This window comes from uncultured Aquimarina sp. (assembly GCF_947492115.1).
Lineage (GTDB): Bacteria > Bacteroidota > Bacteroidia > Flavobacteriales > Flavobacteriaceae > Aquimarina.
The window spans coordinates 865074-963978 of the sequence record NZ_CANLMM010000002.1 but is presented as its reverse complement, the minus strand read 5'-3'; the positions used below and the strand labels follow the sequence as shown (position 1 = coordinate 963978).

The window sequence follows — 98905 nt, the reverse complement described above, 5'->3', positions numbered from 1 at the left end:
GGATCACTGTTAGTAATATCTATGATTCCTGAATCAGGATCAATATCCAATCCAGTTGTACTAGCGAATACTCCACCTGTTAGTCCTGTAACAGTGGGTGTTGTTTCGGATTGATCTTTACAATATAATGATTGGTCATAGCTAAAGCTAGCATCATCAAGATCAGTTATATTTACGTTTACTTGACTGGAGTTAGGACAACTTCCAGTTGTGGTATAGGTTACTACATAATCACCCGGATCACTATTTGTGATATCAATAACTCCTGAATCAGGATCAATATCCAATCCAGTTGTACTAGCGAATACTCCGCCTGTTAGTCCTGTAATATCAGGTGTTGCCTCAGATTGATCTTTACAATATAATGATTGATTATAGTTAAAGCTAGGATCATCAAGAGGATTCACATTTATTGTGATGGTTAAGCAATTAGCTGTTGTTTCATCGATACAGCTAATGTCACCGTCTTCTGCTCTTATATAATAGGTGGTACTGGGTGCTGTTGGAATTACTTCAAATGTTGAAGTATTTGTTTTGGTAGTTCCCAATAAATTTCCTCCACAGGAATCAGTGTAAATAGACCAGGTAGAAGCAATGTTTAAGTCACCAGTTATAGTGATAGTAGTTGTTTCTCCTTCACATACTTCAGTAGCTGCAGAAATATTTGGTGTACTTGGGGCTATACATACAGGAATTTGTTTAAACCATGCAAATCTTGCTACATTGAAACTACCTAAAATAGCATCTTTTAAACCATCTCCATCCACATCTCCAAAGTCTATAGTTGGAAAACTTCCTATTTCACCACGAGTTAATTCTCCATTGAAAGTACTTTGAACGGAGGCAAAGTTTGGAGCGGTAGGTGTTCCAGTATTTTCTAACCATCTAACAAAACCTGTATCAATCATAAAAAACATATCAAGATCCCCATCTTTATCAAAATCTTCGAATACAGGTATCGGAACATCCATATTATTAAAAGCACTTTCGTCATCCCATGGACTATCTGCTTCGGATTGGCGTTCGAAGATAGGATTGTTTATCGTTCCGATATTTTTGAAATAAGTTAGTTTGTCGCTACCAAGTGTTACAAGATCTAAATCTAAATCATTATCGAGATCAACAAAACCTAAACCTGGAAATTCAGCTATCTCCTGATCATGGAGTCCTGGCAATCCATCGGGTATATATTCAAATACTGGAGTTTCTGGAGTTCCTATATTTCTGTAAAAAAGAACATCATTATCTCTATCTCGTTCATAATCATAATCAGTACCAATAAACAAGTCTAGATCTCCGTCGTCATCAATATCTGCAAGTTGCGGTCTGTTTTGATTTCTTACTGTAAGCGTTCTTTCTATCCAAATAGTATCTAAAGTAGGAATGGACGCTGATACCCAATTAGGGGCTGTAATTGTACCATCGTTTTCAAAATAATGTACGGTTCCTCCTTGACTACCAGAAATAAAATCTAGATCACCGTCATTATCCAAGTCACCCAATATAGCCGATCGTAGACGACCTCTGGTAATGGAAGTATTAGGTATTGTTGCTACATCTAATCCAGCTGGTTCGGATCCTGGTCCAGTTGATGTTCCATCAGGGTTATTGAGAAGGCTTCCTCCTCTAAATTCCCAACTTATATAATCTGCTTGGGAGAATAATAATTGATTCCCCAGTAAAAGAAGTAGATAAATAGAAATTAATTTTTTTATCATTTTATTCCAGATATAGCTCATTAGTTCTGTGAACAGAATTTAACCATAAAAGCTTTTTATACAATTTTTAAACAGTACTATTTTTACAAGTAACAATTATGCGCTATAAAGTTCATAATTGAGAATTGTTCTTTTCTCATTATCTTGATTTAAAATAGTATTTTAATTATCTAGAGGAGGGGGTGTTAGATAATTTTTTCCTTTCTTACTTTTTGGCAAAACTAGTAATTAAGTTTTTCTCTGGCAACATAAAGTAATATTAATGCCTTATATTAGAGTAATGTAGAATAGTGGTTGAAATTTTAATCAAATATTCTGATAAAAGCCTAATGATGAAGAAGATCATCAAACTAATACCAGTTCTTTGTATCACAATATTGAACTTACAGTGTTGCAAAAAAGAATTAGATCCCGAAAAGATTGTGTTAAAATCAATTGAAGCACATGGAGGTATTGATAAGTGGAAGTCTGCAAAAGAACTTTCTTATGTAAAAACAACTATTTTATATGATAGTCTGGGAAGTGTTGAGCAAAAAACTATTCAAACTCATAAGAATATATTTGGTGCTAAACTTACTGCCGAAATGAAATGGATAGAAGATAGTATTAGTAAAATCGTATTGCTTAAAAACGATAACATTTCGATCTATTTTAATGGCGTTGAACAAAAAGAACTAAAACTTAAAGAAAAATACCATAGTGCCATAACTGGAGCGAATTACGTGATTTGGCAGCCTTTTAAATTATTGGAAGAAGGATTGCATCTATCTTATGAAGGAGCAGATGTGGTAGATAATAAAAATGTATATACTGTGAAGGTAATTTATTTTAAAGAAGATGGTTCTCCTGACAACATATGGTGGTATTATTTTGATCAGAGAACCTATAAACTTTTAAGTACTATGGTGCACCATGGTGATACCTATAGTTATATAGAAAACACCAAATATGAGACTGTAACAGGGTTATCCTTGAATAAGGAACGAAAAAGTTATAGAGTAGATAGCTTAAGAAATAAAAAGTTCTTAAGAGCCGATTATTTTTATGAAATTTTAGAATTCAATTGATTTCTTTTTTAAACTCTCTATTTTATTAGGAGAAACAATATCTTCCAGGTTCTGGCATGGCTGCTGTTGGTGGTATGTATATAAAGTTTTCACATTGTCCTGCACTGTAATCTGTACCTCCATTTACTTTCGATAACTCTTGCCGTGTTAATTTTCTAAATTTTTTCAAAGTCTTCATTCTACTATGTTTCGGTTCTTTAATAAAGTTAATAAATTTTAGAATAGAGAGAAAAAAGAGTCTGTAAAAGATGAAAACCTACTTAAAAACAAAAAAGTCTATTAGTATTTTCCAAGTTGTAGTTTTGTTTGTTATTTTCTAATTAAAATTTATTGATGAGCACTAAAACATAGTAAAATCAAGAGGTTGTAAGTAATTTCTAATCAATAGTCTTTCTTTCTTCCAGATATCGGTGTATTTGACTAATAGCCATAGAACCTTCTCCAACAGCTGAAGCAACTCTTTTTACGGAACCTTTTCGAACATCACCGACCGCAAAAAAACCTGGTACACTTGTTTCCAAGGATTGTGGTTTTCTTTGTTCAAAAATCGCACACTTAGTCAAAGCGTTTTCAGTAACATCTGATCCCGTATAAATAAAACCTTTTGAATCAGTTGCAATTACTTCTCCAAGCCATTCCGTGCAAGGTTTTGCTCCTATAAAAGTAAAAAGATTAGAAATGGATATAGTTTCCTTTTTACCATTAGTTTGCAGCGTAACGGATTCTAAATGATGTGTTCCATGTAAGTCAACTACATTGGTTTCCTTATGCAGTATAATGTTAGGCTCTGTAATTATTCTTTGTACTAAATAGTCGCTCATTTTCGCTCCAATATTAGTACCGCGAATTACGATATGAACTTCCTTTGCATGTTCAGCTAGAAAAAGAGCAGCTTGTCCGGCAGAATTACCTCCACCAACAACACCTACTATTTCATTTTTGCAAGAAGAGGCGTTCATCACTGTTGCGGAATAGAAAACTCCGCTGCCTTCAAACTTTTCAATAGTATCTATAGGTAATTGTCGGTATTGTGCTCCTGTGGCTGCTATTACCGCTTTAGCTTTTATCGTCTTTCCATTGGTAGCACAAATAGTAAAGTAATTTTGATTGTATTCTAATGTCTTAGCTCGATGTGGAATAGAAATATTACATCCAAATTTTTGAGCCTGAATATAAGCCTTATTGGCTAGATCATTTCCTGAGATGCCTGTTGGAAATCCTAGATAATTTTCAATTTTTGAACTTTTTCCGGCTTGTCCTCCCGGTGCATTACTGTCTATAGTTACTACACTTAACCCTTCAGAAGCAGCATATACACTTGCCGCTAGTCCAGATGGGCCTGCTCCAACGATTAAGACATCATAAAGCTCGTTGCCAAAGTCCATTAAAACACCTGCTTGCTTGGCAAGTTCTGGAATACTTGGTTTTCTGCAAATCTCTCCGGCAGGGTTTAACAGTATTGGTAATTCATTTTCCTTAACACCAAAGCTTTCTAATAACTGCTGCGCTTCTTCAGAAGTATCTATATTTAAAAAAGTATGCCAGATGTGGTTTTTTTCCATAAAATCACGAAGTGCATATGTTTCTTTAGAAGATAACGAACCAATTAATTTTATCCCTCCTTCGAATTCATGTAACATGGTTTCCTGTCGTTGAACAAAAGCACTTAAAAGAATGTCGCTAATATCGCTATGAGTTGAGATTACGTTACGAAGTTTATCGGCTTTGACACGTAATAAGGTAGAACCTTTTGAAGCATATCCATTAAATTGTGCTTTTCTATCAGACAGCATACTATTATCTCCAGTAAATTCATTAATACCGTGAGTGACTATGATTTTTTCTGCTCCGCTTTCATCCTTTATATAGACCTCTCCCTTAATAACAATGAAAAAATCATAATCCTTATCTCCAACGTTAAATATTGGTGTTTCGGTTTCAAAGTCTAGAAAGGTTCCATATTCTTTGAAAATATGAATTTGTTTTTGAGTTAATACAGGAAATCGTGAGTCGGTCATAAGCTGAGGTAAGTTTTTTTAAGTTGTTTTTTATTGTATAATCATCAAGTTATTATATGCTGAAGACAAATGTCTAATAACTAATTTACTACTTGAAGGTTAATGCTCCCGACGGGCAAGCATTAATCTGATCTTTTAGTGCTTCTATTGATGCGTTTTCCGGTTTAATCCAAGGTCTATCCTTGGGATTATAAACCTTAGGTAAAGTTTTAACACAAATGCCCGAATGGATACACTTTTTAGGTTCCCATACGACTGTAAAATCACCTTTCTTATATTCTTTTATTTTTTCCATAGTTAGGGTTTTAATACATCCTTGATATCATCGAGTTTTTTAAACATAGCGTTAGCAAAGGGACATAACGGAAGGATTTTTATATTTTTTTCTCTTGCCATTTCTACAATTTTATAAAGCAATTGCTTACCAACACCTTTACCATTGTATTCTGGTTCTACTTCTGTATGATCGATAATTATGAAATCACTTCCTGGATCAGAATAGGTCATTATCCCTGCTTTTTTATCATTGTCTCGAGCAATAGCAATTCCCTTATTTTCACGTTCTTTGATTTGTATTTCCATTTGTTAGATTTTAAGATTCATATGGCATGTCTTGTGTATCTAAAAGTAACTCTTTTAATTAAAAGTTTTTTTGAGAAGATTCTTAAAATACTCACAAGAATCATCAGATTTTGAATTTTCTTCAAATTGCACTTTAGATATTCTTATGTTCAGACTATTCGGATATGCTACGAGATTCTTTCGGCGTAAGAAGCGGGTTCAATTCCAGAGCCATATCGCGATGATAAAACTTTAGTAAATTCTGCACCAAAAAAAAGTATTAAACTAGAATAGGAAACCCATAATAAAATTAAAATTACAGATCCAGCTGCGCCGAAAGCAGATTGTGGGTTTACAGTTCCAAAATATATTCCTAATGCATACTTACCAATACTAAATAGCAATGTAGTTATGAATGCACCTAACCAAACATCTTTCCATTGTATCTTAACATCAGGTAAAACCTTAAATATCAATGCAAATAATACAGTAGTTAGTATAAAAGATAAAATGAAATTAATAAACTGGATAATGTAAATAATAAAGTTGGGAAAATGTTCTCCTATCCAGTCAGTAGTTGCGGTAATCAAAGCGGTAAGTACTAAAGATGTTAGAAGAAGAAAACCTATTACGAGAATTAAACCTAAAGAAAAGACACGATCTTTAATCATTTTTAGAAGCTCATTTTTTGGTTTAGGTTTTACTTTCCATATTGTGTTTAGTGACTTTTGTAAGGCAATAAACATACCCGTTGCTCCATATAATAAGGTGATAATTCCGATAATTATTACTAACGAGGTTTGTTCTATATCAATTGCATTTTGTAACATACTTTCTATAGTGCTCGCAGCGTCTCTGCCGAGAACTTCTGATATCTCTTTAATAATTTTGTTTTTAATTTGTTGCTTTTCATAAAAAATACCTGTCGTTTGAATGATGATGATAAGCAATGCTGGAAAAGAAAATAATGCATAATAGCTTACTGCAGCACTCATTTGAAAAGGTTCATTTGCATTCCAATTTTTAAAAGTTGTAATCAACGTTTTAAGAAAGGACTGGATATGTTTAAATATTTTACTCACAATTTTTATAATTTATAAATCAAGAAGGTAGAGCCCTTATGTAGATGAAGAAGGCTAACCTTATTTTTTTTGCTTTGATAGTAAATATATTATTTGCTAAAGAATAATAATACCTCAATCTCTATAAATATTAGCGCTTTAAGCGAAAGAGTTACCCTTTCTATCATATGCATCAAACTCTGGATCAAATCTGATATATCTTGCCATTATTCAAATTCGAATGTTATAAAAAGAATTAAAAAATATATCCTGCACCTAGTAGTGACATTAATACCAATGATGATTTTTTCACAAGAGATAATACATAAAAATAACAAGATATTACCGGGCAATCTAAAGAATGAAATTCTTAAGGCGCTTTCGTATTATCCAGAGTTAAAAGAAGTAGCTATAGAGTTTAAAATACAGCCATCTCTTAATAAATCATTTATGAAGGCTCAACCAAAGTTGCGTTCATTTTTTCGATCTAAAAAAAACAGAAAATATGTAATACTAATTAGTAATTCATTTAGCCTGGATGGATTGGTATTAAAAATCGAAGATATTCCTTCTGAGGTTTTGATTGGTTGGTTTGGTCACGAACTAGGACATGTAATTGATTATCAACAGAGAAGTTCAATAAACTTAGTGTGGTACGGCATTAGGTATTTGTTGTCTCAAAATTACATACGAGAGGCTGAAAAAGCAGCTGATGTATATGCTTTAACCCATAATATGCAGCATTACATCCTACAGACCAAAAGATTTATTCTAGATAATGCAAGTTTACCCCAGAAATATAAGGATAGAATAAGAAGATTGTATTTATCACCAGATGAAATTCTTTTGTTGACTAAGGAGTTTGAGCAAAACTAATAGCGTTTACGCATCATCAAGGAATTTACTAACATGGAATCAATACTTAAAAAATCAGAAACATACATTTTTGAGCTCTTTAAAAAGGAGCTTTCACCTAGTTATTTGTATCATAATTATTTGCATACAAAAAGAGTAGTTACAGCTGCTTCAGAAATATTAGAGCATAGCAATATTAAAGAAGAGCTGCACGAAATTGTATTGATTTCTGCTTGGTTTCATGATGCTGGCTATATAAAAGGTTCCAAAAATCACGAAGAAAGAAGTGCTGATTTAGCTAGAGACTTTTTGGAAAAGGAACAGATAAGTTCAGAAAAGATCATTTTGATTACTGACTGCATTCTGGCAACAAGAATTGATCAACAACCTATCAACGAGTGTGAAGAGATTTTAAAAGATGCAGATACTTCTCATTTAGCCAAGAAATATTTTGATAAGGTTAGTAATTTATTGCTTCAGGAATTAAAATTAGAAGGCACTTATGAATATAGTACCGAAGAATGGAGAGAAGAAAATATAAAGTTATTTACACAAGAGCATCGATATTATACAAAATATGCAGTAGAGCATTGGGAACCAGAGAAACACAAGAACTTATTATCAATTCTGAAGAAGAAAAAAAAGAGAATTAGAAAAAGAAATAAAGAAAAGCTAAAAGCAAAATTAAAAGTAAAGTATAAAAATGAAAGCCCTGAAAGAGGCATTCAAACACTATATAGAGTTACCCTTAGAAATCATATAAAGTTAAGTGATATAGCAGATACAAAAGCAAATATTCTTCTTTCTGTAAATGCGATTATTATTTCTCTTGCGTTGGCAAACTTGATTCCTAAGCTAGATGCACCATCTAACCGACATTTAATGATTCCTAGTCTTATACTAATCTTGTTTAGTGTGGCATCCATTATTCTTTCTATAAGATCAACACAACCTAAAGTAACGGGAGGCGAGTTCACAAAAGAACAAGTGAAAAATAGAAAAGTGAACCTTTTGTTTTTTGGGAATTTTTTCAAAATGTCATATGACCGCTACCAAGAAGCTATTGATGAGGTGATTAATGATAAAAAATATGTCTATAAAATGCTCACAAAAGATCTCTACTTATTAGGGATTGTTTTAAAAAAGAAATACAGACTACTGAAGGTAACTTATATAGTATTTACAATCGGAATCATTCTTTCTGTTATCGCATTTATTGTGGCTTTTGCTGATATGAGTTTTGCGGAGCAGGTTGCTAAACCAATAATAACAAAATAGAAGTTTATGGAAATTGTAGGATCATTAATTAAAGGAGCCATTGATTTAAAAGGAGCATTATCAAATGAACCTAATCACATAGAATCCCAGAAAAAAGTACTCATCGATTTATTACGTAAGGCAGAAAAAACAGAATTTGGAGAAAAGTATGATTTTAATTCTCTAGCTAAATCAGAAGAGGTTCAGAAAGATTTTGCGAAAAGAGTTCCTTATAGTGATTATCATCAAATACATCATGATTTTTGGAAAAGAGTGGTAGAAGGAGAAGAGAATGTGACATGGCCGGGAAATCCAGATTATTTCGCATTAAGCTCTGGAACTACTGGTAAAAAAAGTAAGCGAATTCCCGTAACCGAAGATATGATTACGGCAATTCGTAAAGCAGGAATTAAGCAGGTAGAAGCACTTGCAAATTTTGATTTACCACCCTCTTTTTTTGAGAAAGAAATCTTGATGTTAGGAAGTTCCACAGATTTAAAACAGAAAGATGGTCATTTAGAAGGAGAAATTAGTGGAATTAGTGCTAGTAATATTCCTTTTTGGTTCGAAGGGTATTATAAACCGGGAAAGGAAATTGCTAGAATCGATGACTGGGACCAAAGAGTAAAACATATTGTCAAGCATGCAAAAGAATGGGATATAGGAGCACTAAGTGGAATCCCTTCATGGATGGAGTTATTATTGCAGGAAATTATAAGATATTACAGACTTAATAATATACACCAAATATGGCCAAATTTACAGGTGTATACCTCTGGAGGAGTAGCTTTTGGACCCTATGAAAAAAGCTTCAATAAATTACTTGCACAACCGATCACTGTTATTGATACTTATTTGGCTTCTGAAGGATTTATAGCCTATCAAGAGAGACCCGAAACCGATGCTATGAAGTTAATTACTGATAATGGTATTTATTTCGAATTTGTGCCGTTTAAACCCGAATATATCAATCCAGATGGATCCCTTAAACAGAATGCACCTTCCATCACAATTAATGAGGTGGAAACAGATCAAGATTATGTCTTAATCATTAGTACGGTTTCTGGAGCATGGAGATATATCATCGGCGATACTATTGAGTTTACAGATATTGATAGAGCTGAAATAAGAATCACAGGAAGAACTAAGTTTTTCTTAAATGTCGTGGGATCTCAGTTATCAGTCAACAAAATGAATACAGCACTTCGGGAACTAGAAGAAAAATTTAATACAGAAATACCCGAATTTACTCTATCCGCAAAAAGAATTGATGGCGAATTTTATCACTGTTGGTATTTAGGTATGGAGACAGAGATTAATGATCAAGAGTTGGCCGAAGCTTTAGACCAATCTTTAAAAAATAGCAACAAAAACTATAAAGTTGCTAGAAGTAAATCTCTCAAAGGAGTCAAAGTTACAACAGTTCCTGTATCCATTTTCTCAGAATGGAGCGGAACTCAAAAGAAAAAAGGAGGACAGGTAAAAATGGAAAGAGTCATGTCTGAAGAGAAATTTTCGGAATGGGAATCCTTTGTCTCAGAAAAAATATCAAAATAGAAATAGTTTTATGAATTTTAAAAATACATGTTATAGTCTTATTCTTTTCATTGTTTGCAGTTGTGCGACATATGAGCCTAAATATCGAGAACCTTTCGATGAATCTGGAGTTTTAGTTGCTGAAAAGACAGTAGACAAAACTTTTTATTTAATAGGTGATGCAGGATATGCTAAGCCCAATCAAAGTACCTTAGGATTAACAGCCTTAAAAAAGTACATAGCGGAGCATCCGCAAGAGGGAGATTACACAATTTTTTTAGGAGACAATATTTATCCAGAAGGAATGCCTGATAAAGAAAGCAAGAAAAGAAAGTTAGCAGAGCATAGACTGGATGCACAGATAGAAGCGGTAAAGAATTTCGGTGGTAAAGTCTATTTTATCCCAGGGAATCATGATTGGTACAACAAAGGGCTTAAAGGATTAAAACGAGAAGAAGATTATATAGAGGATCAATTAGATGATAATAAACTTTTTAAACCAAAGACAGGATGCGCGTTAGAAAGTATTGAGATTAGTGAAAATGTACAATTGATATTATTTGATTCACAATGGTTTTTAGAAGATTGGGACAAACATCCTACTATAAATGATAACTGTCCAGAAATTAAGACCAGAGAAGCATTGTTCTTGAAAATAGAAAGTGAATTCAAAAAAAATCAGAACAAAACTATTCTGTTTGCCCTACATCATCCCCTTTATACAAACGGAGTCCATGGAGGTAATTTTGCTTTAGAAAAACATCTATTTCCTTCACAAAAGAAAATACCCTTACCAGGATTAGCATCTTTATCATTGTTGATTAGAACCAGTGGAGGTGTTTCTAGTCAGGATAATTTAAATAAGCAATATAAACAACTGGTTAATCGATTAGAGACTTTAGCAAATGCAACGACTGCGGGAAATATCATATTTGCATCAGGTCATGAACATTCCTTGCAATATATAGAAGAAGGTAGTATAAAACAGATCGTATCAGGATCTGGATCTAAAAATTCATATGCAACGCTTAGAAACAATGGATTGTTTGCCTATGGAGCACAAGGTTTTGCGAAGCTAAATATATACACGGATGGTTCATCAGAAGTGTCATTTTTTGTGAATAAAGATGGGAAACCAGAATTAGTATATACCAAAGAAATATTTCCTGCCAATAAAAAGTTCGATACTTCTTCTCTTAAACCAATTACAAATAATAAAATAAAAGCGTCAGTTTATAATCTGGAAGGGACTAGGCGTACCGAATTTTATAAAGGAATATGGGGAGATCATTATAGAAAATTATATGGGACTAAAATCGAAACACCCGTTGTCCAATTAGACACTCTTTATGGCGGTCTTACAGTAGTTAGAAGAGGTGGAGGTCATCAAACACGATCTTTACGATTGGTGGATAAGCAGGGTAGAGAATATAATATGCGAGCACTTAGAAAAAGTAGTGTATTGTTTCTACAGTCTACTTTATTTAAAGATAACTACGTAGGTAATTCTCTAAAAAACACAGTTTCAGAAGACATTTTGCAAGATTTCTACACGGCTGCACATCCATTTGCCTTTCTGGCAATTCCAAAATTAGCAGATGCGGTAGGTGTTTTTCACACGAATCCAAAGCTCTATTATATACCCAAACAGGAAGCTTTAAAAGACTATAATAAGAGTTATGGAGACGAATTATATATGATAGAAGAACGTCCTGAAGAAGGTCATAAAGATTTGAAATCTTTTGGAGAACCTGATGATATAGAAAGTACAAATGACCTTTTCGAAAGATTACGTAGAGATGAAAAATACAAACTCGATGAATCTGCTTACATAAGAGCACGATTATTTGATATGTTGATAGGAGATTGGGATAGACATGAGGATCAATGGAGATGGTCAGAATACAAACTAGAAAATGGGAATAGACTTTTTAAACCGATCCCTAGAGATCGAGATCAGGTGTTTTCTAATTTCGACGGAGCTTTTTTAGGAACACTTCGTGGTTTACTTGGCTTTGCAAACCAATTTCAGGTGTATGGCGATGATATCAAAGACGAAAAGTGGATGAATATATCCGCTCTTAGAATGGATAGGTCGCTATTGAACAATAGTAGTAAAGACAATTGGGTTCAACAAGCAACATACATAAAGAACAATTTAAGTGATCAAGATATAGAGGAAGCTTTTACTCACCTTCCTATTGAAGTGCAAAATGAAACAACGACTGACATCGTCACTAAATTAAAAGGACGTAGAGATAACTTGGTAAATATAGCAGAGCGCTACTATGAGTACTTGGCAAAATTAGCAATAGTTACAGGAACGGATAAAGATGATTATATAGAAATAGAAAGGCTCCCTAAGGGTAAAACTAAAATTACCATTTCCAGAATCAAAGATGGTGAAAAAGCAGATATTGTTAATGAGAAAATATACAGTAAAGAGTATACGAAGGAAATATGGATTTATGGTTTGGATGATGATGATGTTTTTGAGGTATCAGGAAAACCAGAAAACCCTATTAAAATTAGAATAATAGGAGGTCAAAATAATGATATATATAATATCAAGAAAGGAAGAAAAATTACGGTATATGATCATAAAACAAAACCAAATACAGTTAAGAAAAAAGGTGGTGCATCTTTTAGGTTTACCGATAATTATGAAGTAAATCATTTCAATAAGGATCAACGGATTTTCAATAGTAATTCAATTGTTCCAACTGTTGGATTTAACCCAGATGATGGAGTCAAATTAGGATTATCAAATACATACACTTATAACGGTTTTTTTAGAAATCCGTTTACACGTCAGCATCAAATAAGACTTGGGTATTATTTTGCGACGCAAAGTTTCGATATTGAATATACTGGAGAATTTGCTGGGCTTTTAGGAGATTATAATGTAGAAATCTCGGGATTGTATTCCAACCCGAATTTTGCTGTCAACTTTTTTGGATTTGGTAATGATAGTCAAAATAATCAGGACGAATTAGATTTCGATTATAATCGTGTTCGATTAAGTCGATATGGAGGCCATATTGGTGTAGTAAAACGAGGAAGATTCGGAAGTTATTTTAATCATCGTATTTCTATAGAAGGTGTTGAGGCCGAACAGACTCCTGACCGATTTATTTCTGAGTCCATTTTTACAGAAGGGAATAGCCGAGTTTTTGATCGTTTATGGTTTGCAGGAGCAGAGACTACATATCGATATGAAAGTTATGATGTGGATGTGAATCCTACTCAGGGAATGAAGTTTGAAGTGAAGGCAGGTGGTAAATTAAATTTAGAAGATTCTGAGAGAGCATACGGTTATATCAAACCTTATTTAGGGTTCTACAATTCGATTATTAGAAACAGGAAACTAGTACTTAAAACTGCAGTTTTAGGACATTTTAATGTTGGACGAAATTACGAGTTCTATCAATCTGCTCAGATTGGTGGAGAAAATCTACTAAGAGGATATCGAAATCAACGTTTTTCTGGTCAGAGTGCTCTAGCAGGAAATATAGACCTAAGGTACAGTTTCGATCAATTTAAGACGCGTCTTCTTCCACTACAAATTGGAGTATTCGTAGGAACTGGAACAGGTAGAGTTTGGTTAGAAGGTGCAGATATTACAAATACTTGGCATAGCGATTTTGGAGGTGGATTTTGGTTGAATAGTACGGATGCTATTCAGGGTACTCTAAATTTATTTACAGGTGAAGATGGGTTGAGGTTTTCATTTGGATTCTCATTTAATTTTTAAACAAAAAAACAAATCATATGATAGTTAGAACATTTACATTAATTCTATTAACTGTTTTTTGTACAGTAAATAGTTATTCGCAAAAGGATTCACCCTATGAAACCGACTTATGGGTTGATGGAGCTTGGACAACCTTAGGTGTGGCAGGATCCGTATACGGGTTTACGCTATTGGTTAATAAGGAAGGGATTAATGAGCAAGAGCTTAATGATCTTAGTAGAGATGATATACCTTCTTTCGATAGATGGGCAGCTGGCAATTATTCTGAAAGTATAAATAAAGTAAGTGATATTCCTTTCTATACATCTTTTGCTACTCCATTTTTATTCTTGTTAAATGGAGATACTAGAGGACATGCAGGTCAATTATCAATAATGCTTGTAGAAAGTATGGCTACTACGGGAGCACTTTTTACAATAACTGCAGGTTTAGTAAATAGGCCTAGACCTTTAGTGTATTCTGAAGAAGCTCCTTTATCCGAACGATTATCAAAAGACTCTCAGAGATCCTTTTATAGTGGTCATGCTGCTGCATCAGCAACAGCAACGTTCTTTGCGGCGAAGGTTTTTAGTGATTTTTTTCCCGATTCTAAAGCAAAACCTTTTGTATGGGCTGGAGCTGCAATTGTTCCTGCCGCAGTAGGATACTTTAGAATCCAATCTGGGAAACATTTTCTTTCAGATGTAATTCTAGGGTACACAATTGGTGCATTAACGGGAGTGTTAGTTCCAGAATTACATAAAAAAAAGAATAGAAACCTAAAGATAATGCCAAGCATAGGCTTTGGAGAACAAAATCTACGTATCTCTTATCGCTTCTAGAACTATTGTTTAATACTAAACTTTTAAAAATTTATGCATAGACTTTATATCCTTTTCTTTTTATGTTCATTTACGATGTATAGCCAACTTTCTGATTTGGCTAGGATAGAATACACCTATTTTCCGCAAAGAGATAGTGATAATTCTTTTAGAAGATTCAGGACATTTATAAAGTATCCTATCAAATTAAATGATAAGGGTAGCTACCTGATTCCTGGAATTGAATACAGAAATTTTAACTTTAGGTATCGTGATGAAGTGAATTTTGATAAAACAGATTTGGAACGATTCAGCTCGTTTGAAGCAAGTTTAGGATATACTTTTAAATTAAAAAATGATTGGAGATTTGCTGCACAATTGGGAGGAATTGTAGCGTCGAATTTTGAAAATGGAGAAATTGACAAAGATGATATTTTATTTACTGGATCAGTTTTTTTCATAAAAGACCATACAAAAAAAGAGATCCCGAAACCTTGGAGGCTTATTTTAGGAATCCGTTATTCTACCACAGCAGGAAGACCATTTCCACTGCCTTTTATTAACTATTACAGAGAATTTAAACCTAATTGGTCTTTTGTTTTGGGAGTTCCTAAGTCTAATATCAAATATCGATTTAAGAAAAAGAATGCTGTTCAGGCTTTCGCTACCTTGGATGGATTTTTTGCTAATATTCAAAATAATAGAAATTTTAATGATAGTATTACTGCAGAAGAAAAAGTAGCCAATAATATATCAATGACAATTGTATTAGCAGGCTTAGGTTATGAACGATTTATTACCAAAAATCTTGTTTTTTATACGTATGGAGGATTTACAATTTTAAATGATATTAGACTTAGGGATGACGATCAAGAAAATGTATTAACCTTAAACGATCAAAACAGTTTCTATATCCGTGGAGGTTTAAAATTGAAACTCTAAAAATTGTATTACAATAGTGGATTAAAAAATCTAGCAATACCTTCTAATAATTTCATTTTTAGAGGCCTGTTCTTAAAGGATTCATAGTCCAATTGAGTACTCGTATCACAATCTTCAATAAAATGTTTAGTTAGTTCTCTCGAAACGTTTTCATCATAAATTAGCACATTGGTTTCAAAATTATGTTCAAAACTTCTATGGTCAAAGTTTCCTGATCCTACCGAGGCAATTTTATCATCTATAATAATTAATTTGCTGTGTAAGAAGTCTTCTTTTTGTTGATATACTTCAATCCCAAGGAAAAGCAATTCTTCTAAGAAAGAAAGTACACTGTATTTAGCTAACCAGGAATCTGATTTTCTAGGAATTAATAATTTAATCTTTACACCACTTAATGCTGCTATTCTCAGAGATTCCAGCATGGCACTATTAGGTATAAAGTATGGATTAGAAATATGGATGTACTCTTCAGCTAGGTTGATCATTGTGATATACTGCTGCATTATAGATGGATGATCAGAGTCTGGACCACTAGAGACTATCTGGACAGGCACATCATCTACCATTTTTATTTTTGGAAGATAGTAATCTGTTAAAAGTAACTCCTTATCACTGGCGAAGTAATAGTCTTTTATAAAAACTCGATGTAAATGATCAACTGCGGGTCCGTTAAGACATAAATGAGTATCATCCCAAATGCCCAAATCGGATTCAGGATTGATATATTTATCAGAAATATTTACACCTCCAGTAAATCCTATTTCACCATCAATGATTAGTATTTTTCGATGGTTTCTATAGTTTAAAGTGAATAAAAAGCTACCGTAATGCAATGGCATTATAGGGAATATTTTTACACCTACGTTTTTAAACTTCGAAATAGTACTTTTTTTCAGAGAATAGCTGCCAATGGCATCATATAGTATGCGGACTTCTACATTTTCTTGTATTTTTTCTTTTACTACTTGATATAACTTTTCTACTAATTCGCCCTCTTCTAAGATGTAATATTGTAGATGAATAAATTTTTTCGCTTTTTCTAGTGCTGTAAAAATGGTATCAAATGTCGTTTTTCCATCTTGTAGTATGTTAATTTCATTTCCAGAAAGTGTAGTGAAGCCCGAACTTTTTTTCATCAATTGCGATAGTTTGAAGCATATTTTATCGTCGAATTGGCTTTGGTATTCTTTTATAAGTTCTTGATTAAAACTTTCGTTATAAAGACGTCTTCGTACTGTTTGTTTTAGTTTGAAAAATTTAAATTTTCTTCTGTTGATTCCAAAAATGATATAAAGAATGATACCAATAAATGGAAAAAGTAAAATAATAAGTAGCCAACTTAAGGATTTTGTAGGTCTCGATCCATACAATATGATATGTAGTGTAGCAAAAAAATTTAGGAGTCCATAAAGACATAGAATATATATCATACTTAATATGTGATCTTGTTGAAAAGCCTCTATACTAATATTAACTTCAAAAATTGAAATTAGTAAAATAAATGTTCAAAAGATAATTTCTTTTTTTAGACTTTAAAAAAGCGAAGAAGGTTCTGGTTTTTAGGAATCTTGTAGTAACAAAATTTATCCCAGTTTTATCTATAATATATATTGAGTTATTAATTGAGATGAATTCAAAGAATGGATATTCAGGAGTATGTTTTTTTGATTAAACTAGAGTTAGGTTAGCACTTTTATAAAGTAAATACACATAAATAAAAATAGCACTATAAAAAAGTTTATAGTGTACTTTACAATTTTTTTTAGTGGAATATTGTTCATGAGTGCGTTTTTAGAATTGGTTATTTTAAAAACAGGCAATTACCATACCCCTAGAATCACCTGTTTTTTTCTTTACAATTAATATTTAAATATTAATTGTCATCAGTAGCATCTTCCACAGCATCTCCAACTTCATCAGCTGCATCTTCTACTGCATCCGTGGTTTCTTCTACTGCATCTTCAATTTTTTCTCCAGTGGTTTTCTTTTCTCTACAACTAGTGAATCCTATAAGTAACAGGCACACTGTTGTTATGGTTATAAATGTTTTTTTCATCATATAATTATTTAAGGTTTGGATTGGTTAGGCTTTGAATCTTTTTCCAAATATTAAGGATACTAAAAAGAGTATTATAAATAGGAAAAATAATATCTTGGCGATACTAGCTGCTCCTGCAGCGATTCCTCCAAATCCAAATATTCCTGCAACTATTGCTAAAATGACAAAAATGACGGTCCAACGTAACATAATGTGTGTTTTTAATGATTTAACTTGCTCTGTAAAGAGTGGTTTGATTTTCAAACCTTAACTGCTGTAAAGGTCTTTAAATCAAGAGGAATTGTTTAACTGTATCACTTTAGATCTTAACTCCTTTACTTTTCGGTCATAGAATTTAAAAGACTTCGTTAAATTAGATTATCTTTATATTATACAACAAATCATCTAAGTGAAAAAAAAGATTTCAGTAAAGGATCAAAAGACTCAAAATATTGTCATAGACATGGCCAATGATTTGGGAGTGGACTATGAACAAATTAACAGAGAATATTGTATACGTATACCAGAAGAATTGGGCTCTGGGTACGTTCGATCTTTTGAATTTGATTTTGGAGTTGGAGTTGTAGAGACAGACTATTTATTAAAAAAAGAATTTCAATTTCATTTACAAAAGGGAGTAGTACACCCTTTAAAATTAATTTTTAATAGAGAATCTAGTATCTTTCATAAGTTTGAAGAAGAAGAGAAATTTCAGGAGATACGAAGGTTAGAAAACATTATTGTAGCGAGTACACCTTCAAATAATCATATTTTTAAGGTGCCGTCGGGTAATCCAATTTGTATTTTTAGTTTAGAAATTAATAGAAAACTGTTTGAGGAAAAGATAGAATCGTTCCTTCCCGATATGCATGACGATCTCAGAATGCTATTTCGCGATGTGAATGGAATCAATACATTTTACAGTAAAAATAATTATAGTCTAGACATCTCGAAACTTATTTCAGAATTTACAGAATGCGAGCTTTCTGGTTTTATGCGACAGGTTTATTTAGAAGGGAAAGCATATGAAATATTAACATTACTCCTAAAACAGTATTTGGATGATTTGAAAGATCCAGATAAACGCCAAATAATTAGACAAGCTACTATCGAAGCTGTTGAAAATGCAGTAACAATTATAGAAGAAGAAATAGAAGGTATTGGCAATATTGTTAATCTTGCAAAAAGAGTTGGTCTTAATCAAAATACACTTCAGAGTGGTTTTAAAAAATTATATAATACATCGGTCAATGAGTTTATCAAAAACTTTAGGATAGAAAAAGCTAAAGATTTATTAGAAGAATCAGATCTTAATATAACCGAAATTACCTATAAAGTTGGTATTAATTCTAGAAGTTATTTTTCTAAATTATTTAAGAAGAAGTACGGTGTGACTCCAAAAAATTACTTAGATAAAGTGAGAGGTAATAAAGATGATTCTAAATCTGCATAAACTACTAATGTAGAACAACTTTATTCAGTACATATAGCTTCCAATCCCTTGTTATAACTATTTTTCCTTATGCAAAACTGACCAATAGTGTTAGTATAAGTTTCAAAATTGTTAATCTGTTTAGGCTAAATCTAATTTCTTTGTACAAAAGCTAAATTACAAGTTAGATTGAGTCAAAAAATGCAGAGAATCGAAATACGAAGTATTGATGGTGCGGAAATTTTACAACAACTTAATGAATTCTTAGAGGGTAATATCGTAGAACAGTGGGGAGAGTATGTTCTAGAGTTTGATAATAAATTTGGAAAAGGATCTATAAGAAGTATCGCTTTTGATTGGGGAATTACTTTAGTGGATTACAATGTCAACTTTACCGAGGACACTAAGATTATCTTTAGTGTTGGCAATGCAAGCCCTATAGAGTTTATTTTTATATCCGAGGGTAGTTTAGAGTACCAGAATAGCTCCAGAGAAGGATCATATTCTTTCGAACGTTATCAAAACATTATCATTTCTAGTGAAAAGTTATCTAAAGAGACTTATATTTTTCCAAATAATACTAGTGTAAAAGTAAACTTCATTTACGTATTGCCTGGTAAGTTTATAAAGAAAAGAAATAACAACCTAACTTATTTGAGCAAAAGTTTACTTTCTTTATTCAATCAAGAAGAAAATGTTTTGCCGTATAAGCATTTTGGAAATTACAATTTGAAAATTGCGGATCAGATCAAGCAATTGCAGGAAAGTTACGATCATGGAATTGTAAGAACCCTTTCTATAGAGGGTCAGTTAAATTTGATCATGGCTATGCAAATGTTAGAACATTATAATTATGAAAATAATCTGGGACTTCCAGAATCATTGTCCAGATACGATATAAAAAGGATTCATAAATTATCGGGATATATTATGGATAACATTTCAGAACCGTTATCCGTTAGTGCGCTGGCTACACGAGCGGGAATGAGCCCTAAGAAATTACAATTGGGTTTTAAGGTATTGTACTCAAAATCTGTTAACGAGTATATAAGACAATTAAAGCTAGAAATTTCTAGAGATTATATCAAAAATACCAACGATTCTATATCAGAAATCGTTTACAAAATAGGCTTAAAAAGTAGAAGTTATTTTTCTAAAATCTTCTTTGAGCGCTATGGAATTCTACCAACGGAGTACAGGAAAAAAGTGAGGAAAGAGTAATAGAAAGAGCTGTTTTTGGAATACTAATACAAATTCTAAATGCGAAACCCTATCTGCTAAAATGTAGTAATTATTACATTTTAAAGGATAGATATTGTCCAAATCTTAATAAATATGACCTTAACACAAAAGGAAAGAACACTAGTAAATCTAAAATTTAAAACTACGTTGCCAATCGAAGAGCTGGAAAAGATCTCTACGGAACGGAAACGTATTTTAAAAAAAACAAAGGGATTGATATCGTTTTTCTGCTATACAAATGATGAAACCAAAACCATTGGAGGTATTTTTATTTTTGAAAGTTTGGTCCTTGCAAACCAATACGTCGGAAAATTCTTAACCGATGGCTTAGGCCCAAAATATGGAGTGATTCCCATGACGCTGAAAATAGATATAGGTTCTATTAAAGAAGAAATAATTGGAGAAAATTTTGATATCCAAAATATTAGGGAATAGGAATGTCGTTGTAATAAACTGGGGCTAGCATAGATTCAAAAGAAATATCATTTTTAAAAAACTCTTTGGCAATTGGATGTGCTGTTAATTTAGATGATGTTGCATTGTCTAAAAGTTCGTTAGTTTCATTAAGTGTTAATTTTGAATTTAACCATTCTTTGTAATCTTTGTTGGTAATAATAACTGGCATTGAATTACAAAGATTTTGGATGGTTTGCACAATTCCAGTAGCTTTTGAAGTTACTATACTGCAGGTTATAAACCCATCATCGAGCGTATTATAAATTCCTGCTACTAAAAATGGTTTTCTATTTTTTTGATAAACGTAATATGGGTAAAGATTTCCATTATGTAAATGATATATATAAAAGCCTGTAATGATTATTGCACAATGCCTTATATCAAAAGAATTCTTTATCACTAAATTCGTATGTAGTTCATCTTTCTCTACATGAAGAGTGTTGTAAACTTTTTGAAAATCAGACCATTCATCTTGATAGTTACTTGGCAAAAGGCCCCAAATACCAAAAGATATGTTGTTTAAGTTTTCTGAAGTAATAATGGATATCGTTGATTCACTAGTACCGTCAATCACGGATTTTTGGGTATAAAGTTTTGGAAACTTGTATTTAATTTTAAATTCAGTTTCTATAGTATCCTTATCTGCTATGTTTGCAATTTTTTTAAACATCTCTTCTTCTTACGATTGCAAGTAAAAAAAATATACAAGACAAAGTTATCTCGTATCATTTAATTAGTAACGCATTTAAATGCTTTTTAGAAATTATTAGTAGTCGTTTATTTTTTTATGCGATAGAGTCAATCAAAAACCCAATAAAGATAAAGAATTGTTTATTTGCGGATTAAATTTGCAAATAGCATAAAATGCTAAACTTCTAAAATTCAACAAGATAAATGTTATCCATGAATACATGAAAAGTGTAAAAATGAATACTTCAAATATTCCATCAGAGTTAAAAACTCTAAATGAACTTTTTCATGGAAGTGTTCAAACAAAGTATAATATTCATACACTTGTCATTGATTCATCTATAGGGGTTGGTCATATTAGATATACAAACTTACAGAAAGGTCTGTATACGTATGATTTTGATATCAAATTGTTCAAAGATTTGATGTTACCAATAAATTCTATTACAACTAATTCTATACAATTTTTATATTGTCTGAAAGGATATTATTATCACCGATCGGATGAGTTTATTGAACAATTAAAAATAGAGCAATATCATACTGCAGTTGCACACAGTAATAACTTTTCAACTAATAAGATATATATAGAAAAGAATTGTTCATTTATGTTTAATATAATTTGTATTGATAAAAATGAATATTTCGATTACTCAAACCTTCAAAACAACCTTTTTGATAAGAAAATTCAAGATTTATTATTCAATGTAAAGAATACATCAAAGTGTTTTCATCTAGGAAATTATAATTTAAAAATAGCTGAACAACTAAAATTGTTATTTAGTATAGAACATAGTATTGAGTTTTCGGAATTACTTTCTCAAAAGGGGAGATATTATCTTATCCTGGCTAAACATATAGAGCAGTTTTATACAGAAATCGAAAATGAATCAAACACTACTGGTTTACTAAAAAACGAATTAACTTCTATTTCAGCATTAGGGGAATTTATCAGAAATCATCCAGAAATTCAACATAGTATTAAATCATTATGTCTTAAATCTGGTATTTCTCCAGCAAAATTACAAGAAGGGTTTAAATTTATTTATGAAAGAACCGTATCTGATTTTGTACGCAATGTGCGGTTAGAAAAAGCCGCAAAACTTATAAGAAATACAGATTTATCGATTTCAGAAATTGTATACTCCGTTGGGCTCACAAGTAGGAGTTATTTTTGTAAGATATTTAAAAAAAAATATCTCTGTAGTCCAAAAGAATATAAACTAAAAAAAATATCATAATCATTACTCCTCCTAATAATAAAATTCCCTTTTTTAAAATTTTAATACCTTAATTAATTATGTCAATAAATAAAGTCCCCCTTACAAACCTTTATGGGATAAAAGACTTATAAGAGGAACTTTTACAACTAATTAACAGGGAATCGTAGAATTAATTTAGGTCTTCCAATCTCTTTATATTAGATAAGCCGAGTTCTATTTTTTGTTTCTGTTTTGCTAAGATAGTTTGTGTACTTGGCGGTAGTGTAGTTTCTGCAAGAACATCTTCATATTCTTCTACAGAAGCTTTTTCTCCTCTTATAGCTTCTTCTAACATGGACTCTTCATTATTACCAGATACTAAAGATTTAACATCCATCCATGTTCTGTGTAAGTTTCCTGTTATACTTCCTCCTTTATCTACTTCTTGCCCAAAGGATTTTATTTCACTTTTTAGCTCGTGACCGAATTCATAACGCTCTTGAGCTTTTTGATTGAAATAGTTCTTAAGAGACGAATGTTTGACATTTTCTGCGGCCTTCTTAAAGCCTTTTTCTGCATCATACGTCTTCTCTAATAAATCATTTAATTTACTTCCTACCTTTTCAGAATATGTTTCCATATTTATACTATATTTTAAGTTATACGGTATATTATTTTAAGATGATTACCGATAAATCATCTTATATTTCTAATTTTTCTCTTAGAAAAAATATATCTGATATTAATTTTGAGAAATCCTTTGAGGACAACCAAAATTATTCCTGTTGCAAATCCACATACAAAAATTAAAAGCGCTTCTAATATCATATCATCAGGTTCTTGCCACTAAATTATTTCTGATTTAGGAAAAAGAATGGTTCAAATAGAACAAAAGTTAACTCATATGATTTTTAACTTTTTTTTAAAGTGCGAATAGTTTTAAAGAATCGTTTTGGGTCAATAAAAATTCCGTTTGAATCAAATTATAATTTTTTAAAAAAGGAAATTGTCACCAAAAAAATGATACAAAAAGGAACAATAGTTAAATGGAAATGGGGCAATGGAATGGCTGAAGGTAAAGTAGTGGAAACCTATACTGATAAAATTACCAAAACCATCAAAGGAACTGAAGTTTCACGAAATGGTGAACAAGGAAATAAAGCTCTATATATTAGACAAGAGGATGGAGATCATGTACTAAAAAGTGAAGAAGAAGTTGAGAGAGTAGAATAGTAATTCTATATAAAATTTGAAACCATGATAGAAAAAGGAATGACGGTTAAATGGAATCAAGGAAGTAAAATTTTATCTGGTACTGTTGAGGGAATACATATGTATTCTATAGGACGAGAAGTGAAAAAGAGTATCCTTAAAACATCCAGGAAAGCCCGTCTAGCTTTATTTATTCGCGTTGCTGATGGCACTCATGTTCTTAAAAATGACACGCAAGTCTATTTAGTCGAAAAATAAAATAATGATAAACCTTATAAAATTAATCGAATGTCTATACTAACGATACTTTTAAATATTTTTTTACCACCCTTAGCAGTTTTCTTAAAGCACGGTCTAGGTACTGCATTTTTAATTAGTTTACTCCTTACAATTATAGGTTGGATTCCAGGAGTGATTCATGCTTTTATTGTTAATCAATAATTAAGTCATTATGGAATATGTTAATGAATTGCAAGATGTTTTAAAATCAATGTTTCTATCAGAACGTAAATATTTTGTGGCATCTCAAAAAGTGCAAAACCCAGAACTTTTACGATTTTTAAACCATCAAAATATCCTTAGAAATGGATACATTAATAAACTGGTAGAAGTTTTTGAACAAAAACAAATAGGACTTAGTGTTTTTGAGGTAGAAAAACGAAAACACGTTTTTGATATAGATGACTTGTACGCTGGATTACATATTAAAAAACAGGGGTATTTAGAATTGATGGAAGAATGTTTAGATCACGACCAAAAGTTAATCCAGAAATGCATTAATTGCTTAAATATTAAAAATATACCTTTAGATATTTTGGAGGTCCTAACCAAAATCTCCACATCACTCATATTTTATGGAATCGACGGGAATAAGGTAGCTCAAATATTTAAAAGAAAGTGTTATCATCAAAATTATAACAGAAGTAGGTATAGTAGTCTGATATGATTTCATATGAAATCGTGCTCAAAGCTTATCTTGTCCTCCAGTATCGGATTGGCCATATTCGGATTTATAGATTTGAACAACAATTAGAAAAAGACTAATCAATAAGGGTCCGAAAATTAACCCTATAAATCCAAAAAGCGGAACACCTACTATCACTCCTATTAAAGTGATAATTGGATGTACGTTATCCAATCTTTTTAATACAAATAAACGAACCAAATTATCAGAAGATCCGACTACTACTAATCCGTATACTAGAATTCCCCATGCCTGAAAAGTTTCTCCGTTAGATAGCATTATCATGAAGATCGGAATAATAGCAATTAGCGTTCCTATAAACGGAATCATAGAACCTACCGTTACAATCACAAACCAAAAAAGAGGATCTGGAATTCCAAAAATAAAAAAGCCAATTAGTGCCACCAATCCTTGGATAATAGCAACCAACGGAATCCCTATGGCATTAGATCTTACCATCTTTTGACTTTCGTCTCCTATAATTTTTAGATTTCCGTCATTGATAGGAATGTATTCAAAAAGAGATTCTCTTAATTTCTTGCGGTTTGTAAGCATATAATACAATAAGAAATACATGATTCCAATAGCTATAAACACATTAAACGTACCACCTGCCAAATTTTGAAGGTTTTCGGCAATCCATGAAGAAACATTATCTGGATCGATTTGAGAACTAATATCGTATCCAATTTGATGTTCCCATGTGTCTAATTGCTTTTTAACGGCGCGTATAAACTTTTCTGAGTTTTCGGTTACATTTCCGATTTTATTGCTCAACATTAAAATAAGCCCAATAATCGGAACTAATATTCCAACAAATGATATTACTAATAATACGCCAGCTGCCAGATCTGGATGCCATCCTTTTCTAACGAGAAGAACCATCCATTTTCGTAGTATTACATATATGGTAATTGCTCCAAGTATACCCGATAAATAAGGTAATATTTCTCTAAATATTAGCCCTCCTAATAATAGGATTAGCAAGAGGATAAAAATCTGCCTGATAATATTTGGGCTTATGTTTTTCATATGTTCAATATAGTGATGTTTCTATTATTGGTTTTTAGATACATCCTTTTCGTTACCAATGGTAAACTCTTTCGGGAAATCTAATGTACGGATTGGGAATGGAATATTAATATCATTTTCGTCATAAGCATCTTTTAATAACATCATAGTTTCGCTTTTTGCTTTAGCTACTTCTAAGGCAGAGGTAGAATTAATCCAAAATCGCAACTCGTAATTAATAGAGCTATCACCAAATTCTCTCCATAAAAACAAAACATCTTCTTTGTTTTCTACAGCGTCAAAATTATTTACAATAGTATCTATAGTAAGTTTTTTAACAAACCTAAGGTCTGATTCATAGCCTACACCACATTCTAAAATAACTCTGGATTGCGATGTTGTAGAGTAGTTTTTAATCGGATTTTCTACCACTAATTTGTTTGGAATGTAAACCAGGTTGTTATCTACTTGTTTTATCGTTATTGCACGCAAATCAATATCTACAACCTCTCCTTCATAATCATTTGTTTCTATCCAATCACCAAACTTTAAATTCTTTATGTAAGAGAGTACAATCCCAGAATATGTATTTGCGAGTGCTCCTTGCAATGCTAAACCTACTGCCAAACCAGCTACTCCAGCACCAGCTAAAATAGTGTTAAGTGCTTTGCTAAGATTAAGTATCCCTAAAATTAAAAAAAGACCAATTGCGATTACCAAAATAGAAATGATTTTGGATATCAAATTCTTCATAGAAGGTCTTAAGTTACTTTTATTAAGAACTCGTAATATTAATTTACTGATATACTTAGAGGCGATCAATGATAATATGAAGACGAATATAGCTATTAAGACATTAGGAAGATTAACTACAATTGTATCCATCCAAGATCCTAATTTTTCAATCATTTTATCCCAGGCGTCTATGAACTTTTTTTCCATTATTGTTATTTTTTTTGTTTTGAAATCGTTTTTATGAAGTTGGGGGTATAATTCCTAATTAAGGAGAGCATATAGTACTCAGAGGTAGAGAAATGGTCTCTAGCAATAGTACATTCATGAATCTTATCGAAATATTGATGGATAGATCCATTTTCATAAGCTGATACTAAAATTGGATGTACATAATGTTTTTTGCATACATTCCTGGAGTTGCCCAGACCCGTTGCAGCCGCATCATAAGCTTTCAGAATATTTTTTTTGACTTGTTTTTCTTTATTAGCAACACCTAAATCTAGGAGCTCTCCAAAAAACAATTTGTTGGCAGACCAAGTCCTAAAATCCTTTGCTGTAAACATGCTTCCAGAAATATCGTGCAAGTAATTATTCACCATGCTGCTGTCTACTGTATGTTTTATTCCTTTTTGATCATAGAATTTGAATAATTCCCATCCAGGAATTTCTTCACATCGATTTACCAATCGGATTAATTTTTTGTTTCGCAAGGTGATAGAGTGTTTTTTGCCTTTTTTACCTGTAAATTCAAATTTCAACTTATCCTTTTCTATCTGTAGGTGGCGAGATCTCATAGTAGATAATCCATATGTTTTGTTTCGTTTAGCATATTGAGTATTACCGATACGGATATGAGTCTCCTCCATGAGTCTTATAATGAGTGCTAAAACCTTTTGTCGAGACCATTCTTTTAGTTCCAGATCTTTATCTACTTGTTTACGGATTTTAGGAAGTTGTTCTCCAAAATCCGACATTTTGTAGAACTTTGTTTGACTTCTGATTTCTTTCCAAAGTGGATGATAACGGTACTGTTTTCTGTGCTTTTGATCTCTACCAGTAGCTTGTAAATGACCATTTTTTATAGAAGTTATTCGTACATTCTTCCAATTAGGCGGGATTTTAAGGTTTTCAATTCTAAAGAGTTCATTTTTTTCAGATATAAGCTTGCCAGATCTTTTGTATATAAATCTATTCCCGTCCTTATGACGGAAAATATCTAAATCACGGTCGTTTACATACAAGAGATTAAATTTATCAATCACTTGTTCCGGATGCTTTATTAGCTGTTGTATAGAAGAGGTATTTGTAATTACTTCCTGCATAAATGAATACTATAAATCTTAGAACTATGGATAAAAAGGGTAGGAGCATAATTTTTAAACAAAAAATGACCCCTAATTATTTATTTAATAAAAGAGATCATTTTTTGATTAACCCTAATTATAATCTATCTCGTGTAAATCACTTTTGTATTGTCTAAAGTAGATTTAAATTCAGCGATATCTTTTACGTATTTATATTGATCGTTAAACACTTCATCAGGCTTTTCTCCAGCAATAATATGTTTTACATTTAGATCAGGAGCATTTAAAATTACTCTATCAGAAACGCGCATTGTTTTGTCTCCTATTTTTTGATCAGTTTCATTTAGCTCAGAAATAACATATAAATTATTGTTTGTAGCTACGATTTCCTGAATTTCGATAGTATGTTCTTTATCACTTACTTCAGCTTCTACAGTTAATGTTAGTTCTTCTTTTTCTCCAGAGTTTGGCATGTCTACATCTACATAAGGTACTTCTACCTCTACTTCTTCCATCGCAATAACTACTTTAGGAACTTTTACTGTTTTGGTTTTGGTACCTACATTTACGTCAGCCCAATCCACATCAAAAGTTGGTAATTGTCCTGATTCGGTTTCCACATCTACATCCACTTCAGGCAACTTGGCCTCTTTTTTTTGTTGTACATCACAACTACTCATTAAAAGGATAATCATAAATATCCCTATAAAATTTTTCATAATAAAAATGTTTAAAGATTAGAAATTTAAAAAAGCTATCTAGTAAGTTACATATCACATTTGCTCTAAAAATGTTTTTTTGAATTTTATATTATGGATAGCTCAATTTTATAGTTACAAAATTATAATGTGTACGTGCTAAAGGTGTGCGCATTTACGATTATGATTAACTGTTTTAAAAAAGTGCACTTTTAAAATTTTTCAGAATATGTTTTGGGTTAAAAATTGTGTCGATCGCATCTAAATGGGTAAAAATGATTAGAGAAATTGTGAGGGTATAATTAAAAAAGAATATAATGAGCGAAAAGAAGACCATGGACTATTCATTGCTAAAAGCAATCTATATCAATTGCACCTTAAAAGATTCTTCGAAGCAAAGCCATACCGAAGGTCTTATGAAAGTATCTATGGATATTATGAAATCAGAAAATGTATCAGTAGAATATTTGCGATTGGTGGATTATGAAATAGCTTATGGATTGATGCCGGATATGAAGGAAGAAGGAAAAGAAAAGGACGATTGGCCAGAAATTTATCAAAAAGTAATGGAAGCAGATATCGTCGTTATAGGAACTCCCATCTGGTTAGGAGAAAAATCATCTGTTGCAGCTAAATTAATTGAAAGGTTATATGGAATGAGTGGAGAAATGAATGATAAAGGGCAATATATATATTATGGTAAAGTAGGAGGATGTGTTATCACTGGAAACGAAGATGGAATTAAGCATTGCGCAATGGGAATTTTATACGCTCTGCAGCATTTAGGGTTTTCAATTCCACCACAGGCGGATTGTGGATGGATAGGAGAAGCAGGTCCTGGACCAAGTTATTTAGATGAGGAGTCGAATGCAAAGAATAATGAATTTACAAATAGAAATACCACATTTATGACCTATAATCTATTAAACCTAGCCTATATTTTGAAGAAAGAAAATGGCTTTCCAGCTTATGGCAATTCTAGAAAAGAATGGGATAATGGTAATAGATGGAGTTTTGATAATCCCGAATACCGTTAAGAACAATTGAGATGGTATTATGAAATCTACATTAAAGTTTTTTAAAAGAATAAAGAGTACTATATTTCATAGTATTGCATTTTATCCTGTGTTGATTAGTACTGGGTTTTTGTTTCTTGCAATTGCGCTATTATTTGCAGAAAATTTAGAAGTCATCAATTCTTTTAAAAAAAAAGTTCCCTATCTTTTAGTGCAAGATAATGAGACGGCTAGAACAATTCTTTCTACCTTATTTGGTGGCATATTGTCACTAACAGTATTTAGTTTTACCATGGTAATGGTAGTTCTTAACCAAGCTTCTTCTAATTTTTCACCAAGACTGCTGCCTGGATTAATCTCCAACAAAAAACATCAAATTATTTTAGGTTTCTATATTGGAACAATTTTGTATACAATAATTGTGTTAATGTCCATGGGAGCATATGGCTCATCTTCAAACTTGGTTGGTTTTTCGGTGATGGTTGCAGCGGTATTGGGAACATTTTGTATCGGGTTGTTTGTATATTTTATTCATAGCATATCACAAGCTATACAAATACATAATATTATTGATAAAATTTATATATCTAGTTCCAAATTACTAAGAAAAGAAAAAACAGAACAAGAGGATAACCTTGTTAAAAGCCGCAATATATCAGATAAATATTGGAAAGTTGTATACAGTAATAAAACTGGTTATTACCGATCTTTCGATATTGAACTACTAAAAGATTCCCTAAAAAGTAAAGAAAATATAATTGAAATTATTCCATACCCAGATCAACATATCTGGAAAGGAGATCCGGTGCTTATTATCAAAGAACCTATTTCTAAAGAAGAATTAGAATCTTTACACATTTGTTTATATATTCTATCTAATCGTCACGAAGATGATAGTGGTGTGGGTGGGATGATAAAATTAACAGAAGTAGCGGTAAAAGCCTTGTCTCCAGGAATTAATGACCCTGGAACTGCTATTAATGCTATTTCTAAGTTAGGACAATTGGTAGAAAAAGCATTAAATATTAAACCAAAAACTTTTTTTTGTGTACCTAACTGTGACATTACTGTTGTACATAATAAAATAAGCGCTTCAGAATTAATGCGTATGGTGATCCAACCGATTCGTATGTATGCAAAAGCAGATAGTTCAGTTTCTTATGAGCTTTTAAATGCTTTGGTTTTTATAAGAGATAGTAAAGAGATTTATACAGGCTATGTAGCAGCCATACAAAATGAAATTATCTCATTAGTTAACGATTTAAACAATAATATCAGCAATGATAAGGATCTAAAAAGTATCTTAGAGTTGTTATAAAATAGAACAATTCCATGCAGGCAGAACCAACATTAATTTGTATTCCGGATATCAGCGGATTTACACAATTTATGAGTACAACTGATATAGAATTAAGTTCAAAAGTTATACCTGCGCTACTAAATAGAGTGATTTATGCGAATAAATTAGATCTTAGAGTTTCAGAAATTGAAGGAGATGCAATTTTGTTTTATAAAACGGGACCATTACCTACGTTTACCGAGCTGGTCAATCAATGTCGATTATTTTATACAGAATTCTACGAACAACTAAAAATACTTCATAAAAAGTACAAAAACAGTAATCAAGGTAAGAGTATTCCTGATATGCTTGGTCTTAAAATTGTTTTACATTATGGCAGTGAGATAAGTTCGGTTCCTATAGGTAAAAACATAAAACTAATGGGGGAAGATGTGATTATTGCACATAGATTATTAAAAAACAAAGTACCAATAGATGAATATATATTACTTTCAGAAAACTTACGCTCTCAATACAAAGAGAACACAATCGAACGTAATTTTGGTTGGGGAGAACTTCACGATCGCAAAGCTGAATATAAACATATAGGTGAAATTAATTATAGTTATATCGATCTGCGCCCTCTATAATTAAAATACTAAGATTTTAAGATGATCTATCTATTTTATAATTGAATTGGAATTATTTACATTTTTGAAATTAAATCTTTTCAACTACTACATCACGATAATATTTCCTGCCTTACAATAGAGTTAAGATAAATGGTATATGAGCAAAAGAACCGTGCTTATACACAATATCTTTGTAATGAGAGTAATAAGAAAAACTTATGCTCCTTAAAGATTACTAATTAATAATAAAATAAGACTATGAATTATTTGAATATAGAAGAAAAAAAATTGTTGCCAGTGGTACTAGAACTAAATGTTTTATTAGCAGATTACAATTTATATTATCAAAAATTAAGAGGGTTTCATTGGAATATCCTTGGAAAAAACTTTTTTGATTTGCACGTAAAATTTGAAGAGTTGTATAATGACGCGAAAACGAAAATCGACGAAATAGCAGAACGTATCTTAACATTACAACACCATCCTGCGAGTAGATTACAAGAATATTTGAAATTATCAGATATCGAAGAAGTATCTTCTTCCTCAATGAAGGATACAGAAATGATCGAAGAACTTCTAAAAGATCATGTGAAGATTCTAACACAAATGAAGGTGATATTAAAACATTCAGAAGAAGCTGGTGATGAGGGAACGATTGATATGATTGGAGCTTATATAAGAGAACTAGAGAAATTTAGTTGGATGTTAAATGCTTGGTCAAAAAGTACTTCAGATAATTTAGACACCAGTCTTATTAAATAAGAATTAACACAACAGAATAGAGTAATAATAACTAAAAATCGCAAAACATGAATATTTTAAAAACATTGATGATAATTGTCTTAAGTTTTTCTATGACAAATATGATCGCACAAAGTAACTCACAAACTGTAGAAACAAAAACAACCAAAACGTTTGAGTTTAAAAAAGACGGAAAAACGATTCCATACAGAGTAACAGTGTACAGAACAAGTAATACGCCTCTAAAACTTAAGAAGACAGATAAGAGTAAGTTGAATCAGGAAAGAAAGAGCATGAATGAGCAAGTAACTAAGCTAATTTATGTTGATAACGATCAATGGGATGATTATGACAAGTACATTGTTTTACGTTACGAAAAAGATCCTAATGATAGTTTCGAATTAAAGCCAACTGACAAAGGTTTTAAAGTGGTAGTGGATCAAAAAAATGTAGAGTACATTTTTGGAGAAGGTCTATATTTTGTAAACAATGAAGACAAAGACTTCTTTTTTGTAGACGAATTTGATACCATCTAGGAGATCATAACATATCAAAACTAATTTAAAGACTCTCGTCAATCGAGAGTCTTTAGTTGTTTTGCTAAAAAAAAGATTTTTTTATTTAACAAATATTTACAACCTTACTCTAAAATGTAAGCAAGATCGTTTTATTATTTTTGTTAAAAACTTAAACAAGTCATAAAGTTCTTTCTAAATAAACCCTATTATGTATAGTTATTCTAACCAGGCATTAGAAATTAATGTCACAGCCAAAGATACTGCAGGTACTGTTAAACAAATTCAAGAAGTTATTGGCGGTACCATCGAAGAGCGATGGGGAGAGTTTACACTTATCGTAAATAACCTTAACGCCCACGGTTCTATACGATTCATCACATTTGATTGGGGAGTTAGTTTGTTAGAATATGATATTATCTTCCATAAAGAGGTTGTTCTTATTATGGATGCCTCTGAATATAATCCAATTCATTTTGCATATTGCCTCACTGGATTTTGTGGTCATCGTTTTGGTTATCAGAAGGAGATACATACGCTCGAGAAATTTCAGTCAGTTATCATAACCAGTAGAGATGGTGGTTACAACTATGGATACTTTCCTAAAGAAGAAAAGCTGGAAATTAATGTCATACAAATAGCTAGAAAAAAATACCTGAAGAAGAAGCTTAATAATGTTTCTCAATTAAATGAGAAACTATATCAGGTTTTTATGGATGAAGATCATGAAAAAGCTTTTGCCTATTTCGGCACCTATAATCTTAGATTAGCAGATAAAATATCAGCTTTGAGAAAGATAAAGCAAAAAGGGATGATTCGAATTTTGCAAATCGAAGGAATGGTATATCAAATTCTTTCAATGCATATACAGCAGCATGATAGAGCTATGAAAAAAGAGGTGTTACCTACTACCTTATTAAGAAGAGAGTTGACTATTATTCGTAGGCTTGCTAAGAAAATTATTAATAATGTATCGAAGGATTATTCTTTGGAACAATTATCCGAAGAAAGTGGATTGTCCCAAGCAAAATTACAAGAAGGTTTTAAAGTGTTATATACGAGAACAGTGACAGAATATATTCGTCACGTTCGGTTAGAAGTAGCTAGAGATCTTATTAGATCTACGGATATGAATATCTCGGAAGTTGTGTATTCTATTGGTTTTAGTAGTAGAAGTTATTTCTCCAAAATTTTTAAAGAGAAGTATAATATCAGTCCTAATGATTTTAAAAATAGTGTAGAAAGGCCAGTTGAACAAATTATGGCAAGCTAAACGCTGTTATTTAAAAATCTTACGGATTAAATATAATATTCCGTACTTTTTAACAGCACTAAGTATTGTAGAAACCCATTGATTTGGCAATAAATCTTGTTTTAATTGATCTTTTGTTACTTTCATTTCCTCAATACAAATTTGTCGTTGTAAATTGAGAACTTTCAAGTCTTTTTGGATTTCGCTAAATGAAGTATATTCTTTTCTCATAGTTTTTAGTCAAAAAATTCTTTACCTATTTTCTTAATTACTTTTTTATCGATTGATTTTCGTAGTAAGTAACTTATTCCAGTCATGATAAAAAGGAATGTTGCTACAAGAAGACATGAAAGACTATAGCTTTCTAAAATTTCTCCTAACCATAGTACAGAAGCAACCAGTAAAAAAATAAATCCTAAAAATAGCAAGCTGCCTATGATGGCAAGCTTGCTTAAATAGGAAAATGTTCGTGTTAGTTGCTGAAATATCTTCAGTTTGAAGTATTTTTCAGAAACTTCTACATACGTTTTACTAGTATCTAAAACAGTGCTGGCACTGTTATTAATGGAATCAAAAACGCTCATTATGATGTTTTTTGTAATTTTTGAGTTTTTGATTTCAATCTTTCTAATTTCTTTTCTAAAGAGGTAATTAAATCCTCAGCCTTATGACTTGCATCAGAAACAATTAATTCTAGTTGATCATCTAATGTTTCTTTCTTTGAGGATAAGGTCGTATTTATTTTATCTTGGAGCGAAATAGCCTCATTTGCGATTCTATCTTTAGCGGCGGTTGTTTCTTTTGCAATTTTTTGTCTTGTATTTGATCCTTTATCAGGAGCAAATAAAATTCCTAAGGTAGTTCCTATTACTGTACCAGCTAGCACGCCTAATATGGTATTACTTGAATTACTCATTTTAATCTTTTTTAAAGGTTAATATTTCTTTATTACAAAGATCTTCAATCAAATAAGATTGTATTAACTCAAATCATGGAGATGTTAACGGATATCAACTTTAGTAAAAGGATCAAGATTTGATGTAAATGCGTTCATACTTTACATCTTCTCCATTTAATTTTGATTTGATCTTAGAAAGTAATAGCTCATTATACCAAGAAGTAAATGAGTTTAGATTTCATTTTCACGATGTAATGAACTCTTAAAAGAATATAAAATGAAAAACAAAATTCAAACAAATTTCCCTTTTACAGGAGAAGTTTTAAATACATATGATCTTTTTACAGATGATCAAATAGAAAATGCGTTAGAAAAGTCAGCTGAGACTTTTACCTCTTGGAGAAAAGTTACTCTAAAAGAAAAAGTAGAGATGCTTGCGCGATTATCTGATATTTTAGAAGAGAATAAAAAGGTATGTGCCAATCTAATTACTTTAGAAATGGGAAAACCTTTTAAGCAAAGCATTGCAGAAATAGATAAGTGTATTTGGCTGATAAATTTTTATGCAAAAAATGCAGAACAATTTTTATCAGATGAACTTATCGAAACTGATGCAGAAGAAAGTTTTATCAGCAAGGATCCTTTGGGAATCATATTTGGAATCATGCCTTGGAATTATCCTTTTTGGCAAGCTTTACGATTTGCTATACCTACGATAACAGCAGGAAATACCATTGTACTAAAACATGCTAATAATGTTTTAGGATCTGCTTTAATGATTGAAGATATTTTTAGAAAAGCAGGATATCCTGAATATTGTTTTCAAACCATAATTGCTACTCACGACCAAGTTGAAGATATCATAGGTGATGATCGTATAAAAGGAGTAAGTTTTACTGGTAGCGAAAAGGCAGGGAAGAAAATTGCGGAGCTTGCAGGAAAATATCTTAAAAAAATAGTCCTTGAACTTGGAGGAAGTAATGCCTGTATCATATCAGAAGATGCTGATTTAGATAAGTATATAGATACAATTGTTAAAGCTAGACTTCAGAATACCGGACAAAGTTGTATCGCAGCTAAACGATATATCGTAGAAGAAAAAATTTATGATAAGTTTTTAGAATATTACAATAATGGAATTCAAAAATTAAAGTTTGGAGACCCGCTACATCATGAAACGGATATTGCTACTATGGCAAGAGAAGATCTTGCAGAAGAAGTGGAACAACAGATTACTGAATCCGTAAATAAAGGCGCAAAAATTTTCATTGGTGGTAAACGAGATAAAGCTTACATAGAGCCTACTATTCTAACAGATGTTACTCCTGATATGCCAGTTTTTAATGAAGAGGTATTTGGTCCGGTAGCATCGATAATCAAAGCAGAAAACCTAAAGCATGCGATACAATTAGCATCAAACTCTAAATACGGCTTAGGTACAATGGTTTTTACCGAAGACCAGCAAAAAGTGAGAGAATTAATTAGTGAGATTCCCGATGGAGCGCTATTCGTTAATGAAATGGTTAAATCGGACCCTCGATTACCTTTTGGTGGTACTAAAGCCTCTGGTTATGGTAGAGAACTTTCCAAAGAGGGAATATTAGAGTTTGTAAATAAAAAGACAGTTTATATAAAATAATTTAAAAAAGAAAAATACCTATATGAAATTTATAAAAGACGAAAATGAAGAAAGAAGAGATTACATTTTTCAAAAAAATAAGAAAACAAAACTGGGAGCTAAGTTCATACTTCTTGTATTAGCATTCTTAATTGTAGGAGTAGTTGCCTCTGGAATTTTTTTAGAATACTTGTAGTAGATTAAAATTTTCAAATGCGTCAATGTTGCTATGAAATAAGATAACATACCCTGTTTAGTCGTAGTATTTTTGATGTGAAGTTAAATGATGTTGAATTTTAAAAATAAAAAATGATCAAGAAAATAATATATATGTTTTTACTAAGTCCGATGATGATGTTCGCACAGAAGACTACGGTAGAACTCGCAGCGTTTGATGAGTTAAAAGTGTATGATGCTATCAATGTTACATTAATTAAAGCGGCAGAGAATAAAGCTGTCATTACTGGTGATGATGTCGACCAAGTAGCAATTGTTTCTAAAAATGGTAGAGTAAAAGTAAAAATGGAGATTGATAATATTCTCGATGGGAAAGATACCAACGTTACCATTTACCATACAGAAGATCTTGCCCTTATTGATGCAAATGAAAATTCGGTGATTACTTCAAATAGTACTATAGAATCAAAGTACATAACTATTAGAGCCCAGGAAGGTGCCGAAATAGATTTAAAAGTTAATGCAATAAACTTGGATTCAAAAGCAGTATCAGGAGGAAAGATTAGTATTTCGGGTGATGTACCAAATCAGGATGTCTTAGTACGAACAGGAGGAAAATATTTTGCAAAGAAATTATCCGCAGAACAAACAGATGTTACAGTTCTTGCTGGAGGAAAAGCTTATATAAATAGTGATGAGTACGTGGATGCGAGTGTAACCGCTGGAGGCATCATTGAAATCTATGGAAATCCCGAAAAAGTAAAACAAGATAAAACCTTAGGTGGATCGATTGTGATCCGTAAGTAATTGTGTATGTTGATTCATAATTAAGTTTGATTGATGATGATTAAAGGGAGATTGAATTTGGGGTATTCATCTCCCTTTTTTCTTGAAAAGAAGAATAATAAGGTTTATAAAGAATTAAAAAAATGGCAAAAATAATAGAAGTTAAAATAGACAGAATACCAGATTTTATTGAAGTTGATGATGATAAAACAAATGAGGTGCTTATTCATACAGAACTTGAATTTCATCCACTAGATATAGAAACAAATATGGAGTATATATTACATCTTTTTGTATACGATGTACATGGTAAGAAAGATGTTCCAGTATTGATTTCTAATTGGGATGATACAAAGGTCTTAAGAGTGGCTAGAGATGATAGAAGAGATGATTTCTTATGTAAAGAAAGTGTGCTTATCAGATCAAGCGAAATCAATAAAAAAAGTGTAACCATAAAGACACCAATGATTTTGAAATTAGGGAAGCTGCAAGAAAACACTTCGGTGTATACCAGAAAATTTGAAGTGTTTGCGACCATGATACCTGCTGTTGACCGTGTATCTAATTGGTCTAAACCATTTGAGTCTCAATTAGTATTTAAAAGTAAATAATAAGAATATGAACGTTTCGGAACAACTTTTATCGATATTACAAAATGAAGGAGTAAGACATATTTTTGGTGTGGCTGGAGATGCTCTAAATCCATTAGTTGATGCTATAGCAAAACAAGATGTGGTACAATGGGTAGGTGTTAATCATGAAGGAAATGGCTCATATGCTGCTTTTGCACAAGGAGAACTTGGTAATAATTTTGGAGTGTGTGCAAGTACTGTAGGACCTGGAGCATTACACCTTATTAATGGGTTGTATAATGCAAAAAAGGAGAGAACACCAGTAATTGCTATAACAGGTCAGGTTCCTGTAGAGTTCTTAGGAACAAATTATCATCAGGAAGCAGATTTGCAAAAAATATTTGATGATGTATGCGAGTATCAAGCAATCGTACGATCACCAGAAGAGGCTCCAAGAGTGATTCTGAGAGCAATTAAAATTGCTATTAATCATAATTGTGTTTGCAGAATCGAACTTCCTGGTGATATAGCTCAAATGAAAGCTAAAAATCACGATTATATCCATAAAGTTTTTAGATCCAAAAGTAATATCATACCACAAAATGATGAATTGATCGAAGCCGTAAATTTAATTAATGAAGCATCTACAGTAGGGATATTAGCTGGAGCGGGATGTAGAGATGCGAAGCAAGAAGTGTTAGCATTATCCAAAAAGCTAAAAGCACCAATTACCCATTCATTAAGAGCGTCTGATATTTTTGATCATTCTACACAAAATGTAGTAGGATTAACAGGCTTGATCGGAAATCCTTCGGGATATAAAGCAGTGATGGATTGTGACTTACTTTTAATGCTAGGTACCGATTTTCCATATAGTGATTTTTTACCCGAAAACACTAAAATCATTCAGGTGGATATAAGACCAGAGAATTTAGGAAATAGATGTCCTATTAATCTTGGTCTTCATGGCGATATTAAATCTACGGTAGCAAGTCTGTTAATAAATACAACGGATAAAGAAGATGATACCTTCTTAAAAAAATTGAAACAACAATTTGAAGAATGGAAAGAAGGAAATAGAGACAAAGCAGACCCATCACGAGATATGGAGCCATTGCATCCACAAATATTTGCGAAAGCAATAAGTGATACAGCATCTGATGATGCCATTTTTACGATAGATACAGGAACGGCGGCAATTTGGGCTTCAAACTTTATGAATTTTAATGCAGAAAGACGAGTAATAGGATCATTTAATCATGGTTCTATGGCCGTAGGATTACCCTCAGCAATAGGAGCGCAGCTTTTACATACCGATCGAGAAGTATGGAGCCTTGTTGGAGATGGAGCTTTTAATATGTCATTACAAGATTTTTCTACAGCAGTACATAATAATCTTCCTGTTAAAATTATAGTTTTTAATAATTCGCAATTGGGGTTTGTAAAAATAGAAATGGAAGAAGCTGGATTAGCTCCTAACATGGATGCATTAAAAGTCAATAACTTCAATTTTGCTGAGTATGCTAAATTATGTGGAGGAGACGGTATTAGAGTAGAAAAAGCGAAAGATATTCTTACTGCAGTCGCATTAGCGAAAAAGTCAAGTAAGCCATTTGTGATAGATGCTGTAGTTACAAATGCAGAGCTCTCATTACCACCTAAAATAGGTTTTGAAGAAGTAAAAGGCTTTGGCATGTCAAAGATAAAAGAAGTGCTAAGAGCGTTTAATGGAGAAAAAGAACAATGGGAAAATATCAAAGAGGAGGTTGAAGCATATTTTGATTAAATCGATAAAAAATAAAAAATTATATACATATGGACATAGAGAATTTGGGGTTAACAAAAGAAAATTGGGAATATTTCTTAAAATGGGTTTGGGATTTCGTGCCGAGTCTTCTATCTGCTATTGTAATTTTCTTTATAGGTATATGGGTTATTAACCTTTTTAGTAAAGGATTAAAGAAGTTTTTTCAGAAAAGAGATTATGATGAAACCTTAGAACGATTTTTATATGATCTAATTAATTTAGGGTTAAAAGTATTATTAATCATACTAGTAATAACTCAGTTAGGAGTCCAAACATCGTCTCTGGTTGCAATATTGGGAGCTGCTGGTTTGGCTGTTGGATTAGCACTGCAAGGCTCTTTGGCAAACTTTGCCGGCGGCGTGTTAATTTTGTTTTTTAAACCTTTTAAAATTGGTGATTTTATAGAAGCGCAAGGAACATCAGGAACAGTGAAAGAGATTACTATTTTTACTACTAAACTAAATACTTTTGGGAATCAATTAGTCATAATTCCAAACGGGAAACTATCTAATGACAACATCACAAACTATTCAGCAGAAAATAAAAGACGAAATAAAATAGACATCGGAATTTCTTATAGTAGTAATATTAAACAAGCGAAGGATATACTATTAGAGCTGGTGAATGAGCAAGAAGCGGTAATCAAAGATCCCTTACCCGAAGTAGTAGTTTCTTCTTTAGGGGACAGTTCGGTGTCTTTATCCATACGTTATTGGGCATCAAATGAGGATTTTTGGGCGATACATTTTTACACAATGGAGCAAGCTAAAAAGAGACTTGAAGAAAATGGAATTTCTATACCTTTCCCACAACGTGAAGTTAGAATCCTGAGTACTACAACTAATGAAATGAAATAAAACCTTTAAAATATATTATGATGAGTGATAGACCAAGAATTAAAAACGAGGCACAGTATGAGGCGCTGCGCGAAAAAGGATATAGTAAAGAAAAATCAGCTAGAATTGCAAACACTCCAGATAGTGGTACAAAAGGAGGAAAAGCAACAAATTATGAAGACCGAACAAAAGATGAGTTATATGAACAAGCAAAGGATATCGGTATTGAAGGAAGATCAAAAATGAACAAGGAAGAGCTTATTGATGCATTACGAAATAATTAAATTTGGTTTTCTATTGGAAAGAAAAACATAAGTAGAATATTTAAATTTATAGATCAGAGTTTATCTGTTATACTCTGTCCAATAGGAAATTACTTTTGGTAATTTCTCTTTCAGATCTAAATAATTTTTAGGTTTTGTAATATAGCTATTGCCTCCTAATAAATATGTTTCCTTAATCTCTTCAGGTCTTTCAGAAGAGCTTAGAATTATAACAGGTACATTTTTTATCTGTTTTTTGTTTCTTAGGTAATTCAAAACTTCTAAACCGTTCATTTTAGGTAGTTTTATGTCCATAAGAATGCATTTTGGAGGATGAGTAATAAATTCTGAGGACTCAAAAAACTGAATTGCAGATTCACCATCTTCTAGGTATTTTATCTCACAATCCTTCATTTCTTTTTCGACAACACGTCTCATTAATTCTATATCAGTTCGGCTATCTTCTACAGAGACTATATAAGGTCTATTCATTTTCATAACATTTTTACAAGACAGGAAGTAACATTTATTTCCTTTCTTATCATATTCTCCAAGAATTATATATTTAGTTTCCTGGATTTGATGTAATTCAATTTGGTTAAAAATACCAAAAAATATGATTTTAAAGTTTTTGATATTTCCTTACAAATAGTAACAACAAAAATAAGTAAGACTTTCTCTAATGTTATTGTGAAAAATATAGATGTTAGCTTGATTGCTAATTGTTTGTAATTGGGAAATATAATTTGAATTCTGAACCGACTCCTTTTTCGCTCATTGCGGATATAGAACCATGATGTGTTTGCATGATTTTATGGCAAATCGCTAGACCTATACCTGTTCCTTTATATTGTGTTTTTTCATGAAGACGGTGAAATAGCTTAAAAATAGACTCTTTGTGTTTTGGGTCAAAACCTATACCATTGTCTTTAAAAGTGATTTCTAAGAAATGAGATGATGAATTCTCTAGATTTTCGGATAAATTATGATGTATCCAAAGTTCAGGAATAGCGTTAGTTTTTCTATATTTTATAGCATTAGAAATCAGATTTACAAATACTTGTTTGATTAGAAACGGTATTCCATATATTTCTGGAAAATTAATAGTATGAATTTGCACCTGATGTTTACTAATTTCTTCTTCTAGTTCTATGAATGCATCTTGAAGAATGGTATTCAAATCAATTTTTTCAAAAGGAAGCTGCTTTTTTCCGATGCTAGAATAGTCTAGAAGATGAAGAATAAGTTGCTGCATTCTCTCCGAAGAATCGTTTATTTTATCTAGATAGTTAAGAATTTTATCAGGAATCGTTTCTTGATCTACGTTAAGTATGCGTGAAATGAACATTCTTATTTTTCGTAACGGCTCTTGTAGGTCATGACTAGCAATATGGTTAAAAGAATCTAGTTCTTCATTTATGGTGAGAAGCTCTTGATTTTTTTCCTTTAGTAGTTTTTTGGATTTGATTTCTTCGGTAACATTTCGAATAACCCCTAGCATCATTTGGCCGTCTCTCGAAGGAATAAAATGAGCATTTAAAGAAAAATATAAAAGCGTATTATCATTTTGTATAGAAAATTCAAACGGAGGTAATACATCTTCATACTGCAAAGTCTCAATTTGTAAACGAAGTTTAGCACTTTTTTGTTCATCCAAAAAGCAAAATACTCCTTCATTTTGAAGGCATTTCGCATCAATTGTGTCTTTAAAAAGTTCTCGTATGTTTTCTGAGAAGACCCAAATGTTTTTGTTAATATTCCACCTAAAACTAGCAGTTTTTGATATCTGTTCTGAGTCATTAAGGATCGTATTTTGAAACTCTAAATGACGTAAAGAATCTCTTAATTGAGCTTCCACTTTTTTTAGTTTGCTGATATCTTTAGAGGTAACAATAATACCATTGTTTTGTTTGATCACCTTACCTTCTAACCAAACAGTCTTTTCTTCAAATTCAAATTCTCGTTCATAAGTTATCTCAAAATTTTCCTTATTGTAACAGGCAGTATATATTTCGAAAAGACCGTTTTCAAAAATTACAGGAAAAATTTCTGAAGCACTCTTGTTAATTAACAAATCAATACTTGATTTTATATATTTTTCAAAATTATTGGTGATATACACTAATTTAAAATCAACAAGTTGTTCTTGTTCAAAAATTGGTGTAAAATAACTAATAATACTTTCTGAACGATCAATAAGTGATTGTAAAAATTCTGTAGATTCTACGTCTATAGTAAGTGCAATATGATCATTTTTATGAGTCAAAAACGTATGATTTTATCAAGCTAAAATTAATTTTAAAAAGAAGAGAACAAATTACAACATTATTGCCTAATAGAGATAAAGTTTATGTCTAAATTTTGAAGATCAGCTCTTTAAAAACATCATATTAATGGCTGATTTTAGTAAAGAAAATAAATTGACTCAATAATGATATGAATAACCTCAATACAGTTAAACATAAATATGTAAAATATAGAATGATTGATTATATTTGTTTAATCTTTTAAGATTATAATTAAACGTTTGGTAACAAAATTAATGTTCTAATTCATGAAGTTTTATCTAAAATACGATATGGATGTAATTTTCAGAAAGACTTTAGAACAACAGCTAAGCAATTTGCAGGTGGCTTATAAGATCAATGGTTTAGGCGAGATAGAGTTTTTGCAATCGTTGAGCGCAGAAAAGGTAAAAGAGCTTACGGTTTTACTTTCGGTTTATGGAATAGAAATCATCAATGATCATAAGAGTGAAATTGTCCAAAGAATTAAAGATGCGATTTCGGAAATGGTACTAGATACTTCTTCCGAAAGAAATCATAAGTTATCAGAGTATTTGCCAAACAAATTAGAATATTCTTATACTTATTTGTCTAGCTTATTTTCAGAAAGCACGTATACTTCTTTAGAAAATTTTTTAATTATAAAACGTATCGACAGAGTAAAGCAAATGTTGGTTCATGAAAAGTTAACACTTTCACAGATAGCATTTGAGTTAGGTTATAGCAGTAATGCTCATGTATCAGCTCAATTTAAAAAAATAACAGGATTGACTCCCACGGTTTTTCAAAAAATTATTAAAAAACGTTCTGAGAACAAAACATCATTTAAGCAATCTTAATTTTGGTAAAATGTATCTAGATAGACTCCATATAGCATTAGTAGAAGATGACGAGGACGATAGAATGTTTTTTAAGGATGCTATAGACGAGATCCAAATGAAGACAAATCTTTTGCTTTTTGGGAATGGACAAGAGTTCTTGGATCATATTTTACTTCCTGGTCAATCTCTACCTCATTTGGTGTTTTTGGATCTCAATATGCCTATAAAAAACGGGATAGAATGTTTAGAAGAATTAAGAGCTCAAGAGCGATTCAAAAATTTATCTATAGCGATCTATTCTACTTCCTCTTCTGATCAAGATATAGAGGACACTTTTATCAAAGGTGCCAATATATATATCAATAAACCAAATGACTTTAATAAACTGAAATCTGTCATTTCAGAGGTTTTAAAGATTAATTGGCAATATCATACTTCTAATTTAAGTCGAGAAAACTTTCTTTTAAGAGTTTAATCTTTTGATTGTAAGTCGTTTATTCTTTCTGTAGTGGTAATTATATAACATTTTCCAAAAATTATATAATACTATTTTTTGTGTTGTTTAAGAAATTTACATAAAAAATAAACAAGATTCCTATGAAGACTAAACATTATGCAAGGGTAAGCAGAATCTTTAAAGATTTAAAAAATTATCCAAACAGCTCTGTTATAAATAGTGATAACAGTTCATCTGATAGAACATCAGTTAAATCCGTAAAAGTCGATCTTTTATCTAATCCTGGGATTTGAATCATCTTTTTTAGAAACTCTTAAACACAATCAATCTTAAAAATTTTGAAACGTTATGAAAGCTTCAGAAAATAAATCAATCATTTCTAGTAAATATCTGGATGCGTTGGCTTCTACTTTAAACATAGATTTTCCAGGTGATCAAAATGATGTTGTATTGCCCATACATTCAGAAAAAGGATTCGGGCATGTTAATTTTTTCTCCTCTGGAAATTATAAATGGTATACTGAAATAAATATTAATTGTCATGTAGATATTAAGGTTCCGCTACTGGAGGATAGTTTAGGGTTGATTCATTTTATATATTGTTCCAAAGGAAGTGTTACACATGAATTAGATGGAAATAAGCAGATGTTGAACGAATTTCAAACAGCCATCATATACGATAAGAAATTGTCTTATCTTTCGTTCACCGAAGGTGAGGAGGCAAAGGTTGTTGTCATATCAGTGGCAAAGCCTAGTAGTGTTTTGTTTTCGAATATTGCCAGGGATATTCATAACTTATTCGAAGGCAAATTGGTAAATGAAAAGTTTAGTTATTATGGATCCTCTAATCTTAAAATTTCCGAAGAGGTCGCAAAGATAAATACTACCAATAAAAAAGGGCTTGTAAAAAAATTATATGTAGAGAGTATCATCCAGATGATTTTGGCAATGGAAATTCAGCATCATCAAAAAGATTTAGATTCTCAAAATGAATTATACGGAGTGTTAACCCTTAGAGAACAAAAGATCGTTAAAGAAGTTGCAAAAGAAATACGTGAAAATTGTGATTATCCTTTCTCTATCAAATACCTAATGGATCAAACAGGACTTTCTGCTGCTAAACTACAAGATGGATTTAAGATGTTATATAATCGAACTGTTACTGATTATGTGAAAAATACGAGAATAGAAAAAGCTGAAAACTTAATAAAGACAACAGATCTCAATATATCGGAAATTGTTTATAGCATAGGATTTACGAGCAGAAGCTATTTTTCTAAAATTTTTAAGGAAAAATACAATTGTAGTCCACGACATTATCAAGAGAGATCTAGAGATTACTCCTTTTCGAGAATTGCATAAACCATAAAGCTTATTCCAACAAAATGACCGCATGAAGATGCGGTCATTTTGTTATAGTGGATGTTAGTGGCTAACTAGTAAGCTTTCATTCCTTCTTTTCTTCTTTCCAGTTGATCTTTTAAATCTCGGATTGTTTCGTTGATAGCATCGATAAAATTATTTTCATCGGAGGAAGCATAAATTCTTGGTCCAGGAGCACTTAGTCGTATACCACAATGATGAGCTTTTTCACTATTGGAAGCATTCGTTTTTTTGAAAAAGATATCTGCTCTTATCACAAAAGGAAATTTTTCCTCGATCATATCGAGCTTATCTTTTACCTGCATTTCTAGGCGGTCACTAGCACTAATGTTAGTATATTCAAAAATGGTTTTCATTATATAATTTTTTGTAGATTATCTATTTATCTCATGATTTACTAAAGATTAGGAATTAATCATTTAGATTTTTAAGAGGTTGATCATTGTTTTGTTCTAAACCATTTTCAGATGAATATAGTCCATTAGTTATGGTGCCGTAGTTCCCATTAAACGTAAACTCTCGTTGTAACATTCGAGTTCGTTTAGAAGGATCTTCTTGATCTCTTAAATCTTCAGGAAGATCATCTGGATTTCCTCCATAATATCCCAGAGCAATGGCGGTAGCTATGTGATACTCATCAGGAAAATTAAATTCCTTTTTCGCTTTTTCATAATTTACACCTGCCATTTGGTGTAATCCTATTCCCAAATGTTGAGCCTGAGCTGTAATGTTTCCAATAAAAAGACCTAGATCATGTAGCGCATGAAAGTTCTCTTCGCCTTCATCTGTTGTTTTTTTGAAGGCAGTTAATAAAAGTACTGGCGCATTTGTTGCCCATGATTTATTAAAATCACTAAGACAGGCTTCGATTCTTTTGTAAGTTGAACTTCCTTTAATGGCCCAAATGATTCTCCATGGTTGTCTGTTATACGAACTAGGAGCCCATCTTCCCGCTTCAAAAAGAGTTCTTAATTCCAATTCGGATACCGGAGTTTCTGAGAAAACTCTAGGTGAATAGCGCTCTTTTAATATTGGTAGTATGTCAAATTTTGTTTCTTTTTCTTCTGCAATTATGTTTCCCATATGTAATGTTTTAAAATTATGTGTAACCTAGAATGGTTACGACGAGTAGTGAAGTAATAAGCCGTGTAAGAAAGGTCAAATAACTTGATCTTTCTTACACTTATATGCTTATAAAATATGATTACAACTTTCTCGCGAGTGTTCTGTTGTTATGCATTAACAACTTGTTCTTCATGTTTACCTTCGCATAGTTCTTCGATAACTTTATCGATAAAAGCTGGTAAATCATTAGGATTTCGGCTAGTGGTAAGACCACTGTCTACAACTACAGCTTCATCTTTCCATTTAGCACCTGCATTGATAACATCATCTTTAATAGAATGGTAAGAAGTAACTTCTCTATTTTCAATTACTCCTGCACTAATTAATAGCCAAGGAGCATGACATATAGCTGCCACTGGTTTCCCGCTTTTAAAGAAAGACCTAATAAATTCTAATGCATCATTATTTGTTCTTAAGATATCTGGATTTATAACACCACCTGGTAAAACTAGCGTATGATAATGTGATGAATTTGCATCAGCTAATGTTTTATCCACTTTAATGGATTTTCCCCAATTACCGTCTTCCCAACTTTTTATCTCTCCAGTAGTATCAGATATGATATGTACTTCAGCTCCTTCTTTTTTTAAAGCGTTATAAGGCTCAAATAACTCCGAAGCTTCAAATCCATTTGTAGCAAGAATAGCTATGTTTTTGTTTTCTAATTTCATAGGTTTTAATTTTTTACAGTTTATGCTATTTTCTGTAAAGGTACTTGTAACCTATTGTTATCGGGTGCTTAAAAAAGAGAGAAGTTAACTCATATGCTGGTAACGTAATTTTTAGGTCAGATATATTTGATTTTTGAATTCAGTAAAGTGTAGGTAAGATTTTTTAAAAAATCATTACCAATAAAAATGATACTCCATATAGTATTATGGAACCTATTAGTAATAGGAATAAAGATTTAGTTAGTTTCTTTTTGAAATTGATTTTGTTCGGCATGTAAATTTTATAATTGTGGTTAACCAGTTATTACAAATAATAACCTAACGCATAATAACTTCTTTTACTGCTAGAGTCAAGAGTTTTAACAGGGTTTAACCATTTTTTGTTATAATTATGAGAATGGCTTAGTACTACTTGATTTAGAATAAAAAATGTATGACTCTTCCTTTTTTAGATGAATTAGAATTTTAGTGTCAACATAATTAATCATCAATCTTTATACATCAAAATTTGATCTTCTTCAATGATTACTAGGATTGATGTAGTACAGGAAACTTATCTAAAACAAAAAAGTCCAACATTTCTGTTGGACTTTTGCTCCCCCTCTTGGGCTCGAACCAAGGACCCTTTGATTAACAGTCAAATGCTCTAACCAACTGAGCTAAGGAGGAATATGCTTTTGCAAATGTAGAGTGTTTTTCTCTTTTGCGAGTGCAAATATATACTAATTTTTGATACTCAAAAAGTTTTTTTTAATTTTTTATCATTTTCCGAAAATTGCACGATAAATATCGTTACCATTTGCGAAAAGAAGTAAAGCGATTAAGATTACAAAACCTACTAGTTGCGCATACTCCATAAATTTGTCATTTGGCTTTCTTCCTGCGATAATTTCATATAATAAAAACATTACATGTCCACCATCCAATGCAGGAATTGGTAGAATATTCATAAATGCTAAAATAATCGAAATAAAAGCGGTCGTACTCCAAAAAGCTGCCCAATCCCAAACAGGAGGGAATAAATTACCGATAGCAGCGAAACCACCTATTTGCGTAGCTCCTTTTTTTGTAAATACATATTTAAATTGTGCGATATAGTCGTGTAATTTCCAATAACTATAATCGAACCCTTTTCCAATACTTTCTACAAAAGAATATTGTTCTCTATTAATTTTATAAAAAACAGGATAAACACCAATAGTTCCTTTTTCATCGGTCTTAACAGAAATTGTCTGTTCCGATCCATCTCTAAGAAAAGTGATATCGATTTTTTGATCTTCTTTTGGTTTTACTTCTTTTTGAAATTCATTCCACCATGTTATTTTCGTACCATTCACTGATAAAATTTTGTCTCCATTTCTTAAACCTGCTTTGTAAGCTGGTCTATCAGCTACCACGGTATCTAATATTGGTTTAAGTCGGATATCAAATGGCTCCATTACTCCTTCTTGGAACATAGTTTTACCTATATCTTCTGGAAGGTCAATAGTTTTTGTGCTACCATCAGCTGATAATACAGTAATATTTTGAACATCTCTTAAAAAGAGAAACATATTGATATCGGTAGCATCTTTAAAGTCTTCTCCATTTACTTTTAGAATTCTATCTCCATCTCTGAAACCGTATTTTTCAAAGATTTCAGCCACTTCATATCCATCAGGAATATCTTCCATAGAAACGTAAGATGTACCCCAAGTGAAAATGATAGCCATATAGATTAAAAACCCTAGAATAATATTAACAGTTACTCCACCAAGCATAATAATCAATCGCTGCCAAGCAGGTTTAGATCTAAATTCCCAAGGTTGTGGAGGACCTGCCATTTGTTCTTTATCCATGCTCTCATCTATCATTCCAGAAATTTTGACATAACCGCCTAAGGGTAACCAACCGATTCCGTAAACAGTTTCGCCAATTTTTTTCTTAAATAGAGAGTATTTTACATCAAAAAACAAATAGAATTTTTCTACTCGAGTTTTAAATAATTTAGCAGGAATAAAGTGTCCTAATTCGTGTAAAACGATTAAAATGGACAAACTTAATAATAGCTGTAATGCTTTTACAATTATTGGACTCATAGGGTCTAATTCAAAATTAAATCACGCAAAAGTAACCTTTTAGACTAGTTTATAAAAGAAATCAGGTCTACAGATGTAGGTTTTAGTATTTTTTTAGCGAAAACAATAATTTCTTATACGATAAACCTCGTAATTTTGTTATTCTTAAAAAAACAGGTATGCTTCGCTTTTTTTCCAAGTACAAATTCTTTGCCATTGTACTATTTGTATTATCTGCAATTATAATTTCAATTATTTATTCTATTCTAAAACCTAAACGCGTTCTTAGAGTGTATGAACCAGATATGGTAGCTACTGAATTAGTAGATAGCACCGTACAACACGTTCGTAAATATCATAAAATTGCAGATTTTAGTTTATGGAATCAAAATGGTAAGAATATTACACAAGCAGATTATAACGATAAAATTTATGTAGCAGATTTCTTTTTCACTACATGTCAGACAATTTGTCCAATTATGACAGATCACATGAAGTTAATTCAGAATAGATTAAAAAAAGACTCTGAAGTAAAGCTACTATCTCACACAGTAATTCCAGAAACAGATGATGTGCCGCAATTGAAGGAGTATGCAAAACGAAAAGGTGTTGATGATACCAGATGGAACCTAGTTACCGGAGATAAAAAACAAATTTATGATCTGGCACGTAAGTCTTACTTAGTTGCCAAATCAAATGGAGATGGTGGACCTTATGATATGATTCATACCGAAAACTTTGTATTGGTTGACAAAAAGAAGCGGATTAGAGGGTTTTATGATGGTACAGATTTAGAGGAAATAGAACGTTTGTTAGAAGATATAGAGGTTTTAAAAGAAGAAAACGTAAAATAACACAGCCGCCATATGTTATAGGTAAGCCTGACAGCTGTGTTTCTAGGGATTACTCATAAATTTTAAGAATGCATACGCGCATACTTAAGACATTGATGGTCGCAGATTTCTGATATTACCATTCTGGTTCAAGACCAATGGTAAATGAAGTAGGAGTGCATCTAGTATATGAAACAAGAATTCCATCTTCATTTACATAACAGATTAGTTTTTCGTCCCACCCATCAGGACAATCTGGTCTCCAAGGTGGTAAATTTCCTGCTGTGGGGATGACTAGTTTGTCGAAGACATCAACCTTTCCATCTACCGAAGAAATTGTAAAACTTGTAATAAAAGCATTACGCAATCTATAGGATAGTTTACTTCCTGTTTTTTCGTTTCTTGCTACGAGGTATTCACCATCTTTCTTTGGTATTCTAACGGTATATTCATCGTACTTTTCAATTTTATCAGCTTTATCATCATTAAACAAGTTGATATTTTCTGAATCTACACTATTCTTTTCACAAGAAGAGATAACTACAACGAAGCAAATTGAGAATACCTGAAGTAGTAGGTTTTTAAGATTTTTCATTGTTATAGGTTTTAATTACAAATAGAATTTTTCTTACTCTATTGAAGGCTTTTCAGTTTCCGCCTGTTTCTAAATTTAGATGGGTTGAAAGTAATTTCGATTTCTGGTATCAGTGTCCGAGAATTTTGAATTTCAAGGATTTCGGACTGTTTTTGAGGTGAAACACCTTTTTCTGATAGGATACAGACCCTTTTATGAAAGTATTCCAAAAAATATCATAAAACCTTGTATTAATCATGTACATAGTTTTCTCAATAGAGTTTTTTCCATTACTTTTGCCTTGTTTAAAATTATTCTAAATAAAGCTTGAAAGTCACCATTGCACATCTCAAAAAAGGTCAACGAGGATTGATTAAAGAAATTACTTCGGATACGATTCCTCTTAAGTTGCTGGAAATGGGTTGTTTACCTGGTAACGAGGTGCAGTTGGTTCAAACAGCTCCCTTTCAATGCCCAATGTATCTTACAATTAATGGTAGTCACCTAGCCATTCGAAAAGAGATCGCTTCACAAATAGAAATTGAAATTATTTAACCAGATTACTTTTTATGGCTAAGCAGATTAAAGTTTCACTTATAGGAAACCCGAATACGGGTAAAACGTCTGTTTTTAATTTGCTTACAGGGTTAAACCAACAAGTTGGTAATTATCCTGGTATTACGGTTGAAAAAAAAGAAGGTATTTGTAAACTACGAAGAGGAGTAAAAGCTCATATCTTAGATTTGCCAGGAACTTATAGTCTTAATGCATCTTCTTTAGACGAGAATGTGGTGATAGAAATATTACTCAATAGAAAGGATAAAGATTTTCCTGATGTAGCTGTGGTAGTAACGGATGTAGAAAACCTGAAAAGAAATTTATTACTATTTACTCAAATTAAGGATTTAGAAATCCCAACAATTCTGGTCATTAATATGGCAGACCGCATGAGTAAAATAGGTATTTCCTTGGATATTCCATTATTGGAAAAAGAGTTGAATACAAAGATTGCTTTAATAAGTGCTAGAAAAAATCAAGGTATAGATGAGCTAAAGGAATTAATTCTATCCTATAAAACACTCCCAGTAAAACCTTGTCTCAATGCGTTAAGTTTTGATCCAGATTATTTTGGAAGACTTCAAAAGGCTTTTCCAGATCAATCTTTGTATAAACTATGGTTGGTAATTACTCAGGATGTAAATTTCAGGAAAGTAGAAAAAAAGAAACTATCTATATCACCAGATTTTGAAATTAAATCAGAGAGTGAATTAAAACGATTTCAGCAAAAAGAAACTATAAAGAGATATCAGTTTATTAATCAGGTTCTCAAAAAAGGTCTCTTTGTAGACGAAAAATCTGCTACTGGATTACGTGCTCGGCTGGATAGAGTATTGACCCACAGATTTTGGGGCTATTTTATATTTTTTGCAATCCTATTATTAATATTTCAAGCTATCTATGATTGGTCTTCTTATCCAATGGATCTAATAGATGAGGGATTTGCTTGGTTAAGTGAGAGTACTAAATCTTTATTACCAGCAGGTCCTTTTGTAGATCTTATTACAGATGGTATTATTCCGGGATTAGGAGGAATTGTCATTTTCATTCCGCAAATAGCATTTTTATTTCTCTTTATTTCCATTTTAGAAGAAAGTGGTTACATGAGTCGTGTTGTTTTTCTTATGGATAGAGTAATGCGAAAATTTGGACTTAGTGGAAAAAGTGTTGTTCCATTAGTATCAGGAACAGCTTGTGCTATTCCGGCCGTTATGGCTACAAGAAATATTGAAAATTGGAAAGAAAGATTAATAACGATTTTGGTAGTCCCATTTACAACCTGTTCTGCAAGATTACCAGTGTATCTAATTATTATTTCCCTTGTGATTCCTGATAAAAAAGTAGGATGGGTGTTTAGTTATCAAAGTTTAACGCTTATGTTATTGTATTTTATAGGATTTGGAGGAGCGGTAGGAGCAGCCTGGATATTGAATAAGGTACTTAAAACAAAAAGTAAAAACTACTTTGTAATAGAAATGCCTGGTTACAAAGTTCCTTTATTAAAAAATGTACTTATTAATGTTGTAGAAAAGACGAAAGCGTTTGTTTTTGGTGCTGGAAAGATCATTATGGCACTTTCTATTATTCTTTGGGTATTTGCGAGTTTCGGTCCTAATGATCAATTTAGTAATGCAGAAGAAATTGTTACTGCAGAATATCCAAACTTATCTCAAGAAGAATTAGATCAGAAAATTGCATCTCACAAACTAGAATATTCGTTTATAGGTTATGCAGGAAAGGCTATTGAACCTATCGTAGCACCTTTAGGGTATGATTGGAAAATAGGTATTGGAATTATTAGTTCTTTTGCGGCTCGTGAAGTTTTTGTGGGAACACTAGCTACTATTTATAGTGTAGGAAGTGATGAAGAAGAAACTATAAAAAATAGAATGGCTGCCGAAGTACATCCGGTTACTGGCACTCCATTATTTAATTTAGCAAGTGGAATTTCATTATTATTGTTCTATGCTTTTGCAATGCAATGCATGAGTACTTTAGCAATTGTAAAAAGGGAAACTAACGGTTGGAAATGGCCAATGACACAACTGGTCTTTATGAGTGTTTTAGCATATAGTGTTGCACTTATTGCATATCAAGTTTTAAAATAACATATTTTCTGCTAGTATAAATGTATTATAAATATGAAGACGATAAGTTTTTGTATTTTTAAACGACTAAAAAACTATGAATTTACTTATTCAAAATATACTTGTGATTGTTGTTGTTGCTTTGGCAATTGGTTTTTTAGTAAAAAAATTCTTTTGGAAACCTCAAACCTCTTCAGTGAGTAAAAAATCTGGTGCTTGCGGTAGTAATGGTTGTGGTTGTCTTTAAACATATATCATGGCTGCTATAATAATTCTTATTGCTTATTGGTATGATTATAAATCCAATAAAAAACAGTTTATAAAAGATTTAAAAGGAGGTTTGTTTTTTGTATTCCTTTTGTTTAACGTATTTGGATTGCTGTTTTTTGTTCTAGACCAAGGAATCCTGGTTTCAAGTTTATCTTTAGGAATAGCAATACCAAGTATATTATGTATCAAGTTCTTTATGAGTAGAATATTTTCTTCTTCTTATCGAAGGGTTACTGCTGATTAAATATACTCCTACAAAAATAAATGCACAACATAGTAATTTTGTAACCGTGATATCTCCCTTGTATTGACTATTGGCAATGAAATATGCTATACTACCCACTAATAACATAGCTACGGCAGGTTGTACATAAATATAGCTACTAGATACTGTAGGTTTTACATATTGTAGTGCAAACATATTAAGCAGGTATGCTAAAAAGGTTGGCCCGATAATTACATAAAATAGGGATGTCCAATTGCTAGCGGTGTATGTAGTGAAGTCTGTTTCTAGTAATTGGCCAATGCAAAAAGGAAACATGAAAATGAAACCAAAGAAAAAAGTCCATACGATTACCGTTAGTGGTTGGTATTTAGACATCATTGGTTTTACTAGAACAAGGTAAAAGGCAAATGACAAGGCGTTTAAACCAATAAAAATATTTCCTTTTAATGAACCTGTTCCTATTCCCGAATTGCCCAAGTAAATTAATAAAATAGCCCCACTACCTCCTATAAAGATTCCGAGAATTCTGGACAATGTCAAAGGTTCTTTTAATAAAAAATAACTAATAACTACTGTAAATATAGGCATTGCAGTAACAATAATGGCTGCATCTACCGGAGAGGTTAGGCTAAGACCATTCATGGAAAAGTATTGGTTCGTAGCTACTCCCAAAAGACCGCAAATGAGTAATCTGGGAATATCTTTTTTTTCTACTTTTTCTTTTACGAAGGATTTTAAAAGTAGAAATAATAGTCCAGCTCCAGTAATTCTCAAAAATACAAGCGCAGATGCTCCAATTTTATTAGGCATCAGCCCTTTTGCTATTAAATAATTTGCTCCATAAATCATATTAAGACTGAGTAAAGCAATGTGGGCTTTAGCTTTGTTTGAAACCATTGGATAAAGAAACTAAATATAAATTGATTATTTCACAAGCAATTCTAAATAATAACTAGAAGGATCAATTTTCTGTCCGTTCGCTGGATAAGGACTTAAGTTGTAACCAAAAATCGTTTTTTTATCCGATTGTAATAGTTCTTTTGGTTTTATGGGATTAATTCCACTGGCGCTTATGATATATTCCTTTTCTTCTACCAAGGTGTCATTTTCATAAATTCCTATAATCACCTTTGCTTGCCCAGCCCAAACACAGCTCACACCTGTTGGACATCGCGAGTCTTCCACAACGTTGATAAAGTGAATGCCCTTATTTCCAAACAAGGCTTTTTTACCAGCTTTTAGTTTTGTTACGATCTGTGGCGATTCTTTTTTCTCATGAGAACTTTGAGCATCAATTTTTGAGAAAGAAAAGAATAGGAATAAAAAAATCAAAAGGTATTTCATCATAAAAGCTTTAAGGTTAAAGGTATGTGAAAACTTATTATTAATTACCGAATTTATGAACAGTTTATAAATTTTCATAATATCTTTATACTCTTATATGTCCAAAAAAAAAGTCATCATTGTTGGATCTGGAGTCGCTGGATTGGCTGCGGCTATACGCTTGAGGAATCAAGGGTTTGAGGTAGTGGTTTTTGAAGCTAATTCGTATCCTGGAGGAAAGCTCACAGAAATTTATGAAAAAGGCTATAGATTTGATTGTGGCCCATCCCTTTTTACTATGCCACAATTTGTGGAAAACCTTTTTGAAATCTCAAATAAAAATATTTCCGAATACTTTAAATATACAAAGAAAGAGGTGGTTTGTAACTATTTCTACGAAGATGGAACAAAATTTACTGCTTTATCTAACATAAATGATTTTGCAAGAGAAGCGGCACAAATCTTTGATGTAAAAAGTGATCAGATTCTAAAATATTTTAAGAGAAGTAAATTGAAATATGACCTTACATCTTCTTTGTTTCTCGAAAATTCATTGCATAAACTATCTACATACTTGTCAATGGACACATTAAGAGCTATTGCAGGAATCAATAGTTTAGGTATTAATACAAAATTACATAGTTATAATGCTGACATTTTTAAAGATCCAAGATTAGTTCAGTTTTTTGATAGGTTTGCAACCTACAATGGATCATCGCCGTATCTTACACCAGGAATAATGTCTATGATTCCTCATTTAGAACAGTATTATGGTACTTTTTTTCCAAAAGGAGGGATGCATAGTATTACAAAAGCATTATATCAATTAGCACTAGATTTAGGGGTTCAATTTCGTTTTGATACGAAAGTTGAAGAAATCTTAATCGAAAATAATAAGGCAGTTGGTATAATCGCAAATAAAACTAAGGTACTTGCTGATATCATTATATCTAATATGGATGTTGTACCAACATACAAGAAGTTATTACCTAATCAAAAGGAACCGAGAAAAACTCTAAAACAACCAAGATCTAGTAGCGCCCTTATTTTTTATTGGGGAATCAAAAAAGAATTCCCAGAATTGGATTTACATAACATCTTTTTTTCTGAAAATTATAAAGAGGAATTTGAATATATTTTTGATAAGAAAGATGTGTATAAGGACCCAACTATTTATATAAATATAACTGCAAAAAATGAACCGAACGATGCTCCAAAAGGATGTGAAAATTGGTTTGTGATGATCAATGTTCCCGGTAATGAAGGTCAAAATTGGGATGCAATTATTGAAAGTTCTAGAAAACAAATTATAGAAAAACTTACTAGATTACTCGATGTGCCAATCAAGGAATATATAGAAACAGAAATAATTTTAGATCCTAGAAGTATAGAAACAAAAACACAATCATATCAGGGGTCTTTATATGGATCTAGTAGTAATAATAAGTTTGCAGCGTTTTTGAGACATCCTAATTTTTCTAAAAAAATCAAAAAGCTATATTTCTGTGGAGGAAGTGTACATCCAGGAGGAGGTATTCCGTTATGTTTGCTATCAGGAAAGATAGTTGCCGAATTAATTCAGAAAGAGCATAAACATGAATAATCTATGACAGCAGAAAGAAAGCAAATTATATCATTCGTTGTAATCTGGTTATTTACTGTTTCTGGGATTATTGGTATTCTATGTGGTTACGAAGATTGGTTCTTACCACTAACTCCTTTGAATTTATCAGTTTATACCGTGCTAATTTTTTGGATGTCTAATACAAGGAAACGATTGATTATTGCAATGTTAATCCCCTTTTCTATTGGTATGATAACAGAATATTTGGGGGTCAATCATGGATTGATTTTTGGAAATTATCAATATGGTGATAATTTAGGTAGTAAAGTTTTAGGCGTTCCGTGGATAATAGGGGTTAATTGGGCTCTTTTGGTGTATACCTCTGCTGCAATTGCTAAAAAAATACACTCTAATATATTTATCGCTTCAGGTTTGGGAGCATTGTTGATGGTAGCGCTGGACATAATTATAGAGGTTTCTGCTCCTAGGTTTGATTTCTGGGAGTTTGATAAAGGTATAGTACCTATCCAAAATTATATAGGTTGGCTAGTTACCGCATGTATTGCTCAAGTTTTATTTCAAAAAGCTTACAAAACCTTGCAATACACATTGTCAATTCATATTTTCATAGCAATATTTATATTTTCTACTACATTTTTGTTTTTCTAGATGCAGCGATATGATTACATCATAATGGGTTCTGGAGCTTCCGGATTAATGTTAGCTTATCATATGGCAATGGATTCGTTTTTTGAAAAAAAACAGATTCTTCTCATTGATAAAGAAGAAAAAAATCAAAATGATCGTACTTGGTGTTTTTGGGAGAAGGAAGCTGGTATTTGGGATCCGATAGTTAGTAAAAAATGGGAAAACGTTTTTTTTGGGAGTACTCATTTTTCTGATACGATTAACATCACACCGTATATCTATAAATTGATAAGAAGTAAGGATTTTTATGAGTTCGTGTTCTCATTTTTGAAAAATAAACCGAATATAGAAATAGTATTGGAAACCGTTAAGGGATTTGTGGATGAAGGAGATATCGTTGAAGTAGAAACGGATAAAGGATTTTATTTAGGTTCTACTGTTTTTAATAGTATACTTTTCTCCTCAGCGTATAAAAATCAAAACAAGTATCCATTATTGAATCAGCATTTTGTAGGTTGGTTTGTGAAAACCGATACACCTGAATTTGATCATTTAACGGCTACATTTATGGATTTTGAGGTAGAACAGAAAGGAAATACTAGATTTATGTATGTTTTACCATTTTCTAAAACTGAAGCTCTATTCGAATATACACTCTTTTCTAAAGACCTTCTTTCGGAGTCAGCGTATGAAAAAGAAATAGAATTATATTTAAGAGAAAAGGGGATTCAAACGTATGAGATCACCGAGAAAGAAAAAGGATGTATTCCGATGACCTGTTATCGGTTTAATAAACAACATACTAGGAATGTTATTTATATTGGAACCGCTGGTGGATGGACTAAAGCGAGTACTGGTTTTGCATTTCGAAATACAGAAAAAAAAGTCAGTCAATTAATAAAAAATATAAAACAAGGAGGAGAGTTGTCTAAATTTGATAAGCGAACCAAGTTCTGGTATTATGATTTATTGTTTTTGGATGTTTTGTCCCAAGAAAATCATAAAGGTTCGGAGTTATTTTCAAGATTGTTTAGAAATAATGATACAGAAAAAATTCTCAAATTTTTGGATGAAGAAACTTCGTTTTTAGAAGATCTAAAAATAATGTCTTCTATGCCTGCTGTAAAGTTCTTAAAAACAATTTGGGCTAGATTGGTTTCTTAATTAAAATCCTTTGCGATTTTAAAACCTACCATAGGAATTTGATTTATGAATACTATAAGTTCCTTTGGATTGGGTTCTGAAATAGTTACTTCAAACTGAATGACTCCATTTTCAGGTTTGATATCACCTTGGTAATTAAACTGTCTGTTATTTATCGTATAAATAATTGAATTTACAGCTTCATTATATGTTATTTCAAATTTTACGATTTGAGAAGTATTAACATCTAAAATTCCAGTTGATGGAGAAATTAAGCTAAAGTCTTTTGCTTTTTCATGTTGATAGAAAAGCGGAGCATCTAAAAATTCTTTTTTGCTGATCGTTTTTGGTAATAAGCTGTTTTCATAGAAATCTGGATAATGACCTTTTATAAAAAGTTCCGCAGGCATTCCAAAATAATCATAATTTGTTTCTTCTATAAATTCTTGTGTTTGGATATTATAATAACCTGTGCTTCCCCATGTGGCATCAATGAGATATTTTTTGAAATCAATTTCTATAATATTCCATGCATGATCAACACGATATTCTCTTCCAATATGTGGTATTTGGTTTTTAGCAGTTCCTAGCACATAAAAACAAGTTATACCAAGGTGGTCACAAACATCTTTAAAAAGTTGTGTATATCCTTCGCAGACTGCGATTCCAGTAGAAACAACTCTTTTAGAGATTTTCTCTCTATATTTTTTCTCTGTTTTTAGATGTTTTTTAGAACCGGATTTAGTCTTATCATATTCTATGTAATTGGAAGATCTAAAACTTGGAAAAGGATTATAACTTACAGATTTGTAGGAGTTAGCATAATCAGAATAAAACTTTCCTGATTCATTATAGTCATAGGATATATTTTTTGTGATCCAGGAGTAAATAGCTTTGGCCTGATCTAGTTCTGTTTTAAAATCTTTAGCTATTTGATCAGCAAGTTTTTTAGGAGTTTTGAAGGTAGTAGGGTATTTATGAACTATAGCCTCTATTTTGTCAAAATCCTGACCATAGATATTAAGTGCCGAAAACAGGCTTAGTAGGAAGAAAATTAGTGGCTTATACATACAATAAATGTAGCATCAAAAATTAAACCAATTAAAATACAACTATTCATTATATTTTAAAAGAGATTGTTTAATTATGTTAGGCCTCGTTCTTTTTGGATTTGTTCATAGGCTTTTTGTACTTCTTTGAACTTTTCTTCTGCGCCTTTTATATGCACCGGATCCATATGCTGTACTTTGTCTGGATGATATTTTTTTACCATGGTCCTGTAAGCCTTTTTTACTTCAGCATCAGTAGCATTTTTATCAATTTCTAAAATTTTGTATGCGTGATTACCTGTTTTAAAAAACATGGCTTTAATACTTTCAAAATCACTAAAATTAATCCGCATAAAACCAGCCATTTTCTGAATTTCTCTAGCTTCGGCTTCGCTTACGTTACCATCAGCATTGGCAATTCCAAAAAGAAAATGAAGTATTTGTAATCGTGCCGCATAACGAGTACGTTGTGTTAAAAACATACAAATACGCTGAGCAGAAATCTCTCTGTTCTTAATAATTTCATTAAAAGTTCTAAACGTTGCATTAGCACGTTCCTTTCCGTAGGCACTAACGAAATATTGACGAACGTAATCTAATTCTGTTTGATTTATACGACCATCGGCTTTGATTACGATTGAAGAAAGAGAAAGTAAATTAAGTTCAAAATCTCCTGGACTCACTTGCTTGTCTTGGGTAAAAACGTTTGTAAAACTTCCTGCGCTTTTACTGGTTCTTCCATCCAACAGACTACCTAGTATAAAACCAAGTATGGCTCCAGGAACCTTAAAAAATATTCCTCCTAATATAGCCGCAAACCATTTAATCATTCATGAAAAATTTAGGTGTGTAAAGATAGTTGAATTATTTACACGATTTTTAAGTATACTATATTAGTATTACCACCGAGAATTTTGTTACGAAAAGTTAGTTTTTGTTTACTTTTCCGACTACTTGGCAGTCATAGGGATATGGTACATTATTTGTATCTTTGTCTTAAAATTTAAAATAAAAAAATAGTAAAGAAATATGTATCCAGCAGATTTAGTAAAGCCAATGCGCGAAGACCTAACTAATATAGGTTTTGATGAATTACAAACAGCTGCAGATGTTGATGCGGCGATAGCAAAAGAAGGAACTACTTTGGTAGTAGTAAATTCTGTTTGTGGTTGTGCAGCGGCAAATGCAAGACCAGGTGCAAAAGCATCTTTAGCAAATGATAAAAAACCTGATAATTTAGTAACAGTATTTGCAGGAGTGGATAGAGAAGCTACTGATAAAGCTCGTGGATATATGATCCCATTTCCACCATCTTCTCCGTCAATGGCATTGTTTAAAAATGGAGAATTGGTGCATATGCTAGAACGACATCATATCGAAGGAAGACCTGCAGAGATGATTGCAGAAAATCTTAAAGATGCTTACAACGAGCATTGTTAGGAGTTAGTCACATAAATTCAAAAAGAAAACCGTCTGTATAGCAGACGGTTTTCTTTTTGAATGGCAATTTTTTTGGAATAATTTTCTAGAATTTTAGACATCGTAATTTTATGCGTTAAAGAATTGGCGTTCTAAAAATAATATCAGACCTTGCACAACTGTAACACAAATCAAAATCATTAATTGCTAAGAGAAGTTATGGGGGCATTAAAAAGGATCGTTTCGTATCCGCTTTCAGTAGTTTTCTATCTGTTTTTTGGACTTACCCTATTAGTTTTCCAACCATTACAATGGTTAGGACTTAAGCTTGGAGGGGCAAAAGGACATAGAGGAGTTGTCAATCTAATGAACCTTTGTTTATTGAGGTGTTTACACTTTTTAGGAGTAACATTTAGTTTTAAGAATATACATAAATTACCAGAAGATCGTTCTTTAATTATTGTTTCTAACCATCAGAGTATGTTTGATATTCCATTAATATCTTGGTACCTGCGTAGACATAAACCAAAGTTTATTTCGAAAATTGAACTAGGAAAAGGAATACCAAGTATTTCTTTTAATTTGAAATATGGTGGTCATGCATTAATAGATCGAAAAAATGCAAAACAGTCGATTCCAGAGATCTCAAGATTTGGTAAGACGATTGCTAAAAATAAATTTGCTGCTGTTATTTTTCCAGAAGGTACAAGAAGTAGAACTGGGGAACCCAAAGAGTTTGCATCTACTGGATTAAAAATATTGTTCAAAAATGCACCAGATGCGTTAGTAGTTCCAGTAACTATTAACAATAGCTGGAGATTAGTAGAGCATGGTAATTTTCCTATGGGAATAGGTTTACATCTTACGTTAGAAGTAAAAGAACCTGTTGCTGAAGAAGGATTGACAAAAGAAGAAATATTAGATATTACTGAAAAAAGAGTAATCTCTACCATAAAAACCCAAATATCATAATCATGGCTATAGACAACATTAGATTAGAAGTGATGCAATTATTGGAAAAGAAGATAGAATCTTTTATAGATACTTATCTAATTCCGATTGATCAGGTATGGCAGCCTACAGACTTTTTGCCTGATTCCCAGAATGAGGATACCTTTTTTGATGAGGTAAAAGAGTTAAGAGAGTTGGCGAAAGAACTTCCATACGATTTTTGGGTAGTTTTGGTAGGAGATACTATTACTGAAGAAGCGCTTCCGACCTATGAGTCTTGGTTAATGGATGTAGAAGGAATTAATCAACACGAAGGAGAAGGTGGAAATGGTTGGTCTCGTTGGGTGCGTTATTGGACGAGTGAAGAAAATCGTCATGGAGATGTACTAAATAAGTATTTGTATTTATCGGGAAGAGTGAATATGATTGAAGTCGAGCGTACAACTCAGCATTTAATAAATGATGGTTTTGATATCGGTACGGATAGAGATCCTTATAAGAACTTTATCTACACAAGTTTTCAGGAATTGGCAACTAATATTTCTCATAGTCGTGTAGCTAAAATTGCCAAAGGCTATTCTAACAAGTCTTTAGCGAGAATGTGCAAGATTATTGCAGGAGATGAGATGCGTCATTTTAATGCATATAGTGATTTTGTAAAGAATATATTCGAGGTAGACCCTAGTCAGATGATGGTGGCGTTTAAAGATATGATGAAGCATAAAATTGTAATGCCAGCTGTATTTTTAAGAGAGTCTGGAAATTCTATTGGTAGTGCTTTTGAGGAATTTTCGAATGCGGCTCAGCGATTAGGAGTATATACTTCTCAGGATTATATAGATATCATGCAGCGTTTAATCAATAAATGGGAGATTGATAAACTGGTAGATTTAACGGATGAAGCTGAAAAAGCACGTGATTTTGTGATGAAGTTACCAGCACGTATGCAACGTATCAATGAGAGGTTAGTAGTTCCTCAAGAAGTGTTCAAATTTAAATGGGTAGAGCCTGCTATGGTAAAATAAGGTAGCGTATGAATAATGATGAAATTATACAGAAAACTGTTGATTTTGTAAAACATACATTGCGTAATGCCGAAGGAGGTCATGATTGGTTTCACATAGAACGGGTTTTTAAAACATCTACAACCATAGCTAAATCTGAAAATGTGGATGTTTTGGTGGTTTCCTTAGGTGCTTTATTACATGATATTGCCGATTCTAAGTTTCATAATGGCGATGAAACTGTAGGGCCAAGAGTAGCAAAAGATTTTTTAGAAAGTGTAAGCGTAAATAACAGCATTATTGATCACGTGATCAATATTATCGAAAATATCTCTTTTAAAGGAGGAAACGTAATACAAAAATTTAAATCTCCAGAATTAGATGTAGTTCAGGATGCTGATCGTTTAGATGCTATTGGTGCAATTGGTGTTGCCCGATGCTTTAATTATGGAGGTTTTAAAAATAGAGCACTTTACAATCCTGATATTAAACCAAATCTTCAGATGAGCAAAGAGGAATATAAAAAATCCGAAGCTCCGACTATTAATCATTTTTACGAAAAATTATTATTACTTAAAGATCGAATGAATACTGAAACAGGTAAAAAGATAGCAGAAAAGAGGCATCTCTTTATGGAACAGTTTTTAGATCAGTTTTATCTGGAGTGGGAAGGTAAATCTTAAGTCGTACTCTAAAAAAAGAGTCTAAATATTGCTATTTAGACTCATCATTGTACAATAGTTTAAAGCTTGTTATTGCTTTAGAGTTTGGTTGTTATTTTTTGAATATTTTTATTCTTTTTTGAACGTTATCTTTTTCTAGTTGTAGAATATAAAAACCAGTATTTAGGTTCGGCGCAAGAATTTTTATGTCGTCTCCATCCCTATTGGTTTTGACTTTTTGGATACCCCCATCGGTTCCAAAGAGTTTTATAGAACGTACTGCTTGTTTAGAGCTAATTCCTTTAACAATAATTTCATCTTTAAAGGGAATAGGGTATACCTTAATTCCTTCAAAATTATAAGAATCTACTATTGGTGGAGTAGGAGCCGTATTAGTTGTGTTATATGTTGTTGGAGTATTGTTAGTAGCAGACGGAAGGTATCTCACCGTAAGTTCGGCAACGGAAGCCCAACGTTTTTCGTCTACTTCTGAAAGGGCTCTAAAATAGATATAACGAGTGTTAAAGGAATCAAATTCTACGGTTTGTTTTAAGCTTGATTTTTGAAAACTTCCAGCAGAGAGCTCCTTCCAGTCATTGCCATCCCAACCAAATAATATATAATCTTTTACCATTCCGGTAGTTCCGTTTTGTCTTCCTTGATAGGAGAACCCTACTAATTCTTTTGCTTGTCCTAAGTCTATGGCAATAAAATGAGGGTGTGATGTATTGTCATCGTACCAGTTGCTATGCCAATAAGTGTTTGGATCTCCGTCAGCAGCTTTTTCTTTGGAATGATCTGCATTGGTAGTTTCTTCACTATTGGTATCATAGACGATACAGCCTTTACAATCTTCGACTACATCATTAATTGCTATTGCAACAGTATTTGAAAATTCAGAATAACTGTCCGTATCGTAGGCTCTAACACGATAAGAATAAGAACCATTAGGAACGTTTTGATCTGTAAATGTCTCTACTCCAGATCCAACAAAATCAATACGCTCAAATCCATTACCATCATTTCGTTGAATGGTAAACCCATTTTCATTATTAGAGTTGTCTTTCCAATTTAGCGTAACATCATTTTGATTTGCTTGAGCGGTTAGATCACTTGGCGGTGTAATTTCATCGGGATCTGTATTTCCTATTGTTACCGCAGCAACATTAGAAAATTCAGAATAGTTGTTGGCATCATATGCTCTTACACGATAAGAATACGATCCATCTTGGAGGTTTTTGTCTGTATAAGTTTCTATTCCGGTTCCAACAAAATCAATCCGTTCAAAACCGTTTCCATCATTTCTTTGAATGGTAAATCCATTCTCATTATTAGAATTATCTTCCCAAGTCAGAGTAACATCTGTTTGATTTGCTAGTGAAGTAAGATTTGTAGGCGGGTTAATTTCATTAGGATTAGAGTCTTCATTATAAAGATCAGATTCCCAAATTCCACGCCCATAGGTGGATACTCGTATTTTTCTTGTAGGATAATGGATTTCGAGTTCTGTGGTTTGTACTCTAGGGAGATTGGTAGAAAAAGGAACCCAGGAATTAAGATTATCGTTTGTATAATATACTCCAGATTGCATCCCTACATACAGGCCATTTGCACTGGTATCATCAAAAACAAGGCATTGTACTGATATTTGAGGAAGATTTCCTCTAATATTTGTCCAAGAACTTCCAGCATTTGTAGAGACGTAGACTCTAGAACCTGTTGCAGCTAGCGCCACTCTTTCAGGATTGTTTGGATCTACAGTTATGAAATTTACATTTCCGCTAAAATTGCTTACTTCAGTCCAATTAGGCGAATTACTTTGACCGTTTTTGGTTCTCCATACCCTTCCTTCTTGTGCAATGTAGATATAGTTGTTGTTGGATGCAGCTATTGCCATTTCATCAAGATTTCCTCCAACATTTATGCTCGAAGTGATATTTCTCCAACTTCCATTGCTACCACCGTTGTTACTTCTATATAGATCTCTGTACCCTACGTAGATTTTGTTATTATTAATTGGATCCATCATGAATGGAGTAACCCATTCACCACTAAAGTTTCCTGGTTTACTAATATTTCCTATGCTATTCCCTCCATTGGTACTTTTATATAAAGACCCAAATTGAACAGTTCCGTAAACAATATTTTTGTTTTTATGGTCTATGAAACATTCCATACCATCTGCTCCAAGCCATTCTTTAAATTGTCGATTTGCTCCATTCATGATATTGGTACCATTGTCTTGTGCTCCACCAACGATCATGTTAGCATCGGTAAAGGCACCGCCAAATCGATAATATTGTCTAATGGCAAGTCCGCCTTGAGTAAGATCTGCCATATTGTTTCCCCGATCTCTACTTCTAAAAATCCCACCATCACTACCAACGTAAATGGTTCCATCTACATATTGCATTACTTCGATGTCGGCATGTACATAAGATCGATCTCCTGGATTACTCCATGTTGCGAGTGTAGAAAATGTGACTCCACCGTCTAAAGATCTGGAATAATTCATACCTCCTACATGAACCTCATTAGCATTAGTGTCTGATACAGCAATAGCCATATCACGCGAAGCTTGTGTAAAGTATACCTGATTGGTACTGCTCGATGTTGCTCGAGTAGTAAAACTAGAACCTCCATTTAAGGAACGATATAGGTTGCCAAAACCACTTCCTCTTTTTTGTACGAGATATATGGCATTTGGATTTGCAGGAGTTACAGCCATTTTCATTCGTTCACTTCTATCGATACCATTGGTAATTCTGCTAAATGAACTACCTCCATTGGTTGATCGGTAAAAGCTGTTTCCACAAGCATATACAACATCGGTATTACCAGGTTTAAATTCTACATCTTCGGCTCTGGTATTTAGTACGATACTAAAACTTGATCCACTGTTGTTAGATCTGTACAAAGCTTTTGTGGTACCTACAAATATTCTACTACTATTAGGGTGAATAAGAATCCTTCTTGGGGTCCCGCTTACTCTTTGAATTTCTGACCAGGAAGATCCTCCGTTTGTTGATTTTAGAATTTGACCAGCAGAATTTCCAAGATATACAATGTTTGAATTGTTGGGATCAATAGCGATGGACCAAATAGACATACTAAACATTTGATCTCCTATTGGACTCCAGCTTTGTCCAGCGTTTGTGGATTTCCAGATTCCTCCTCCTGGAGATCCTGCATACATTAGTTTTTGCTGAGAAGGTTCAACTGCAAATGCCGTTACTCTACCTAAACCTGGAGTCCAGCTTGAGGTGCGCGTCCAATTAAAAGGTCCAAGTTCCTGCCAACCACTGTTTCTTTGATTATTTTGGATGTTAGTTTTAGAATTATTCTGAAAGGATTCATAGAATTTTCTGGATTCATCAAGAACTTTAGCATCACTAATTATGTGTCCTTTGGAGTCTGCATTTCTTTTTGCCCAGTACAGGCTTCGCATGTATAATTTATATCCACTTCCTTTACCTTTGTCCTTGTTCCTATAATAGGAATTACCAATACGTTCTAGTTTGGATACTTTAAGGTTTTCTTCTTCAAGAAGTTCATAAAATTCTTGAGCAGAACTTTGAAAAAATACAGTGTTAATAATTAGAAATACTAATACGTATTTCCATTGTTGTAAAATGAGTGAGTTACTTAGTTGAGTCATTTTTTTGGGTTTTAAGAAGAGGTGTTTGATGGTATATCAAACACCTCAGAATTTGTTGAATAGATTTTATTGCACTTCGAGTTTTTTAGTGGTTATTTCGCCTCCGCTAATAATTTGTATAAAATATATACCAGTGTTTAGAGTATCAATATTGATTGTCTCCTTTAAGTGTTGGATGGACGATTTTTGTTGAATAGTTTTTGAGAAAATGTTTCTTCCTTGTAAACTGTTAATGTTAATTTTAATAAGATTGTTTTTAGATCTTTTTATTTCTAGAGTAATAAAACCCTTTGCCGGATTCGGATAGATTAAAATTTCATCTATTGAAGATATTTCTGGTTTTTCAACAGTTTGGTTTGTAGATGGATCTTCAGCACAAGTTGCAATTTCTATCCATTCTGATCCATTCCATTCAAAGGCTTTTCCTTGATATACCACTTGATCTCCAGAAATATAATTAGTGTTTTCAGACCATGGATCAATTCCAAAACATGGATCGTTAGTATTGATATCACAGTTTAACAATTCCCAGTCATTACTTTCTGTTCGTAACCATACATTGCCTTGGTAAAGGACAACATCTCCAGGTTTATAATCTGTATTATTTGTCCATGGTATCGCTCGAGAACAAGGATCTGAAATACATTCGCCTAGATCAATCCAACTATTATTAGTAGTTCGTTCGAATAATCTACCTTGATAGGTAACTTGATCGCCAGCAACATAGTTAACGTTACCTGACCAAGCGTCAATTCCAGTACAATTTACTTGATCTCCATCTCCTCCATTATCTCCATCGCTATTACAGCTACCCACACAGTTGGCTCTTCTTATATTACTTCGAATAAGGTCGCCTGGCTGTGGACCGAACCCTTTTCTAAGATTCGTTCCAGCGTTGGTTAAATGGCAATAACTCATAATGGTCCCTCCATTTGAGGGTATTCCTGGTCTTCCACAACTTCCTTCTGTAGAATAACAACCATCTATTGCGGTATTATTTCCATTCCAAACACAAGAATGAGTGTGGTTAGATCCAAAGTTGTGACCTAATTCATGAGCGATAGTGGAGATGTTCCAGGAGTAGGTAGGCACATTTTGATAGCTTCTATTAATGCCCGTTAGTCCGTACCTATACGAACCACAAAGAGCATTTAACCAAGCAACGCCGCCAGAATAATTATAAGTAACAAAGTGTGCCAGATCTCCATTAAACCCATTTTGATTTCGATAGTTTCGATAACTATCAAGGCTATTAAAGGGATTAGATGTGGTCCATGAGGTAAGGCCAGACAATTTTATTTTGATGTCTTCATTAGCATATAGTATTGCAACTTGGTTAAACATAGCCTCAACAAAGTTTGCTGCTGACTGACTTCCTCCTTTGTCACGTACTACATCATTAGCAATATCAAAAAATATTTCAGGACACTTTACTTGATTTGAAGCAGGCGGTTCATTATCAACTGTATCATTGTTTCCGCTTTTTTGATGTACATCAGTAATTTGACAAATAAAATCATTAAGATGACTTATATCTTTATCCTCATAAAGAATATGGTCTGTACTATTATCTAATTTGCCGAGAACGAGGTCACTCTGACTTCCTTCTACGCTAATGATTCCAGAAATTTCGCCATCATATATACTAATAGCAGCAATAGAGTTAGGACTGTTTTTGACAATACCTTGATAATGAACAATTTTTTTTTCTGGTGAGATTACCTTTTTCGAAGGCATTTCCGTAATATAAAAGTCATCCGTTTTGATATTGGTTTTTACCAATTCTAATAGCATTGATGACTTTTTTCCTGGTAGCATTAAATTAATAGCTTCTGGAGAAGAAGAAATCATCTTTTTGTTAAACTCAGTATTTATAGAAAGAATAGAATGGTTCTTGAATTCTTTTGGGAGCGTAGTATTTGATTTTTCTGTTTTTAAGTTTAATAATGATACAGTTTTAAAGAATGTGCCTGATGATTTTGCATTTTGAACACGGGTTTTTGGATTATGGTTTTGGGCAAAAAAAGATGTGGTGATGCTTAGCATCACAAAAAGTGTAAAAATACCTTTCATAGATTTTGGTTTTTAAGAGTTAAATATTGAGTATTCGGTAACTTCTAATCATGTAGTTGGAATACACGATTTTTCAAAAAAGAGGTAATGATTTAGCCTTCCCTTCTTATTTTGAAATCGATTTAGACCTACTGATACATTTATAGAAATGATCTAAGTCTATCTGATGTTTTTCAAATAAATAGGAAAAGATTAAAACTGGTCTTTTTTATTTTTTGTTAAGTGAGATCAACAGGTGTTGATGACAACTGTCTTAATGATGAGATAAATTTTCATTTTGAGGTTTTAAGGTTATTTAGTAAGAGTTTCGTTTTGAAACATTTGAAATATTGGTTAACCAAAAGTACGATTTTTTTACATAATATAAATTAGGTGAAGTTAAATCTATATTAACTGTTTTGATCTTAGAAATCGTAAAAGAAGATTTTTGTCTAAAGACATTTATAAAGTAAAAGGCAGACGATGATGAGTCGTCTGCCCTTGGTATGACAAAGTTCGTTTTTTGATTGAAAGATTGATTGTTCGTTTTTTGATTATGCGAAAATGCTAACTACAAATTCTACCACGAATAGAAAGTAGTTTAGTATAAAATCGATCAACAGTTTTGTAAGTGCTATCATGATTAATAATTTATATTCCCGTTATTGATTGTTACTAGTTTTGAAGAACTTTGATCAACAAACTCTAAAGTAAATCTGTCGATTTCTTTATAACCATCCACTTTTTTTAGTAATAGTTGGTTAATCCTCTTAGCTTCAGAATTGAGATCGGTGTATTTACAATTCTTTAGTTCATATTCAGCGGTTTCTGTTGAAATTTCCCTTTCAGAAGTAGCTAAACCTTTTACGTATAGAAATTGTTTTATCTGATCGCATTCACAGTTAGATTCTAAAACCTTTAAAATAGCATTCGATTTATCTTCTACTTTATGTCTTGTAATAGTTGCATATGTAACTACTCCAGCGACAATACCGATTGAAAATAAAAGAAGTTGCTTTTTCATTTATTAATCTATTTGATGTACTAAGAAATTAATTGATTGATGATTCAAAGTACCTTTAAAAAAAACCTAATAACAAGAGAAGTAACCCTATTTTAAAGAAAACAGGTTGTCTTTTTGTGTTTCAAAGTATTGAAAATCAAGTTTTTATTTTGTTTATACGTGTGTTTTATTAGGAATTACGGGAAAGCCCTATATTTATAAATTTAGGGTGTTTAAAGATGTTTTAAGCTTAGAAATTAAGAGTCTACTTTTTAGCTTTCAATTGTTTTATGTAAAACGAAGGGAGTAATCCAGTATGAATTTTAAAGTATTTTGAAAATGAGTCAGCACTTTTGTATCCCACTTCTTTTGCGATTGATTTAATGGAATATGATCTGAATTTAGAATCATTCTTTAATCTTACAATCGCATAGTTTATTCTAAGATCATTAATGTATGTATTAAAGTTTTTATTAAAGTGAACATTAATGACTTTGGATAGGTAAGAGGTATTCGTATTGATTTTTTTCGCCACATTATACAAATTACATTCAGTTTTTAAGTAGTATTCCTGATCTTCTACTTTTTTAAGTCCGCTAAGAATCTGATCATATAACTCCTGATTAATATCTAATTCACTGGATTGAGAATCCAATTTGCGATCTTTTGTATCGATTACTCCTTGATTAATAGCGGTGGACTTATTGATCACCTCAGTGGAATTAACGACTTGTTCCCTTTGCTCGATTTGGGCAAATAAAGCTTCGAATTTTTTCTTATTTTTCTTTTTTACTTTTTGAAATAATAATAAAATAACTAGTAAGCTTATACCGAATACTGCTAGACCAATTTGAGAATACGTAAGCCTATTTTTTTGTCGTTTTTTTTGATTCTCCAGATTATCGATTTCACTTTGATACCCTTTCATTGTAATATCCTGAACTTTTCTAGAAGCTATAGACTTTTTATTATTTAGTTTGCTTAAACTTAAAATATGTTTTTCATAATATTCATTAGATTTCGCTAAGTCACCATTTTTTTTATAAGATTGTCCCAAGAGCTTATAACATATGCTCAGTTCGTCAGAATTAGAATATTTTTCGGTAAGTATTTTTAAAGATTCCTGAAGTACATCAATACTTTCATCATATTTTTGTTGTTCCAGTTTACAGTTACCGATCAAGTTTAAAATTTTACCTAAAAACACAATATCATTAGCCTGATAGCAGAGAGCTTTTGCTTTATCTAAATAAAAAAGACTTTTCTCATAGTTCTCCCTTTGTTTATAGATAATTCCTCTATGCATCAATAGATCAATATGTATATTATCTATTTTTACTTTTTCGGTAAATTTTAAGCCTTCATCGTTATAATATAATGCTGAGTCTAAAAGATTTAGTTTGATATAGGCTTCACATATTCTTGCTTTGTTGAGCATAGGAACGTGTTTGGCAAACTCCCCTTCTCCAGTAGCCAGAATTTCATCACTTATCTTAAGTTCTTCTAACGCTTGTCTAGGATCTCCAGAACGTAATTTAACAAAACCCAAATTTGTTTGTAAAGCCCATAGTGCATAAGGATAATCAATTTCTTTTGCAATGTTTAAAGATTCATAGTATGAGTTCGCTGCATTGTCATACTCTTCTATGTCGAAATAATGGTTTCCTTTTAGTTTTATAAGGTCTACAATGGTTTTTTTGTTAATATCGTATTGCTTTGCTAGAATAATAGCTTTATCCAAATATTCAATGGCGGCACTATTATTTCCTTCATTAAGATTAGCTACACTTAGGTTTTCTAAAGCAAGTATCATGTGTATTACATCTTCACTTTCTAAAGCGGTTTTGTACAAAAGATTACTTACAGAAATAATTTCGTCGATATTATTTTCTTCCAAAGCTTCCAACTGAAAACGAATATCGTCAATACTTTTATCGACTAAAATTTCATCAATCTGGGCTGTGATTTGGTTAAAAATCAGTAAGGTGTAAACGATAAAGAAATGATGAAATCTCATAAAGAATGGCCCAAACCTTTGAGTTATGCTCCAAAAATAACCAAAATAGCTTCAAAATAGCTTTAATTGCCCATCTTTATGTTGCCGATGCAATTCGCAATTTAAATTAGATCGTTGATGTTGACTAAAATATTTTTTTCTTGCAATAGTAAATAGTTGATGAATTTGTTCTGCGATTTTTCCACTTCCTTTCATTCTTCTTCCGTATTCACTATCATTTAGGTTACCGTTATGGCATTCCATAATTTGATGTAGAATTTTATCCTTTCTATCTGGAAGTTTGTGTTCTAGCCATTTTGTGAATATTTTTCCAATTGCTCCATTTAATCTAACAATCGTGTAACCAATATTCTTAGCTCCTCTTAGAGAAATTTCCTTAGATAGATCTAAAATTTCATGACTGTTAATAGAAGGAATAATGGGTGCCATCATTACATCAGTGGGAATACCCAAAGTATTTAGTTTTTCGAGAGTTTCTAATCTCTTTTTAATGCTTGCGGTTCTGGGTTCTAAGATTCGACGTGTTTGCTCGTTAAGAGAGGTAATGGACAAAAAAATGGAGACTAAATTATCTTTGGCAAGTTCTTGCAAGATATCAATATCTCTCTGAATTAGAGAGTTTTTGGTAATGATTCCGACGGGATGTTTGTACTTTAAGAAGATTTCTAAAAGTTGTCGGGTAATTTTTAGTTCTTTTTCAATCGGTTGATAGCAATCTGTATTACCAGATAGTGCGATGGGATATGCCTCCCAATGTTTACTTTTTAGTTTTTTTTCAAGGAGTTTAGGAGCATTTTTTTTAACCAATATTTTAGTTTCAAAATCTAATCCTGCTCCATATCCCCAATATTCGTGGGAATTTCTGGCATAACAATAAATACATCCATGTTCGCAACCTTGATACGGATTTAAAGAATACAACATTCCAACATCTGGACTATTTACCTTATTTACAATAGACTTCGGATAGGTTTCAATAAAAGTGGTTTTCTGATTTAGAATGGTTTCTCCTTCTTTGGCTAGATAATTCAAAAAATCATCCCTTAGTTCATGTTCATCTTCTAAGAATCGATTATGGACTTTTTCTTGTGCTCCTCTTCCTTTTATGTTCTGTTTCGGTTTCAAAAGGTATCTTTTTTACGGTTTAAAAGTAAAACTTTTGTTGGAATATTTCCAATAAAAAATGGAATATTTCCAAATAAAGAAAGTAATTTTGTAATAGTCGGATTTAGGTAAAAAAATAGTCAGTGATGAAGAATAGAAGTTATGAATATGATGTGGCTTTATCCTTTGCAGGAGAGAATAGAGCGTATGTAGAGAAGGTGGCAAATAGTCTAAATAAAAAGGGTATTAAGGTATTTTATGACTTATTTGAAGAAGCGAATTTATGGGGAAAAAATTTATATGAATACTTATCAGAGATTTATCAAAGTAAAGCAAGGTACACCGTATTATTTGTATCCAGTTTTTACAATAAAAAATTATGGACGAATCATGAGAGAGTTTCGATGCAAGCAAGAGCATTTCAGGAAAGCAGGGAATATATTTTACCTGCAAGATTCGATGATACAGAAATCCCTGGAATTCTTAAAACGATCGGTTATATTAATCTGGAAAACAGAACTCCTGAAGAATTAGCCATTTTGATCGAAAATAAATTAAAAAAGGATCAAACGTTTTTCAGAAATCGATGGTCGAAACTCTCTACCATGATCAACCCGAAACCGTTTATTTTTACTTTAAAAATAATAAATGAGAAAGAAGAGTTTATTAAACACGCCAAAGTGGTGTTGATGGCCAATAACTCTACTTATTTGGAAGGTTTTACAGATGAGAATGGGTTAGCACATTTTGTGATAAGGACCAGAAAGTTATACACTGTTTTAGTAGCACATTCAGATTATCCAGCTGTAGTTTTTCATAATGTCAATCCAAAGGATGATATAGAGGTGACTATTGAGAAATCTGAAAACACCGGTTCGTTGATTATTAATAAGTCGGGACAAATCCCTGGACTAACTGGCAAAGTAGAACCAGCAATTAGTACAGATGAAAAGTTGTCAATATATGCTGATAATATTGCAATAGAAGGAGGTAAGAATCAACCCTATAATATGGATTTGGATGAATCAGTTACTTTAGAAGATAAGGAAGGAAATATCATTTCGTTGATATTTCGGTTTTTTCAAGGAAGAATTGCTCTAATCGATTATTACAAGAAAAGTGCGGTAAGACAATTTTTATAAAAGTAGATACCAATATTTTTTGTAGTTATTTCAGGATGGTTTTAATACAATGTTAAAAATTTATAAAATACGTTAAAACCATAAATTTAACATTTTTTTAAGACATAAAAACTAGTTAGACCTGTTTTAGTACTATGAGAAAAATGTTAGTAGTGCTATTTGTGTTAGGTTTAATGCAAAGTGTACAAGCACAGTTTATAGAGGTTTTAGATACTAATGAAAATCTAAAAACAGATGTTAAGAGTGATTTTGTATGGATTCAGACTAATGAGATTAATCAGGTAATGAAGGGTATCGAAGTTGCTGGAATTAAAGAGAATGAAATCAAACAACGATTAAAAAGTAAACCGATCTCCTTAATTATGTATTGGCGATATGATTTAGTTTCCGATGATAGGTTAGATAAGAATCAATTAGCGGGTGTTGATTCCTACACTTCTGAGTATGAAATGACTGATTTAGGAAAAAAATTAGTTACACTAGGTCTCATTAATACTATTATTGAATAGAAGGAATTTAATAAATTTAGGTGTAAACGATATTTAAAAGTCTGGTTACTACCAGACTTTTTTTGTTCTTTAAGGTAACAAAAGTTAGCATTATTGTACTAAAGGTTAGGTAGCATATGTTTTTTTGTAAGCTCATGAATTACAGTTTGATTCTTATAGAGTACATAAAAATTTATCTTACTTTTATACAAACAACTTAAACCTTTAGATATGCGTCTTTCTCGTATTTTATCACTCTCCTTATTATTAATTTTTGTTTTTTCTTGTAAAAAGAAAGATGCTAAATCCATGGCAGAGGCAAATGCTTCTGAACTTAATAAATATCAAGAATATATTTCTGATTTATCAACAGGAGTTATTTCTGTGCTAGATAATGTCTATGTGGTGCTTCAAACACCAGTAGAAGGTTGGGATGATAATCAGGAGCTTTCTGATAAAGTGTTATCGGTTTCTCCAAAAGTAAAAGGAAGAGTATTCGTAGTGAATAATCAAACAATAGCTTTTCAGCCAGAGGAAGGTTTTAAAGAAGATACGGAGTATACTTTTACTCTACATCTAGAAGATTTAGTTAAAGATTTAAATGATGATTTGGATGATGAGTTCGTTTTTAGTGTTAAAACTTTAAAACAGCAATTTTCGATAATTACAGACAATCTTCAATCCTATAGCAAAGATTGGCAATATTTAAATGGTACTCTTACTGCTAGTGATTTAATGAAGCTTGAAACTGCAAAAGAATTAATCAAAGCATCTCAAAAGGGAAAGGATGTGCCGATTAAATTTGGAGAATCACTAGATAAAAGTCGTCAGTTTAGTTTTAAAATAGATAGTATTCAACGTTTCGATAATGATTCGGAAGTAGAGATAAAATGGTCTGGGAAACCTTATGATATAGATACCGAAGGAGAAGATGTATTACAAGTACCAGGTAAAAATAACTTTTCGGTAATTAGTGTTTCTGTTTCCAATTTTAACGGACAATATGTAGAGGTGAATTTTTCAGATCCGTTGAAGAAAAATCAAAATTTTGATGGTCTGGTCACAATTTCAGGAGCCAAAGATGTAAAATATACTGTGCAAGGACAGAATTTAAAGGTATACCCAAAACAAGAGTTAAAAGGAACTTCGCAGGTTACCATTTTTGAAGGAATAAAAAGTATTGACGGTTATAAATTGAAGCAAACATATTCGGAAAGTATTTCTTTTCAACAACCAAAACCTGAAATACGATTATTACAAAGCGGAGTAATTCTCCCTACTTCGGAAAATTTGAAATTTAATTTTGAAGCAATAAACCTAAGAGCAGTTGAAGTACAGGTGGTGAAGGTTTTTGAGAATAATGTTCTTCAATTTTTACAAAATAATAATCTTGATGGATCGAGTAACTTAAGAAGAGTAGCGAGACCTATCGCTAAAAAACTAATCAATCTACAAGAAAATGCATCACTAAATCTGAGTAAATGGAATGCTTTTGCAATCGATCTAAACGAACTTATTTCTCCAGATCCAGGTTCTATTTACCGAGTTGAGTTAAATTATAGAAAAGCATATTCATTGTACAAATGTGATGGCGCTGCCATAGATGACACTCCGCTAGAAGAATTAGCAGATAATTATGATACCGAAGAAGAATCTAGTTTCTGGGATAGTTCTCAATATTACTATGATGATTATTACGATTATGATTGGAATGAGAGAGATAATCCTTGTAGTAATTCTTTTTATAGAAATAAAAAGGTAGCAGCTAATGTATTGGCCACTAATTTGGGAGTAGTGGTTAAAAAAGGGTTAAATAATTCTTATTCGGTAATCGTAAATGATATTATGACTACTAACCCTGTATCAAATGCAAAAGTTACTTTTTACAATTACCAACAACAAGAAATAGGAGTAGCCACTACGGACGCAGAAGGAATGACTGGTTTTGATGCTGATAAACCAGCCTTTTTTGCAATTATTTCCTCAGGGAAACAACAAACCTATGTAAAACTTAATGACGGAAATGCATTATCCGTAAGTAAATTTGATGTTGCTGGAGTAAGATTACAAAGAGGAATAAAGGGCTATATTTACGGAGAGCGAGGAGTTTGGCGTCCTGGAGATACATTGTTTTTATCCTTTATGCTTAATGATAATGCGAATAAATTACCTAAAGGACATCCAGTTAAGTTCGAATTGAAAGATCCATATGGAAAGGTTGTGCATCAAGAAACAAAAACAGAAGGAATAGGTAATTTTTATAATTTCGAGGTAACCACTTCTCAAGAAGCACCAACCGGTAACTGGCAAGCAAAAGTAAATGTAGGAGGAGCGAGCTTTTCAAAATCTTTGAAAATTGAAACGATAAAACCCAATCGTTTAAAGATAAAGACAAGCTTTGATGATGAGATTCTAGGAGTAAATAAAAGTATTAATGGGAATCTTGAAGTTTTATGGCTTCATGGTGCGGTTGCTAAGAATTTACAAACTGATGTAAACGTTCGTTTTAATGCTAAAAAGACTAGTTTTAAAACTTTTCCTGGATTTATTTTCGACGACCCATCTCGAAGATTTGGGACAGATGAGCAGGAAGTATTTACGGGGAAACTTTCCTCGGAAGGAAAAGCAAGTTTTTCCATAAAACCTAAATTAGAAAACAAAGCAGCAGGAATGCTAAAAGCTTCATTTATTACGAAAGTATATGAAAATGGAGGAGATTTTAGTACCGATGTGATTTCCAAGGATTTTTCTCCATATGATACCTATATTGGATTAAATGTTCCCAAAGGCGATAAAGCGAGAGGAATGTTACTAACGGATACCCAGCATAATTTTGAGGTAGTTTCTGTAGATAAAAACGGAAAACCCAAATCGGTAAAAGATCTGGAAGTGTACGTTTATAAAGTGAGTTGGAGATGGTGGTGGGATACATCCGAGGATAATCTTTCTTCTTATAACAGAAGTTCCTATAGAAATGAAATATTTAAGACAAAAGTTTCTACAAACAGTAAAGGTCAAGCCAACTTTAATTTTGAAATAAAACATCCAGAATGGGGAAGATATTTAGTAAGAGTAGTGGATCCTAATGGAGGGCATGCAACTGGGAAAACAATTTATGTAGATTGGCCAGGCTGGGCTGGAAGAGCTAATAAGAATGATCCGTCGGCGGCTACGATGCTTATGTTTTCTTCAGATAAGAAAACTTATGATGTTGGAGAAACAGCAACTATTACATTTCCATCAAGTGATGGAGGAAGAGCTTTAGTAACCGTAGAAAATGGCACCGAGGTATTAACATCTATGTGGGTCACTCCTCAAAAAGGAGAAACAAAGTTCGAATTGCCAATAGAAGATTTATATACTCCGAATGTTTATATTCATATTACGTTACTACAATCACACAATTCTACAGCTAATGATTTACCTATTCGTTTATATGGTGTTATACCGATTTCTGTGGAAAATCCAGCAACCAGAATTAAACCTGTAGTAAAAATGCCTGATGTCTTGCGACCAGAAGAAACCATAAATGTAAAGATTAGCGAAAAAGAAGGAAAGGCTATGACATATTCAATAGCTATTGTAGATGAAGGGCTACTTGATCTTACTCGATTTAAAACTCCAAATCCATGGAATACTTTTTATGCCCGAGAAGCACTAGGTGTAAAAACTTGGGATGTTTATGACGACGTTATCGGAGCTTATGGTGGAAGTATTAATCAAATTTTTAGTATTGGTGGTGATGCCGAAGCAGGAGGAGGAAAAGCCAAAAAAGCAAATCGTTTTAAACCAATGGTGGTCTATAAAGGACCTTTTGAATTGGAAAAAGGAGAAACCAAATCCCATTCGATTAAGATTCCTAAGTATATCGGTTCCGTAAGAACGATGATCGTAGCATCAGATGCAGAAAATGCTGCATACGGAAATACAGAAAAAACTACACCTGTTAGAAAACCATTAATGGTGTTAACATCGATTCCTAGAAAAATTACTCCAGGTGAGAAAGTAACGATTCCCGTTACTGTTTTTGCCATGGAGAATAAAGTTAAGAATGTAAATGTTACGCTAAAACCAAATAAAGGATTTACTGTTACAGGCGAAACAACGAAGCAACTTTCATTCTCTCAACCAGATGAAAAAATGGTTTATTTTGATATCGAGGTACTGGAAGGAGCATCGATCACGGATATCGAGGTTGTAGCTAGTGGTAATGGTGAGAAAGCTTCTTATAGCATTCCTATTGATATAATGAACCCAAATCCGATGACTACAGAGATCACCTCTATAGTTCTGGAACCTAATAGCGAACAAGAGATTGATTTTGCTTCTTTTGGAGTAGATGGGAGTAATACAACTACTATAGAACTGTCCTCATTGCCTCCAATGAATTTTGAAGGAAGGTTAAAATATTTAATCCGCTATCCACATGGATGTGTTGAGCAAACGACTTCAGGAGCATTTCCTCAATTATATTTAAATGATGTGTTTACGCTGCCTTCCGATAAGAAAGCCAAGATACAGCGTCATATGGAAGCAGCTATTTACAGATTGAAGAGATTTATACAACCAAACGGCGGAATGTCATATTGGCCAGGTTATAGTAATGCAAATGACTGGGGAACAACTTATGCAGGACATTTTCTGTTAGAAGCTAATAAAAAAGGATATGTATTACCAATAGGATTTAAAAGCAATTGGATCAACTATCAGCAGCAACAGGCAAAACGTTGGAGAAGTGGAGGTAGTGATTTAGCGCAAGCATATAGACTTTATACTTTGGCATTAGCAGGTAGTCCAGATTTATCATCTATGAACAGATTAAGAGAAACTTCTAATCTTTCTAATAACGCTAAATTAAGGTTAGCGGCTGCATATGGATTGGTAGGACAGAAAACCGCAGCAGAAAAACTAATGAATACGGCAAATATTGATTTTCAGCCTAGAAAAGGTGGTTATTATTATACCTATGGTTCTACAAATCGAAATCGAGCGATGGCATTGGAAACATTGGTGTTATTAGATCAAAAAGTAAAAGCACAGAAGTTAGCAAAAGAACTTGCCAAAGAATTATCCTCTAAAACATGGATGAGTACGCAAACGACATCATATGCTTTAATGGCAATGGCAAAATATGCTGCGTATGTTGGAGGAAAGGGAATCGATGTAGAGTATTCGTTAAATGGAACCTCTAAGATGGCAAAAACTGATAAAACCCTGCAATCGTCAGGAGAGTTGGCCATTACAAAAGCTAATAAACTGAAGCTAAAAAACAATAAGGATAATACCATTTTTGTACAGCTAGCAACGAGTGGTATTTTACCAGTAGGACAGGAAAAAGTGATCCAAAGTAACTTTAAGGCAGTTGTTGATTATAAAAATAGAGATGGAAAAATAATTGATGTTACTCAGCTTACACAAGGAACTGATTTTGTAGCCGAAGTAACCATAACAAATACTTCGAGTAGTAAAGTGAAAGATATTGCTTTAACAGAGATCTTTCCGTCTGGTTGGGAAGTGGTAAATACGCGTTTTACTGATTTTGGTTCTTTTAGAACTAATAAAGTGACCCATACAGATATCCGCGATGATCGAGTGAATTTCTATTTTGATTTAAAACCGAGAGAAAGTAAAACAGTTACATTATTATTAAATGCATCCTATTTAGGAAATTACTACTTACCAGGAATCCAATGTGAGGCGATGTATGATAATGATTATTTGGTGCGTACAAAAGGGAAGTGGATACAAGTGGTGAAATAGAATCAAATTAGATGCAATACGTTGTAAGTAGAGCAAAGCTTCCGAAGGCAGAAGAGCTGAAAACTCTTTTTTTGCAAGCTAGTTGGGCAAAAGATAGAACCATTGAAAGCATCAAAAAATTATTGAAGCATACTAAAATATTTGTGGTAATTCGAAATGAAGATACGAATCAACTTATTAGATTTGAACGTGCAATTTCGGATGGAATCCCTAGAGCTTTATTAGATATTGAAAACTATACCATTACAATGTGAAAAATTAGAATGGATGTATCAAAGCAATTGGTGAAGTAGCTTGTTTTTGATATGAACAAAAAATAGAGGAACTCTACCGTTTCAATAATTTTATTTTGTTTGCGGCATTTTGATTTTGAGGATTTAGGACTAAAGATTTTTCGAAATTGATAATGGCATTTTTCTCATCTTTATGAAGTAAATATGCCTCTGCTAAACTATCATAAAGATTGGCAGAATTAGGATAAATATATAAAGCCAACAAAAACACCTGAATACCTTGCTCTATTTTGTTTGGATCAAAAGATAAGCGTAAGCCTAAGGTATTAAGCATTCCTTCTTCTAAAATGAGCGTTGGATGCTTCTTTTTTTCGGTTTGATATAATGGAATAAGGTCCTGAAAATTCTGATGCAAGGCCAAATCGTTAAAATCCTTATAAGTAAAGGTCTTTTTCAATCCATTTTTTGTTTTTAGAGAGACTAGTTTATTATCAGTTACTAGTAATTCTGTAAACCTGTTTTTACTACTCTTTTCTTTTAAATAGAAATTCAAAAATTGTAAAGTATATTGAGACAATAAACGATAAGATTTCATAATCTCAACATCGCTTTTATCTTGTCTTTTATCTCTATTGGCAAATAAAACTCCGAAAGAACTAAAATAAGAATGCGTTAAATCATGGAACTTAAAACTATGAGATTCACTATACAGTAATGAATCATATAGTTTAAACTGGTAATTCAATTCAGAAGGAATTTTATCACTAATCATTACTTCTTGAGGAATATCCTTTTGAGCAAAATGGATATATGGAATATCAAACCTTTTTATATCAAAATATGGTGATTTCTCTAATACCTTGTAATTATATCTTTCAGAACCATCTAAGCTTACCAATGCTTTTACATTAGAGTTTTTCATCGATGTGATTACATTAGATAAACCACCAAAACTATATCCCATTAGAGCAATCTTGTCTGTAGCGACGTTACCGAATTTATGAACTTCTTTTAGAATAAACTCCGTATCTCTAGATTGTGCTTCTGCAGCTCTAGGAGTTGCGCCTTCTAGTTCTTTAGTAATTGCTCCTCTTGATGGATTTGAAATAACTACATAACCATGACTTGCTAAATATTCGAATAAAGCAAAATTTTCAATAGAAGTAGCTTCATAACTAGAAGCATATACAATTACTGGAAATTTTTCTTTCAGCATTGGAGCATTATAGACTGCCTTTACCTTTTCGGAGAGATGCGCTTTATTTTGAGGAGTATTCCATAGATAATGAAACCAATCTAATAAGTACTCATCCGGTAAGTTTTTCCATTCTTCCTCTTCTTTTAAGATATGTAAATAGTCTAATACAGTTAGTTGTTTATCATTTTTTGTTTTAATGTTAGATGGATACCATATGCTTATTGGGATTGGTCGGTCTATTGATCGGTTATTAAACTCGTTTTTAATACGGTACGTTCTTGTACTATCAATTAAAGTATAGTGCTTAAAACCTACTTTGTAATCTCCATATGGAAGATTTATTTCTTCTAACGAAGTTTGGCAAAAAACGAATTGTATTTGGAGACATATAAGAATTAGTAAAGTACGTATTCGCATCATCTTAGAAATATAGGTTCTTTTCTAAAGATTCATGTGGTTAGTGTTTGTTACAGTTTTTTGATTTTTAATTAATTAAATAAAGGAATAATATTAAAATCAAAAATATTATTCCGAAAACTATTTTTAAAGGAAATTGTGCCACACCAAACGTAAAATTCATAATTTTTTCTAATCCTAAAGTTGCGTTTGAGATAGAGTTCGTGTAAATTTTTACGGCGTTAGGTTCATCATTTTGTTTGCTAAGCTCTTCCTTTAATTTGATTTCGTCGAATTTAATTGTATTAGAAACCAGTGTTAGAATTTTTTTAACGATTCGATTTACTATTCCTCCAACAAAGGGAACTTTATCTGATACTATTTTGGAAACCATGGGAATTGTAACGATATGAATAATTCCTTTAAAAAGTAATCCAAGAACATCTTTTCTATTATCTTTATTTACCTGATTATTTACTTGATTAATATCGGCCACTGCTGATTTCATAATATCTAGGGAATAACTAATTATGCCCCACATATCAGACTTCATCTTCCAAATAAGAAATAACAAGCCTATTAATAACCCTGAAATTAAAAATAAAATTAACCCGATGATTGTATAAATAACATACTCTATATGTACTAAATCAAGCACATAGAAACCAATAATGAAAAATAAGAGTGACAGTAAAATAGGGCGAATTACCCAATTGATTACATATTTTGGAAAAACTAAAAGTTCTACGAAATTTTCAACAACTTCTTCATTTCTATATTTTCTAACATCAATTCCTAATTCGTTTTTTATCTTGTTATCTAGTTTTTCAACATCCTTTTTAGTTCTAATTTTCATATTATGATTTGATTTTTGATTGATGATTCAATTGGCTTTTAGTTCGTACAATATAGACTATTATTTCCCAGTGTCTTTATGGTCTACAATGTTACGAAGATTTCTCTGGCTTTTTGAAAATAAAAAAAACCGATTACGTAAAGACATAACCGGTTGTATCAACTTATAACACATTATTTGTTATCTATAATTAGTATCATAATTAAGATTATTCGAAATTTCGGCAAACATTTCATCCGGAATATTCATAGCAAGTTGATTTGCAAAATTAGAAAGCACTTTTGCAGCTATATTGGTGATCACGTCTAATGCTTGCGGTTTCGTATATCCCGCATCAAAGAAGTTTTGTAAACTCGCATCACTCACTCTTCCTTTTTTGTTGTAAATATCCTTAGTAAACTCATGCAACACATTAAACTTTTCATTAGAAAGTTTTTGTTTGTTAATAATCTCATTAAGATCATCTGGGTTAGAATTGAATAATACTTCGCCAGCAAAAGTATGACCACCAGCACAATAAGCACAAGCATTTTCTACAGCAATTGTCATCTGTACGATATTGTTTTCTTCGGGTGATAGTGTGCCAAATTCTGCTAAATAATTCTGAGTATCTACATAAGATAATAATGTAGCCGGAGCGGATTCTAATAATCGTCCTAAATTAGGTACGGTATTAAATTTTTCTTGATACCAATTTATTCTTTGAGCAACTTCTGGTATTGGATTTTCATTTAATTCTAGACTAAAATCTCTTGCAGTTGTTTTCATTTTTATATGATTTATAATTACCATTACAAAAATGAAAAGAAGGTGTAATTTGATGTTTTATAATCAGTTCAATGATTTACTAAAATGGGTCATTTTATAATTCGTTGGAGAAACACCGTAAAAAGATTTAAAGGTTTTAGAGAAATGGGAAACATTAGCGAAACCACAATCATAAGCGATATCAGTGGCTCTTAGATCTGTAGTACCCAGTAATTGAATGGATTTTTCTAATTTTTTCTCTCTGAGATAAGAAGCAGGAGATGTTCTATAGATTTTTTTGAATTCTCTCTTAAAAGTAGAAAGACTTTTATTCGTTAAATGTGCTAATTGATCTAAGGTAATATTAGAAAAATGATGTGCTTCGATAACTTCTCTAAATGTATAAGAGGTAGGATGAAATAAATTAGAAAGTATGGAACGAATGGCTGGCGCATTTTTGGTTTGGTTTAGTAATAGAATAATTTCTTTAATCTTTAAGGTTAGGATTTCTTCATTTACCAAATTCGGATTCTCAAAATAAAACAGAATACTCTCAATATATTTCTTTACTAAAATATCACTTTGTAATTTAGACATTCCAATATCCGAAGGCTGTCGGTTTTTGAGAAAGTTAGGTAGCTTATTTTCATACACCTTTTGCAACACTTCTGGATGAAAGTGAACTGCTAGTGCTTGGTATTCTTCGGATGATTTAGAGGGCAACATATTACAAGAATAGTTCCCACATTTCATAAGAACAGACTCTTCTGAGTTAACTTTTAGCTTTTCAGTTTCGGAGATAGAATCATATTCTCCTTTGATTATATATAAAAAACAAGCCTCATCGTGCATGAGATTTGGTTTTTTATACGGTGGTTTTAGAATAACCGTTTCAAATACTATTTTCCCAAATAGATCAATCTTTTTATAATCGAGGATCATTTCTTTTTAAGTAAAGATAACTTTTAGAATGTTCAAAGTTTTGTATAATTAGGTCAATTTTTATTGTCAATTTAGATCAGATTTATAGAGTAAAGAATATGAACTAAGTTTTCTATTTCACTAATTAGTTTTATTTAAGAATTCAATTCTCGGTATTGACCATGATTAATGTTTGCAATTCTTTTTTCAAATTCATCAATGAGATTTTTATACAATGCTATTATTGGTTCTATAACTTGTGTCCAATCGTCAAATTCTAGATGATATTTGCAAACAATGCTCCAATAACCATCCAAACTACAAACAACTAAGGGACGAAAATCTTCTTTATTCGCAATTTCACTTAGAAGGTTTAAGGCATTATTAGTTTTTAAAAAATGAAGTACATTTTGGTTTTCAGATTTTAAAACGAATCTACTTTTTCTTCGTAAGAATAGATTCTTTAAATGAGAAATAGTGTCTATTTCAAAAGGGATTGGTTGTAGATCGTTAGATAATTTACAGCTTATAGTTCCAACATAATTAGTTCCTGTTTGATTAACGATCGTAAATTGATTGGATTTGTATTCAAATTTTATTTTAAAAATAACATTTGGACTTCTCGTTCCATCTCCAAACGATATGTCCTTATCATGGAGATACAATTTACCGTTTTCATTTTTAGCAATTTCCTTAAAGAATTCTATTAGCGTTTTCATATATCAGTAGTCTTATCCTACTAATAAGTACGAAAATTGTATAAATTGTTACTTTATTAGATCCAAAACCAAATCAATCTGATTTATATTATCATCAACTTTAGGGTATAATAGCAATGTGGATAGTATTTGAATACTATCAAACTGTTCATCTTTTGTTGGTCTCATTACTTTTATCCAACCACCATAAGTTCCGCCAGTATTTTCATAATTCTCTATTTCAAATTTGTTTAGAGCTAGTTGAGATTCCTTTAAGCTTTTGGTAGGAGTTAAAATAACATTTCTTATGTTGTTAGGAATTTTTGAGATAAAATCCTGTGTCTTTCCGAAATAAGTCGCATTTGGGATTAATGCTCTGAGTTGCAATTCAATTTCTAATTCTAACATGTGGTTCGGAAATAGATCTTTATAATGATGTATTGCTTCTTTTTTATGTTGTCTGTATATAGTTACTATTTTTTCATAATATAACTTTCTTAAAGAAGGTAGTTCTTGTTTGATAGGCTCGTTCAATAATGCATCTATGGATAATCGCTGTTTGCACAATGCAGGAAGGTAATTGTTTTGTAAGAACGTTTTTCTATTTATAAGCCTTTCGACTTTTTGTTTTGTTTGCTCGTTTTGATGGATGATTCCTTCATCAATACTATTTTTTCTTTCTTCTAAAGTTGGAATATATTTTTTAAACTGTGTTTCGGTGAGAATAGATTTCATGAATTCTCGATAAAGCTCTAGTTTCTCCCATTCATTGTAATATTCACCATATTTATCCTTTACAGGTTCGTTCTCTTCATAATAAAACATTTGTTTAGCTTGATTTCGATCTAGATCTAATGAGTTGGCGTAAGAATTCATAATTACATCAGTTCTCATATCCACAATTGCTTTATAATCATCTTCTTCGATTTGATTAAAGGTTGTGAGTTCTTCTGGAGTTAGAAATCCATGTAATATTTCATTAGCAACTTCTTTAAATCTATAATGATAAGGCTTTCTTGGTTGATTATCGGATATAATTTCTTCGTTTCTTTTTATTACTAATTCTTCTGTATCGTTAAGAAGTAACTTAAATTGATCATATCGATTTTCTGATAGATTAAGAGCTTTATATTTTTTTAAGTATCGTTGATTTTTATAAGTTTCAAAATCATTCTTATCTATATGTCGTTTTTGCTCTTCTACAATTTTTTTGAACCTTGTTTTTTGTGAACTGGTTAATCTTCTTGCTATAGCTAGCATATACTTTAAATTCGCTTTTTCATATTTATAATCAGGATCAATACTAAAAGTATATTCTTTAAGGAATAAATACGTCAGTTCATCGATATCTTCAACCTGATCTTTTGTTAATGATAGGATTTCGGTAAAATCATCTGTAAAAGTTCTAGTTTGGGTAATTTTTGGATGTGACATTTACTGTTTTTAGGTTTTAAGTCGGAAATTCTAAAGGTAAGTGTCTTTTTTTAACGGTTTGTTACCCCATTTTTTGGTTTTATTACACAATAAATGGAAGGAGGGATAAGTATTAAATTTTCATCGTTAATTTATGCGCTGTTTATAACAATGTTTCTTTCGATAGCGTATTGTAGATCTTTTTTGTTCAGTGGTTTGTTGATGAGATCGTTCATACCAGCTTTTTTACAATCATCCGAAACTTCACTTAATTCAGAAGCTGTAAGGGCGATAATAGGTATTGAAGTATTAAACTCACGGATTTCTATTGTGGCACGCATACCATCCATAACTGGCATATTGATATCCATAAGAACAAGATCGAATGTGTCCTTTTTTATAGCTTGTACTGCTTCGATACCATTAGCAACAATAGTACATTCACACCCAATGTTTTTGAGTAAATTTTTGGTAACCAGTTGATTTATTTTATTGTCTTCTGCAACCAGGATATTGGCGGAGATCGAATCCTGCTCAGACGATTCCTCATCTTTGTCTGGGATTTCTAAACTCTCAGGAATGTCTGTATCGAGCTCGAAGTAAAACATCGAGCCGACCCCTTTTTTACTTTCAAAATAAATTTGACTTCCCATAACCTCAATAAGATTCTTTACTATAGACAACCCTAATCCAGTACCTTGTTTATTATCGTATACACTCCCTATTTGTGAGAATTCTTCAAAAATATACTCTTTTTGATCTTCTGGAACACCCATTCCAGTATCTTCAACTTCAAAGCGTAAGATTACTTTAGAGCCTTCTTTAGAAATTAGTTTAATTCTTAACCAAATTTTTCCTTGCTCTGTAAATTTAATAGCATTTCCAAGAAGATTAATGAGTACCTCGGAGGTTCGCAATGCATCTATATTTAGTAATTTAGGAATGCTGGGATTAAATTTTAAAATAAGTTCGTTTCCTTTCTTTTGGGCTTGATATTCGAAAGATTGGAGTATGTTTTGGGTTAAAGAATGAACATCCGTCGGTGTTTTAATAAGTTCCTTTTCTTCTGAATCAATTTTACTTACTTTAAGAACATTGTTTACCAAATCCAATAAATAATCTGCAGAAAATTTTAATGAATTTAGTAGTTTTTTGTCCTTATCCGATTGTTTTTCGTTTTCTAAAAGAATAGAAGAAATACCTACTACGCCATATAAGGGAGTTCTGAGCTCATGACTAATAGTGGAAATAAATTGAGATTTAATTTTACTAAGTTTTTCCGCTTGCGATTTTGCTTCGTACAATTCAGAATTTTTTATCTCAAGAATTTCAGTGACCTTCTTTTTAGATTGATACCCACGATAGTAAAAGAAAAAAGCTACTGCCAGTAATAAAAGTGCTGCTGTCGAGATAAAAATGATAAGCTTATTATTTTTGTCAAGGTCTACAAGTAAATCCTTTTCTCTTTCTGCTAATGCTAATTTTTTTTCATATCGATCAACTTTAGATCTAAAGTTAACGGTCTCATTTCCCTTAGATCTTGCGTTTTCAAATACTTTACGTTCATTCGCTTGAAGTAACTTTAAATCAGCTAAGGCTCTTGGGTAATCACCAATGTTTTCATACATCTCTGCTCGATACTGATAAAAATAACTTTTTCCTTTTGGCCAATAGGACTCGTCTTGCAAATACTCTAAAGATTTGTCAAAATATTCTTCAGCTCTTGCAATGTTTCCTTGATGGGAATAGTTCCTAGCTCTTAAAAGGTACAATGAACTTCGATCCACAAGAATACTATCAGGAATGCTAGCATCTATGCTGTCTGCTTCTTTAAGGTATACGGAAGCTTCATCATATTTATCTAAATCCATATAAGTCCAAATCAAATTATGTAAAGGGACTTGATACTGCTCTATATGCGAACTTTTCTTTACAAGTTGCACTGCTCTTTGGTAATAATCCAAAGCACTTTCAAAATCGTTATTACCATCATAGTATATATTTCCCAAACTATGTAGAATGTAAGGCAAAAGTAATTTGTCTTTGGTCTTTTCGGTATGTTCTAATGCTTTAAGATAGTTTTTAGTGGCATTTTCATAATCAATAATCTCGTATTGAACAGTTCCCATTAAAAAGTAACCATGAGATATATAATGATCATTTTTAAGTTCTCTACCATAGTCGACTGCTTTAAAGGCGTACTCTAACGATTCGTACATCTTATTAGCAACACGTAATTCTTCAGATTTTTTTATGAGATTATAAAGGCTGTCATTGTATTTGTAAGAAGGTTTTTCTTGAGAAAACGTACATAAAGTGCATAAAATAGCAATTATATAGAGGGTATTTTTTTTCAATTCTAAACAATTTTATTAAAAATGAACACATCTAAGTATATGATCATTGGATGTATTACACTGTTTAATTTTTTATTATAAGCCCTATTGTTTTTAATTTATTGGAAGATGCAGTGGTCGTTAGTTGTATTAAAACTGTCATAATTTAATAAAATTAAAGGGTTTATTTATGATTTTTTTAAGAAAACTCAGGAATAAACTCCAGTGAAATAAAATATTTGGGGAATTTTCCTCTTAACAAATAGGGAAAGGTGAGTGTACTGTTTTGATCTTAAATTTAGTTTTCAAATTAATTTTTATCAAGTTTCATAAGTTATCTAAATACATTTACATAAATTTCACAGATATTGAATTAATTAATATTGAAGGGAAATCATTATTGTGTTCAGAAGAGCTTTAAATTTTGTGAAGAAACATCCAATAAAATTCATTTTAATTGGAATTGCATCTATTTGGTACTATTTTTCTTTGCCATCTCCATTATTTAATGATCCTACTGCTACGGTAATCGAAACGAAAACTGGGGAATTACTTGGTGCCAAAATAGCAAAGGATGGACAATGGCGTTTTCCAGAAACAGACAGTGTACCACACAAATTTAAGGAGTGTATTATTGCATTTGAAGATCAACAATTTTATAGACATTTAGGATTTAATCCTGTTGCTATGTTTGAAGCAATTGGTGAAAATTTGGAAGCAGGTAAGGTTGTAAGAGGTGGTAGTACTATTACACAACAAGTAATACGGCTTTCTCGAAAAGGACAGAAAAGAACGTACTATGAAAAGGTGATCGAGCTCATTTTGGCCACACGATTAGAATTAGGAAAATCTAAGGAGGATATTTTAAAATTATATGCTTCTTACGCACCGTTTGGGGGCAATGTAGTCGGAATCGATATGGCTTCATGGAGATACTTTGGATTGCCAGCACATCAATTATCTTGGTCAGAAAGTGCTACCTTAGCGGTATTGCCCAATGCACCGTCTTTAATTTATCCTGGTAAAAATCAAATCCAATTATTAAAAAAGAGAAATAGATTACTAAAAACATTATTGGAACAAGAGAAAATAGATTCTATTACCTACCAATTGTCGGTAAGTGAATCATTACCTAAAAAACCATATACATTACCGCAAGATGCATCACATTTATTGGATCGATTGGCTCGCGATAATAAAGGTGAACGTATGCAAACAACAATTAATCGATCTTTACAACAACAAGTAAATAAGTTAGCTGAGCGCCATCATGGCATATTGAAGCAAAATGAAGTGCATAATCTAGCGGTATTGGTTTTGGATGTACGTACCAGAGAAGTACTAAGTTATGTGGGAAACGCTCCAACAGACAAAGCGCACCAAAAAGATGTGGATATTATAGAAGCTGCTCGAAGTACGGGAAGTACTTTAAAACCTCTTTTATATGCAGCAATGATGGATAAAGGAGAGTTACTCCCAGAGCAGTTGGTTTCTGATATACCAACTGTGATTGCAGGTTATACTCCTATGAATTATGATGAAAGTTTTAACGGCGCTGTACCTGCCAACAAGGCGCTTGCAAGATCGTTGAATATACCAGCAGTAAGATTGTTACAACAATATGGATTGCAACGATTTAGAGATGAATTAAATATATTTAAAATTAAGGATCTTAAATATACTGCGGATCACTATGGATTATCACTCATTGTAGGTGGAGCAGAAGGGAACCTTTGGGATTTGTGTAAAACGTATGCTGGTCTCGCTGGCACACTTAATCATTATGAAGAATCCTCTAGCGAATATTATAGTAATGAGTTCGCAGAACCAATTGTTTTGGCCAATCAAAATGTTGATTTTGGTAAACTCGAACAAGAAAAGCCTATGTATGGTTCTGGAAGTATATGGTTAACTTTTGAAGCAATGAAAAAGGTAAATCGTCCAGAGGGTGATGAAGCATGGGAATTTTATGATTCTGCCCGAGAAATAGCTTGGAAAACAGGAACTAGTTTCGGCAATAGAGATGCTTGGGCGATTGGGGCAAGTAGAGATTATGTAGTAGGAGTATGGATAGGAAATGCAGATGGCGAAGGAAGACCTGAACTAACTGGATTAAATTCTGCAGCACCATTGCTATTTGATGTAGTCAATTTATTACCAAATTCTAATTGGTTTCCGGCGCCTTATGATGATTTGGTAGAAGCTGAGGTATGCACACTGAGCGGTTTTTTAGCTTCAGAAGAGTGTGCTTCTAAAAAAATGTTGATTCCTACGGCAGGAATTAAAACAAAACCTTGTCCGTATCATAAGTTAATTCATTTAGATCCTTCGCGAGAATTTCGTGTGAATTCTTCTTGTGAATCAGTAGATACAATGATTCATGAACCATGGTTTGTATTGCCGCCTTTACAAGCATATTATTTTAAGGGAAAACACGCTAGTTATAAAAATTTACCTCCCTATAGATCAGATTGTGTAAAGGAACTGACGGGTAATATGGATTTTATTTTCCCGAAAGGGAATAGCAGTGTATACCTACCTAAAGGGTTTGATGGAAAAACTAATGATGTGATATTAAAAATAGCTCATACTATTCCAGAAACAAGAGTGTTTTGGTATATAGATGATAATTTTATAGGAGTTACGAAACAGTTTCATGAAATGCCGGTAAAACCATCTCCAGGAAAACGTATTATTACGGTAATTGATGAAAAAGGGAATGAGTTAAAGAAGAGAATCGAAATTAAAGAGTAAAACTATATCCCAATAATTCGCTTATCAGGATATAGTCTTAAGATTTTAAAGAGGTTTATAGACTAAGCCAAAAGAAAATGAAGTTTCTTTGTTAAAATTACGACCATCTATATTTTGATTATAGGCAGTAGAAACGCCAATCTCATTCTTATATACTGGGATGTATAAGTTTACATTAATATTCGTATAATCAACTTCGGTTTGTGGAAGTGCTCTTGGTCCTCCAGCTTCGGCAAATTCTGGTGTTCCAATATCAAGTCCGTCCATCGAATCTTGTACTGCTAATTGTACATGTGTATAAAAATAGTTGTTAAAATACCCCAGCTTTATACCGTATACTTGCGCATTAGGAACATCAAAATCACTGTTGTCCTTTAAACTGTATCCATACTGTACTTCTGTGAAAAAATTAACTTTTGTTGTTAGCTGAGCCATAACATTTGCATTAAAAGCATTCGCATTGTTTCCCAATGATAGAACACCTTCAGCTTCATAATTACCAATAGGAATACTGGCTCCCACAGCTGCACCGATACCAAGTTTTCCTAAGGAGTTGATGTTCCTTTCTAAGATTCTTCCTTTTAGAAATACACTTAGGTCCTGAATACCTTCTACGCTTGATGTTCCTTGTACCGGATCTGGTTCTCCCGTTTCACTTTCTATAAATATGTAAGGTATATTAAGGGACGCAGATAACCAATTTGTGATTCCGTATTCACCATAAAGATTCACTATATAGGAAGATATCGAACCTAAACCAGCAGGGTTACCTTCTGTAAGCTCAGTGCCTCTATAAAACCTGTCATATTGTTTGAAAGAATAACTCGGAGCTATTGTAAGTTCATTCTTTTGTGGATAAAAACCACTTACTTCTGTTTGAGCTACTAAAGGATCAGAAAAACATAGTAATACCATAGCCCCTAAAAAGGACTTCTTAGATTTGTGTAACATGATAATTTTTTAAAAAGGTTAATAAGCCTCCTTAGACGGGGAATATTCACCTATAATTACAAACCAAAATGTTACAGATTTGTTAATTGAAAAATCCTCAGATTTTGAAGATTTTTTTACCAATTTCGGAATGGAAGCTTGCTTAATTGAGAATTATAATATTTGGGATCACCTGTTACTTCATCTCCTAACCAATTTGGTTTATCAAAAGCTTCATTTTCGTCTTGTAATTCTATTTCTGCAATGATTAATCCTTGGTTTTCATCAAAAAATTCATCCACTTCAAATACATGATCTCCAGATGGTATTTCATACCTAATTTTTTTGATGACTCCTTGTTCACAAATTTTAATTAAATTTTTGGCATCTTCTACAGGTATGTTTTTTTCCCATTCATAACGAGAAGTACCGGTTTCATTACTCTTACCCTTAATAGTAATAAAAGCTTGTTCGTCTTTGATCCTTATTCTAACAGTTCTATCAGGATCTGTATTTAAAAATCCTTGAACAATATGTGTGCTCCTATTTGCCTCCTGCTTATATGCATTTGATTTTACCAAAAATTTACGTTCTATTTCAATCATTGTAATATTTATTATGCAAAGGTTATAATAACTACAATCTCCTAGCACCTTTTTTTTAGATGCTTATATCCATATTTGAAGATCAAAAAAACAATTTTTAATCTTCAAATATGGATATTTAGATTGCTTGAAAGATATTATTTATCTAGACCATTTGTCAATAAATTTTTCATTTAGCCTGATAAAATCTTTGTTCTTTGCTTTCTTAGATAATTCTAAAGACTTTTTTGCAGCATTGACGGCTTCGGTTTTTCGGTTGAGATCTGCGAGAATAAGTGCTTCTCTATATACTTGGAAAAACAGTGGCTTTTCGGACTTAGTTGCTTTTTGAATATAAACTAGTGCTTTGTCCAGATCTTTTCCTGTTTCATGTAAATAGAGTGCTGCTTGAAAATAATCAAAATTAGATGGTCCAGCTAATGTCTTTTCTATATTAGCCATCGCTTTAGTGTGCGTATTTAGTTTTATAGGTATGGCAATTTTACTTTGATCCCAAGCTATTACTAGATCGGTACTGTTTAGTGTGATTTCATCAAAGTATATTAGTAAAGTTTCCTGTGAGTCTTTTAGTTTCTCTGATCTTACCTGAAAACTAGCAGTAGGTTCTTTTTCTACATATGTGTTCCAGTTTCCAGATTGATAGGTGTATAAATTTACATCCCAATATTCAGAGTTAGGTTTGGTTAAAATTGCATAAGATCCTTTTTTCACTTCGGTGTTCTGAATTGTTAGATCTTCACTAAAAGTAACTTTTGTGGTGGCGTTTGCGCCAGTTCTCCATAACTCTCCGAAGGGGATAATTCCATTTTCTCCAAAAATAACTCTATCTCTTTTACTAGGTCTGGAATATTGAATCTCTATATCCGCTAAGCCAACAGTTTGAGTTGTTTTTGATAATGGACTTAATGCCGGAATTGAAAGTTGGGCATTAGTAGTAGTTACAGTGAGTAATACACTGATGAAAAATATTTTGAACATAATTTTTAATTTAATAATATTAGAGATTTGAGAAGTATTCTTTGGGAGTTGTACCCATTAGATCTTTAAAAGATTTGTTGAAGGTGGTTTTTGAGTTAAAGCCTGCTTCTTGAGCTAAACCAAAAAAGGTCATATTTTTCGCTTGATCCGTCTTTGCTAAATCGATAAATTCTTTTATGCGATAATAATTTACGTATTCGAAAAAATTCATTCCGATACGCTCATTAAGTAAACGAGCTATTTCTGGGTTGCTTACACCTAACATTTCCGCTAATTCTGATTTAAGTAGTTTCCTGTTTAGATACGGTTTTTTCTCAATCATTAAATGATCTAATTGCGATTTTAAATCATCTAATTGGTTATGTGATAATTTGGATTGCACGTATTTTTTGGGTTTTATGATATTCGAAACCTTAAATAAATCAGGTTCTTTCATCCCGTAAAAAGTGATAAATAAAATAATTAGGGCAATACTGATCCAGATTACTTGCCAACTTACTCGATTGAATAATTCATAATCCAATAGCCAATTAAGAAACATTAGAAACCAGCAAAGTAAACATATACCAATAGCAATTAGAAAATTTAGAAAAAATTGAGATTTGATATAATAGCTTATCTCATTCTGAATATCTTTTTTAAATTTTAGGAATATCATTAGACTTTTGATCCAATAAGTAATATTAAAAGCCAATCCTATTGCAATAAAAATCAGTGTGATTCTAAATTGAAGTCCACTTTGAATTCTAATTTTTAAGATATCATCAGAGGGAATAATAAAAGCTATAGTTACCCCAAGATTGTATATTACAGCTGGTAGGTAATGCAGTAATTCTTTCTTTGAAAAAGGTTTGTTCAATAAGCTGGACCTCGTAAATAGATAAATAGTAGCTCCGAATAACAAAGTAGAAAACTCAGAAAAAGTAACCCATCGATAATTATCACCAAAGAACCCTGATATGTATAAAACCCGACCCGTAAGTCCAATGGAAAGGACAAGTACTAGGAATGCTATATATTTATTAATTGTCTTTCTCTTTTTTGGAGAAAATACATAAATAAAAAGCAAAAATAGGCTTTGAAAATACCCAAAATAAACAAGTTGATTCAGGAATGATTGCATAGAAGCTTGATCTTTTCGGCTTTAATATACTAGTTTAAAACAAATTGATTTACATGCAACACACCATTGTGATCCATTTTTAGATTTTCTTTATAAAAAGCATCGAACTCTTCTTTAGAATTCCATTGGGTAATGACAAGTAAATCAGGATTGTGATAATAACCTAATGGTGATTTTCCATTAGTAAGTTCCAAGATTTTTGTTCCTCCTTTGGATTTTGTTTTTTGTTGCCAAAGAGCTATAAATTTTTCAAATGGTGTATCATCTTTCTTCCAATATGAAGTTGCTACGGTATATTTATTTTTATCAATTTTAAAAGAGATGTCATTTGGCATTTCATAGTAGGTTAAGTTAAATACAGACCATAAATCTCTTCGTTGTTGATGAAAATCTGGCACTATTTCTTCAATTTCTGAAAGAAACTCTTCCCTGTTTTTGAGATCTTTCCACTTACCCAAAATAAAACTAGTAGGTTGAATATTTCCTTGAATTGTTTTGCTGATCTTAAAACCTGGTAATGGTTGAAATGTTTTTTTTATCCCAACTGGAAAAATCGTTTTCTTATACCTTTCGAAATTTTGTTTGGTATCCGGTTTAGTAGTTAATAATAGAATATCTAGAATTTCTCCTTTTTTAAAAGAGAAAGATTTAATATCTGATTGTGCAAAGAGACTGGTTGTCAATAAAAATGTTATCAAAAACAAAATATGATTTTTAAATGGCGTTGTCATTTGTCAAATTTTAAAGATTTATAATTTTATTGACAAATGTAGAGGCTTCACTAAATAATTAGTAAAATCAGGGGTTAAGAAAGATACGGATACGGTATACGAACCAATTAATGCATATGATTAGCATAAATCTCTTCAATTTCATCAGAAAGTATTCTTTGTTTTTCAGAAAAATTATTTGCGAGCCAAATCATAGAAGAAACAATTGTTTTTGGATGTATGGATCGATACTTTTTAAGTGAACCGATTAACAAGGGATTGATCAATTTCATTAAAAGTTTGAAAAAAGATTCTCCACTTCTCTTTTCTTTTCTTTTGCCACCAATTAATGAAGGCTGTAAAATATGAACTTTGGGTATTTTAAAATCTAATACTTTTTCTTCCATTTCACCTTTAGTGCGATTGTAGAATATTTTGCTTTTAGGATCTGCTCCTAAAGCAGAAATCACAATAAATGTCTTTATCTGGTTTTGTTCACATAGTTCGGCTGCTGTCACAGGAATACCATAGTCTATAGAACGGTATAATCTTTTATCAGGAGTTTTGGCATTAGTGGTTCCAATACAACAAAATACTTCGTCTCCATGAAAATCATTGTTGCAGGATGCTAATTGTAGCATGTTGACTAAGTGTTCCTCAATTTTAGGATGTGATATACCAATAGATTTTCTTGAAAATAATTTTATCCTTTCATAACGAGTATCCGTAAGTAATTGATTAAGGAGCATCGTTCCTGTCAAGCCAGTAGCACCAAGTATAATTGCTGTTTTGCCCATTTATTATTGATTTTTTGTAAATATAATGAGCATACTATCATATAACTTTAAAGCACTATGAATACTCGTGATTGTTTACATAGCACAATGCGCATGAAAACGTGCTTTTTTAAAAAGAATTAAGAAATATTATGATAATCTTCTGTAGGATATACTCCAAATAGTGTTATTTCTGCTCTAACATTACTGCACTTTCTGGAGTACAATTTTCATTTCCATCATCCTCTGTAAACACAAGATTAACCGAAGCCTTATCCTTACTTTGAGCGTCAATCTGTAAAATAATATCAAAACCTTGTTTCGTATCCTTGTATTTATCTACTTCTACGGATTTTCCATTATGACTTATTGCGAATGGCTCGTTCTTGGCTTTTACGATTGTGGCTCTACCTCCAACAGTTTTATTACAAGAACCATTACTGTAGGTTAATGTATATTGTATCGAAGTATCTGAAATCCATTGAATGGAAAGATTTTGACTAAAATTACCTCCATTTTTTTTGGAATTCTCTCCTTTTTTTGCGGAACTAGTTCCTTGTATAGAATACGTTCTTGGATTTGAGTTGTCTGTAGTAGTAACATCACTTACATTTTCAGAATTCGTAATATTATTACTAACAGTAGTATCGTTTGGAGATTTGCTTTCTGATTTACAGCAAATTAAAGCGAATAGAAATAGCAGGGCGTAATTTTTCATCAGTATTCTTTATTAATTAGTTCAATTTGATAGGGTCTTAATAAGGCAAGATAGGATTTTTATTTGATAAATCTAAATCGTAAAGATAGAAACCATTGCGTTACAACTATTAATTTTACAATATTTTTATAAATAGATCATTCCATATGTCTAAAAAGTACATCGATAAAAGCGGTTTCTATTATTTTTGTATTGTGATGAAATTGAATAGCGATAGAAAGATCATACACGTGG

96 protein-coding genes and 1 tRNA gene (1 of these 97 running past the window's edge) are annotated in these 98905 nt (G+C 32.1%); 48 read left to right on the top strand and 49 right to left on the bottom strand.

What is annotated here, in order from left to right:
• A partial coding sequence (locus Q1A73_RS09525; RefSeq protein WP_299604637.1) for an FG-GAP-like repeat-containing protein occupies positions 1–1718 on the bottom strand: 1718 nt, incomplete at its 3' end.
• Positions 1719–2050: 332 nt separating this feature from the next.
• Here Q1A73_RS09525 and Q1A73_RS09520 point away from each other — a divergent pair.
• Positions 2051–2785, top strand: coding sequence for a DUF6503 family protein (locus Q1A73_RS09520; protein ID WP_299604635.1), 735 nt, complete (start codon positions 2051–2053; stop codon positions 2783–2785).
• Positions 2786–2810: 25 nt separating this feature from the next.
• Here the strand turns inward: Q1A73_RS09520 and Q1A73_RS09515 are convergent, their stop codons facing one another.
• The 5 genes from Q1A73_RS09515 to Q1A73_RS09495 form a co-directional block, all read right to left on the bottom strand.
• A complete protein-coding gene (locus tag Q1A73_RS09515) occupies positions 2811–2963 on the bottom strand; it encodes a hypothetical protein (RefSeq protein WP_299604632.1) in 153 nt (50 codons plus the stop codon).
• A gap of 199 nt (positions 2964–3162) precedes the next feature.
• Positions 3163–4803, bottom strand: a complete 1641-nt coding sequence (locus Q1A73_RS09510) for an FAD-dependent oxidoreductase (protein WP_299604630.1) — start codon at positions 4801–4803, stop codon at positions 3163–3165.
• 88 nt (positions 4804–4891) lie between these two features.
• Positions 4892–5098: a (4Fe-4S)-binding protein gene (locus Q1A73_RS09505; RefSeq protein WP_299604628.1), complete on the bottom strand. Its 207-nt coding sequence runs from the start codon at positions 5096–5098 to the stop codon at positions 4892–4894.
• A gap of 2 nt (positions 5099–5100) precedes the next feature.
• Positions 5101–5385, bottom strand: a complete 285-nt coding sequence (locus tag Q1A73_RS09500; RefSeq protein ID WP_299604626.1) for a GNAT family N-acetyltransferase — start codon at positions 5383–5385, stop codon at positions 5101–5103.
• Between the two features lie 167 nt (positions 5386–5552).
• On the bottom strand, positions 5553–6446 hold the full coding sequence (locus tag Q1A73_RS09495; protein ID WP_299604624.1) for a YihY/virulence factor BrkB family protein: 894 nt from the start codon (positions 6444–6446) through the stop codon (positions 5553–5555).
• Positions 6447–6722: 276 nt separating this feature from the next.
• On the opposite strand from Q1A73_RS09495, the gene Q1A73_RS09490 reads away from it, so the two are divergent.
• From Q1A73_RS09490 to Q1A73_RS09465, 6 genes are read left to right on the top strand one after another with little or no spacing between them, the layout of a single operon-like run.
• Positions 6723–7301: a hypothetical protein gene (locus tag Q1A73_RS09490; protein WP_299604622.1), complete on the top strand. Its 579-nt coding sequence runs from the start codon at positions 6723–6725 to the stop codon at positions 7299–7301.
• A gap of 33 nt (positions 7302–7334) precedes the next feature.
• Positions 7335–8558 (top strand): Pycsar system effector family protein, encoded by a 1224-nt coding sequence (locus Q1A73_RS09485; RefSeq protein ID WP_299604619.1) that lies wholly within the window; start codon positions 7335–7337, stop codon positions 8556–8558.
• A 6-nt stretch (positions 8559–8564) separates the two neighbouring features.
• A complete protein-coding gene (locus Q1A73_RS09480) occupies positions 8565–10094 on the top strand; it encodes a GH3 auxin-responsive promoter family protein (RefSeq protein WP_299604616.1) in 1530 nt (509 codons plus the stop codon).
• A 10-nt stretch (positions 10095–10104) separates the two neighbouring features.
• Complete coding sequence (locus tag Q1A73_RS09475; RefSeq protein ID WP_299604614.1) at positions 10105–13827, top strand: metallophosphoesterase; 3723 nt, start codon at positions 10105–10107, stop codon at positions 13825–13827.
• Between the two features lie 17 nt (positions 13828–13844).
• Positions 13845–14648 carry a phosphatase PAP2 family protein gene (locus Q1A73_RS09470; RefSeq protein ID WP_299604611.1) on the top strand — a complete coding sequence of 268 codons (804 nt, stop codon included), beginning with the start codon at positions 13845–13847 and terminating at the stop codon, positions 14646–14648.
• Positions 14649–14681: 33 nt separating this feature from the next.
• Positions 14682–15569 (top strand): DUF6268 family outer membrane beta-barrel protein, encoded by an 888-nt coding sequence (locus Q1A73_RS09465; RefSeq protein ID WP_299604608.1) that lies wholly within the window; start codon positions 14682–14684, stop codon positions 15567–15569.
• A gap of 8 nt (positions 15570–15577) precedes the next feature.
• On the opposite strand, the gene cls is transcribed toward Q1A73_RS09465, so the two are convergent.
• From cls to Q1A73_RS09450, 3 genes are all read right to left on the bottom strand, one after another.
• Positions 15578–16999, bottom strand: a complete 1422-nt coding sequence (gene cls, locus Q1A73_RS09460; RefSeq protein WP_299604606.1) for a cardiolipin synthase — start codon at positions 16997–16999, stop codon at positions 15578–15580.
• 443 nt (positions 17000–17442) lie between these two features.
• Positions 17443–17625 (bottom strand): hypothetical protein, encoded by a 183-nt coding sequence (locus tag Q1A73_RS09455; RefSeq protein ID WP_299604604.1) that lies wholly within the window; start codon positions 17623–17625, stop codon positions 17443–17445.
• A 27-nt stretch (positions 17626–17652) separates the two neighbouring features.
• On the bottom strand, positions 17653–17817 hold the full coding sequence (locus Q1A73_RS09450) for a DUF1328 family protein (RefSeq protein ID WP_299604601.1): 165 nt from the start codon (positions 17815–17817) through the stop codon (positions 17653–17655).
• A gap of 199 nt (positions 17818–18016) precedes the next feature.
• Here Q1A73_RS09450 and Q1A73_RS09445 point away from each other — a divergent pair, with 199 nt between their 5' ends.
• The 3 genes from Q1A73_RS09445 (at position 18017) to Q1A73_RS09435 (ending at position 20716) form a co-directional block, all read left to right on the top strand.
• On the top strand, positions 18017–19060 hold the full coding sequence (locus Q1A73_RS09445; RefSeq protein WP_299604598.1) for a helix-turn-helix transcriptional regulator: 1044 nt from the start codon (positions 18017–18019) through the stop codon (positions 19058–19060).
• Positions 19061–19240: 180 nt separating this feature from the next.
• Positions 19241–20260, top strand: a complete 1020-nt coding sequence (locus Q1A73_RS09440; RefSeq protein WP_299604595.1) for a helix-turn-helix domain-containing protein — start codon at positions 19241–19243, stop codon at positions 20258–20260.
• A 114-nt stretch (positions 20261–20374) separates the two neighbouring features.
• Positions 20375–20716: a hypothetical protein gene (locus tag Q1A73_RS09435; protein WP_299604592.1), complete on the top strand. Its 342-nt coding sequence runs from the start codon at positions 20375–20377 to the stop codon at positions 20714–20716.
• On the opposite strand, the gene Q1A73_RS09430 is transcribed toward Q1A73_RS09435, so the two are convergent.
• On the bottom strand, positions 20706–21407 hold the full coding sequence (locus Q1A73_RS09430) for an SOS response-associated peptidase family protein (RefSeq protein WP_299604590.1): 702 nt from the start codon (positions 21405–21407) through the stop codon (positions 20706–20708). The genes Q1A73_RS09435 and Q1A73_RS09430 overlap by 11 nt on opposite strands.
• Positions 21408–21648: 241 nt before the next feature.
• Here Q1A73_RS09430 and Q1A73_RS09425 point away from each other — a divergent pair, with 241 nt between their 5' ends.
• The gene (locus Q1A73_RS09425; RefSeq protein WP_299604587.1) at positions 21649–22668 is read left to right on the top strand and encodes an AraC family transcriptional regulator; all 1020 of its coding nucleotides are present in this window, start codon (positions 21649–21651) and stop codon (positions 22666–22668) included.
• A gap of 151 nt (positions 22669–22819) precedes the next feature.
• On the opposite strand, the gene Q1A73_RS09420 is transcribed toward Q1A73_RS09425, so the two are convergent.
• Positions 22820–23269 (bottom strand): PA2169 family four-helix-bundle protein, encoded by a 450-nt coding sequence (locus Q1A73_RS09420; protein ID WP_299604584.1) that lies wholly within the window; start codon positions 23267–23269, stop codon positions 22820–22822.
• Between the two features lie 380 nt (positions 23270–23649).
• On the opposite strand from Q1A73_RS09420, the gene Q1A73_RS09415 reads away from it, so the two are divergent.
• The 4 genes from Q1A73_RS09415 to Q1A73_RS09400 are packed head-to-tail and all read left to right on the top strand — an operon-like array spanning position 23650 to position 24787.
• Positions 23650–23862 carry a DUF2945 domain-containing protein gene (locus Q1A73_RS09415; protein WP_299604581.1) on the top strand — a complete coding sequence of 71 codons (213 nt, stop codon included), beginning with the start codon at positions 23650–23652 and terminating at the stop codon, positions 23860–23862.
• Positions 23863–23886: 24 nt separating this feature from the next.
• Complete coding sequence (locus tag Q1A73_RS09410) at positions 23887–24099, top strand: hypothetical protein (protein ID WP_299604578.1); 213 nt, start codon at positions 23887–23889, stop codon at positions 24097–24099.
• A gap of 30 nt (positions 24100–24129) precedes the next feature.
• Positions 24130–24282 (top strand): YqaE/Pmp3 family membrane protein, encoded by a 153-nt coding sequence (locus Q1A73_RS09405; RefSeq protein WP_299604576.1) that lies wholly within the window; start codon positions 24130–24132, stop codon positions 24280–24282.
• A 10-nt stretch (positions 24283–24292) separates the two neighbouring features.
• Entirely contained in the window at positions 24293–24787 is a 495-nt protein-coding gene (locus Q1A73_RS09400; RefSeq protein WP_299604574.1) for a hypothetical protein, read from the top strand.
• Positions 24788–24805: 18 nt separating this feature from the next.
• Here Q1A73_RS09400 and Q1A73_RS09395 read toward each other — a convergent pair whose 3' ends face one another.
• The 4 genes from Q1A73_RS09395 to Q1A73_RS09380 all read right to left on the bottom strand — a co-directional run bounded on the left by Q1A73_RS09395 (position 24806) and on the right by Q1A73_RS09380 (position 28574).
• Positions 24806–25837, bottom strand: coding sequence for an AI-2E family transporter (locus Q1A73_RS09395; protein ID WP_299604572.1), 1032 nt, complete (start codon positions 25835–25837; stop codon positions 24806–24808).
• Between the two features lie 24 nt (positions 25838–25861).
• Positions 25862–26758 (bottom strand): mechanosensitive ion channel family protein, encoded by an 897-nt coding sequence (locus Q1A73_RS09390; protein ID WP_299604570.1) that lies wholly within the window; start codon positions 26756–26758, stop codon positions 25862–25864.
• A 5-nt stretch (positions 26759–26763) separates the two neighbouring features.
• Positions 26764–27873 carry a DNA topoisomerase IB gene (locus tag Q1A73_RS09385; protein WP_299604567.1) on the bottom strand — a complete coding sequence of 370 codons (1110 nt, stop codon included), beginning with the start codon at positions 27871–27873 and terminating at the stop codon, positions 26764–26766.
• Between the two features lie 125 nt (positions 27874–27998).
• Positions 27999–28574, bottom strand: coding sequence for a hypothetical protein (locus Q1A73_RS09380; RefSeq protein WP_299604565.1), 576 nt, complete (start codon positions 28572–28574; stop codon positions 27999–28001).
• 296 nt (positions 28575–28870) lie between these two features.
• On the opposite strand from Q1A73_RS09380, the gene Q1A73_RS09375 reads away from it, so the two are divergent.
• From Q1A73_RS09375 to Q1A73_RS09350, 6 genes are all read left to right on the top strand, one after another.
• Complete coding sequence (locus tag Q1A73_RS09375) at positions 28871–29590, top strand: NAD(P)H-dependent oxidoreductase (RefSeq protein WP_299604562.1); 720 nt, start codon at positions 28871–28873, stop codon at positions 29588–29590.
• Between the two features lie 19 nt (positions 29591–29609).
• Positions 29610–30887, top strand: a complete 1278-nt coding sequence (locus Q1A73_RS09370; RefSeq protein WP_299604559.1) for a DUF2254 domain-containing protein — start codon at positions 29610–29612, stop codon at positions 30885–30887.
• A 14-nt stretch (positions 30888–30901) separates the two neighbouring features.
• On the top strand, positions 30902–31498 hold the full coding sequence (locus Q1A73_RS09365) for a DUF2652 domain-containing protein (protein ID WP_299604556.1): 597 nt from the start codon (positions 30902–30904) through the stop codon (positions 31496–31498).
• A gap of 240 nt (positions 31499–31738) precedes the next feature.
• The gene (locus Q1A73_RS09360) at positions 31739–32242 is read left to right on the top strand and encodes a DNA starvation/stationary phase protection protein (RefSeq protein ID WP_299604554.1); all 504 of its coding nucleotides are present in this window, start codon (positions 31739–31741) and stop codon (positions 32240–32242) included.
• 47 nt (positions 32243–32289) lie between these two features.
• Positions 32290–32757 (top strand): hypothetical protein, encoded by a 468-nt coding sequence (locus tag Q1A73_RS09355; protein WP_299604552.1) that lies wholly within the window; start codon positions 32290–32292, stop codon positions 32755–32757.
• Between the two features lie 190 nt (positions 32758–32947).
• Positions 32948–34009 (top strand): AraC family transcriptional regulator, encoded by a 1062-nt coding sequence (locus tag Q1A73_RS09350; RefSeq protein ID WP_299604550.1) that lies wholly within the window; start codon positions 32948–32950, stop codon positions 34007–34009.
• A 6-nt stretch (positions 34010–34015) separates the two neighbouring features.
• Here the strand turns inward: Q1A73_RS09350 and Q1A73_RS09345 are convergent, their stop codons facing one another.
• From Q1A73_RS09345 to Q1A73_RS09335, 3 genes are read right to left on the bottom strand one after another with little or no spacing between them, the layout of a single operon-like run.
• Positions 34016–34219 (bottom strand): DUF6327 family protein, encoded by a 204-nt coding sequence (locus Q1A73_RS09345; RefSeq protein WP_299604549.1) that lies wholly within the window; start codon positions 34217–34219, stop codon positions 34016–34018.
• A 5-nt stretch (positions 34220–34224) separates the two neighbouring features.
• Complete coding sequence (locus Q1A73_RS09340; protein WP_299604546.1) at positions 34225–34572, bottom strand: phage holin family protein; 348 nt, start codon at positions 34570–34572, stop codon at positions 34225–34227.
• On the bottom strand, positions 34572–34904 hold the full coding sequence (locus tag Q1A73_RS09335; protein ID WP_299604543.1) for a YtxH domain-containing protein: 333 nt from the start codon (positions 34902–34904) through the stop codon (positions 34572–34574). Before Q1A73_RS09335 ends, Q1A73_RS09340 begins: the two co-directional genes overlap by 1 nt.
• 259 nt (positions 34905–35163) lie before the next feature.
• Between Q1A73_RS09335 and Q1A73_RS09330 the strand changes: the two genes are divergently transcribed.
• The 7 genes from Q1A73_RS09330 (at position 35164) to Q1A73_RS09300 (ending at position 40966) form a co-directional block, all read left to right on the top strand.
• Positions 35164–36525, top strand: coding sequence for an NAD-dependent succinate-semialdehyde dehydrogenase (locus Q1A73_RS09330; RefSeq protein ID WP_299604540.1), 1362 nt, complete (start codon positions 35164–35166; stop codon positions 36523–36525).
• Positions 36526–36547: 22 nt separating this feature from the next.
• The gene (locus Q1A73_RS09325) at positions 36548–36700 is read left to right on the top strand and encodes a hypothetical protein (RefSeq protein ID WP_299604537.1); all 153 of its coding nucleotides are present in this window, start codon (positions 36548–36550) and stop codon (positions 36698–36700) included.
• Between the two features lie 113 nt (positions 36701–36813).
• The gene (locus Q1A73_RS09320) at positions 36814–37488 is read left to right on the top strand and encodes a head GIN domain-containing protein (protein ID WP_299604535.1); all 675 of its coding nucleotides are present in this window, start codon (positions 36814–36816) and stop codon (positions 37486–37488) included.
• A gap of 122 nt (positions 37489–37610) precedes the next feature.
• The gene (locus Q1A73_RS09315; RefSeq protein ID WP_299604533.1) at positions 37611–38078 is read left to right on the top strand and encodes a hypothetical protein; all 468 of its coding nucleotides are present in this window, start codon (positions 37611–37613) and stop codon (positions 38076–38078) included.
• 7 nt (positions 38079–38085) lie between these two features.
• Positions 38086–39825: a thiamine pyrophosphate-dependent enzyme gene (locus Q1A73_RS09310; RefSeq protein ID WP_299604531.1), complete on the top strand. Its 1740-nt coding sequence runs from the start codon at positions 38086–38088 to the stop codon at positions 39823–39825.
• Positions 39826–39854: 29 nt separating this feature from the next.
• The gene (locus Q1A73_RS09305) at positions 39855–40703 is read left to right on the top strand and encodes a mechanosensitive ion channel domain-containing protein (protein ID WP_299604529.1); all 849 of its coding nucleotides are present in this window, start codon (positions 39855–39857) and stop codon (positions 40701–40703) included.
• Between the two features lie 20 nt (positions 40704–40723).
• A complete protein-coding gene (locus Q1A73_RS09300) occupies positions 40724–40966 on the top strand; it encodes a Rho termination factor N-terminal domain-containing protein (RefSeq protein WP_299604527.1) in 243 nt (80 codons plus the stop codon).
• 60 nt (positions 40967–41026) lie between these two features.
• On the opposite strand, the gene Q1A73_RS09295 is transcribed toward Q1A73_RS09300, so the two are convergent.
• Together Q1A73_RS09295 and Q1A73_RS09290 are read right to left on the bottom strand one after the other, a co-directional pair.
• A complete protein-coding gene (locus Q1A73_RS09295) occupies positions 41027–41437 on the bottom strand; it encodes a response regulator (protein ID WP_299604525.1) in 411 nt (136 codons plus the stop codon).
• A 226-nt stretch (positions 41438–41663) separates the two neighbouring features.
• Positions 41664–43211 (bottom strand): ATP-binding protein, encoded by a 1548-nt coding sequence (locus Q1A73_RS09290; protein WP_299604523.1) that lies wholly within the window; start codon positions 43209–43211, stop codon positions 41664–41666.
• Between the two features lie 288 nt (positions 43212–43499).
• Here Q1A73_RS09290 and Q1A73_RS09285 point away from each other — a divergent pair, with 288 nt between their 5' ends.
• The 3 genes from Q1A73_RS09285 to Q1A73_RS09275 all read left to right on the top strand — a co-directional run bounded on the left by Q1A73_RS09285 (position 43500) and on the right by Q1A73_RS09275 (position 45870).
• Positions 43500–44069: an AraC family transcriptional regulator gene (locus tag Q1A73_RS09285; protein ID WP_299604521.1), complete on the top strand. Its 570-nt coding sequence runs from the start codon at positions 43500–43502 to the stop codon at positions 44067–44069.
• Between the two features lie 10 nt (positions 44070–44079).
• On the top strand, positions 44080–44526 hold the full coding sequence (locus tag Q1A73_RS09280) for a response regulator (protein ID WP_299604518.1): 447 nt from the start codon (positions 44080–44082) through the stop codon (positions 44524–44526).
• A 330-nt stretch (positions 44527–44856) separates the two neighbouring features.
• Entirely contained in the window at positions 44857–45870 is a 1014-nt protein-coding gene (locus Q1A73_RS09275) for an AraC family transcriptional regulator (protein ID WP_299604515.1), read from the top strand.
• A gap of 74 nt (positions 45871–45944) precedes the next feature.
• On the opposite strand, the gene Q1A73_RS09270 is transcribed toward Q1A73_RS09275, so the two are convergent.
• The 5 genes from Q1A73_RS09270 to rseP all read right to left on the bottom strand — a co-directional run bounded on the left by Q1A73_RS09270 (position 45945) and on the right by rseP (position 49765).
• Positions 45945–46247 carry an HPF/RaiA family ribosome-associated protein gene (locus Q1A73_RS09270; protein WP_299604512.1) on the bottom strand — a complete coding sequence of 101 codons (303 nt, stop codon included), beginning with the start codon at positions 46245–46247 and terminating at the stop codon, positions 45945–45947.
• Positions 46248–46302: 55 nt separating this feature from the next.
• Positions 46303–46974 (bottom strand): nitroreductase family protein, encoded by a 672-nt coding sequence (locus Q1A73_RS09265; protein WP_299604509.1) that lies wholly within the window; start codon positions 46972–46974, stop codon positions 46303–46305.
• Between the two features lie 149 nt (positions 46975–47123).
• Positions 47124–47687, bottom strand: a complete 564-nt coding sequence (locus tag Q1A73_RS09260) for a type 1 glutamine amidotransferase domain-containing protein (protein WP_299604506.1) — start codon at positions 47685–47687, stop codon at positions 47124–47126.
• Between the two features lie 595 nt (positions 47688–48282).
• Positions 48283–48356 (bottom strand) — tRNA-Asn (locus Q1A73_RS09255).
• A gap of 92 nt (positions 48357–48448) precedes the next feature.
• Positions 48449–49765 carry an RIP metalloprotease RseP gene (gene rseP / locus Q1A73_RS09250; RefSeq protein ID WP_299604503.1) on the bottom strand — a complete coding sequence of 439 codons (1317 nt, stop codon included), beginning with the start codon at positions 49763–49765 and terminating at the stop codon, positions 48449–48451.
• 158 nt (positions 49766–49923) lie between these two features.
• On the opposite strand from rseP, the gene Q1A73_RS09245 reads away from it, so the two are divergent.
• The gene (locus tag Q1A73_RS09245; RefSeq protein WP_299604500.1) at positions 49924–50598 is read left to right on the top strand and encodes an SCO family protein; all 675 of its coding nucleotides are present in this window, start codon (positions 49924–49926) and stop codon (positions 50596–50598) included.
• Between the two features lie 115 nt (positions 50599–50713).
• Here the strand turns inward: Q1A73_RS09245 and Q1A73_RS09240 are convergent, their stop codons facing one another.
• Positions 50714–51172: a hypothetical protein gene (locus Q1A73_RS09240; protein ID WP_299604497.1), complete on the bottom strand. Its 459-nt coding sequence runs from the start codon at positions 51170–51172 to the stop codon at positions 50714–50716.
• 306 nt (positions 51173–51478) lie between these two features.
• Here Q1A73_RS09240 and Q1A73_RS09235 point away from each other — a divergent pair, with 306 nt between their 5' ends.
• From Q1A73_RS09235 to Q1A73_RS09225, 3 genes are all read left to right on the top strand, one after another.
• Positions 51479–51706, top strand: coding sequence for a FeoA family protein (locus Q1A73_RS09235; protein WP_299604494.1), 228 nt, complete (start codon positions 51479–51481; stop codon positions 51704–51706).
• A gap of 14 nt (positions 51707–51720) precedes the next feature.
• Positions 51721–53817: a ferrous iron transport protein B gene (gene feoB / locus Q1A73_RS09230; RefSeq protein ID WP_299604491.1), complete on the top strand. Its 2097-nt coding sequence runs from the start codon at positions 51721–51723 to the stop codon at positions 53815–53817.
• Between the two features lie 76 nt (positions 53818–53893).
• Positions 53894–54043 (top strand): FeoB-associated Cys-rich membrane protein, encoded by a 150-nt coding sequence (locus Q1A73_RS09225; protein ID WP_299604488.1) that lies wholly within the window; start codon positions 53894–53896, stop codon positions 54041–54043.
• Between the two features lie 201 nt (positions 54044–54244).
• Here Q1A73_RS09225 and Q1A73_RS09220 read toward each other — a convergent pair whose 3' ends face one another.
• On the bottom strand, positions 54245–55189 hold the full coding sequence (locus Q1A73_RS09220) for a DMT family transporter (protein WP_299604485.1): 945 nt from the start codon (positions 55187–55189) through the stop codon (positions 54245–54247).
• A gap of 27 nt (positions 55190–55216) precedes the next feature.
• The gene (locus Q1A73_RS09215) at positions 55217–55636 is read right to left on the bottom strand and encodes a hypothetical protein (RefSeq protein ID WP_299604482.1); all 420 of its coding nucleotides are present in this window, start codon (positions 55634–55636) and stop codon (positions 55217–55219) included.
• A 97-nt stretch (positions 55637–55733) separates the two neighbouring features.
• On the opposite strand from Q1A73_RS09215, the gene crtD reads away from it, so the two are divergent.
• From crtD to Q1A73_RS09200, 3 genes are read left to right on the top strand one after another with little or no spacing between them, the layout of a single operon-like run.
• Positions 55734–57218 carry a 1-hydroxycarotenoid 3,4-desaturase CrtD gene (crtD, locus tag Q1A73_RS09210; protein WP_299604479.1) on the top strand — a complete coding sequence of 495 codons (1485 nt, stop codon included), beginning with the start codon at positions 55734–55736 and terminating at the stop codon, positions 57216–57218.
• Positions 57219–57221: 3 nt separating this feature from the next.
• On the top strand, positions 57222–57848 hold the full coding sequence (locus Q1A73_RS09205; RefSeq protein ID WP_299604476.1) for a carotenoid biosynthesis protein: 627 nt from the start codon (positions 57222–57224) through the stop codon (positions 57846–57848).
• Complete coding sequence (locus tag Q1A73_RS09200) at positions 57849–58991, top strand: lycopene cyclase family protein (protein ID WP_299604473.1); 1143 nt, start codon at positions 57849–57851, stop codon at positions 58989–58991.
• On the opposite strand, the gene Q1A73_RS09195 is transcribed toward Q1A73_RS09200, so the two are convergent.
• Positions 58988–60040, bottom strand: a complete 1053-nt coding sequence (locus tag Q1A73_RS09195) for a transglutaminase-like domain-containing protein (protein ID WP_299604471.1) — start codon at positions 60038–60040, stop codon at positions 58988–58990. The two genes, Q1A73_RS09200 and Q1A73_RS09195, sit on opposite strands and share 4 nt — an antisense overlap.
• A gap of 74 nt (positions 60041–60114) precedes the next feature.
• Complete coding sequence (locus Q1A73_RS09190) at positions 60115–60849, bottom strand: TerB family tellurite resistance protein (RefSeq protein WP_299604469.1); 735 nt, start codon at positions 60847–60849, stop codon at positions 60115–60117.
• Between the two features lie 199 nt (positions 60850–61048).
• On the opposite strand from Q1A73_RS09190, the gene Q1A73_RS09185 reads away from it, so the two are divergent.
• The 4 genes from Q1A73_RS09185 to Q1A73_RS09170 all read left to right on the top strand — a co-directional run bounded on the left by Q1A73_RS09185 (position 61049) and on the right by Q1A73_RS09170 (position 64076).
• Complete coding sequence (locus tag Q1A73_RS09185) at positions 61049–61459, top strand: BrxA/BrxB family bacilliredoxin (protein ID WP_299604466.1); 411 nt, start codon at positions 61049–61051, stop codon at positions 61457–61459.
• A gap of 183 nt (positions 61460–61642) precedes the next feature.
• On the top strand, positions 61643–62410 hold the full coding sequence (locus tag Q1A73_RS09180; RefSeq protein ID WP_299604463.1) for a lysophospholipid acyltransferase family protein: 768 nt from the start codon (positions 61643–61645) through the stop codon (positions 62408–62410).
• A gap of 2 nt (positions 62411–62412) precedes the next feature.
• The gene (locus Q1A73_RS09175; RefSeq protein ID WP_299604461.1) at positions 62413–63414 is read left to right on the top strand and encodes an acyl-ACP desaturase; all 1002 of its coding nucleotides are present in this window, start codon (positions 62413–62415) and stop codon (positions 63412–63414) included.
• Between the two features lie 8 nt (positions 63415–63422).
• The gene (locus Q1A73_RS09170; RefSeq protein WP_299604459.1) at positions 63423–64076 is read left to right on the top strand and encodes an HD domain-containing protein; all 654 of its coding nucleotides are present in this window, start codon (positions 63423–63425) and stop codon (positions 64074–64076) included.
• Positions 64077–64167: 91 nt separating this feature from the next.
• Here the strand turns inward: Q1A73_RS09170 and Q1A73_RS09165 are convergent, their stop codons facing one another.
• The 5 genes from Q1A73_RS09165 to Q1A73_RS09145 form a co-directional block, all read right to left on the bottom strand.
• Positions 64168–67713, bottom strand: coding sequence for a discoidin domain-containing protein (locus Q1A73_RS09165; protein ID WP_299604457.1), 3546 nt, complete (start codon positions 67711–67713; stop codon positions 64168–64170).
• A gap of 66 nt (positions 67714–67779) precedes the next feature.
• Positions 67780–69786, bottom strand: a complete 2007-nt coding sequence (locus Q1A73_RS09160) for a M12 family metallo-peptidase (RefSeq protein WP_299604455.1) — start codon at positions 69784–69786, stop codon at positions 67780–67782.
• A gap of 622 nt (positions 69787–70408) precedes the next feature.
• Positions 70409–70789, bottom strand: a complete 381-nt coding sequence (locus tag Q1A73_RS09155; RefSeq protein ID WP_299604453.1) for a hypothetical protein — start codon at positions 70787–70789, stop codon at positions 70409–70411.
• Positions 70790–71033: 244 nt separating this feature from the next.
• Positions 71034–72785, bottom strand: coding sequence for an AraC family transcriptional regulator (locus tag Q1A73_RS09150; protein ID WP_299604451.1), 1752 nt, complete (start codon positions 72783–72785; stop codon positions 71034–71036).
• A gap of 51 nt (positions 72786–72836) precedes the next feature.
• Complete coding sequence (locus tag Q1A73_RS09145; protein WP_299604448.1) at positions 72837–73910, bottom strand: PA0069 family radical SAM protein; 1074 nt, start codon at positions 73908–73910, stop codon at positions 72837–72839.
• Positions 73911–74035: 125 nt separating this feature from the next.
• Here Q1A73_RS09145 and Q1A73_RS09140 point away from each other — a divergent pair, with 125 nt between their 5' ends.
• The 4 genes from Q1A73_RS09140 to Q1A73_RS09125 all read left to right on the top strand — a co-directional run bounded on the left by Q1A73_RS09140 (position 74036) and on the right by Q1A73_RS09125 (position 81533).
• The gene (locus Q1A73_RS09140; protein WP_299604447.1) at positions 74036–75031 is read left to right on the top strand and encodes a TIR domain-containing protein; all 996 of its coding nucleotides are present in this window, start codon (positions 74036–74038) and stop codon (positions 75029–75031) included.
• A 134-nt stretch (positions 75032–75165) separates the two neighbouring features.
• Positions 75166–75540 (top strand): hypothetical protein, encoded by a 375-nt coding sequence (locus Q1A73_RS09135; protein WP_299604445.1) that lies wholly within the window; start codon positions 75166–75168, stop codon positions 75538–75540.
• Between the two features lie 210 nt (positions 75541–75750).
• Entirely contained in the window at positions 75751–81279 is a 5529-nt protein-coding gene (locus tag Q1A73_RS09130) for an MG2 domain-containing protein (protein ID WP_299604443.1), read from the top strand.
• Between the two features lie 11 nt (positions 81280–81290).
• Positions 81291–81533, top strand: coding sequence for a hypothetical protein (locus tag Q1A73_RS09125; RefSeq protein ID WP_299604441.1), 243 nt, complete (start codon positions 81291–81293; stop codon positions 81531–81533).
• Between the two features lie 73 nt (positions 81534–81606).
• Here Q1A73_RS09125 and Q1A73_RS09120 read toward each other — a convergent pair whose 3' ends face one another.
• From Q1A73_RS09120 to Q1A73_RS09090, 7 genes are all read right to left on the bottom strand, one after another.
• Positions 81607–83130, bottom strand: coding sequence for a CocE/NonD family hydrolase (locus Q1A73_RS09120; RefSeq protein WP_299604439.1), 1524 nt, complete (start codon positions 83128–83130; stop codon positions 81607–81609).
• Positions 83131–83194: 64 nt separating this feature from the next.
• Positions 83195–83962: a hypothetical protein gene (locus Q1A73_RS09115; RefSeq protein ID WP_299604437.1), complete on the bottom strand. Its 768-nt coding sequence runs from the start codon at positions 83960–83962 to the stop codon at positions 83195–83197.
• A gap of 180 nt (positions 83963–84142) precedes the next feature.
• A complete protein-coding gene (locus tag Q1A73_RS09110; RefSeq protein ID WP_299604435.1) occupies positions 84143–84730 on the bottom strand; it encodes a hypothetical protein in 588 nt (195 codons plus the stop codon).
• Positions 84731–84793: 63 nt separating this feature from the next.
• Complete coding sequence (locus Q1A73_RS09105) at positions 84794–85651, bottom strand: AraC family transcriptional regulator (RefSeq protein WP_299604433.1); 858 nt, start codon at positions 85649–85651, stop codon at positions 84794–84796.
• A gap of 134 nt (positions 85652–85785) precedes the next feature.
• On the bottom strand, positions 85786–86349 hold the full coding sequence (locus tag Q1A73_RS09100; RefSeq protein WP_299604431.1) for a hypothetical protein: 564 nt from the start codon (positions 86347–86349) through the stop codon (positions 85786–85788).
• 48 nt (positions 86350–86397) lie between these two features.
• The gene (locus tag Q1A73_RS09095) at positions 86398–87762 is read right to left on the bottom strand and encodes a hypothetical protein (protein WP_299604429.1); all 1365 of its coding nucleotides are present in this window, start codon (positions 87760–87762) and stop codon (positions 86398–86400) included.
• A 131-nt stretch (positions 87763–87893) separates the two neighbouring features.
• Complete coding sequence (locus Q1A73_RS09090) at positions 87894–90098, bottom strand: response regulator (RefSeq protein WP_299604427.1); 2205 nt, start codon at positions 90096–90098, stop codon at positions 87894–87896.
• 405 nt (positions 90099–90503) lie between these two features.
• On the opposite strand from Q1A73_RS09090, the gene pbpC reads away from it, so the two are divergent.
• Positions 90504–92831: a penicillin-binding protein 1C gene (gene pbpC, locus Q1A73_RS09085; protein WP_299604425.1), complete on the top strand. Its 2328-nt coding sequence runs from the start codon at positions 90504–90506 to the stop codon at positions 92829–92831.
• A gap of 45 nt (positions 92832–92876) precedes the next feature.
• Here the strand turns inward: pbpC and Q1A73_RS09080 are convergent, their stop codons facing one another.
• The 7 genes from Q1A73_RS09080 to Q1A73_RS09050 all read right to left on the bottom strand — a co-directional run bounded on the left by Q1A73_RS09080 (position 92877) and on the right by Q1A73_RS09050 (position 98671).
• Positions 92877–93782 carry a transporter gene (locus tag Q1A73_RS09080; protein WP_299604423.1) on the bottom strand — a complete coding sequence of 302 codons (906 nt, stop codon included), beginning with the start codon at positions 93780–93782 and terminating at the stop codon, positions 92877–92879.
• A 116-nt stretch (positions 93783–93898) separates the two neighbouring features.
• Positions 93899–94366 (bottom strand): CYTH domain-containing protein, encoded by a 468-nt coding sequence (locus Q1A73_RS09075; protein ID WP_299604421.1) that lies wholly within the window; start codon positions 94364–94366, stop codon positions 93899–93901.
• A 141-nt stretch (positions 94367–94507) separates the two neighbouring features.
• Positions 94508–95344, bottom strand: a complete 837-nt coding sequence (locus Q1A73_RS09070) for a DUF2911 domain-containing protein (RefSeq protein WP_299604419.1) — start codon at positions 95342–95344, stop codon at positions 94508–94510.
• Positions 95345–95363: 19 nt separating this feature from the next.
• A complete protein-coding gene (locus Q1A73_RS09065; protein WP_299604416.1) occupies positions 95364–96467 on the bottom strand; it encodes a helix-turn-helix domain-containing protein in 1104 nt (367 codons plus the stop codon).
• A gap of 29 nt (positions 96468–96496) precedes the next feature.
• Positions 96497–97198 carry a hypothetical protein gene (locus Q1A73_RS09060; protein ID WP_299604414.1) on the bottom strand — a complete coding sequence of 234 codons (702 nt, stop codon included), beginning with the start codon at positions 97196–97198 and terminating at the stop codon, positions 96497–96499.
• Between the two features lie 107 nt (positions 97199–97305).
• Positions 97306–97974: an NAD(P)H-binding protein gene (locus tag Q1A73_RS09055; RefSeq protein WP_299604412.1), complete on the bottom strand. Its 669-nt coding sequence runs from the start codon at positions 97972–97974 to the stop codon at positions 97306–97308.
• 166 nt (positions 97975–98140) lie between these two features.
• The gene (locus Q1A73_RS09050; RefSeq protein WP_299604410.1) at positions 98141–98671 is read right to left on the bottom strand and encodes a hypothetical protein; all 531 of its coding nucleotides are present in this window, start codon (positions 98669–98671) and stop codon (positions 98141–98143) included.
• Between the two features lie 197 nt (positions 98672–98868).
• Between Q1A73_RS09050 and dinB the strand changes: the two genes are divergently transcribed.
• Positions 98869–98905, top strand: partial view of a DNA polymerase IV gene (gene dinB, locus Q1A73_RS09045; protein ID WP_299604675.1) — the beginning only. It continues 1070 nt past the right edge of the window; the window shows 37 of its 1107 coding nt (coding positions 1–37); it begins with the start codon at positions 98869–98871; the stop codon falls past the right edge of the window.

Excerpts from the sequence above, each read along its gene's own strand:
- Q1A73_RS09520 (WP_299604635.1), top strand. The coding sequence starts at position 2,051 with ATGAAGAAGATCATCAAACTAATACCAGTTCTTTGTATCACAATATTG.
- Q1A73_RS09515 (WP_299604632.1), bottom strand. The coding sequence starts at position 2,963 with ATGAAGACTTTGAAAAAATTTAGAAAATTAACACGGCAAGAGTTATCG.
- Q1A73_RS09510 (WP_299604630.1), bottom strand. The coding sequence starts at position 4,803 with ATGACCGACTCACGATTTCCTGTATTAACTCAAAAACAAATTCATATT.
- Q1A73_RS09505 (WP_299604628.1), bottom strand. The coding sequence starts at position 5,098 with ATGGAAAAAATAAAAGAATATAAGAAAGGTGATTTTACAGTCGTATGG.
- Q1A73_RS09500 (WP_299604626.1), bottom strand. The coding sequence starts at position 5,385 with ATGGAAATACAAATCAAAGAACGTGAAAATAAGGGAATTGCTATTGCT.
- Q1A73_RS09490 (WP_299604622.1), top strand. The coding sequence starts at position 6,723 with ATGATGATTTTTTCACAAGAGATAATACATAAAAATAACAAGATATTA.
- Q1A73_RS09485 (WP_299604619.1), top strand. The coding sequence starts at position 7,335 with ATGGAATCAATACTTAAAAAATCAGAAACATACATTTTTGAGCTCTTT.
- Q1A73_RS09480 (WP_299604616.1), top strand. The coding sequence starts at position 8,565 with ATGGAAATTGTAGGATCATTAATTAAAGGAGCCATTGATTTAAAAGGA.
- Q1A73_RS09475 (WP_299604614.1), top strand. The coding sequence starts at position 10,105 with ATGAATTTTAAAAATACATGTTATAGTCTTATTCTTTTCATTGTTTGC.
- Q1A73_RS09470 (WP_299604611.1), top strand. The coding sequence starts at position 13,845 with ATGATAGTTAGAACATTTACATTAATTCTATTAACTGTTTTTTGTACA.
- Q1A73_RS09465 (WP_299604608.1), top strand. The coding sequence starts at position 14,682 with ATGCATAGACTTTATATCCTTTTCTTTTTATGTTCATTTACGATGTAT.
- cls (WP_299604606.1), bottom strand. The coding sequence starts at position 16,999 with ATGATATATATTCTATGTCTTTATGGACTCCTAAATTTTTTTGCTACA.
- Q1A73_RS09455 (WP_299604604.1), bottom strand. The coding sequence starts at position 17,625 with ATGAAAAAAACATTTATAACCATAACAACAGTGTGCCTGTTACTTATA.
- Q1A73_RS09450 (WP_299604601.1), bottom strand. The coding sequence starts at position 17,817 with ATGTTACGTTGGACCGTCATTTTTGTCATTTTAGCAATAGTTGCAGGA.
- Q1A73_RS09440 (WP_299604595.1), top strand. The coding sequence starts at position 19,241 with ATGCAGAGAATCGAAATACGAAGTATTGATGGTGCGGAAATTTTACAA.
- Q1A73_RS09435 (WP_299604592.1), top strand. The coding sequence starts at position 20,375 with ATGACCTTAACACAAAAGGAAAGAACACTAGTAAATCTAAAATTTAAA.
- Q1A73_RS09430 (WP_299604590.1), bottom strand. The coding sequence starts at position 21,407 with ATGTTTAAAAAAATTGCAAACATAGCAGATAAGGATACTATAGAAACT.
- Q1A73_RS09425 (WP_299604587.1), top strand. The coding sequence starts at position 21,649 with ATGAAAAGTGTAAAAATGAATACTTCAAATATTCCATCAGAGTTAAAA.
- Q1A73_RS09420 (WP_299604584.1), bottom strand. The coding sequence starts at position 23,269 with ATGGAAACATATTCTGAAAAGGTAGGAAGTAAATTAAATGATTTATTA.
- Q1A73_RS09415 (WP_299604581.1), top strand. The coding sequence starts at position 23,650 with ATGATACAAAAAGGAACAATAGTTAAATGGAAATGGGGCAATGGAATG.
- Q1A73_RS09410 (WP_299604578.1), top strand. The coding sequence starts at position 23,887 with ATGATAGAAAAAGGAATGACGGTTAAATGGAATCAAGGAAGTAAAATT.
- Q1A73_RS09405 (WP_299604576.1), top strand. The coding sequence starts at position 24,130 with ATGTCTATACTAACGATACTTTTAAATATTTTTTTACCACCCTTAGCA.
- Q1A73_RS09400 (WP_299604574.1), top strand. The coding sequence starts at position 24,293 with ATGGAATATGTTAATGAATTGCAAGATGTTTTAAAATCAATGTTTCTA.
- Q1A73_RS09395 (WP_299604572.1), bottom strand. The coding sequence starts at position 25,837 with ATGAAAAACATAAGCCCAAATATTATCAGGCAGATTTTTATCCTCTTG.
- Q1A73_RS09390 (WP_299604570.1), bottom strand. The coding sequence starts at position 26,758 with ATGGAAAAAAAGTTCATAGACGCCTGGGATAAAATGATTGAAAAATTA.
- Q1A73_RS09385 (WP_299604567.1), bottom strand. The coding sequence starts at position 27,873 with ATGCAGGAAGTAATTACAAATACCTCTTCTATACAACAGCTAATAAAG.
- Q1A73_RS09380 (WP_299604565.1), bottom strand. The coding sequence starts at position 28,574 with ATGAAAAATTTTATAGGGATATTTATGATTATCCTTTTAATGAGTAGT.
- Q1A73_RS09375 (WP_299604562.1), top strand. The coding sequence starts at position 28,871 with ATGAGCGAAAAGAAGACCATGGACTATTCATTGCTAAAAGCAATCTAT.
- Q1A73_RS09370 (WP_299604559.1), top strand. The coding sequence starts at position 29,610 with ATGAAATCTACATTAAAGTTTTTTAAAAGAATAAAGAGTACTATATTT.
- Q1A73_RS09365 (WP_299604556.1), top strand. The coding sequence starts at position 30,902 with ATGCAGGCAGAACCAACATTAATTTGTATTCCGGATATCAGCGGATTT.
- Q1A73_RS09360 (WP_299604554.1), top strand. The coding sequence starts at position 31,739 with ATGAATTATTTGAATATAGAAGAAAAAAAATTGTTGCCAGTGGTACTA.
- Q1A73_RS09355 (WP_299604552.1), top strand. The coding sequence starts at position 32,290 with ATGAATATTTTAAAAACATTGATGATAATTGTCTTAAGTTTTTCTATG.
- Q1A73_RS09350 (WP_299604550.1), top strand. The coding sequence starts at position 32,948 with ATGTATAGTTATTCTAACCAGGCATTAGAAATTAATGTCACAGCCAAA.
- Q1A73_RS09345 (WP_299604549.1), bottom strand. The coding sequence starts at position 34,219 with ATGAGAAAAGAATATACTTCATTTAGCGAAATCCAAAAAGACTTGAAA.
- Q1A73_RS09340 (WP_299604546.1), bottom strand. The coding sequence starts at position 34,572 with ATGAGCGTTTTTGATTCCATTAATAACAGTGCCAGCACTGTTTTAGAT.
- Q1A73_RS09335 (WP_299604543.1), bottom strand. The coding sequence starts at position 34,904 with ATGAGTAATTCAAGTAATACCATATTAGGCGTGCTAGCTGGTACAGTA.
- Q1A73_RS09330 (WP_299604540.1), top strand. The coding sequence starts at position 35,164 with ATGAAAAACAAAATTCAAACAAATTTCCCTTTTACAGGAGAAGTTTTA.
- Q1A73_RS09325 (WP_299604537.1), top strand. The coding sequence starts at position 36,548 with ATGAAATTTATAAAAGACGAAAATGAAGAAAGAAGAGATTACATTTTT.
- Q1A73_RS09320 (WP_299604535.1), top strand. The coding sequence starts at position 36,814 with ATGATCAAGAAAATAATATATATGTTTTTACTAAGTCCGATGATGATG.
- Q1A73_RS09315 (WP_299604533.1), top strand. The coding sequence starts at position 37,611 with ATGGCAAAAATAATAGAAGTTAAAATAGACAGAATACCAGATTTTATT.
- Q1A73_RS09310 (WP_299604531.1), top strand. The coding sequence starts at position 38,086 with ATGAACGTTTCGGAACAACTTTTATCGATATTACAAAATGAAGGAGTA.
- Q1A73_RS09305 (WP_299604529.1), top strand. The coding sequence starts at position 39,855 with ATGGACATAGAGAATTTGGGGTTAACAAAAGAAAATTGGGAATATTTC.
- Q1A73_RS09300 (WP_299604527.1), top strand. The coding sequence starts at position 40,724 with ATGAGTGATAGACCAAGAATTAAAAACGAGGCACAGTATGAGGCGCTG.
- Q1A73_RS09295 (WP_299604525.1), bottom strand. The coding sequence starts at position 41,437 with ATGAATAGACCTTATATAGTCTCTGTAGAAGATAGCCGAACTGATATA.
- Q1A73_RS09285 (WP_299604521.1), top strand. The coding sequence starts at position 43,500 with ATGAAGTTTTATCTAAAATACGATATGGATGTAATTTTCAGAAAGACT.
- Q1A73_RS09280 (WP_299604518.1), top strand. The coding sequence starts at position 44,080 with ATGTATCTAGATAGACTCCATATAGCATTAGTAGAAGATGACGAGGAC.
- Q1A73_RS09275 (WP_299604515.1), top strand. The coding sequence starts at position 44,857 with ATGAAAGCTTCAGAAAATAAATCAATCATTTCTAGTAAATATCTGGAT.
- Q1A73_RS09270 (WP_299604512.1), bottom strand. The coding sequence starts at position 46,247 with ATGAAAACCATTTTTGAATATACTAACATTAGTGCTAGTGACCGCCTA.
- Q1A73_RS09265 (WP_299604509.1), bottom strand. The coding sequence starts at position 46,974 with ATGGGAAACATAATTGCAGAAGAAAAAGAAACAAAATTTGACATACTA.
- Q1A73_RS09260 (WP_299604506.1), bottom strand. The coding sequence starts at position 47,687 with ATGAAATTAGAAAACAAAAACATAGCTATTCTTGCTACAAATGGATTT.
- rseP (WP_299604503.1), bottom strand. The coding sequence starts at position 49,765 with ATGAGTCCAATAATTGTAAAAGCATTACAGCTATTATTAAGTTTGTCC.
- Q1A73_RS09245 (WP_299604500.1), top strand. The coding sequence starts at position 49,924 with ATGCTTCGCTTTTTTTCCAAGTACAAATTCTTTGCCATTGTACTATTT.
- Q1A73_RS09240 (WP_299604497.1), bottom strand. The coding sequence starts at position 51,172 with ATGAAAAATCTTAAAAACCTACTACTTCAGGTATTCTCAATTTGCTTC.
- feoB (WP_299604491.1), top strand. The coding sequence starts at position 51,721 with ATGGCTAAGCAGATTAAAGTTTCACTTATAGGAAACCCGAATACGGGT.
- Q1A73_RS09225 (WP_299604488.1), top strand. The coding sequence starts at position 53,894 with ATGAATTTACTTATTCAAAATATACTTGTGATTGTTGTTGTTGCTTTG.
- Q1A73_RS09220 (WP_299604485.1), bottom strand. The coding sequence starts at position 55,189 with ATGGTTTCAAACAAAGCTAAAGCCCACATTGCTTTACTCAGTCTTAAT.
- Q1A73_RS09215 (WP_299604482.1), bottom strand. The coding sequence starts at position 55,636 with ATGAAATACCTTTTGATTTTTTTATTCCTATTCTTTTCTTTCTCAAAA.
- crtD (WP_299604479.1), top strand. The coding sequence starts at position 55,734 with ATGTCCAAAAAAAAAGTCATCATTGTTGGATCTGGAGTCGCTGGATTG.
- Q1A73_RS09205 (WP_299604476.1), top strand. The coding sequence starts at position 57,222 with ATGACAGCAGAAAGAAAGCAAATTATATCATTCGTTGTAATCTGGTTA.
- Q1A73_RS09200 (WP_299604473.1), top strand. The coding sequence starts at position 57,849 with ATGCAGCGATATGATTACATCATAATGGGTTCTGGAGCTTCCGGATTA.
- Q1A73_RS09195 (WP_299604471.1), bottom strand. The coding sequence starts at position 60,040 with ATGTATAAGCCACTAATTTTCTTCCTACTAAGCCTGTTTTCGGCACTT.
- Q1A73_RS09190 (WP_299604469.1), bottom strand. The coding sequence starts at position 60,849 with ATGATTAAATGGTTTGCGGCTATATTAGGAGGAATATTTTTTAAGGTT.
- Q1A73_RS09185 (WP_299604466.1), top strand. The coding sequence starts at position 61,049 with ATGTATCCAGCAGATTTAGTAAAGCCAATGCGCGAAGACCTAACTAAT.
- Q1A73_RS09175 (WP_299604461.1), top strand. The coding sequence starts at position 62,413 with ATGGCTATAGACAACATTAGATTAGAAGTGATGCAATTATTGGAAAAG.
- Q1A73_RS09170 (WP_299604459.1), top strand. The coding sequence starts at position 63,423 with ATGAATAATGATGAAATTATACAGAAAACTGTTGATTTTGTAAAACAT.
- Q1A73_RS09165 (WP_299604457.1), bottom strand. The coding sequence starts at position 67,713 with ATGACTCAACTAAGTAACTCACTCATTTTACAACAATGGAAATACGTA.
- Q1A73_RS09160 (WP_299604455.1), bottom strand. The coding sequence starts at position 69,786 with ATGAAAGGTATTTTTACACTTTTTGTGATGCTAAGCATCACCACATCT.
- Q1A73_RS09155 (WP_299604453.1), bottom strand. The coding sequence starts at position 70,789 with ATGAAAAAGCAACTTCTTTTATTTTCAATCGGTATTGTCGCTGGAGTA.
- Q1A73_RS09150 (WP_299604451.1), bottom strand. The coding sequence starts at position 72,785 with ATGAGATTTCATCATTTCTTTATCGTTTACACCTTACTGATTTTTAAC.
- Q1A73_RS09140 (WP_299604447.1), top strand. The coding sequence starts at position 74,036 with ATGAAGAATAGAAGTTATGAATATGATGTGGCTTTATCCTTTGCAGGA.
- Q1A73_RS09135 (WP_299604445.1), top strand. The coding sequence starts at position 75,166 with ATGAGAAAAATGTTAGTAGTGCTATTTGTGTTAGGTTTAATGCAAAGT.
- Q1A73_RS09130 (WP_299604443.1), top strand. The coding sequence starts at position 75,751 with ATGCGTCTTTCTCGTATTTTATCACTCTCCTTATTATTAATTTTTGTT.
- Q1A73_RS09125 (WP_299604441.1), top strand. The coding sequence starts at position 81,291 with ATGCAATACGTTGTAAGTAGAGCAAAGCTTCCGAAGGCAGAAGAGCTG.
- Q1A73_RS09120 (WP_299604439.1), bottom strand. The coding sequence starts at position 83,130 with ATGATGCGAATACGTACTTTACTAATTCTTATATGTCTCCAAATACAA.
- Q1A73_RS09115 (WP_299604437.1), bottom strand. The coding sequence starts at position 83,962 with ATGAAAATTAGAACTAAAAAGGATGTTGAAAAACTAGATAACAAGATA.
- Q1A73_RS09110 (WP_299604435.1), bottom strand. The coding sequence starts at position 84,730 with ATGAAAACAACTGCAAGAGATTTTAGTCTAGAATTAAATGAAAATCCA.
- Q1A73_RS09105 (WP_299604433.1), bottom strand. The coding sequence starts at position 85,651 with ATGATCCTCGATTATAAAAAGATTGATCTATTTGGGAAAATAGTATTT.
- Q1A73_RS09100 (WP_299604431.1), bottom strand. The coding sequence starts at position 86,349 with ATGAAAACGCTAATAGAATTCTTTAAGGAAATTGCTAAAAATGAAAAC.
- Q1A73_RS09095 (WP_299604429.1), bottom strand. The coding sequence starts at position 87,762 with ATGTCACATCCAAAAATTACCCAAACTAGAACTTTTACAGATGATTTT.
- Q1A73_RS09080 (WP_299604423.1), bottom strand. The coding sequence starts at position 93,782 with ATGTTACACAAATCTAAGAAGTCCTTTTTAGGGGCTATGGTATTACTA.
- Q1A73_RS09075 (WP_299604421.1), bottom strand. The coding sequence starts at position 94,366 with ATGATTGAAATAGAACGTAAATTTTTGGTAAAATCAAATGCATATAAG.
- Q1A73_RS09070 (WP_299604419.1), bottom strand. The coding sequence starts at position 95,344 with ATGTTCAAAATATTTTTCATCAGTGTATTACTCACTGTAACTACTACT.
- Q1A73_RS09065 (WP_299604416.1), bottom strand. The coding sequence starts at position 96,467 with ATGCAATCATTCCTGAATCAACTTGTTTATTTTGGGTATTTTCAAAGC.
- Q1A73_RS09060 (WP_299604414.1), bottom strand. The coding sequence starts at position 97,198 with ATGACAACGCCATTTAAAAATCATATTTTGTTTTTGATAACATTTTTA.
- Q1A73_RS09055 (WP_299604412.1), bottom strand. The coding sequence starts at position 97,974 with ATGGGCAAAACAGCAATTATACTTGGTGCTACTGGCTTGACAGGAACG.
- Q1A73_RS09050 (WP_299604410.1), bottom strand. The coding sequence starts at position 98,671 with ATGAAAAATTACGCCCTGCTATTTCTATTCGCTTTAATTTGCTGTAAA.